This is a genomic window from Helicobacter ibis (assembly GCF_027859255.1).
Lineage (GTDB): Bacteria > Campylobacterota > Campylobacteria > Campylobacterales > Helicobacteraceae > Helicobacter_D > Helicobacter_D ibis.
Map to the genome: position 1 here is coordinate 169,954 of NZ_JAQHXR010000001.1, position 115,343 is coordinate 285,296.

At 31.3% G+C, this 115,343-nt stretch carries 134 protein-coding genes and 4 pseudogenes (2 of these 138 only partly in view); 103 read left to right on the forward strand and 35 right to left on the reverse strand.

What is annotated here, in order from left to right:
* On the forward strand, positions 1–174 hold the 3' portion of the coding sequence (locus PF021_RS00980; RefSeq protein ID WP_271020538.1) for a metal ABC transporter solute-binding protein, Zn/Mn family. It extends 642 nt beyond the left edge of the window; only the last 174 of its 816 coding nucleotides appear in the window; the start codon falls outside the window, past its left edge; it ends in the stop codon at positions 172–174.
* Here the strand turns inward: PF021_RS00980 and PF021_RS00985 are convergent.
* The 8 genes from PF021_RS00985 to folD all read right to left on the reverse strand — a co-directional run bounded on the left by PF021_RS00985 (position 164) and on the right by folD (position 5,478).
* A complete protein-coding gene (locus PF021_RS00985) occupies positions 164–376 on the reverse strand; it encodes a hypothetical protein (protein WP_271020539.1) in 213 nt (70 codons plus the stop codon). The genes PF021_RS00980 and PF021_RS00985 overlap by 11 nt on opposite strands.
* A 134-nt stretch (positions 377–510) precedes the next feature.
* Positions 511–1,677, reverse strand: a complete 1,167-nt coding sequence (locus PF021_RS00990; RefSeq protein ID WP_271020540.1) for a hypothetical protein — start codon at positions 1,675–1,677, stop codon at positions 511–513.
* Positions 1,678–1,795: 118 nt separating this feature from the next.
* Positions 1,796–2,341: an adenine phosphoribosyltransferase gene (gene apt, locus PF021_RS00995; protein WP_271020541.1), complete on the reverse strand. Its 546-nt coding sequence runs from the start codon at positions 2,339–2,341 to the stop codon at positions 1,796–1,798.
* A 9-nt stretch (positions 2,342–2,350) separates the two neighbouring features.
* On the reverse strand, positions 2,351–2,689 hold the full coding sequence (locus PF021_RS01000; RefSeq protein ID WP_271020542.1) for a hypothetical protein: 339 nt from the start codon (positions 2,687–2,689) through the stop codon (positions 2,351–2,353).
* Between the two features lie 13 nt (positions 2,690–2,702).
* The gene (gene rpiB / locus PF021_RS01005) at positions 2,703–3,131 is read right to left on the reverse strand and encodes a ribose 5-phosphate isomerase B (protein ID WP_271020543.1); all 429 of its coding nucleotides are present in this window, start codon (positions 3,129–3,131) and stop codon (positions 2,703–2,705) included.
* Positions 3,132–3,833: a site-2 protease family protein gene (locus tag PF021_RS01010; protein WP_271020544.1), complete on the reverse strand. Its 702-nt coding sequence runs from the start codon at positions 3,831–3,833 to the stop codon at positions 3,132–3,134.
* A complete protein-coding gene (gene lepB, locus PF021_RS01015; protein ID WP_271020545.1) occupies positions 3,833–4,639 on the reverse strand; it encodes a signal peptidase I in 807 nt (268 codons plus the stop codon). Before lepB ends, PF021_RS01010 begins: the two co-directional genes overlap by 1 nt.
* Entirely contained in the window at positions 4,636–5,478 is an 843-nt protein-coding gene (gene folD / locus PF021_RS01020; RefSeq protein WP_271020546.1) for a bifunctional methylenetetrahydrofolate dehydrogenase/methenyltetrahydrofolate cyclohydrolase FolD, read from the reverse strand. The genes lepB and folD overlap by 4 nt, the downstream gene beginning before the upstream one ends.
* A gap of 57 nt (positions 5,479–5,535) precedes the next feature.
* On the opposite strand from folD, the gene PF021_RS01025 reads away from it, so the two are divergent.
* From PF021_RS01025 to PF021_RS01045, 5 genes are all read left to right on the forward strand, one after another.
* On the forward strand, positions 5,536–5,877 hold the full coding sequence (locus tag PF021_RS01025) for a c-type cytochrome (RefSeq protein ID WP_271020547.1): 342 nt from the start codon (positions 5,536–5,538) through the stop codon (positions 5,875–5,877).
* Positions 5,877–6,518 (forward strand): LOG family protein, encoded by a 642-nt coding sequence (locus tag PF021_RS01030; RefSeq protein WP_271020548.1) that lies wholly within the window; start codon positions 5,877–5,879, stop codon positions 6,516–6,518. The genes PF021_RS01025 and PF021_RS01030 overlap by 1 nt, the downstream gene beginning before the upstream one ends.
* Before the next feature lie 73 nt (positions 6,519–6,591).
* Positions 6,592–7,770 (forward strand): replication-associated recombination protein A, encoded by a 1,179-nt coding sequence (locus PF021_RS01035; protein WP_271020549.1) that lies wholly within the window; start codon positions 6,592–6,594, stop codon positions 7,768–7,770.
* A gap of 2 nt (positions 7,771–7,772) precedes the next feature.
* Positions 7,773–7,988: a hypothetical protein gene (locus PF021_RS01040; protein WP_271020550.1), complete on the forward strand. Its 216-nt coding sequence runs from the start codon at positions 7,773–7,775 to the stop codon at positions 7,986–7,988.
* 257 nt (positions 7,989–8,245) lie between these two features.
* Positions 8,246–8,899: an LbetaH domain-containing protein gene (locus tag PF021_RS01045; protein WP_271020551.1), complete on the forward strand. Its 654-nt coding sequence runs from the start codon at positions 8,246–8,248 to the stop codon at positions 8,897–8,899.
* Between the two features lie 14 nt (positions 8,900–8,913).
* Here PF021_RS01045 and PF021_RS01050 read toward each other — a convergent pair whose 3' ends face one another.
* Entirely contained in the window at positions 8,914–9,198 is a 285-nt protein-coding gene (locus PF021_RS01050; RefSeq protein ID WP_271020552.1) for a 4Fe-4S binding protein, read from the reverse strand.
* Between the two features lie 108 nt (positions 9,199–9,306).
* On the opposite strand from PF021_RS01050, the gene PF021_RS01055 reads away from it, so the two are divergent.
* The 4 genes from PF021_RS01055 to PF021_RS01070 are packed head-to-tail and all read left to right on the forward strand — an operon-like array spanning position 9,307 to position 12,540.
* Entirely contained in the window at positions 9,307–10,221 is a 915-nt protein-coding gene (locus PF021_RS01055) for a radical SAM protein (RefSeq protein WP_271020553.1), read from the forward strand.
* Between the two features lie 48 nt (positions 10,222–10,269).
* Positions 10,270–11,040, forward strand: a complete 771-nt coding sequence (locus PF021_RS01060; protein WP_271020554.1) for a transporter substrate-binding domain-containing protein — start codon at positions 10,270–10,272, stop codon at positions 11,038–11,040.
* 8 nt (positions 11,041–11,048) lie between these two features.
* Positions 11,049–11,747 (forward strand): amino acid ABC transporter permease, encoded by a 699-nt coding sequence (locus PF021_RS01065; RefSeq protein ID WP_271020555.1) that lies wholly within the window; start codon positions 11,049–11,051, stop codon positions 11,745–11,747.
* Positions 11,734–12,540 carry an amino acid ABC transporter ATP-binding protein gene (locus PF021_RS01070; protein WP_271020556.1) on the forward strand — a complete coding sequence of 269 codons (807 nt, stop codon included), beginning with the start codon at positions 11,734–11,736 and terminating at the stop codon, positions 12,538–12,540. The genes PF021_RS01065 and PF021_RS01070 overlap by 14 nt, the downstream gene beginning before the upstream one ends.
* Here PF021_RS01070 and murJ read toward each other — a convergent pair.
* Positions 12,530–13,945, reverse strand: coding sequence for a murein biosynthesis integral membrane protein MurJ (murJ, locus tag PF021_RS01075; protein WP_271020557.1), 1,416 nt, complete (start codon positions 13,943–13,945; stop codon positions 12,530–12,532). The genes PF021_RS01070 and murJ overlap by 11 nt on opposite strands.
* Before the next feature lie 61 nt (positions 13,946–14,006).
* Between murJ and PF021_RS01080 the strand changes: the two genes are divergently transcribed.
* The 6 genes from PF021_RS01080 to yedF all read left to right on the forward strand — a co-directional run bounded on the left by PF021_RS01080 (position 14,007) and on the right by yedF (position 21,290).
* On the forward strand, positions 14,007–15,818 hold the full coding sequence (locus PF021_RS01080) for a FapA family protein (RefSeq protein WP_271020558.1): 1,812 nt from the start codon (positions 14,007–14,009) through the stop codon (positions 15,816–15,818).
* A 9-nt stretch (positions 15,819–15,827) separates the two neighbouring features.
* Positions 15,828–16,403: a Holliday junction branch migration protein RuvA gene (gene ruvA, locus PF021_RS01085; protein ID WP_271020559.1), complete on the forward strand. Its 576-nt coding sequence runs from the start codon at positions 15,828–15,830 to the stop codon at positions 16,401–16,403.
* Positions 16,403–17,731, forward strand: a complete 1,329-nt coding sequence (gene rimO / locus PF021_RS01090; protein WP_271020560.1) for a 30S ribosomal protein S12 methylthiotransferase RimO — start codon at positions 16,403–16,405, stop codon at positions 17,729–17,731. Before ruvA ends, rimO begins: the two co-directional genes overlap by 1 nt.
* Positions 17,718–18,728 carry a tRNA lysidine(34) synthetase TilS gene (tilS, locus tag PF021_RS01095; RefSeq protein ID WP_271020561.1) on the forward strand — a complete coding sequence of 337 codons (1,011 nt, stop codon included), beginning with the start codon at positions 17,718–17,720 and terminating at the stop codon, positions 18,726–18,728. Before rimO ends, tilS begins: the two co-directional genes overlap by 14 nt.
* A gap of 134 nt (positions 18,729–18,862) precedes the next feature.
* Positions 18,863–20,971 (forward strand): methyl-accepting chemotaxis protein, encoded by a 2,109-nt coding sequence (locus PF021_RS01100; protein ID WP_271020562.1) that lies wholly within the window; start codon positions 18,863–18,865, stop codon positions 20,969–20,971.
* The gene (gene yedF, locus PF021_RS01105) at positions 20,946–21,290 is read left to right on the forward strand and encodes a sulfurtransferase-like selenium metabolism protein YedF (protein WP_271020563.1); all 345 of its coding nucleotides are present in this window, start codon (positions 20,946–20,948) and stop codon (positions 21,288–21,290) included. The genes PF021_RS01100 and yedF overlap by 26 nt, the downstream gene beginning before the upstream one ends.
* On the opposite strand, the gene PF021_RS01110 is transcribed toward yedF, so the two are convergent.
* Positions 21,287–22,489 carry a 2,3,4,5-tetrahydropyridine-2,6-carboxylate N-succinyltransferase gene (locus PF021_RS01110; protein WP_271020564.1) on the reverse strand — a complete coding sequence of 401 codons (1,203 nt, stop codon included), beginning with the start codon at positions 22,487–22,489 and terminating at the stop codon, positions 21,287–21,289. The genes yedF and PF021_RS01110 overlap by 4 nt on opposite strands.
* Positions 22,490–22,585: 96 nt before the next feature.
* On the opposite strand from PF021_RS01110, the gene PF021_RS01115 reads away from it, so the two are divergent.
* The gene (locus PF021_RS01115) at positions 22,586–22,960 is read left to right on the forward strand and encodes a hypothetical protein (protein WP_271020565.1); all 375 of its coding nucleotides are present in this window, start codon (positions 22,586–22,588) and stop codon (positions 22,958–22,960) included.
* Position 22,961: 1 nt separating this feature from the next.
* Here PF021_RS01115 and hisG read toward each other — a convergent pair whose 3' ends face one another.
* From hisG to PF021_RS01165, 10 genes are all read right to left on the reverse strand, one after another.
* A complete protein-coding gene (gene hisG / locus PF021_RS01120) occupies positions 22,962–23,567 on the reverse strand; it encodes an ATP phosphoribosyltransferase (protein ID WP_271020566.1) in 606 nt (201 codons plus the stop codon).
* Positions 23,564–24,202: a type III pantothenate kinase gene (locus tag PF021_RS01125; RefSeq protein WP_271020567.1), complete on the reverse strand. Its 639-nt coding sequence runs from the start codon at positions 24,200–24,202 to the stop codon at positions 23,564–23,566. Before PF021_RS01125 ends, hisG begins: the two co-directional genes overlap by 4 nt.
* A gap of 8 nt (positions 24,203–24,210) precedes the next feature.
* Entirely contained in the window at positions 24,211–25,215 is a 1,005-nt protein-coding gene (locus PF021_RS01130) for a hypothetical protein (protein ID WP_271020568.1), read from the reverse strand.
* Positions 25,202–25,792 carry a tetratricopeptide repeat protein gene (locus PF021_RS01135; protein WP_271020569.1) on the reverse strand — a complete coding sequence of 197 codons (591 nt, stop codon included), beginning with the start codon at positions 25,790–25,792 and terminating at the stop codon, positions 25,202–25,204. The genes PF021_RS01130 and PF021_RS01135 overlap by 14 nt, the downstream gene beginning before the upstream one ends.
* A gap of 10 nt (positions 25,793–25,802) precedes the next feature.
* The gene (gene dut / locus PF021_RS01140) at positions 25,803–26,234 is read right to left on the reverse strand and encodes a dUTP diphosphatase (protein ID WP_271020570.1); all 432 of its coding nucleotides are present in this window, start codon (positions 26,232–26,234) and stop codon (positions 25,803–25,805) included.
* A gap of 8 nt (positions 26,235–26,242) precedes the next feature.
* Positions 26,243–26,713 (reverse strand): transcription elongation factor GreA, encoded by a 471-nt coding sequence (greA, locus tag PF021_RS01145; RefSeq protein WP_271020987.1) that lies wholly within the window; start codon positions 26,711–26,713, stop codon positions 26,243–26,245.
* Between the two features lie 61 nt (positions 26,714–26,774).
* Positions 26,775–27,875 (reverse strand): lipid-A-disaccharide synthase, encoded by a 1,101-nt coding sequence (gene lpxB, locus PF021_RS01150; protein ID WP_271020571.1) that lies wholly within the window; start codon positions 27,873–27,875, stop codon positions 26,775–26,777.
* Positions 27,868–28,437 carry a hypothetical protein gene (locus tag PF021_RS01155; RefSeq protein ID WP_271020572.1) on the reverse strand — a complete coding sequence of 190 codons (570 nt, stop codon included), beginning with the start codon at positions 28,435–28,437 and terminating at the stop codon, positions 27,868–27,870. The genes lpxB and PF021_RS01155 overlap by 8 nt, the downstream gene beginning before the upstream one ends.
* Complete coding sequence (locus tag PF021_RS01160; RefSeq protein ID WP_271020573.1) at positions 28,434–29,024, reverse strand: NUDIX domain-containing protein; 591 nt, start codon at positions 29,022–29,024, stop codon at positions 28,434–28,436. The genes PF021_RS01155 and PF021_RS01160 overlap by 4 nt, the downstream gene beginning before the upstream one ends.
* A gap of 1 nt (position 29,025) precedes the next feature.
* Positions 29,026–30,243, reverse strand: coding sequence for a peptidoglycan DD-metalloendopeptidase family protein (locus tag PF021_RS01165; RefSeq protein WP_271020574.1), 1,218 nt, complete (start codon positions 30,241–30,243; stop codon positions 29,026–29,028).
* A gap of 135 nt (positions 30,244–30,378) precedes the next feature.
* Here PF021_RS01165 and PF021_RS01170 point away from each other — a divergent pair, with 135 nt between their 5' ends.
* Genes PF021_RS01170 through flgK form a run of 4 tightly spaced genes read left to right on the forward strand, consistent with a single transcriptional unit; the run spans position 30,379 to position 33,190 of the window.
* Positions 30,379–30,573 (forward strand): hypothetical protein, encoded by a 195-nt coding sequence (locus PF021_RS01170; protein WP_271020575.1) that lies wholly within the window; start codon positions 30,379–30,381, stop codon positions 30,571–30,573.
* 59 nt (positions 30,574–30,632) lie between these two features.
* Positions 30,633–30,866 (forward strand): flagellar biosynthesis anti-sigma factor FlgM, encoded by a 234-nt coding sequence (locus PF021_RS01175; RefSeq protein WP_271020576.1) that lies wholly within the window; start codon positions 30,633–30,635, stop codon positions 30,864–30,866.
* Between the two features lie 32 nt (positions 30,867–30,898).
* Positions 30,899–31,354, forward strand: a complete 456-nt coding sequence (locus PF021_RS01180; protein WP_271020577.1) for a hypothetical protein — start codon at positions 30,899–30,901, stop codon at positions 31,352–31,354.
* Between the two features lie 9 nt (positions 31,355–31,363).
* Positions 31,364–33,190 (forward strand): flagellar hook-associated protein FlgK, encoded by a 1,827-nt coding sequence (gene flgK, locus PF021_RS01185; protein ID WP_271020578.1) that lies wholly within the window; start codon positions 31,364–31,366, stop codon positions 33,188–33,190.
* On the opposite strand, the gene PF021_RS01190 is transcribed toward flgK, so the two are convergent.
* From PF021_RS01190 to recR, 4 genes are read right to left on the reverse strand one after another with little or no spacing between them, the layout of a single operon-like run.
* Positions 33,191–33,952: a TIGR02757 family protein gene (locus PF021_RS01190; protein ID WP_271020579.1), complete on the reverse strand. Its 762-nt coding sequence runs from the start codon at positions 33,950–33,952 to the stop codon at positions 33,191–33,193.
* A 28-nt stretch (positions 33,953–33,980) separates the two neighbouring features.
* Complete coding sequence (locus PF021_RS01195; protein WP_271020580.1) at positions 33,981–34,646, reverse strand: hypothetical protein; 666 nt, start codon at positions 34,644–34,646, stop codon at positions 33,981–33,983.
* A gap of 52 nt (positions 34,647–34,698) precedes the next feature.
* Positions 34,699–35,895 (reverse strand): potassium/proton antiporter, encoded by a 1,197-nt coding sequence (locus PF021_RS01200; protein WP_271020581.1) that lies wholly within the window; start codon positions 35,893–35,895, stop codon positions 34,699–34,701.
* Positions 35,892–36,464: a recombination mediator RecR gene (recR, locus tag PF021_RS01205; protein ID WP_271020582.1), complete on the reverse strand. Its 573-nt coding sequence runs from the start codon at positions 36,462–36,464 to the stop codon at positions 35,892–35,894. Before recR ends, PF021_RS01200 begins: the two co-directional genes overlap by 4 nt.
* Positions 36,465–36,553: 89 nt before the next feature.
* On the opposite strand from recR, the gene dnaJ reads away from it, so the two are divergent.
* Entirely contained in the window at positions 36,554–37,672 is a 1,119-nt protein-coding gene (dnaJ, locus tag PF021_RS01210; RefSeq protein WP_271020583.1) for a molecular chaperone DnaJ, read from the forward strand.
* Here dnaJ and PF021_RS01215 read toward each other — a convergent pair.
* Positions 37,662–38,207: a hypothetical protein gene (locus tag PF021_RS01215; RefSeq protein WP_271020584.1), complete on the reverse strand. Its 546-nt coding sequence runs from the start codon at positions 38,205–38,207 to the stop codon at positions 37,662–37,664. The genes dnaJ and PF021_RS01215 overlap by 11 nt on opposite strands.
* Positions 38,208–38,298: 91 nt before the next feature.
* Here PF021_RS01215 and PF021_RS01220 point away from each other — a divergent pair, with 91 nt between their 5' ends.
* The 8 genes and pseudogenes from PF021_RS01220 (at position 38,299) to PF021_RS01255 (ending at position 45,615) form a co-directional block, all read left to right on the forward strand.
* Positions 38,299–39,966: an extracellular solute-binding protein gene (locus tag PF021_RS01220; protein ID WP_271020585.1), complete on the forward strand. Its 1,668-nt coding sequence runs from the start codon at positions 38,299–38,301 to the stop codon at positions 39,964–39,966.
* On the forward strand, positions 39,959–40,492 hold the full coding sequence (locus tag PF021_RS01225) for a thermonuclease family protein (RefSeq protein ID WP_271020586.1): 534 nt from the start codon (positions 39,959–39,961) through the stop codon (positions 40,490–40,492). The genes PF021_RS01220 and PF021_RS01225 overlap by 8 nt, the downstream gene beginning before the upstream one ends.
* A gap of 10 nt (positions 40,493–40,502) precedes the next feature.
* Complete coding sequence (locus PF021_RS01230; RefSeq protein WP_271020587.1) at positions 40,503–41,225, forward strand: hypothetical protein; 723 nt, start codon at positions 40,503–40,505, stop codon at positions 41,223–41,225.
* 23 nt (positions 41,226–41,248) lie between these two features.
* Positions 41,249–41,803, forward strand: a complete 555-nt coding sequence (locus PF021_RS01235; RefSeq protein ID WP_271020588.1) for a hypothetical protein — start codon at positions 41,249–41,251, stop codon at positions 41,801–41,803.
* Positions 41,804–41,896: 93 nt separating this feature from the next.
* Positions 41,897–42,973, forward strand: a pseudogene (locus PF021_RS01240) (UDP-galactopyranose mutase); the annotation flags it as partial.
* Positions 42,973–43,197 carry a hypothetical protein gene (locus PF021_RS01245; RefSeq protein WP_271020589.1) on the forward strand — a complete coding sequence of 75 codons (225 nt, stop codon included), beginning with the start codon at positions 42,973–42,975 and terminating at the stop codon, positions 43,195–43,197. The pseudogene PF021_RS01240 and the gene PF021_RS01245, both read left to right, overlap by 1 nt.
* A complete protein-coding gene (locus tag PF021_RS01250) occupies positions 43,163–44,371 on the forward strand; it encodes a hypothetical protein (RefSeq protein WP_271020590.1) in 1,209 nt (402 codons plus the stop codon). Before PF021_RS01245 ends, PF021_RS01250 begins: the two co-directional genes overlap by 35 nt.
* 2 nt (positions 44,372–44,373) lie before the next feature.
* Complete coding sequence (locus PF021_RS01255; RefSeq protein ID WP_271020591.1) at positions 44,374–45,615, forward strand: glycosyltransferase family 2 protein; 1,242 nt, start codon at positions 44,374–44,376, stop codon at positions 45,613–45,615.
* A 3-nt stretch (positions 45,616–45,618) separates the two neighbouring features.
* On the opposite strand, the gene PF021_RS01260 is transcribed toward PF021_RS01255, so the two are convergent.
* Complete coding sequence (locus PF021_RS01260) at positions 45,619–46,080, reverse strand: GlcG/HbpS family heme-binding protein (RefSeq protein ID WP_271020592.1); 462 nt, start codon at positions 46,078–46,080, stop codon at positions 45,619–45,621.
* 152 nt (positions 46,081–46,232) lie between these two features.
* On the opposite strand from PF021_RS01260, the gene PF021_RS01265 reads away from it, so the two are divergent.
* The 15 genes from PF021_RS01265 (at position 46,233) to PF021_RS01335 (ending at position 58,889) form a co-directional block, all read left to right on the forward strand.
* Entirely contained in the window at positions 46,233–46,814 is a 582-nt protein-coding gene (locus PF021_RS01265) for a hypothetical protein (RefSeq protein ID WP_271020593.1), read from the forward strand.
* Between the two features lie 120 nt (positions 46,815–46,934).
* Entirely contained in the window at positions 46,935–47,405 is a 471-nt protein-coding gene (locus PF021_RS01270) for a class I SAM-dependent methyltransferase (protein WP_271020594.1), read from the forward strand.
* Positions 47,306–47,809: a hypothetical protein gene (locus tag PF021_RS01275; protein WP_271020595.1), complete on the forward strand. Its 504-nt coding sequence runs from the start codon at positions 47,306–47,308 to the stop codon at positions 47,807–47,809. Before PF021_RS01270 ends, PF021_RS01275 begins: the two co-directional genes overlap by 100 nt.
* Positions 47,806–49,209: a hypothetical protein gene (locus PF021_RS01280; protein ID WP_271020596.1), complete on the forward strand. Its 1,404-nt coding sequence runs from the start codon at positions 47,806–47,808 to the stop codon at positions 49,207–49,209. Before PF021_RS01275 ends, PF021_RS01280 begins: the two co-directional genes overlap by 4 nt.
* 18 nt (positions 49,210–49,227) lie before the next feature.
* Complete coding sequence (locus PF021_RS01285; protein WP_271020597.1) at positions 49,228–49,356, forward strand: hypothetical protein; 129 nt, start codon at positions 49,228–49,230, stop codon at positions 49,354–49,356.
* Positions 49,357–49,385: 29 nt separating this feature from the next.
* Positions 49,386–50,642, forward strand: coding sequence for a hypothetical protein (locus tag PF021_RS01290; protein WP_271020598.1), 1,257 nt, complete (start codon positions 49,386–49,388; stop codon positions 50,640–50,642).
* Between the two features lie 20 nt (positions 50,643–50,662).
* Positions 50,663–50,824, forward strand: coding sequence for a hypothetical protein (locus PF021_RS01295; protein ID WP_271020599.1), 162 nt, complete (start codon positions 50,663–50,665; stop codon positions 50,822–50,824).
* A 251-nt stretch (positions 50,825–51,075) separates the two neighbouring features.
* A complete protein-coding gene (locus tag PF021_RS01300; protein WP_271020600.1) occupies positions 51,076–52,185 on the forward strand; it encodes a radical SAM/SPASM domain-containing protein in 1,110 nt (369 codons plus the stop codon).
* 8 nt (positions 52,186–52,193) lie between these two features.
* Positions 52,194–53,603: a hypothetical protein gene (locus PF021_RS01305; protein WP_271020601.1), complete on the forward strand. Its 1,410-nt coding sequence runs from the start codon at positions 52,194–52,196 to the stop codon at positions 53,601–53,603.
* 21 nt (positions 53,604–53,624) lie between these two features.
* Positions 53,625–54,230: a hypothetical protein gene (locus tag PF021_RS01310; protein WP_271020602.1), complete on the forward strand. Its 606-nt coding sequence runs from the start codon at positions 53,625–53,627 to the stop codon at positions 54,228–54,230.
* Positions 54,187–54,912 carry a CDP-glycerol glycerophosphotransferase family protein gene (locus tag PF021_RS01315; protein ID WP_271020603.1) on the forward strand — a complete coding sequence of 242 codons (726 nt, stop codon included), beginning with the start codon at positions 54,187–54,189 and terminating at the stop codon, positions 54,910–54,912. Before PF021_RS01310 ends, PF021_RS01315 begins: the two co-directional genes overlap by 44 nt.
* Before the next feature lie 9 nt (positions 54,913–54,921).
* On the forward strand, positions 54,922–56,073 hold the full coding sequence (locus tag PF021_RS01320) for a hypothetical protein (protein ID WP_271020604.1): 1,152 nt from the start codon (positions 54,922–54,924) through the stop codon (positions 56,071–56,073).
* Positions 56,064–56,204: a hypothetical protein gene (locus PF021_RS01325; RefSeq protein ID WP_271020605.1), complete on the forward strand. Its 141-nt coding sequence runs from the start codon at positions 56,064–56,066 to the stop codon at positions 56,202–56,204. The genes PF021_RS01320 and PF021_RS01325 overlap by 10 nt, the downstream gene beginning before the upstream one ends.
* Entirely contained in the window at positions 56,204–58,057 is a 1,854-nt protein-coding gene (gene asnB, locus PF021_RS01330) for an asparagine synthase (glutamine-hydrolyzing) (RefSeq protein ID WP_271020606.1), read from the forward strand. Before PF021_RS01325 ends, asnB (PF021_RS01330) begins: the two co-directional genes overlap by 1 nt.
* A 10-nt stretch (positions 58,058–58,067) precedes the next feature.
* A complete protein-coding gene (locus PF021_RS01335) occupies positions 58,068–58,889 on the forward strand; it encodes a class I SAM-dependent methyltransferase (RefSeq protein ID WP_271020607.1) in 822 nt (273 codons plus the stop codon).
* Between the two features lie 23 nt (positions 58,890–58,912).
* On the opposite strand, the gene PF021_RS01340 is transcribed toward PF021_RS01335, so the two are convergent.
* Entirely contained in the window at positions 58,913–60,481 is a 1,569-nt protein-coding gene (locus PF021_RS01340) for a multicopper oxidase family protein (RefSeq protein WP_271020608.1), read from the reverse strand.
* Between the two features lie 79 nt (positions 60,482–60,560).
* Between PF021_RS01340 and PF021_RS01345 the strand changes: the two genes are divergently transcribed.
* The 56 genes and pseudogenes from PF021_RS01345 to PF021_RS01615 all read left to right on the forward strand — a co-directional run bounded on the left by PF021_RS01345 (position 60,561) and on the right by PF021_RS01615 (position 109,810).
* Positions 60,561–60,869 (forward strand): hypothetical protein, encoded by a 309-nt coding sequence (locus PF021_RS01345; RefSeq protein WP_271020609.1) that lies wholly within the window; start codon positions 60,561–60,563, stop codon positions 60,867–60,869.
* Between the two features lie 92 nt (positions 60,870–60,961).
* On the forward strand, positions 60,962–62,098 hold the full coding sequence (locus PF021_RS01350; RefSeq protein ID WP_271020610.1) for a hypothetical protein: 1,137 nt from the start codon (positions 60,962–60,964) through the stop codon (positions 62,096–62,098).
* Positions 62,099–62,184: 86 nt separating this feature from the next.
* The gene (locus PF021_RS01355; RefSeq protein ID WP_271020611.1) at positions 62,185–63,477 is read left to right on the forward strand and encodes a hypothetical protein; all 1,293 of its coding nucleotides are present in this window, start codon (positions 62,185–62,187) and stop codon (positions 63,475–63,477) included.
* Between the two features lie 33 nt (positions 63,478–63,510).
* Positions 63,511–64,467: a glycosyltransferase family 9 protein gene (locus PF021_RS01360; protein WP_271020612.1), complete on the forward strand. Its 957-nt coding sequence runs from the start codon at positions 63,511–63,513 to the stop codon at positions 64,465–64,467.
* A complete protein-coding gene (locus PF021_RS01365; RefSeq protein ID WP_271020613.1) occupies positions 64,460–65,701 on the forward strand; it encodes a glycosyltransferase family 2 protein in 1,242 nt (413 codons plus the stop codon). Before PF021_RS01360 ends, PF021_RS01365 begins: the two co-directional genes overlap by 8 nt.
* Positions 65,698–66,867: a glycosyltransferase gene (locus PF021_RS01370; protein ID WP_271020614.1), complete on the forward strand. Its 1,170-nt coding sequence runs from the start codon at positions 65,698–65,700 to the stop codon at positions 66,865–66,867. Before PF021_RS01365 ends, PF021_RS01370 begins: the two co-directional genes overlap by 4 nt.
* Positions 66,868–68,595, forward strand: coding sequence for an asparagine synthase (glutamine-hydrolyzing) (gene asnB / locus PF021_RS01375; RefSeq protein ID WP_271020615.1), 1,728 nt, complete (start codon positions 66,868–66,870; stop codon positions 68,593–68,595).
* Positions 68,592–69,689: a glycosyltransferase gene (locus tag PF021_RS01380; RefSeq protein WP_271020616.1), complete on the forward strand. Its 1,098-nt coding sequence runs from the start codon at positions 68,592–68,594 to the stop codon at positions 69,687–69,689. Before asnB (PF021_RS01375) ends, PF021_RS01380 begins: the two co-directional genes overlap by 4 nt.
* Positions 69,682–70,266, forward strand: coding sequence for a methyltransferase domain-containing protein (locus PF021_RS01385; RefSeq protein WP_271020617.1), 585 nt, complete (start codon positions 69,682–69,684; stop codon positions 70,264–70,266). The genes PF021_RS01380 and PF021_RS01385 overlap by 8 nt, the downstream gene beginning before the upstream one ends.
* Positions 70,267–70,312: 46 nt before the next feature.
* Complete coding sequence (locus tag PF021_RS01390) at positions 70,313–70,660, forward strand: hypothetical protein (RefSeq protein WP_271020618.1); 348 nt, start codon at positions 70,313–70,315, stop codon at positions 70,658–70,660.
* Between the two features lie 8 nt (positions 70,661–70,668).
* On the forward strand, positions 70,669–71,811 hold the full coding sequence (locus tag PF021_RS01395) for a hypothetical protein (protein ID WP_271020619.1): 1,143 nt from the start codon (positions 70,669–70,671) through the stop codon (positions 71,809–71,811).
* A gap of 23 nt (positions 71,812–71,834) precedes the next feature.
* Positions 71,835–72,086 (forward strand): hypothetical protein, encoded by a 252-nt coding sequence (locus PF021_RS01400; RefSeq protein ID WP_271020620.1) that lies wholly within the window; start codon positions 71,835–71,837, stop codon positions 72,084–72,086.
* Positions 72,080–73,654 carry a hypothetical protein gene (locus tag PF021_RS01405; RefSeq protein ID WP_271020621.1) on the forward strand — a complete coding sequence of 525 codons (1,575 nt, stop codon included), beginning with the start codon at positions 72,080–72,082 and terminating at the stop codon, positions 73,652–73,654. The genes PF021_RS01400 and PF021_RS01405 overlap by 7 nt, the downstream gene beginning before the upstream one ends.
* A complete protein-coding gene (gene asnB / locus PF021_RS01410; RefSeq protein ID WP_271020622.1) occupies positions 73,647–75,332 on the forward strand; it encodes an asparagine synthase (glutamine-hydrolyzing) in 1,686 nt (561 codons plus the stop codon). The genes PF021_RS01405 and asnB (PF021_RS01410) overlap by 8 nt, the downstream gene beginning before the upstream one ends.
* Complete coding sequence (locus PF021_RS01415) at positions 75,329–76,207, forward strand: hypothetical protein (protein WP_271020623.1); 879 nt, start codon at positions 75,329–75,331, stop codon at positions 76,205–76,207. Before asnB (PF021_RS01410) ends, PF021_RS01415 begins: the two co-directional genes overlap by 4 nt.
* An 83-nt stretch (positions 76,208–76,290) precedes the next feature.
* Positions 76,291–76,764 carry a hypothetical protein gene (locus PF021_RS01420; protein WP_271020624.1) on the forward strand — a complete coding sequence of 158 codons (474 nt, stop codon included), beginning with the start codon at positions 76,291–76,293 and terminating at the stop codon, positions 76,762–76,764.
* 43 nt (positions 76,765–76,807) lie between these two features.
* Entirely contained in the window at positions 76,808–77,887 is a 1,080-nt protein-coding gene (locus tag PF021_RS01425) for a DUF354 domain-containing protein (protein WP_271020625.1), read from the forward strand.
* A complete protein-coding gene (locus PF021_RS01430) occupies positions 77,881–78,942 on the forward strand; it encodes a Gfo/Idh/MocA family protein (RefSeq protein ID WP_271020626.1) in 1,062 nt (353 codons plus the stop codon). Before PF021_RS01425 ends, PF021_RS01430 begins: the two co-directional genes overlap by 7 nt.
* Positions 78,943–78,950: 8 nt before the next feature.
* The gene (locus PF021_RS01435; protein WP_271020627.1) at positions 78,951–79,595 is read left to right on the forward strand and encodes a formyltransferase family protein; all 645 of its coding nucleotides are present in this window, start codon (positions 78,951–78,953) and stop codon (positions 79,593–79,595) included.
* 155 nt (positions 79,596–79,750) lie between these two features.
* Positions 79,751–80,170 (forward strand): acyltransferase, encoded by a 420-nt coding sequence (locus PF021_RS01440; RefSeq protein WP_271020988.1) that lies wholly within the window; start codon positions 79,751–79,753, stop codon positions 80,168–80,170.
* A gap of 1 nt (position 80,171) precedes the next feature.
* Positions 80,172–80,831, forward strand: coding sequence for an O-methyltransferase (locus tag PF021_RS01445; protein WP_271020628.1), 660 nt, complete (start codon positions 80,172–80,174; stop codon positions 80,829–80,831).
* Entirely contained in the window at positions 80,822–81,919 is a 1,098-nt protein-coding gene (locus PF021_RS01450; RefSeq protein ID WP_271020629.1) for a DegT/DnrJ/EryC1/StrS family aminotransferase, read from the forward strand. The genes PF021_RS01445 and PF021_RS01450 overlap by 10 nt, the downstream gene beginning before the upstream one ends.
* Entirely contained in the window at positions 81,920–82,447 is a 528-nt protein-coding gene (gene cysC / locus PF021_RS01455) for an adenylyl-sulfate kinase (RefSeq protein WP_271020630.1), read from the forward strand.
* Between the two features lie 14 nt (positions 82,448–82,461).
* A complete protein-coding gene (locus PF021_RS01460; RefSeq protein WP_271020631.1) occupies positions 82,462–82,596 on the forward strand; it encodes a hypothetical protein in 135 nt (44 codons plus the stop codon).
* Positions 82,597–82,947: 351 nt separating this feature from the next.
* On the forward strand, positions 82,948–83,307 hold the full coding sequence (locus PF021_RS01465) for a hypothetical protein (RefSeq protein WP_271020632.1): 360 nt from the start codon (positions 82,948–82,950) through the stop codon (positions 83,305–83,307).
* Between the two features lie 179 nt (positions 83,308–83,486).
* On the forward strand, positions 83,487–83,732 hold the full coding sequence (locus PF021_RS01470; protein WP_271020633.1) for a hypothetical protein: 246 nt from the start codon (positions 83,487–83,489) through the stop codon (positions 83,730–83,732).
* 18 nt (positions 83,733–83,750) lie between these two features.
* A complete protein-coding gene (locus PF021_RS01475; RefSeq protein WP_271020634.1) occupies positions 83,751–83,933 on the forward strand; it encodes a hypothetical protein in 183 nt (60 codons plus the stop codon).
* A gap of 15 nt (positions 83,934–83,948) precedes the next feature.
* Positions 83,949–84,190, forward strand: a pseudogene (locus PF021_RS08590) (DUF2972 domain-containing protein); the annotation flags it as partial.
* 63 nt (positions 84,191–84,253) lie between these two features.
* A complete protein-coding gene (locus PF021_RS01480) occupies positions 84,254–85,036 on the forward strand; it encodes a class I SAM-dependent methyltransferase (RefSeq protein ID WP_271020635.1) in 783 nt (260 codons plus the stop codon).
* A 16-nt stretch (positions 85,037–85,052) separates the two neighbouring features.
* The gene (locus PF021_RS01485; RefSeq protein WP_271020636.1) at positions 85,053–86,408 is read left to right on the forward strand and encodes a hypothetical protein; all 1,356 of its coding nucleotides are present in this window, start codon (positions 85,053–85,055) and stop codon (positions 86,406–86,408) included.
* A gap of 296 nt (positions 86,409–86,704) precedes the next feature.
* A pseudogene (locus tag PF021_RS01490) lies at positions 86,705–87,479 on the forward strand (class I SAM-dependent methyltransferase).
* Positions 87,463–88,503 (forward strand): hypothetical protein, encoded by a 1,041-nt coding sequence (locus PF021_RS01495; protein WP_271020637.1) that lies wholly within the window; start codon positions 87,463–87,465, stop codon positions 88,501–88,503. The pseudogene PF021_RS01490 and the gene PF021_RS01495 overlap by 17 nt, the downstream one beginning before the upstream one ends.
* Entirely contained in the window at positions 88,487–89,035 is a 549-nt protein-coding gene (locus tag PF021_RS01500) for a hypothetical protein (protein ID WP_271020638.1), read from the forward strand. The genes PF021_RS01495 and PF021_RS01500 overlap by 17 nt, the downstream gene beginning before the upstream one ends.
* Positions 89,022–91,316, forward strand: a complete 2,295-nt coding sequence (locus PF021_RS01505; RefSeq protein ID WP_271020639.1) for a PEP-utilizing enzyme — start codon at positions 89,022–89,024, stop codon at positions 91,314–91,316. The genes PF021_RS01500 and PF021_RS01505 overlap by 14 nt, the downstream gene beginning before the upstream one ends.
* Positions 91,307–91,915, forward strand: coding sequence for a gamma-glutamyl-CDP-amidate hydrolase (locus PF021_RS01510; protein ID WP_271020640.1), 609 nt, complete (start codon positions 91,307–91,309; stop codon positions 91,913–91,915). The genes PF021_RS01505 and PF021_RS01510 overlap by 10 nt, the downstream gene beginning before the upstream one ends.
* Positions 91,906–92,388 carry a hypothetical protein gene (locus PF021_RS01515; RefSeq protein WP_271020641.1) on the forward strand — a complete coding sequence of 161 codons (483 nt, stop codon included), beginning with the start codon at positions 91,906–91,908 and terminating at the stop codon, positions 92,386–92,388. The genes PF021_RS01510 and PF021_RS01515 overlap by 10 nt, the downstream gene beginning before the upstream one ends.
* On the forward strand, positions 92,385–93,485 hold the full coding sequence (locus tag PF021_RS01520) for a CDP-glycerol glycerophosphotransferase family protein (protein ID WP_271020642.1): 1,101 nt from the start codon (positions 92,385–92,387) through the stop codon (positions 93,483–93,485). Before PF021_RS01515 ends, PF021_RS01520 begins: the two co-directional genes overlap by 4 nt.
* A gap of 52 nt (positions 93,486–93,537) precedes the next feature.
* Positions 93,538–94,302 (forward strand): phosphocholine cytidylyltransferase family protein, encoded by a 765-nt coding sequence (locus PF021_RS01525; protein WP_271020643.1) that lies wholly within the window; start codon positions 93,538–93,540, stop codon positions 94,300–94,302.
* A complete protein-coding gene (locus PF021_RS01530) occupies positions 94,292–95,116 on the forward strand; it encodes a 3'(2'),5'-bisphosphate nucleotidase CysQ family protein (protein ID WP_271020644.1) in 825 nt (274 codons plus the stop codon). Before PF021_RS01525 ends, PF021_RS01530 begins: the two co-directional genes overlap by 11 nt.
* Positions 95,117–95,176: 60 nt before the next feature.
* The gene (topA, locus tag PF021_RS01535) at positions 95,177–97,378 is read left to right on the forward strand and encodes a type I DNA topoisomerase (protein ID WP_271020645.1); all 2,202 of its coding nucleotides are present in this window, start codon (positions 95,177–95,179) and stop codon (positions 97,376–97,378) included.
* Positions 97,371–97,775, forward strand: a complete 405-nt coding sequence (locus tag PF021_RS01540) for a pyridoxamine 5'-phosphate oxidase family protein (protein WP_271020646.1) — start codon at positions 97,371–97,373, stop codon at positions 97,773–97,775. Before topA ends, PF021_RS01540 begins: the two co-directional genes overlap by 8 nt.
* 1 nt (position 97,776) lies before the next feature.
* Positions 97,777–98,616 carry a biotin synthase gene (locus PF021_RS01545; protein WP_271020647.1) on the forward strand — a complete coding sequence of 280 codons (840 nt, stop codon included), beginning with the start codon at positions 97,777–97,779 and terminating at the stop codon, positions 98,614–98,616.
* A gap of 3 nt (positions 98,617–98,619) precedes the next feature.
* Positions 98,620–99,450, forward strand: coding sequence for a YihY family inner membrane protein (locus tag PF021_RS01550; protein ID WP_271020648.1), 831 nt, complete (start codon positions 98,620–98,622; stop codon positions 99,448–99,450).
* A gap of 55 nt (positions 99,451–99,505) precedes the next feature.
* Positions 99,506–100,825: a hemolysin family protein gene (locus tag PF021_RS01555; protein ID WP_271020649.1), complete on the forward strand. Its 1,320-nt coding sequence runs from the start codon at positions 99,506–99,508 to the stop codon at positions 100,823–100,825.
* Positions 100,826–100,839: 14 nt separating this feature from the next.
* Positions 100,840–101,334 (forward strand): 5-(carboxyamino)imidazole ribonucleotide mutase, encoded by a 495-nt coding sequence (gene purE, locus PF021_RS01560; protein ID WP_271020650.1) that lies wholly within the window; start codon positions 100,840–100,842, stop codon positions 101,332–101,334.
* Positions 101,335–101,342: 8 nt separating this feature from the next.
* Positions 101,343–101,831, forward strand: coding sequence for a DUF3972 domain-containing protein (locus PF021_RS01565; RefSeq protein ID WP_271020651.1), 489 nt, complete (start codon positions 101,343–101,345; stop codon positions 101,829–101,831).
* Positions 101,832–101,867: 36 nt separating this feature from the next.
* Positions 101,868–102,785, forward strand: a complete 918-nt coding sequence (locus PF021_RS01570; RefSeq protein WP_271020652.1) for a damage-control phosphatase ARMT1 family protein — start codon at positions 101,868–101,870, stop codon at positions 102,783–102,785.
* A complete protein-coding gene (locus tag PF021_RS01575; protein ID WP_271020653.1) occupies positions 102,775–104,076 on the forward strand; it encodes a Na+/H+ antiporter family protein in 1,302 nt (433 codons plus the stop codon). Before PF021_RS01570 ends, PF021_RS01575 begins: the two co-directional genes overlap by 11 nt.
* Positions 104,077–104,084: 8 nt before the next feature.
* Positions 104,085–105,026, forward strand: coding sequence for a KpsF/GutQ family sugar-phosphate isomerase (locus PF021_RS01580; protein ID WP_271020654.1), 942 nt, complete (start codon positions 104,085–104,087; stop codon positions 105,024–105,026).
* A 109-nt stretch (positions 105,027–105,135) separates the two neighbouring features.
* Positions 105,136–106,602 carry a cytochrome-c oxidase, cbb3-type subunit I gene (gene ccoN, locus PF021_RS01585; RefSeq protein WP_271020655.1) on the forward strand — a complete coding sequence of 489 codons (1,467 nt, stop codon included), beginning with the start codon at positions 105,136–105,138 and terminating at the stop codon, positions 106,600–106,602.
* A gap of 12 nt (positions 106,603–106,614) precedes the next feature.
* On the forward strand, positions 106,615–107,298 hold the full coding sequence (gene ccoO, locus PF021_RS01590; protein ID WP_271020656.1) for a cytochrome-c oxidase, cbb3-type subunit II: 684 nt from the start codon (positions 106,615–106,617) through the stop codon (positions 107,296–107,298).
* On the forward strand, positions 107,299–107,514 hold the full coding sequence (locus tag PF021_RS01595) for a cytochrome c oxidase, cbb3-type, CcoQ subunit (protein ID WP_271020657.1): 216 nt from the start codon (positions 107,299–107,301) through the stop codon (positions 107,512–107,514).
* Positions 107,515–108,396, forward strand: coding sequence for a c-type cytochrome (locus PF021_RS01600; protein ID WP_271020658.1), 882 nt, complete (start codon positions 107,515–107,517; stop codon positions 108,394–108,396).
* Positions 108,397–108,407: 11 nt separating this feature from the next.
* A complete protein-coding gene (locus tag PF021_RS01605; RefSeq protein WP_271020659.1) occupies positions 108,408–108,608 on the forward strand; it encodes a DUF4006 family protein in 201 nt (66 codons plus the stop codon).
* A gap of 111 nt (positions 108,609–108,719) precedes the next feature.
* Positions 108,720–109,313 (forward strand): TPM domain-containing protein, encoded by a 594-nt coding sequence (locus tag PF021_RS01610; protein WP_271020660.1) that lies wholly within the window; start codon positions 108,720–108,722, stop codon positions 109,311–109,313.
* Positions 109,313–109,810 (forward strand): FixH family protein, encoded by a 498-nt coding sequence (locus PF021_RS01615; RefSeq protein WP_271020661.1) that lies wholly within the window; start codon positions 109,313–109,315, stop codon positions 109,808–109,810. Before PF021_RS01610 ends, PF021_RS01615 begins: the two co-directional genes overlap by 1 nt.
* Before the next feature lie 21 nt (positions 109,811–109,831).
* Here the strand turns inward: PF021_RS01615 and PF021_RS01620 are convergent, their stop codons facing one another.
* The 3 genes and pseudogenes from PF021_RS01620 to PF021_RS01630 form a co-directional block, all read right to left on the reverse strand.
* Positions 109,832–110,041 (reverse strand): hypothetical protein, encoded by a 210-nt coding sequence (locus tag PF021_RS01620; protein ID WP_271020662.1) that lies wholly within the window; start codon positions 110,039–110,041, stop codon positions 109,832–109,834.
* Between the two features lie 213 nt (positions 110,042–110,254).
* The gene (locus tag PF021_RS01625) at positions 110,255–110,494 is read right to left on the reverse strand and encodes a hypothetical protein (protein ID WP_271020663.1); all 240 of its coding nucleotides are present in this window, start codon (positions 110,492–110,494) and stop codon (positions 110,255–110,257) included.
* Positions 110,495–110,717: 223 nt separating this feature from the next.
* Positions 110,718–110,965: pseudogene (locus PF021_RS01630) on the reverse strand (glycosyltransferase family 2 protein); the annotation flags it as partial.
* A gap of 104 nt (positions 110,966–111,069) precedes the next feature.
* Here PF021_RS01630 and PF021_RS01635 point away from each other — a divergent pair.
* Entirely contained in the window at positions 111,070–111,759 is a 690-nt protein-coding gene (locus tag PF021_RS01635) for a hypothetical protein (RefSeq protein ID WP_271020664.1), read from the forward strand.
* On the forward strand, positions 111,759–112,454 hold the full coding sequence (locus tag PF021_RS01640; RefSeq protein WP_271020665.1) for a queuosine precursor transporter: 696 nt from the start codon (positions 111,759–111,761) through the stop codon (positions 112,452–112,454). The genes PF021_RS01635 and PF021_RS01640 overlap by 1 nt, the downstream gene beginning before the upstream one ends.
* On the opposite strand, the gene PF021_RS01645 is transcribed toward PF021_RS01640, so the two are convergent.
* The 4 genes in view from PF021_RS01645 to PF021_RS01660 are tightly spaced (at most 9 nt apart) and all read right to left on the reverse strand, a layout consistent with a single transcriptional unit that may run on beyond the window.
* Complete coding sequence (locus PF021_RS01645; protein ID WP_271020666.1) at positions 112,455–113,399, reverse strand: thiamine pyrophosphate-dependent enzyme; 945 nt, start codon at positions 113,397–113,399, stop codon at positions 112,455–112,457.
* 9 nt (positions 113,400–113,408) lie between these two features.
* Positions 113,409–114,626, reverse strand: coding sequence for a 2-oxoacid:ferredoxin oxidoreductase subunit alpha (locus PF021_RS01650; RefSeq protein WP_271020667.1), 1,218 nt, complete (start codon positions 114,624–114,626; stop codon positions 113,409–113,411).
* Position 114,627: 1 nt separating this feature from the next.
* On the reverse strand, positions 114,628–115,026 hold the full coding sequence (locus PF021_RS01655; RefSeq protein WP_271020668.1) for a 4Fe-4S dicluster-binding protein: 399 nt from the start codon (positions 115,024–115,026) through the stop codon (positions 114,628–114,630).
* 8 nt (positions 115,027–115,034) lie between these two features.
* Positions 115,035–115,343, reverse strand: the 3' portion of a protein-coding gene (locus PF021_RS01660) for a pyruvate flavodoxin oxidoreductase subunit gamma (protein WP_271020669.1). The gene runs 252 nt beyond the window's last position; only the last 309 of its 561 coding nucleotides appear in the window; its start codon lies off the right edge, out of view; the stop codon is at positions 115,035–115,037.

Below are 115,343 nucleotides of genomic sequence, written 5' to 3' on the forward strand. Positions count from 1 at the left end.
GTAGATGGAATTAAAAAAAATAATATCAAGTTTGTCTTCGCACAAAGGGAGTTCTCAACAAAAAGTGCAGAACTAATAGCAAGAGAAAGTGGAGCGAAATTAGAATATTTTTCTCCACTTGATGTGCCTTTATGTGAGAGTTTATATAAATTTAGTGAGATTATTAGCAAGTAGAATTTTTTATTATTCCTTGCTTTTTTATTGTCTCAAAAATATATTTTGCACACATGTCATTTCCTATATTTGTGAAATGCATGTGGTCTAAAAATACATATTCTTGTGTATATTTTAATGCTTCGTTTAAATCAAATACAAAGTCAAATTCTTCCAAGCTTTTCTTTAGTTCATCGCTATATTCTTTGAATCTATTTAGCATTAGTGCATATGTAGGGCGTTTTAGCTGTGTGAAATATTGTTTGTAATATTTATCACATTCAATTTCTTCTTGTGTCCAATTTTCTGGTAGTTTATTACATAAGTGAGGTTGTATGAATCCTAGAAAATGGTGTCTTAAGCTATTATTAAGCTTGGAGTTGTTCTCTCTCTCTCTCTCTCTCTCTTGTTGTTTTTAAGGTAAAAATAAGAATTACCACAAACACAATCTCTAAATTGTAAAACTCTAAGTTTCATTGCTTCGCATAAATCTTGCATAGCAATATCTTTATTTTCCGTAAAATCTTTTAATTCAAATAATAATGGCATATTAGATTCGCACATGCTTTTGCAATCTTCTTCCCATACATGAGAAGTATATGGAATCTTATAATCTTGTAGCATTACTTTATCCATTGTTTGTGAGAAGTTTATATCATCACAAAATATAGGTATTACTATCTCTGGGGCTAATTCATAAAATAGTCCATTGTATAAAAGCATCATTTCATAGATTCCATGATCACCACATGGTGCATTTACTACTATATATTTTTCATCTGTGCTATCTAAGTATTTTTGTAAATAATCTTTAATTCTATATCCTTTACCTCCCGTCATACAAGTGCTATTACCGAAAATTACTACAAGCTTTGTATTTAAATCTCTATTTTTCAATGCTTTAAAATCTATTTTTTCTGGGAAGAAAAATTCTTTATCTTCACTGCTATAAGTCGCCCTAATCATGAATCCGGGATATATTATGTGTGAAAAATTGCTTTTATTATGTCTTTTTGTTTCATAAATTTTTGCAAATATGTTTATATTTTTATTTAATCCTTCATCAAATTTGGCCCTTATTTTAGAATCATCATTGGTTGCATTGTCTTCTAACCATGCTAATTCACCTTTTTTCATACTAGATACAAAATTTTCTAAATCTTCATTATCATTTTTTATATCCTCATCTATATCATTAAAGAAATCTTTTGCCTTTGCAAACATAGAATGTCTTATATAAAATTTAGATTCATAGCAGAAGTGCTTAATATTGTAAATACCATGTTTGTTTAGTTTTTCTTTTATTTTTAGAAAAATATCTTTGTTATTTACGCATACTAAAGTAGATGTGAAATTATGATTTGCTAATTCATATTCTCCTATAAAGCAATCATTGTATATCTTTAATGCTTCCAAATGTTGTTGCTTGATATTGTCATCTATTATTTTGTATTTGACATTTAGTGCATCCATGATTGATACACATATATGACCAAACCAGCCAAAACCATAAATTAATATCATTATTACTCCTTTTAAGTATTATAAAAGGATAATTTTAGCATTTTTGAAGTTTTAAACACAAAGCTAGTGTTAAGGTGTTGGTTGTTGAAGCTAGAGAGATAATCCTCTAGCTAGAATATTATAAGTTTAGTATGCAGTGTATTGGTGCTATTTTTTCTAGTTCTTTTGAACCTTGTAGCTCTTTTAAGTTGATGATGAAACAAGATTCAACCAAGTTGGCCTTTGCTTGTTTAATTAAGTTTGCCGCTGCTATTGCTGTGCCACCTGTTGCTATTAAGTCATCTATTAAAAGAACTTTAGGATTATCTAATTCGCTAAATGCATCGATATGAATTTCAATTTCGCTAAAACCATATTCTAGTGAGTATTTTTCAGATATTGTTGTATATGGAAGTTTGCCCTTTTTTCTTATAGGGACGAATCGTATGTCTAATGCGTGTGCTAGTGCAGCTCCAAATATAAAACCTCTGCTTTCAATACCTGCTATGAAGTCTAGGTTATATGATTTATATCTTTCTTTTAGGTATTTCATTAAAAAGTTAAATGCTTCTTTGTTATTAAGAAGTGTAGTAATATCTCTAAAGACAATCCCCGGTTGTGGGAAGTCGTTTATCTCTCTAATTGAGTTTAATAAAAATTCTTTGTCTTTTTGTGTTAATTCCATTTTCTCTCCTTATAGTAGTGCTTCGATTTTTTGCTCTAAATCTTTTATCTTGCTTTTATATTTTTCTGTTTCTACCCTATATTGTGAGTTTCTTTGTTTTAGGGCTTTTACTTCATTTCTTAGAGATGTTATCTCATCAGTTAGGATATCTATATTACCAAGTGCTCTTTGTAGTTGAAGTTGGTGCTTTCTTATTAGAATCTCTGCTTCTTGTAAGGTTAGTTTCATAACAGCACTATTTTTTTCTTCTTTTTGAGCTATGCTTTTATAAAAAAATGTCTTAACAACCATGAACAAAACAAATAAAATAAATGCTGTCAAAAATAACCACTGCGTAAATTGTGCCATATAATAACCTTTTTTATTTTAACTTTTCTATTCTTCTTAAATGTCTTTCGCCATCAAAACTTGTGCAAAGAAATGCAACTATTATCTCTCTTGCCATTTCCAAGCCTATTAGCCTCGCACCAAGACACAAGACATTAGCATCATTATGTTTTCTAGCTAGTTTTGCACTTAGAGATTCGTTGCATAGTGCTGCTCTTATGCCATTATGTCTATTAGCAGCAATACTCATTCCAATTCCGCTACCACAAATTAAAATTCCATAGCTTTTTTGATTGTTTAGCACTTCTTTGCATAGTATATTTGCAAAGTCAGGATAATCAACGCTAGAACTAGAGTTTGTCCCTAAATCAACAATATCCATCTCAAGTATTTCTAGTATTTTCAATATTTCATTTTTAAACTCGAATCCAGCATGATCGTTAGCGATAAATATTTTTGTCATTTATACCCCTAAAAGCCCTTTTAATATTAAATTTACAGGTTGAAAAATTATTTGCGATAAAGGTGTCCCTAAAATTACCATTACAATTAGCATTCCAAACATTGGATTAACTTTGGCAAAAATTTTAGCAAAAAAATTACTCTTAAACATAAGACCAAAATATGAAAGCATACTAGAGCCATCTAATGGAGGTATTGGTAGCATATTAAAAACAGCTAATATCACATTATAAATTAGAATCTGTAACAATATAAAAATTAGCACATTAAATGCAAAATTTGGATTATCAAAATAATTAAATGCTCCTCCAAATATTGAAGATAGCATTCCACCATTTACACTATGAATCAAAAATGCAACAATTAATGCTAAAAATAGGTTATAAAAAATGCCAGCAGAAGATACTAAAAATGCACCAAGATATCCTCCGTTTCTTATTACTATATCCATTCTAACAGGCACAGGTTTAGCCCAGCCAAACAAAAATGGTGCATTTAGCAAAAATAAAGATAGTGGAATAATAATTGAGCCTAGCAAATCTATATGCACTATTGGATTTAAACTTAGTCTCCCTTGAAGTTTAGCGGTGTCATCACCATATTTATAGGCTACATACCCATGCATTATCTCATGTCCTATGATAGCAATTAGCAATGCAAATATCATTGCGACTATTTTATATAGTGTAGGAATCTCAAACATCAATTATCTTTTAGCATTTTTTCTTCAAGGGATTCTATGCTTTTGCCAATCCTATCCCATCTTATATTGAAATTATCATCAAAGCTAAGATATATAAACCATGGTTTGCCTATTACATGCTTATATTCAACTGAATCCCAAAACCTAGAATCATTAGAATTATTTCTATTATCTCCCATCATAAAAAATGTGCCTTCTTTGATTTTTTTATAAAATGCTAATTCTCCATTGTCTAGCGTTGTTTTGGTCATTGCTATTTTTTCACCACTTTGTGAATAGAGGTCTAATTGTAAAAACGCATCTAGTGAATCTTGTGTGTAATGCACTCCTTTGTGCTTTGCCATATAAGGATCATAATAGAAGGTTTTGCCTCTATATTGCATTGTTTTAGTTGAATCTTGTTTGTAAGGAGTGTCATCGCTAAAGGCGATCCATAGCCCATCTTTTGTATATAGCACTTCATCTCCACTGATTGCTACATTTCGTTTTACATAGTATATTTTTGGATCTAGTGGATAGCGAAATATTACTATATCTCCTCTTTTTGGTGTATCTCCTGTAATTAAGTGTCCATTATTGTTAAAATCTGGCAAAACTTTTACTTCAAGCCAAGGAAGAGTAGGGGTTGGGATTCCATATGAGAATTTTTTAACCAATAAATTATCACCTATTAGCATTGTATTTAGCATGCTTCCTGATGGGATTATGAATGCTTGTGCGACAAAAAATATAAACGACAATACAATAATAATTGTCCCTGTCCAGCTATTTGCGAAGCTTCCTAGAAGTGAGAAAAATTTTTTCATATATTTCCTTGTGTAGCTTTGATTGTATTTTCCAGTAATGAAGCAATAGTCATAGGTCCTACTCCACCGGGAACTGGAGTTATGTAGCTTGTTTTTTGTGATACATTTGCAAAATCAACATCTCCAACTATCTTTCCGCTTTCTAATTTATTTATGCCTATATCTACTACTATTGCACCTTCTTTTACCATATCTTGTGTGATTAGATTTACTTTACCAACTCCAACACACAATATATCAGCATTTAGTGTGTGTTCCTTTAGATTCTTGGTATATATGTGACATAGCGTTATTGTTGCATTTTCATTTAAAAAGAGTGCCGCAAGTGGCTTGCCTACGATATTGCTAGCACCTATGATTACTACATTTTTGCCAACTAGATCTATTTTGTATTCTTTAAGGAGAGTGATTATGCCCTTTGGTGTAGCTGGAGTTAGGCTATCAAGCCCATAAAAGATTTTGCCTGCGTTAAATGGGTGGAATCCATCTACATCTTTTTTAGGAGAGATTTTTTCTAGTATTTTATTTGTGTTTATGTGTTTTGGCAGTGGAAGCTGAACTAAGATTCCATGAACCAAATTATCGTTATTTAGGTTTTCTATCTCCAAGAGTAGAGATTCTTCGCTAATGCTAGAAACAAGTCTTTTTGTAATTGACTCTATCCCACATCTTTGACATGCTTTTGCTTTCATAGTTACATAGCTATGTGATGCAGGATCATCGCCTACCAAAATCACAGCTAGACTAGGTTTTATACCTTTTGTTTGTAATTCTTGGACTTGATTTTTTATATTGTGTTCTATTTTTTGAGATAAGGATTTTCCATCTAGAATCTGCATTAATGCCCTTTAAAAGTTATTTTGTTATTATATATAAAAATTACTTTAAGGAAATTTGTGCGTTTTTTATTTTTTCTTATTCCATTTTTTTTATGTGCTGAAGATAGCTTTATTACACAAATAGAATATGGAAGAATGCTATACGAAAATCCACGCGGTATAGGGTGTGTAGAGTGTCATGGGGAATCTGGAGAAGGAAAAATAATAGCAAACTACACTCATAAGAAAAAACAAAAACAACTATATGGACCTAAGATAAATGATATTGAATTTGATTCTTTTTCAAAAGCATTACAAAAATCACAAAAAATAATGCCAAAGTATTATCTAACCAAACAAGAAATAGAAGCTATTTATAAATATTTAGAATCTAAAAAAGATATAATAAAGGATAAGTAGTGGAGTTTGGTGTTGGCTTTAGCGATGAATTTAAAAATGCAAGTAGTAAGCTAGATGGTTATAATAACATAGTTAGCGTATTTGGTGGGACTAGAATCCAAAGTGATAGTTATATCTACAATGATATACAAAATCTATGTTATAGCCTAGCTTTGAGTGGATATTCGATTATGACAGGCGGTGGTTCTGGTGCTATGGAGGCTGCAAATAGAGGCTTATTTTTAGCAAAGCAAGAACATAATCTAGAAGGAATCTCATCAATAGGGCTTAATATAAAATTGCCTTTCGAGCAGGAGTTTAATAGCTATTTGGATATTCCGTTAGAATTTTCTCATTTTGCTATTAGAAAGCAAGTGTTTTTGGATTATTCACAAGCTTTTATAGTAGTAAATGGTGGATTTGGGACATTAGATGAGATAGGTGAGATTCTTGTAAATATTGCTGTTTTAAAAAAAGAAAAAGTCCCATTTATTTTCTATGGAGATTATTATGATGAGCTTTATAAATGGATAGAAACTAAAATGCTAAAAGAATGCTTAATAGGTAAAGATGAGTTTGGTATTATAAAGACTGCCAAAACTCACGATAAAGTTTTGGATATATTAAAACATGGGATTATCAAGCCCATACATCATAAATAAAATCATACACGCAAAGCATAATGCCAAGATAATAGGAGCAAATTTTGTCATATAACCACCTTAAAGATAAGCAATGAAAGACCTATCTTACTATAAAATACCTAAAAGTTTTGATGAGTTTGTAGGGCAGAGACATATTTTTGGTGAAAATGCACCATATATGAATCTTCTAAAGTCAAAAAATATACCACATAGCTTCTTTTTTGGTCCTCCGGGGAGTGGCAAGACTAGTGCTGCAAACATTATTGCAATACATTTAGATATGCCATTTTATAAATTAAATGCAACCAATTTCAAAACAGAAGAATTAAGAGAAATAATAAAACAACACACACATGCACTGCAAAAACCACTAATTTTTATAGATGAGATTCATAGGCTAAGTAAGAATCAGCAAGAATTATTGTTACCAATAATGGAGAGTAGAGAGGCAATTATTATGGGTGCTTCAACTGAAAATCCATTTTTTGCACTAACTGCTGCTATTCGTTCTAGGTCTATGGTTTTTGAGTTTTTTGCACTTAGTAAAGAGGAGCTATATGCGTTAATTAAAGATTACGAGCTAGAAGATAGCGTTAGAGAATTTCTAGTAGTAAGTAGTGGTGGAGATGTTAGAGCTATGCTTAATTTACTCTCTTATGGTATTGAGATTGCAAAAGATTCTAAAAAAATAACTTTAGAGATGTTGCAGAGTTTGAGGAGGCATTCACTAAATACAGGCACAAGTGAAGATAGTGTCCATTATGATTTAATCTCTGCACTTATAAAGAGTATAAGGGGCAGTGATGAGAATGCTGCAATTTACTATCTAGCTAGACTTATAAAAAATGGAGAAAATGCCGAATTTATCGCTAGAAGACTAGTGATATTGGCTAGTGAAGATATAGGTAATGCAAATCCAAATGCTCTAAATTTGGCAAACTCTACAATGCAAAGTGTTGCTAAAATAGGTTACCCAGAAGCTAGAATCATACTAGCACAATGTGTGGTGTATCTATGTGCTTCTCCTAAGTCAAATATGTCTTATAATGCCATAAATAAGGCGTTAGACCATGTGGAGAAAAATCCAAATGAGCCAATAGTAGAAAATATACAGCATTTTAAAAAAGGTTATCTTTATCCGCATGATTTTGGTGGGTGGGTGGAGCAAAAATACATGTATAAAGATATGCAATTTGTAAAATGGGAAAACAAAGGCTTTGAAAAGACACTTTATGAGTGGCTTTGTAAAATTAAAAATATAAAGGAGTAAAAATGGGCGTAAATAACAATATAAAGGATTTTATTAAAAATCTAAAAAATGATGGATGTTTTGAGGGCTTTAAACATGTGCTTGAGCTTGGGAGCCAAGATGATTTGGAGCTCGGAGATGAGCTGTTTTTAGCACTTAGAGATAATGTGACATTTAATAGAAAGTTTATACCTAGCCTAGAATATGCGGGGGGGGGGGATTTAAGCACTTTATCGTAAGTGATAAAGAAAAAAGAGAAGGTATTAGAATCTCTACAAATTACTTTTATGGCACTTTAGGTTTTGAAAGCTATGATTGTATAGACTTAGATGGTGCATATAATGCATTAGCTTTTAATCTAAATACGAATCTTGCGAATTTTTATAATTATACAAATATCTTTTGTCTTGTTACTAACTTTGGAACTAGTGAGCATATTTTAAATCAAGCTGTGTGTTTTGAAAATATCCATAATCTATGTAAAGAAAATGGAATTATGATTCATGCTTTGCCAATTTCTGGTTATTTTAATCATGGGTTGTTTAATTATTCTTTGAAGTTTTTTATGAGACTTGCCGTGTTTAATGATTATGAATTTTTATCTTGTAAATTGCTTCAAGTTGGTGTAGATAATAACTGTAATACCTATATAGAACATGAAAAGATTCTAAGGCATTTAGATGATTTAGAAGGTGCATATGAATATCTAGATTCTTCAAAGAGTATGGATTTGAAGTATCCGCATACAAGCGGAGGTTGTGGATTTAATATTGTAGTTGCATTTAAAAAGACCACCAATAAGCCATTTTCATTCCCACTTGATAGGCCGATGTTTAAATATAAAACAAGAGAAACTTTAAAGTTTTTCTTAAAAGACAAAGCAGATTCTATAAATAGTGTTGCAATCTTTGGCTCAAAAGTTGCAGCTAGTCATATTAGAGAATTTTTAGAGAGTTGTGGTATAGAGATATTATGTTATATTGATGATTATAATACTGGTAGTATAAATGGTATAGATATAGTATCAAGAGATAAATTTATACAAGATTACAAAGATAAATGTGATTTTATTTTTAAAGGACCATTGCAAAGGGGTGAAATTGATGTGGGAGTAGAGGTTATAGAATCTAAGTGGGCGTGGTTTTATTAAGAATAGCCTAAGGGCTATTCTACTACTGGAGTGTGAGCACTTCTCTTGTCATCCCCAATATCATCTCTATGTGGTTGAGAACCTGCTACAGCGTCCCATACGATACAGCCCTCTGTAGGACATGCACTAGCACATGCTGGTTCATCATTGTGTCCAACACACTCTACACACTTGTCATTATATACAAAGTAGCATCCATCATCATTTGGGTTATCATCATCATCTACTATAGCTTCAACTGGGCACTCATCAATACAGGCTCCACAGGCTATACAAATATCAGTAATCTTAACAGACATTGTCTTCTCCTTTATTAAAATGGCATTGAGTATATATAAAAAGTGATAAAATGTAGCTTTAAATTTTTTTAAAAGTTAAATATTATTTAAATACTTTAAAGGCAATCTATGAGTATTATTTTTGGTCCTATAAAATCTAGGAGATTTGGCGAATCTTTGGGGGTTGATTTATCGCCTAGTATTAAGCAGTGTAATTATGATTGTTTATATTGTGAGTTAGAGGGCAAAAAGGCAATAGATACAATGACAGAAGTATTAAGTGTTGAATTCATATTGCACGAAATAGAAGTAGCACTAAAAAGATTCCACAATATAGATTCAATTACAATTACAGCAAATGGTGAGCCAACAATGTATCCTTATTTATATGAGCTAATGTTAAGACTAGAAGACATTAAGGGAGATAAAAAAACATTGCTTTTAAGCAATGGCGCACTTTTACATGATGTGAGTGTAGCTAGGGCTTGTATGCTATTTGATAAAGTTAAGTTTTCACTAGATGCAATAACTCCTAGTGTGTTTAAAAAAATAGATAGACCATCTAAAGATATATCGCTTGATAAGATTCTAGCTGGTTTGTATGAGTTTTGCAGGGATTATAGTGGAGAGTTGTATGCTGAAATTTTATTTGTAAAAGGCGTTAATGATTCAATTGATGAAGTAAAGAAAATGGCGAGATTCTTAGCACCTATGAATCTTATGCGACTTGATATAAGCACCATAGATAGACCGCCTGCATATAAAGTAGAGCCTATTGATTGTGAGAGATTAGAAGAATTTGGGAGAATCTTTAGTGAATATGGAATTAATGTCCTAATCCCTAAGAGAACTAAATCTGATGAAAGGCTAAATTTATCCTTAAGCAAAGATGAGATTATAAAACTATTATCTTTGCGACCTTTGAGTGAAGATGAGGTAAGTATGCGTTTTAGCAAAGATAGTATTGAGGCATTAGAAGAACTAACAAAAGAAGGGGTAATAAAGTTGCGTGAAAATAGCGGAGTTAAGTTTTATGAAGTGTGATGTATATGCTATAATTCTCACTTTTACTTTGAATTTTAAGGAACACGAATGAAAAAGATTTTTTTAGCTTTCTTGCTTGGTTTTATTGCTATTTTTGCTGGGTGCAAAAATGATGACAAACTTGTCATGGCAACAGCAGCGGAGTTTCCTCCATTTGAGTTTAAAGAGGGTAAAGAGTTTAGAGGTATTGATATTGAAATAGCACAAGCATTGGCAAAAGAGCTTGGAGTAGAGTTAGAAATCAAAGATATGGAATTTGATTCTGTAGTTAGTGCTATTAGTAGTGGTAATGCTGATTTAGGGCTTAGTGGCTTGACTATTAATGAAACTAGAGCTAAGGTTGTTCATTTCTCTAATCCTTATTACAATGCAGCACAAGTTGTAATTGCAAAGACAGATTCTAATTTCAAATTTAGTGGCAATGATGCGGTTAAACTAAGAGAATTAATTGCAAATACAAATGGTATTAAAATAGGTGTAGCAACTGGCACAACAGGTGCTTTTTATGCAAAAGGTGATAAGGATTGGGGATTTGAAGGATTTGCTAATGCTGAAGTTAAGAGTTTTGTAAATGGTTCTTTGGCTGTAAATGCTTTAGTAAATGGCGTTGTAGATATTGTTATTTTAGATGAAGCACCAGCGAAGATTCTATCTAATGCTAATCCAAATACACAAGTATTTGATGCTTATTTGACAGAGGAACAATATGGGGTTGCTGTAAATAAGAATAATAAAGAATTATTAGACAAAATAAATGCAGCATTGGCAAAATTAAAAGAATCTGGTACTTTAGATTCAATTATTCAAAGTTATATGTAGGAAATTCATTGGATAAAATAGAAATATTTTATAGAGAACTAATCACAAAAGGTGGATACCACCTTGTGATTGAAGGGTTATTGGTTACTATTTTATTGGCTGTTGTGGGGCTTATTATAGGTATTGTTATAGGTACATTAATTGCAATTTTAATAACAAAAGAAGAGAAAAATACATTTGAGAGGGTTTTATGTGTATTTTTCAAGCTTTATGTTGGATTCTTCAGAGGGACCCCGATAGTTGTGCAGTTGCTGTTTATTTATTTTGTGATTTTGCCGCTTTTTGGTTTAGCTGGGAGCAATGCTCTAATTGTCGCTGTAATTATCTTTGGGCTTAATAGTGGAGCTTATGTTAGTGAGATAATAAGAGGTGGAATCTTAAGTGTAGATAGTGGGCAAAATGAAGCAGCAAGGGCTTTAGGACTAAATGCAAATTCTAGTATGCGTTTTGTGGTCTTTCCGCAGAGTATCAAAAATGCTTTACCAAATTTGGGAAATGAGTTTATTACACTACTTAAAGAAACATCAGTAGCAAACTATGTAACTGTGCATGATTTAACTTATGCGTTTAAAACTATAGGTTCTGCTAGTTATGAATATATGGTGCCTTATTTTTTCTTGGCACTTTGTTATTTGGTGTTGGTGCTTGTGGCTAGTTATTTTGTAGGAATCTATGAAAGGAAATTAAGAAAAAGTGATAAGCGTTAGAAATCTAGTAAAGCAATATAATGACAAGATAGTTATAAATAATTTAAGTGTTGAATTTAAAAAAGGTGAAAAGGTTGTAATAATAGGACCAAGTGGGAGTGGAAAAAGCACTTTTTTGAGATGTCTAAATTTGCTTGAGATTCCAGATTTAGGTGAAGTTTGGCTAGATGGCAAGAGGATTTCTAATATCAGTGTTAATTTATATGATGAGTTAAAATCGCTAAAAGGCTCAAAACTTAAGTCAAAAATAAAAGAATATGACTTAAAAGATAGACAAGATATAAATGAAGCAAGAAGTAAAATGGGAATGGTGTTTCAGCATTTTAATTTGTTTAATAATTTAAATGTATTAGAGAATATAACACTAGCACCAATACAACTAAAAAAAGCTACAAAAAGTGAGGCAGTAGATATAGCTAAGGCACTATTAGACAAAATAGGGCTAAGCAATAAAATATATGAGTATCCATTAAGGTTAAGTGGTGGGCAAAAGCAAAGAATAGCAATAGCAAGGGCATTGGCTATGAAGCCTGAAGTTATTCTTTTTGATGAGCCTACAAGTGCGTTAGACCCGGAGATGGTCGGTGGTGTGTTAGAGCTTATGAAAAGTGTAGCAAATGAAGGCATGAGTATGATTTGTGTTACACATGAAATGGGCTTTGCAAAGGAGGTTGCTACTAGGGTTTTGTTTATGGAAAATGGGCTGATTTTAGAAGATAATAATCCAACTAGATTCTTCAATAATCCGACAAATGAAAGGCTAAAATACTTCCTAAGTCATATTAGGCATTAAGTGTAAATACATAATGCTTAAAAGCAAGTATTAATGCCCACAAAACACAAAGTATAAGCGAAATTAGAATAATCCATTTTGGTTTGTTTAATATGGCTAAAAATTTGCTAAATCCAAAAAAATAAATTGTAGTAAAAAAAAATACAAACCCACTAATGCTTCCAGCCAATGCTAAACCAACAGCACCTAAAGACTGCATTAAAATTATAGATAAAATAGCACCTATTAGAAGTGAAAAAGCAGATATTTTTGCGGCTAGTGTTTGTTTGTGATGTGAATATAGCCATAAAGAAAAGATTCTAGCTAGTCCAAAAGGAAGTAATCCAATCATGTAAGCACTAAATACTGAAGCTGTAATTATTGTGTCTTCTCTTAAAAACTCTCCCCTCTCAAAAAGTAGCCAAATAATTTCATCTCTTAGCATTATCCCACCTAGAACACATGCACTAAGTAATGCACTAAGTAGCCAAAAACTACGAGATAGTTCAAACAATGCTCTATCTTCTTCTTTGTTTTTTATATATTTTGCAACTAAAGGAAATAATGCTGTTGAGGTTGCAATAGCAAAGATTGCAAGTGGTAGTTGAAAGATTCTATTTGCATAGTATAAATAAGAAATAGCCCCACTAGCTAGAAATGAGGCGAGTAGTGTATCGATAAATGACGCAAGTTGTGCTGTTGAGCTACCAATCATTGCTGGGAAAAATTGACTTTTAAAGCTAGAGATACTTTGTTTTATTGAATCTTTTTTATGTTTTAGTTCTTTTGTGCCTATTAGTAGCAATTTTAAAAGCTTTAATCTCCACATTGGATATATGTGTAGCAATATTTGTGCTATCCCACCTGCTAATACTCCATAGCTAAGCAATAATACAGATTCATAAGAATCTTTACTATTTGCAAAAAGCAATGCAATAATCATGCATATATTAAGTAATGCAGGAGAATAAGCCCATGCTGTAAAATTTCTTTTATACTGCAACATAGCACCAAAAAATGTAACTATAAAAACTAATAGCAAATACCAAAAATTTATCGCAACTAGTGGTGCTGCAAGTGCTATTGTTGATTCATTAAAGCCATATGCTAGAATCTTTGTTATAGGCACTTGAAAAACATAAACCAAAATAGATAGCACAAATAAGACAAAGCAGAAAATACCTAATATTTTTAGTGCAAAGCCACCTTTGTATTTTGTTTGTAAAAAGCTTGGTAGAAACGATTGATTAAATGCCCCTTCACCGAAGATTCTTCTAAATAGGTTTGGTAGTTTAAAAGCTACAAAAAATATATCACTATATATGTTTGCTCCAAGCGTGTTTGCTGTCATTAAATCTCTTATAAAGCCAAAGATTCTTGAAGTTAAAATTCCACTACTATTTGTAAAGAAGGCTTTAAAAAACATTACAACCTCTAATAATTTATTTGCTAAAATTGTATCAATTTTTGCTAAGGGTTTTTAGAGTATGTTTGGTAGTGAAACTAAAAAAGGTTTTGAATCATATTTTGTAAATGAATGTGAAGATATTAAAATAGCCATAAAGCAAGTTGCTTCAATATATTCTATAGATTCATCAAGTCTTGATTTTAGGCTAAAAGAAATAACAACATATGTAAAAAATAATTATGATAATGTGGTAGAGCTAATTCCTAAGGGTGAAGTTGAATTTTTTTTACTAAATAGAGATAATATACTTGATACTAGATATACATTTATTCAAAGATATAGCATAGATGTAATAAAAAAACAAACAAGAAAAAAAAATCCATTTTATTTCCAAGCTGACAAGGTGTTCTCACAAGCATATGTGATTTTTGAATCTGGTTTTGTGTTAAATGATTTTGATAGTGTATATGATGAAATACGCAAAATAAAAATGCTAAATAAAATAATAATAGTAAATGAAGAAGAAGAAAAAAAGTATTTGCTAGAGTTTTTGGAATCTCTTAATTATCCACTAACTAAGGAAGTAAAATATATTCTATCATGTGGAGTAAATTTAGTCCCAACAACAAATAGTCAAATACAATATAAAGTGCCAAAAGATATAAAAGGTAAATTCTATACTCTAAAAATAAATGACTTAATATGTGTCTACAAAAAGCCATCTCAAGGAAAACCCGGTAGGAATCTAAAAGGACAATACATAATCCCTGATTTACCAGATACCATACATGACCACACACCAACAATAAGATATGATGAAAATACAATAAAAGTTGTTGATAATCCTTATGAGATTTTATATTTAGCTGCAATTGGCGGAGTTTTAAACTTTAAAGAAGATTATTTTTGGATTGATAATGCAGTTGATACTGGTGTGGTTAGCTTAAAGACAACCGGTGATGTAATAGGTGATATAGATAGTGGCACAACTATAAATATAACTGAAGCAGATTTGCTAAAAGAAGCACTAGGTCAAGGCTCACAAATACAAGCCTCAAGGGTTAATATACAAGGAAATGTAGCAAGTGGTGCAAAAATAAGAGCAAGGGAAGCAAATATAGAAGGATTTACGCACCAAGATTCACAAGTTAGTGCAAGAAATATAAATATAGCAACTCATAAAGGACTTGCCATTGGCGATACAATAAAGGTAGATACGCTAGAGGCAGGTATAATAAGAGGCAATGTAGTTGAGGTTAATAATGTATATGGTGGTAAAATATATGCAAATGAGATAAAGATTAATACATTACACTCTAATGCATTTTTGCATGCCACTAAAAAAATAGAAGTAATAAATATGGTTAAAGGAGAGAATAAGTTTTTTATATCAGCATTTTCCAGTCCAGAAAAAGACGAAAACTATCATAAACTCATAAGCGATAGAAATTATGCAATTTCAGAATCTAAAATATTGATTAAAGAGATCAAAATAAAAACATTGGAGTTAAAAAAGTTAGATGATGTAGCCAAAAAAACGCGAAACTCTCTAATACAATATAAAAATGCTAATAAAAAGCCACCTTCATATTTGTTGAATAAGTTTGAAGAATATCACAATATGGTAGTAAGCTTAAAGGAAAGAAAGCAGAAGTTAGAGATTTTAAATAATTTATATAAAACTTCAACTGCACAATTATCAAATATAGATAAAGAAATATTCTATTCTTATGTTGAGGTGCTTAGTGGTTGGGTTGGATACAATGAAGTTAGGTTTATTTTTAACTTCCCTGAGCATAAGGAGTTAATGGTAATTCCACACAAATCTAACAAGCCAAAAGTTATCTACAATAAAGAGGCTTCAACATTAGAGATGATAGATATTAATTAAAGGATTATTATGATTATTGCGTTAGTTGGAGAGATATTTTATAAAGAACCAACAAAAATAGCACTAAACTGCAGTGGTGTAGTCTATGAGGTGTTTGTATCGTTAAATACAAGCAATAAAATACAAAGCAAGGTTGGAGATACAATAACGCTACTTACCACACATATAATAAGAGAAGATGCACAAACTTTATATGGATTTTTAGAATCTAGTGAAAAAAGATTATTTGATACTTTAATAAAAATAAATGGCGTAGGACCTAAGGTTGCTATGGCTATTTTATCTACTTATACTCCAAGTAGCTTTGCAAATGTAGTATCTAATAATGATATAAAATCAATGCAAAGAGTGCCGGGCATTGGTCCTAAGAGTGCAGGTAGAATCTTAGTTGATTTATCTGGTTGGTCTTTGGAGTTAGCTAGTGATTGTGCTACTAGTGATGATTCAAATCTAACTCAAGTAATAATGGCATTAGAATCTCTAGGATACAAAGGAGATGTGATAAATAAGGCTATAAAGGGCTTGGAAGTCGGTGAAGTAGGGACTATGGTTAAAAATGCACTAAAAAAGATTCAAGGTTTATAATGAGTAAAAAATTACATTTAATATCGCTTGGTTGCACAAAGAACTTGGTAGATAGCGAGGTTATGCTAGGTAAATTAGCAGAGTATGAACATACAGATGATATAACAGAGGCTGATGTTGTTATAGTAAATACCTGTGGTTTTATCGAGGCTGCTAAAAAAGAAAGCATACAAACAATACTAGAAGCAATAGAAAACAAGAAAAAAGATTCAATTATTGTAGCTAGTGGTTGTTTAACGCAAAGATATGCTAAAGAGTTGCAAAAGGAAATACCAGAGCTTGATATAATAACTGGTGTTGGGGATTATGATAAGATAGATTCCATGATTGAGAGGACAAAAAGAGGGGAGAAAATCCTTTCTGTATCTTCAGAGGTATTTTTAGCAAGTGGAAATAATAGACGAGTTATTAGTGGTTCTAGGATTCATGCTTATATCAAGTTATCAGAGGGTTGTAATCAAAAATGTAGCTTCTGTGCCATACCTAGTTTTAAGGGCAAATTGCACTCACGCACATTAGAATCCACGCTAAAAGAAGTGTCAAATTTATCAAAAATGGGCTTTAGGGATTTTACATTTATTTCTCAAGATTCTAGTTCTTATTTGCGTGATTTAGGGATTAAAGATGGTTTAGTTGATCTAATAGATGGAGTAGAGGGACTAGTTCAGAGTGGGTTGGAGATTCGAAGTTGCAGAATCTTATATTTATATCCATCTACTACTTCTAAGAAGTTGATTCAAAAAATAATAGATTCTAAAGTGTTTCATAATTATTTTGATATGCCTTTGCAACATGTAAGTAAAAATGTGCTATCAAAAATGGCTAGAAGTGGAGATTTTATCGAGCTTTTAAGAATGATGAAGAGTGCTAAAAATAGCTTTCTTAGAACTAGCTTTATATTAGGGCATCCTGGAGAGAGTGAAGAAGACTTTAGAGAATTATGTAGTTTTGTTGATAATTTTCATTTTGATAGGATTAATTTTTTTGCGTTTTCTAGCGAAGAGGGAACTAAGAGTGCTATGATGGAGCAAATACCGCAAAAAATAGTAAATGCAAGGCTTAAAGAAATAAACAAAATTTTTTTAAAACAATATAAAGATTCATTAAAAAGTTTGGTAGGAGAGGAGATTGTTGCAATAGTTGAAGGAGAATCTAGTGAGCATGAGTTTTTCTACTCTGCTAGAGATGTAAGGTATGCACCACAAGTTGATGGAGAGATTCTTATAAATGATAGTCTAATAAAGTCAATTGAAGCTGGATTCTATAAAGTGAAGCTAACAGAGATTGCTGGTGAAAATCTTATAGGTTGCATTATTGATAGAGCTTAAATTTTTAGATGAGCTAAGAGACGGGAAGAATCTCTTGGCTTTTTCTGCTGGAGTTGATTCTACTGCTTTGTATTTTTTGTTGAAGCTTTATGATATTAGCTTTGATATTGCTATTGTGGATTATGATATAAGGAAACAAAGTAAATTAGAGGTATCTCGTGCTAAGTCTTTGGCATTTTATGATAATAAAAAGTGCTTTGTTTATGAATCTAGTGCTATTTCTTCTAACTTTGAGCATAGAGCAAGGGAGATTCGGTATTTGTTTTTCCAGTCTATTATTTTAGAGCATGATTATACAAATTTAATCCTAGCTCATCAGTTAAATGATTCTTTAGAATGGTTTTTAATGCAGTTTAGCAAAGGCACTAGCGTTTCTAATATGATCATAATGCCAAAGACACAAAGAAAGATTCAAAATAAAACATATAGTATCTTGCGTCCTTTGCTTAGTGTAGATAGGGAATCTTTGAAAGGCTTTTTGGAAGATAGGGATATTTTTTATTTTTATGACTTTAGTAATAATGATTTTAAATTTAAGAGAAATTACTTTAGGAGTAAGTTTTCAAACATATTTTTAAAAGAGTTTAAAGATGGTATTAAATTTTCTCTTTCTTTGTTGCAAGAAAATAATATGAAAATATATAATGAAATTGATGTTTATGATGATGTTAGAGAATACTATATTTTTTCGTCATGCGATTTGGATTTTTTATACATTGATAAGTTTTCTAAGTGTCTGCACTATGTATTATCTAAAAAGCAAAAAATAGAGTTAAATAAATATATATATTTGGATCACTTTTCACTAGTGTTTGGCGATAAAATAGTTGTAGAAAAGTTTCACAATAGAATATATGTTTTTAGACAAGTATCTAAAAAGGTTGTTTTTACCAAGCAGCAAAAAGAATATTTTAGAAAGAATCGCATACCAATTAAATTTAGAAAATTTTTAGCATATCGTTATCAAATACCAATAGAATTGCAATATATCAATTAAGTGTTACTTTTATATACTTTTTATTACTAGATTTATCAATTTATTAATAATATTAATTATTTTAAGTAAAATGTGGGGGGGGGGGTAGAATTTTAGATTCATATATTATATTATAGATTTTAAAAGGAGTATTTATGGGTTTTTGGTCTAGGCTTAGTATTGGTACCAAGATTATAGTTAATGTCACTTGCGTTTTGCTTGTATGTATGTTTTGTATGTCTTTTTTGATATTGCAACAAGTTTCAAAAACACAAAAAAGAACTGATAATAGTCTGCTTCTTTCTGTTGGTAGGGAAATATCAGAAATAGTAAATGGGATCTATGGAGAAGTATATACTTCGGTGAGAACCGTAAATGGGACATTAGAGGAAATTATAAATGATAGAGAAAGTGGTGCTAGATCTCAAGCTACTCTTGAAAATGAGCTCAAAAATACTCTTGATTCTAGTAATTATGGCATATATGCGTTTGTATATATTAAAGATAGTGATTGGTTTGGAGATAAAATAGTAGATTCTAAGCATAGACTTCCAAATGGTGAGTTTTTAATACTTGTAGAAGATACAGATGTTACCAATGCGGGTGGTTTAAAGGTTGGTTCTGCAACAGATAGTGTAGTTAAGTTACCAACCGTCGAACGTGCATTAAATACTGGTAAAGTCGCAGTTGGTAATCCTTTTTACGTTAATTTAACTGGAAAAAATGAATTTATCAATACAATTACAATACCTATAAAAAAGAATGGTATAGTGATTGGTGCTGTTGGCATGATGGTGAATTTAGATACAGTAGGAAAAATTCTGAACAATAGTGATAGATCAGTATTTGATGGGGATTATAGATTCTTGCTTAGTGCAAATCAAACTATAGCATCTCATCCCAATACGGAATATTTGGGCAAAAAGCTTGTTGACATTCCAGGAGACAAACAACAACTTGAAGGATTAGCAAATAGAGCTAAAGAGCAATATAGAGGTATATTTGAATATACAAATTATGCAAATGTAAGGACTTTGGCTGGTATGTATAGTTTTGAAGTTGGCTATGGTACTGGTTCTTATTGGACTGCTGCTGTTTTGGCACCAGTTAGTTCTGTAAATGCTAATGCCGAATATATGCAAAGGTTGATTGCTATATGTAGCATTGTTACCGTCCTTATTATTGTATTATATGTTTTGTGGTATATAAAAGCAAATGTATCTTCTAGAATTGTAAATATATTATCTCATTTGCGAGGATTTTTTAAGTGCTTGAATTTTGAAACTGATAAATGTCCTATGCCATTAAGGCCAAAGGCACAAGATGAACTAGGTCAGATGGCTATGGAAATTAATCTAAATATAGAAAAAACACAAGAATCATTAGATAGAGATGGGCAAGCCGTTGTAGAATCCGTTAATAGTGTAAAAATAGTTGAAAGTGGAGATTTAACAGCAAGAATAACAGCAGAACCATTTAATCCAAAGCTACGAGAATTAAAAGATGTTTTAAATCAATTGTTAGAAACTTTGGAGAAGAAAGTTGGTAGTGATTTAAATGAGCTTGATAGAGTTTTTAATTCATATGCTAGTCTCAATTTTACTACAGATGTTAAGAATACTAGTGGTAGGGTTGAGCAGGTAACCAATACCTTAGGTAAAGAGATAAGAACAATGTTAAAATCTAGTAATCGTTATGCCATTGATTTGACTAGTAAAACTGATATTCTGAAAGGTTATATGCAAAGACTAACAGAAGGAAGTCAATCTCAAGCAAGTTCTTTACAACAATCAGCAGCTGCCATAGAAGAGATAAGCTCATCTATGCAAAATGTATCAGATAAAACATCTGAAGTAACAAGACAAGCAGAAGATATTAAAAACATAGTAGGTGTAATTAAAGATATAGCAGATCAAACAAATCTACTAGCACTTAATGCTGCAATAGAAGCTGCAAGAGCAGGAGAACATGGTAGAGGATTTGCAGTTGTTGCAGATGAAGTAAGAAAGTTAGCAGAAAGAACAGGTAAATCATTAAATGAAATAGAAGCTAATGTAAATATATTAGTGCAAGGTATTAATGATATGAGTGAATCTATAAGAGAACAAACTCAAGGTGTAACTCAAATAAATGAAGCAGTAGCTCAATTAGAATCTGTAACACAAGATAATGTAATTGTTGCTAATGATACTAGTAGCGTAGCTCAAGAAGTTAATAATATAGCACAGGAGATTTTAAATGACATCAATAAGAAAAAATACTAATATTCTATTAAAAGATGATGTGATAGGAGAGAGAGGGGAATTAGGAGAGAAACTTTTGCTTGGTGTAATATCCAATGTTAAAGAGTGTGATATTGTGCCAAGTAATATTTTTCTCATAAATCGCGCTGTATTTCTAAGTACTACAAATGAAAATGCAATTTATTCTTTAAAAGAATTACATAATATAGGAGTTAAGATATTTTCTTGTGGGACCTGTTTAGATTTTTTTAATCTTAGAGATAAATTGCAAGTAGGTGAGGTTGGTAATGCTAAGGATATACTAGAAGCACTCCTTAGCCAAGATAGTATCACTCTTTAGTGTAAATTTGCATTTAGCTCGATTTTGCGATTCGAGCGGAATGCTATCATTTCGCCTGTTTTTGAATTACATCTAAAGTGTATCCCATTTTTCCCTGATAATTCTCTTCCTTTATAGATTCCTTCTTCTTTTATCTCAAAGTTTGGGTTTATTTCTTTTATTTTTTCTGCTTCTTCTTTTGTGATTTTAAATATTGTCCCAGCTAGTATTGCAATCCCTCCATCTATAATACAACCATCTCCTAGACTAATTCCAGTAGAGCTATTTACGCCTAAAAGACAATTTTTGCCTATGCTTATTGGATCATTATTACCACCGCTTAGCACTCCTAAAATACTAGCACCTCCACCTACATCACTGCCTTCACCTACAATTACACTAGATGAGATTCTTCCTTCATTCATACAAGCACCCATTGCACCAGCGTTGAAATTAACATAACTAGCACCCGGCATTTGTGTATAACCACCAGTTCCAAGATATGCACCAAAGCGAGTTTTTGCTGTATCAAGTAACCTTATATTGTCATATTGAGGGATTACTTGCATTAGGTATCTTGGGAATTTATCTACAAAGTCTATAATTGGAAATTCGCCACGCATTTTTAGAGAGATTTCATTTTCTCTTAGCCATTCTAGTTCAAATGGTGTGTTTCCGCTCCATGCTACATTGCTTAGTAACCCAAAGATTCCATCTAGTTGCAGACTTCTTAGTGGAGCTTTACCTAAAGATAGGGCTAGAAGCTTCATATATGCAGATTCTACGCTTTTGCACACTTCATCTTTATATATTGCACAAAATCTATATCTAAAATCTCCAGTTTGTGTATATAATCTCCCATCGTTTAACGCTCTTTGTAGCTCTAGTATTACAGCTACATTTTTGTGTGAGTTTGGATTTTCTTGTGTTTCTTTTATATATGGTGCAAAAGTCTCTAACGCTTCAAGCACAAACTCTTCAGTGATACCAAATACAAGCTCACTATCACTATTTTCTAATATTTCGCATTTATCTTTTAGATTCCAAAATATTGCATAGCTTCCGAAGTTTTCTCCCCAGTTTAGCACAGGGTATGTAGCTTGTAATACTTTATTGCTTAAAATCCCAACATCAGCATAGCATATACCAAAGGCTAGTGGTGCTTTGTAGTCGTTTTTGTTTTGTATTTCCTTCACTTTTTGTTCAAACATTGTTTTCATAGAATCTCCTTAATTGTATTTTTTGATTATAGCTACAAAAGTATAGTAATTAAATAAAAAAATAACTATAATATTTGTATGCAAAGTGGTGATTATTTGGTAGTTTTTATTATTTTATTTGTTATTTTATTGTTGTTTGTTTGGCTTGTTTTTGCATTTTTGCATACCAAAACTTCTAAGAAACAGACAATTATAAAAGATTATTCAGCACATGAGATTTTGGAGTTAGTAAAGGATTCTAACAATAGCTTATCTGCCTTAGAGGAGTATTCTAAAATTGCAAAAGCACACTATCATAGATATATGGGTGAGATTAGCGATTTTGATTTGGAGTTTGTTGTTGTTTTGAGTGCTCATAAGCATGTAAATGCAAAGCTAATTTTAGAGGTTGAAAGATATTTTAAAGTAGAAAATCCAAATAGAGCTACACTTTTAGATAATGCACTTGGAGCGGGATTAAAAAAGAGATAGATTAATTTGGTTTGAAAAATTCTTGTATTTTTAGTATTTCGTCCTTTTTTGTATAAAAGCTATTTTCATTTGCTACTAAATATGCGCTAACCTCCATTATTACTTCATCTATTTTTAGATTATTTTGCTCTATGGTGCTACCAGTCTCAACAATATCTACGATTCCATCGGCTAAATTTACAAGTGGTGCTAATTCAATAGAGCCATATAGTTTGATAATATCAACACTTAGTGCCTTTTTAGCAAAGTATGATTTTGCTATATTTTCCATTTTTGTGGCTATTTTTAGATTCGGCTTTGAGAAGTCTAGTTTTGAATCTTTTGGAGAACCTATTATTATTTTGCATTTGCCAAACTCCAAATCAAGCAGTCTTATTATATGTCTTTGTTGTTCTTCTAATACATCTAGCCCAACTATGCCTATATCTGCGACTTGTCTTTCTATATATATGGGTATATCTTGGTTTCTTATTAGCATAAATGTGAAATTTTTTGTTTGTAAAATTAGTTTTCTATCTTCAAATTCTAGTTTTTCTTGTGTTAGAGATTCAAAAATTTCTAAAGCTTGTGTTCCTATCCTGCCTTTTGGGAGTGCGACTTTAATCATAGCGTTACACCTTTGTTTATTATTTTTGATTCGATTGTGTTTTGCATTCCTTTGAAAATTAATAAATCATCATAAATACAATCTTTAAAGAATCTAGATAAAAACTTGCCATCTCCACCGGTGAAGTATATTTTTTTGTTTTTGGAAGTATTTTTTATCATTAATATTATTGACTTTAGTGTCCCAAAGCTAACTGCATCTCTAGTGTTTTGTGGAAACATATCCAAATCTATTGCTAAGTTTAAATCGCAATCAAGCACAGAAATGGCACTAAATAGCTTTCTATATTGTGCTAAACCGGGCATTATATAGCCACCAAGATGGATTCCATCTTGCATAATATCAATTGTAATTGCACTTCCTGCATCTACTATTACACCATCTTTTATTGCATTGCATGCTGCAATTCTATCTATACCTAAGCCCTTGTATGTAGTATCAATGCTTAAAAGTGGGGTAAGGTCAAAACATCTAGGGTGTGAGTGCAGGAGAGATTGTGTTGATTGCTCATTGACGCTTATGAAAATTATAATTTCATTAGCGTCTTTTTGTGATAGCTTATCTTTTGATTCTTTCCAGATTCTACCGCGATAATAAAAGTGCAAAAATGAATTGCCAATATCGCATAGAATCATTTTTAAACCTATTTGATTTCAAATACTTGATCGCCAACGAAGATTCTATCTGTGCCAGAAAATACAGGAACATCTATGGCATCAGGTAATTTTAATATTTTATAATCTGATAAATCATCTTCTAGGATAATTAAATATCCTCTAGTCTCCAAAACCATAATATGTTGTCCATGATTTGCAGCAGTGAAGTGAGCAAACGGGAATTTTAACCTTTTTATTTCATTTAAATCCACATCGGTTAGGATTACCTCACCTTCTGAAGTGAATAAAAAGATTCTATCGCTAAAGAATAAAACATCTTTTAAGTTTGCATCAAATGTATTAATAACCGTTGGACTTACAGATATTACTCTCTTTGGAGTAGCGGCTACCATTCTATTGTTTATAGCTTCTAGGAATATTACATTATTGAAGTGTTTTTCACCATTTACAACTATATTTCTTATTATTTGCATTTTGTTTCTATCAACTATTACAAGCTTGCCATCTAAAGTAGGCACAACTATAATGTCTCCTAAGAAATATGGAGAAGCAATTAGAGTGTTGTTTGTAGGTGCTGGGGCACTATCTAGTTTATAAATAACTTTTTCTTGTTCTAAATCATATATTACAAATGTGTTGTTATCAAAAATTGCTACTATTAGATTCTTATCTATTGATGCACTTACGGGATTACCTTCTAAATGTACAAATAAAGCCTTTCTAGTATCTTTGTGAAATAAAAATAGCTTATTATCACCCGTGCTTGCTATATAATATTCTTCTGATTGGTTTAGATACCTTGCACCTTCTGGTAATACTACATTTGGAACTTGTGAGTATTTTGTGATAAATTGTCTATTATCAAGCGTTGCACCATTTCTTGTAACAGAAATAATATCATCAGGCAAACTACCCATATATGCTACTTCACCTGCTATTTCTTCTTCTTTTGGCTCAAAGTAAAACTTCGAACCACAACCGCTTAAAATTGCACCTAGCATGATTATTAATGTGATTTTACTTAGTTGCATTTGTTTCTCCTTTTATGCTTAAATGTTCTAGTTCTTTTGCAATTTCTTTCACAAATGAATCATCTGGTATTTGCTCTAGAATAGTCTTTGCTTCATTTGTATTTTTTTCTTGTATATTTAGTAGCGCTAATTGCAGTTTTGCAAAGTCAATGGTACTATTTTCTAGCTCTGTTTTGTTTTTGTCTAGACTTGCACTTTGATATTCTGCAAATTTTGCCAATATAGCAACTTTGGAATCTTTTAATTTATTTAATATCTCTGTATCACCTTCTTTTACTGCTTTTTGAAAGAGATATAAATCATATAGACTGCTTTTCGATTCTTCTAGTTTTGCTATTGCTTCTTTGTTTTCCTGTAATGCTAAAGTATATAAACTAGATAGTTCTTGCTGTTTGTTTTCTTTATAATATGAGTTTGCAGTATATCCTATCGTAAATACTATTGTTGCCACAATTATTGCTATTAGAGGCATTTTGTATTTTTTTAAAATGCTCTCTAGCCTAAATACACCTTCTAACATCTTTTCATTGCTATCTATTTCTTCTTTTATGTATCCTAAACCTTTTTTAAAGTCCAAATTATTCTCCTTATATTCCTGTGCTACCAAAGCCACCACTACCACGCTTTGTTCTGCTTAGAAATTTTGTTTCTTTTAATTTTGCTCTTTTTACTTTACATAAGACTGCTTGTGCGATTCTATCACCAGCTTTTACTTCAAAGTCTTCATCACCTAAATTAATGGCAATTACTTGAATCTCGCCACGATAATCACTATCTATTGTGCCGGGAGTATTAAGAATAGTAATACCATGTTTTAGTGCAAGTCCGCTTCTAGGTCTTATTTGAACCTCATATTTTTTGCTAAAGCTAAAAGACAGTCCAGTTTTTATTAAAGCCCATTTACCTGCTTTTATTGTAATATCAACGCTAGAACACAAATCAAATCCCGCTGCACCTTCGCTTTGATAGATTGGCATTGTTGCGTTTTTGTCTAATTGCTTTATTTTTATTGTAGCCATGCAATCCCTTAAAAGTTTATTTCTCTAAAGCATACTTCTATAATTTCATAGTCTATTGTGCCTTTTGGGAGAGTAACGCTTATCTCATCGCCGGCTACTTTGCCTATTAGTTGTTTTGCTAGTGGTGAGTGATATGAGATTAGTCCTTTATCTGGGTTGCTTTCAGTAGCACCTACTATCGTGTAGCTAACTTTTGCTTCTGTGTCCATGTCTTCTAGTATAATAGTTGAGCCAAAGCCTACTTTATCATGTGATATTGTTTTTGGATCTATTACCCTAGCTTCTGCTACTAGTTGTGTTAACTCGTTAATTCTAGCGTCTAAGAATAGTTGTCGCTCTCTTGCTGCATGATATTCAGCATTTTCTTTTAAATCTCCATGTTCTCTAGCTTCATCTATTTCTCTAATGTTTTTTGGTCTTTCTATTTCTTTTAGATTTTTTAATTCGGCTAATAACTTATCATAGCCATATTGTGTCATAGGTTGCACGATAATTCTCCATAGCAAGATTCATTAATTATACTAATATACATTTAAAACACTACTTATTTTTATAAAAATTTTGTAATTTATTTGTGCATATTTTTGCACTACCATGTTCTAAATAACTAATTAAAGATTCTTTTTCTTTAAAAAATTTATCATAGTCAAAATTATAATAAGCATCAAGTAAGCATTGTGCATCAAAAAACTGCAAGAATTCAGGGTGTATTGGTGCTTGTATGTTTGTGTTGTTTATGCTTTTATGATATTTATAGCTTAAAAAAATATTTGCCAATCCTACAAATTTGAGCTTTACTAATGATCTGGCAATTAAAAAATCAAGCACTCTAGTCTTATATGCTAATATCGTAGGAATCCCTAAAAGTGTCGTCTCTAGCGTTGCAGTTCCGCTACATACAAAGGCAAACTCACATTCTTTTAATGCAGTATATGGATCAAATGATATTTCTATATTGTCTATTTCTCCATATATTTTGTTTAAATCTCTATTTTGGAAGCTTTTTGGGGCAATTAGTATAAACTTTTTGTTTGGAATCTTTTGGCTTACTTCTTTAAAAATTGAAAACAAGTTTTTGATTTCTCCTTTGCGTGAGCCGGGCATTAGAGCTATTTTGTTTGTATTTTGTTTATTTGTATTTGAGTATGGTATTTCATCTAAGAGAGGATGTCCTACATAGGATATGTTTGAATCTTGTGGATAATAGTCTTTTTCAAAAGGTATTATCCCCCATAGCTCATCACATAGTTTGCTTAAAAGTTTTGCTCTATATCTTTTCCACGCCCATACTTGTGGGAGTATGTAGTATATTATTTTTGTATTTGTTTTATTTTGCATGTTTTTTATAATAGGTATATTAAATGATGAGGAATCTATAAAGATAGCGACATCACACTTTGTTGCTAGGTTTGTTAGTTGGTTTTTTATTTTAAAATATTTTGGTATTAGCTTTATAATCCCACTAAAACCCATAATTCTAAAGTCATTTGGTGAGAATTGGCTTTTTTTGTTTATTATTTTTTCATCAAAGATTCCGAAAATTTCAAAATCTAGGTTTGAATCTTTTAGTGATTGTATTAGTTTTAATGCGTGTATATTGGCTGAATATTCAATAGCAGAGATGAAGATTTTTTTAGACATTTTTGATTTGTGAAATTTCTTCTCTTAGAGATTCTGAAATTTTTTGTAAAGTTTTTAGCATTGTCTGAAATATTTTTAGTTGGTCATATAAATTTTGTGCTAATTCAAGCTTCACATAAGGTTTTGCAGGGTTTGCTAGAAGCTTTTGGTGTTGTTTATATGATATTTCTAGTTTTTGTTCTGCGATTATTTCGCCTGGTAGTTCTATTTTTATACTATTTAGTGTTGTTTGTATGCTGTTTTGGATTTTTTCTAGTGCTTTGATATTTATTGTTTGATCTTTGATTATTGGTTGTGTTGGAGCATTATTTATATCATTTTCTTTTTGTGTAATTAGAGATTCTAGTTCTTTGTTTTTTTCTTCTAATTCTTTATTTTGTGCAAGTAACATTGCATTTTTTGCAGAAATTTCGTTAAATGTTTCAATTATTTGCTCTTTGTCTTCTTTTAGTTTTTCAAATTCTTCGTTGAATTTCTTTTTCTCACTTTCAAAAATTTCATATATTTGCCAAACTTCTTTTATCTCGTCTAATTTTTTTACTAATGTTTTTAATTCAGTCATTTTACATTCTCCAAAAACCATAGCACAGCAAACATCGCTCCAGAAGTCTTAGGATATGATTTATCAAATATAAAATTTCTTACTTCTTGCTTCTTTATAAAAATAATTTCTATATTTTCATCATCGATTCCGCCACCATTATTAACCTTCATGCTATCATCAATAATTGCATAAAATAGCACCTGTTTGCTTCCAGCAAAACCAACCGCAGTGTAAAATTCTGTGATTTCATTTATGTTATCTAGCTTTACATCATATCCGCATTCTTCTAGGATTTCTTCTTTTGCGGTTTGTTTGGCTGACTTTTCTTTATCCATTAGCCCAGCACATAGCTCATATGTATATCCGCATTCTTGGTGCGTAGAATCTTTGTGTTCTTTTAAATACACAGCAGGTCTAAATTGTTTTACAAAAATAAATGAATCTTTATCTTTGTGGTATAGAAGTGTTGCAACACTATTATGGACTTCTATAATATCCCATACTCTTCTCTTGCCATTATCTTTGAAAATCATTCTTATTGGATTTATATACTTAGAATCCTCGCATTTATCAAACTTTATGTCTGTTATATTTTTTGGTTTCATTTTAGTTTATACTATTTGAGCTATTGTTTTGATTTAGATATACCACATATGATGTATCTTTGCTTTTAAAGATTTCGCTTGTTGTGTTATTAGCTATATTGCTATCAAGTTTGTTTTTATATGAATTTGCAATAACTAAAAATTCTTCTTTTTCTTTTTCTTTTAGTTTTGAGGTGGCTATTTTTAAGTATTTTTGAGGATTTACTGCATTACCATTTTTGTATAATCCAAAGTGCAAGTGAGGTCCTGTGCTAAGTCCTGTGCTTCCGACACTTCCTATTTTTCTACCTTGTGCTACATACATTCCTGTCTTTATGCTTTTATCTATTTTGTGCATATGTCCATATAGAGTTCTGTATCCATCATCATGTTGGATTATTACGGTATTTCCATATCCGCCTTTTTTGCCTGCAAATATTACTTTTCCTTTGCCTGCAGCATATATTGGTGTATGTCTTGGGGCTGCATAGTCAGTGCCTAAGTGCGGTCTTTTGTATCCTAGTATTGGGTGCTTTCTCCCAGATGAGAAGTGAGAAGAAATTCGTTTATATGTTAGTGGAACGGTTAGTAGATATTTGCTTAGGCTATTTCCTTTTAGGTCGTAGAAGTTGCCGTCTTGGTGCTTTATTATGTATTTGTTTTCATCTTTAAGGTTAATTGTTGCAGCTTTTATATTTGGACTTCCATAATATTTGCCTAGTCTGTATTTTCTTTCATATATTATTGCTATTTTATTGTCTTTTTGAATCTGTCTTTTAAAATCAACACTACTTCTAAAGCCTGAAATAAAATATGACGCTAGTAAATTATCTCCAGTGTATTTTGTAATATCTTCATAGACTGAAGATTCTATTGGCAATGATACTTCCATAGTCTCGCTAAAATGAGCTACTGGTATGCTCTGCATTCCATATGTATCGCCTTTTTTAAAGATATGCAGTTGCAAATCTTCGTTTATTGGTATTAGTGCTTGGATTAGTGTGTTACCATCATGTAGTGTGTAGAATGTCTGTCCGCTCATTATTTCATCGGCTAATTCTTTATCTTCTACTGGGAGATTGTAATATACCTTTTGTGGAATTTTATTTTTTTCAAAAAATGTAAGTAGTGTTTGTCCATTTTCCCATTTTGATTCACTAAGTGAGGCAGCAAATAGAGTTTGATTTGTAAAAAACAGAGACATTAAAATACCGCATGTAAAAGATAAAAATTTATTCATATCAAAAAGCCTTGAGATAATTTTGGACATAAAAGCCTAAATTGTAGCATAAATTAAGTGGTTTTAGGACTAAATATAAATTTATGATAAGTATTTTTGTGATATATTTGTTTGTAAATTGCTTAAGGATTTGTGGTGAAAGATTGGTTTGTACCTTCAATTGGATTTGGTTTATTTGTATATTTTATGCTTTTTGTAATTCTTTATACAATAAAGATAGGTGGTCCAAATGTATCATTGCACACTCAAAGCAAATACACGCCACAACCAAAGAACGATACAGAAAAATTTTTACAAGATGTTTCAAAGAGTGTAAGAGAATCTTTTTAGTTAAGTTTTTTGTAAAAATGTCGATATAGTGTTTAAGTAATTTATTAAGGAGATAGATTATGATTAGCAATTTGATGAGCAATTCTAGCTTCTCAAGTGCTGTAAATCAGGCTAATAACAAGAATAATGTTCAACAAAATGGAAGGGTTGAACAATCAGATTCTGAAAAAAAGGCTGATAGCACAAAGGGTAGCTCAAGAGTAGATGATATTAAAAAAGCAATAGCTGATGGTAGTTATAAAATTGACTTAAGGGGGAGTGCTGAAAAGATGGCACAAGATTTGCTTAGCTAAGGAATAAAACCTTAAAAATAGGAGTTATTCCAATGTCTTTGCAACTCTTACAAGATGCATTAGAGGATGTAAAAGCTCTAATAGCTATAACCCAACAAGATATAGATGATATTTTAGTAGCAAACAATGATGCTATATTTAGTAGAATCCAACATAAAGAGGAGCTAACAACCTCCTTTATAAGAAAAAAAGACGCCTATGCTAAGAGCATTGAAGATAAGCTAAAGCAATACTATCCAAATGCTACTATCGCGGATTTAACATATGAAGATAAGCAAAAGTTATTAGGCGAAGGTGCTAGTGAATTTACTGCAGAATTACATGATAGATTATCAGAATTAAAACAACTTAATTATCGTTTTGGAAGAATGTCATTAGCGGTTTCTGAGCTATATGATTCTATGCTAAAAAACATAGTGCCAGTAGAGGAGAGGGGCTATAAGAAAAGTCATCTTGGTAGCTCATCTTTACTTGCAGCTGAAGTGTAAGGTTGCAACATGGGCGGAATCTTATCATCTTTAAATACTCCATATACAGGAATCACCGGTCATCAAGTGATGGTTGATACGGTGAGTAATAATATTGCAAATGCTAATAATAGTTTTTATTCAAGGCAAGTAGTAAGAAGTGCAGCAGAAACTCCGCTATGGAGGCAAAACTACGCACTAGGACAGGGACTTGATATTGTAACTGTAGAACGTGTGCATAATGAATATACTTATTCAAGATATAAACAAGCCTCTATGGATAAGACTTATTATGATACTAGTTTTAAGGCATTAAGAGAGGCTTCATCTTTTTATCCAGAAATTGATGGTGTTGGTGTGTATAATGATTTACAAAATTACTTTAATGCTTGGAAATCACTAGCTACAAAATCAGGTGATCCAGCGTTAAAAAATACATTAGCAGAACACACAAATACTCTAACTCAAAACATACAGGACACTAGAAATAGACTTGTTGATTTGCAAAAAAAGCTAAATGAAGAAATGGCTGTTGCGGTAAAAGAGGTAAATAGATTAGGTGAGCAAATAGCAACAATAAATAAGCAAATCGCAGAATATGAACGCAAAGATATGAATAAAAAAGCTAATGACTTGCGTGATTTAAGAGACCAATATGAGTATGAATTAAATAATCTAATAGGTTGTGATGTATTTAAACAAAATATCGAAGGTAGTGCAGCTACTGATAAGGGCATTGCAGATTTTGATGATGATTATACGCTAACAGTTGGTGGTAGAGCATTGGTTGATGGTTCTACATTTCACCCATTAACACTAGATAATACGCAAAGCCCAAATGGAATGTATACCATTAAGTATCTAAGAGGGGATCATAAAGAGTTTAATTTGACAAATGATCTTACAGGTGGCAAGATAGGTGCTATTTTGGATTTGATACGAAGCGATGAAATGATTGGTTGTAATGGGAATCTTGGTAAGTTACAAAATTATATTAATGACCTTGATACATTTGCAAATGGATTTATAGAAGCTACAAATAATATTTATGCACAAAGTGCAAGACCGGGTGCTCAAAGTGATCAGCTAACTATAAACGCAGGTGATGCACTAATTAATAGTGGTTATAATGTAAAAAGAGGCTCTTTTGATGTTGTGATATACAACAAAGATGGCGAGGCAATGGGCACTAGAACGGTAAAGATTGATATAGATACCACTATGAATGATGTTATCGCTCAACTAAATGCAAATGTAGATGATAATGGTGATGGTGATGCGACAAATGACTTTGATGATATGTTTGTAGCGACATTTAACAATCATACAAAACAATTTGAAATATCACCTAAGAATCCTAGCATGGAGTTATATATATCAATACAAGATAAAGGGACAAATTTTGCCGGTGCATTGGGCGTGAATAGATTCTTAGGTGGCAGAGATGCACAGACTATAGAGTTAGCAGAGCCTTATAAGAGTGATCCTACATTAATTAGGTCTTATAAAGAACCAGTTGGTGGTAACTTTGATATTGCAAATATGATGCAACAATTACAATACGACAAAATCACATTTAATGGACATGGCGGAGAGGAATATTCAGAGACTATTAGTGGATTTTTTAATTTTATAGCATCAAGAGTTGCATCAGAGACTGAAGCTACACAAACAACTATGCAAACCAAACAAGCTGTGTATGTAGCTGTGCAAAATGAGTATAAAATGGAATCTGAAGTATCAATCGATGATGAGCTTGTAAATTTGATTAGATTCCAAAGTGGTTATGGTGCAAACGCAAAAATGGTAACTGCTATTGATGAGATGATAACCACTCTTTTGGGTATGAAGCAATAGTTAGGATTCTAAAAGTCCTAGCTGTCCTATTCTATATAGTGCAAAGTCATATTTTACTGGATCATTAGAATCAAACTCTCTTAGTGTGTTTGTTGCTTCTAATGCTGCTTTTATATCATATGTTTTTCTCTTTAAGATTCCTAATTTTTGTGAAATTTTGAATGTATGCACATCAAGTGGTAATATTAAATCACTCTTTTTTACATCGCTCCATCTGCCTAAATCTACATTATCATTTCTAACTAACCATCTTAAAAACATATTCCATCTCTTTAGTGGAGAGCTACTATCCGTATTTCCTATTAAAAATTTTAATCCATCACTTTGTATGCTTATATTTTTGTATATTGCCTCTTGCATAGCTTTAATCCCGCTAAGAGTTGAATCTTTTTTATATGCTTTATAAAAAATATCATGCAAATTATCTATTTTACAAAGAGCTTTTATGAATATTTCTACATCATTTGCAGTTTGGAATCTATATACTTTGTATTGCTGATTTTTATCTATTTTGTTGTTTTGTAGCTCTGTTAGTGGAGATGATTTTAGGAATTTTAAAATAGCTCTAACATTACCATATGCAAACAATGCACAAAATAGGGCAACTTTATCGCTAGAAAATTCCCTTGCTACTCCAAGAGGATCTGGCAGAGATTCGCTTATGCTATGTTTGTTGTTAAATATTTTGTATTGTTCTTCTAGCAGTTTGTGTAGTTGTGTTTTGTTAAGTTGTGTTTTTATGTTTATTTTGTCGTATTCCATTTTGTTTCCTACAATGGACCAAAGTCCATTAAAATAGGAAATTATATCCTAAAAAGAAATTTGTGCTTGAAGTATCGCTTAAATCTAGTGATGATTTTGTAGGAGCGTTATTTACTGCTATTTCTCCACTCTCTACACCTAAATCTAGCTTTCTTGCTTGGATTCCAAATTCTATCTCACCAGCACCTGTGTTATATAAGAATCCTCCCTTTACTCCATATGTAGTGCCCATAAAATCAAGCCCACCCATAGAGCTATCATTAATAGTAAAGCTACCAGAATCAAAACTTGCCATAACAACGCCTACATTTAAACCAAGTAGCAATCTTAGATTTTGTGTGTTTGGCACTAGTGGAGTTATAGCATAGCCAAGTGTTAGGAGCTGATGTGAGAACCCATGCTTCTTTAAGAATTGCTCATAATTTAATAAAAGCCTATGATTTTCGCTAAGCAAATAACCAACTTGCACACCAAAACCTATTGGAGTTTCTTTTAAGGAGTGCTTTTGAGATTCAAAGCCTTCTATGCTTAAAGTAGAATCTGAACTAACTCTACCAACCATAGAATATACACCAACTAGCTTATTCTTCCTATCAGTATATAGTGGGCTATATGAGTTTGCACCTTGATTGTAAGCATATAAAGTGCTAATAAGCATACAAGAGAGTAATAATGCAGATAATATCCTTTTCATAATAACGAATCCTTTCATTTTGTTTGGATTCCTACTAGCAAAAATAATTCCATTATTCCACTAAATTTAATTTTTTTGCCATAAAAGATAGACTCATGCCTTGAACTAACACTGAAATTAGCACCATAAAAAATACTATATTAAACATACTATGAGCACTTTGCAAACCATATGTATATGGGTAGGTTGCCAGAATAATTGGCACTGCTCCTCTAAGCCCAACCCATGAAATATATATTTTTTCTTTTGTGTTGTATTTGCTTTTTATTAGTGTTGCAAATATGCTAAATGGTCTTGCAAATACGATTAGTATAAAGGTTAATATCAAGCTCTCTAGTGCTACACTCTTTAAATCTGAAGGGAACACCAATAATCCAAGCAACAAAAATACTAAAACTTGCATTAGCCATGCAATGGAATCATGAAATGAAGTGATGTTTTGCTTGTTAGGAAATTCATAGCTATTAGTTAAGATACCTGCTATATATATGCTTAAATATCCATTTCCACCAAGTGCAACTGATAATCCAAAGATTATAAAAACCCAACTAATGCTTATTAGAGGATATAAGCCACTTTGCGAGAGATTTATTTTGTTGCATATCTTTGGGAATAAATATCCACATAGGATTCCTAATGCTCCACCTATTGCAAATTGTTTGATAAAGTAAATAATCCAATCTACAATCGTATTTTCATCTGGCATAAAAATTAATTGCAAAATTGCTATTGATAGGAATATCGCCATAGGATCATTGCTACCAGATTCAAGCTCTAGTAGTTCTCCTATATTGTTTTTTAGTTTTATTGTTTTGCTTCTTAGAATCATAAATACTGCTGCAGCATCTGTAGAAGATATAATAGCACCTAAGAGCATGGATTCTAAAAATGTAAAATCTAGCAATAGATAAATAAAACAAGCCATAACAAGCATGGTTAGCACAACACCTATTGTAGCTAGTGCAATTCCATGTGATATAATCGGCTTTATATCTTTAAATGCTGTTGATAATCCGCCAGAATATAATATAAAAATTAGTGCAATAGTGCTTATAATTTGCGTTAGCGTTGGATTGTCAAACTCTATGCCACCTATGCCATCGCTACCAAGAAGCATTCCTATGCCTAAAAACACAAGCAATAAAGGCACTCCTATTTTATCTGATATTTTGCTTGCATATGTGCTAAAGAAAAGCACAAATCCTATTATTACTATGTATATATGCAGATTATTTGCTATTTCTATCATACTTTTATCCTAGCTTGTAAAGAGCGTATAAGAGATAGCTGATCGACATTTTCTAGGCTCACTCCTGTTGGGATTCCTTGTGCTATTTTGCTAAATGTAATCCCTAAGTGAGATAGTTTATCTTCTAAAAACAACATAATCCCATCACTGCCTAAAGATGGGGTTAGAGCAAAAATTATTTCTTTTATATTATTGTTTGTTATTTTTATTTCTAGTTGCTTTATGTTTGTATCTTTGATGTCTGATATTACAAAGTATTTTCCGCTAAATTCTCCACTATCTTCTAATAAAAATATATCTTTTGCATTTGCTACTATACATAATTCTCCATTATTTCTTGAATCATCATTACAAATATCACATATATAAGAATCGCTAACGCCAAAGCATTCTTCGCACACTTGCAAGTCTTGGACGCATTCTTCTATGTTGTGTGCTAAGTTTATCGCACTAAATTTATCTTCAAAGGCTAGAAAATATGCAAGTCTTATTGCTGATTTTCTTCCTATGCTTGGTAATTTTTCTAAAGATTCTATTAGTTTTTTAAAGTTTTCAGGATATGAATTCATTTATAGTTATAGCCTAAATTTTTTGGAAAGTTTAACATAAAATTAGCTAGAATTTGCAGTTTGTTTATAAAGATAATTAGGAGATTTTTTTGGAAGAATTTGATTATTATGAAGTCCTAGAAATTTCTAGAAATGCTAGTGGTGATGAGGTAAAAAAAGCATATAGAAAAATGGCTCTAAAATATCACCCAGATAGGAATCCAGACAATAAAGAGGCTGAAGAAAAATTTAAACAAGTCAATGAAGCATATCAAATATTAAGTGATTCACAAAAAAGAAAAATATATGACACATATGGCAAGAGAGGCTTAGAAAATAGTGGCGTAGGCTTTGAAGGTGGAGATATTTTTGATATTTTTAATTCCGTGTTTGGTGGTTTTGGCGGTTTTGGAGCAGACTTTGGCAGAAGAACAAAGAGAGAAAGCTATAGTTATTCAAGCGATATAGTCTTAGAGATTCATCTACCATTTAGCGAAGCTATTTTTGGGGTTAAAAAAACAATAGATATAAAATATAAAGTAGCATGTGAATCTTGTAAAGCAACAGGTGCAAAAGATGGGAAGCTAGAAACTTGCAAGGCTTGTAATGGAAGCGGTAGAGAGACTTTTACACAAAGCTTTATGACATTTGCACAAACATGTTCTAAATGTGGTGGTAGTGGCACAAAAGTAGCCGATAAATGTCCAAAATGTAGCGGTAAGGGATATAAAGAAGAGAAAGATAGCTTTGAAGTTCAAATCCCAGAAGGTGTAGATACTGGAAATCAAATAAGAGTGGCAAAGCGTGGTAACCAAATGCCAGATGGAACTAGAGGAGATTTATACTTAGAAATAATAGTGCAAGAAGATGAGCATTTTATAAGACATCATAGTGATGTTTATTTGGAAGTTCCAGTTATTTTTAGTCTTGTTATGCTAGGTGGGACAATAAAGATTCCAGCATTAAGAAAAGAATTAGAATTAAAAATACCAAAAGGCGTGAAAGATAAGCAACAATTTGTTTTTCATGGAGAGGGTATTAAGAGTGTAAAGAGTGGTAGATATGGGAATTTTATCGCAGTTGTAAAAATAACATACCCACAAGAATTAAATGAGCATCAACAAAAGCTAGTGCAAGAATTGCATGAATCTTTTGGCTATGAGCATTCAAAGCCAATTAACTGCTTTGAAGGCTTGTTTGATAGAATTAAAAGTTGGTTTAAGCAATAAGGACGCTTAAACCACCAACTATTGTGCTTATTACAATACCTGCTATTATTGTTAGAATTTGCTTTTCTCTATTTTTCTTTATATTTACTAAAGTTATCATTACTCCAGAGAAATACAACAAAAACATGGTTATTCCAAATCCTATTGCTAAAACATCAAAATACCATTTAGCCTTTGCTTTATGAAGCATTATTAAGTTTCCTATAAATGAACGCTCTATGGTAGTTATATTATAAGAATCTTCTGCTTTTTTTTCTAATGTTGCAGAATAGTGAGCACTACCAACAATGAGTTTTCCTTCTTTCTCTTTGATTTCTCCAACTTTTGGTAATGCTATGTTGTTTTCCTTAAAATACTTTAGCATACTTTCTATTTCTTTGCCTTTTGTAGCATTGTGCATGGTGTATGTATTTTTTGTAGCACCATAATTTTGGTCTATGCCACTTATGTATAATATTCCTGTTAGTGCATACATTAACGCAAGTGGTAAGAAAAATAAACTAAGATAAATATGAATATTCCTAAAAGTCTTCATAAAATCCTCCCTAAAAATAATTCGTTAAATTATATTGTTTTATATTAAGAGTTTGTGAAGTTTAGGATAGAATTTTAATTTTGGAGTATATATGAAATTATTATTTATTTTGTTGCCATTATTTATTTATGCAGATACTTTTAGTAGCGATTCTTATGCACCATTTGGAGAAGTAAAATATAAGAGTTTCAAGCATTTTGATTATGTTGATGTAAATGCTAAACAAGGAGGTGTTGTAAGAAGGAGTGCATTAGGAGAGTTTGATAGTTTTTATGATGTTAATTCAAGTGCAAATGTATTTGATACGAAGCTTGTTTTTGATTCATTATTGATTCGATCTTTAGATGAGCCATATAGTGCTTATGGTCTTTTAGCTAAGCAAATACAAGTAGATTCTAACAATAACTTTGTGATTTTTCATTTGGATAAGAGTGCTAAATTTAATGATGGAAAGGAAGTTAGTGCCTTTGATGTTGAATTTAGCTATAAGTATTTTTCACAATTACCAAATTATAAAGAGTTATATAGTGATGTTTTGGAGGTTATAGTAGTAGATAAATATACAATTAGATTCAATTTTAAAAATCCAAAAAATAAAGAAATAATCCTAACTTTAGGAGATATGCCAATACTGCCAAAGCATTATTATGAAAGTATAGATACAACAAAAGATAAGCTAAAGATTCCTCTTGGAAGCGGTGCATATGTAATAGAGAGTTTTATAAAAGGAGAACTAGTTATATATAGAAGAGTTGATAATTATTGGGCTAAAAATCACAAAACTAGGATTGGATATTTTAATTTTGACAAAATAATATATAAGTTTTATAAAAATAATAAGGAATCTCTAGTTGGATTTAAAAATAAAGAATATGATTATCGATTGGAAAAAAGCGTAAAAAATTGGGAAGAGGGATATGGTAGAGATGATATAAAAAAAGAGGAATTTTTGCATTTAACACCAATTGTTATGCAAGGCTTTATCTTTAATACAAGAAAAGAGATTTTTAAGGACATACAATTAAGAAAAGCGATAAATTACGCATTTGACTTTGATAAAAGCAATAAAAGAATTAATAGCTATTTTTTGAGAACTGATTTTCAAAGTGTTGGGTTACCAGTTGGGAGAGAGTTAGAAATTTTAGAAAACTTTAGAAATAAACTTAGTGATGATGTTTTTAATAAAAGCTTTATTGTTCCTAGCAAGAGCAATGTAAATGAGGCTATGAATCTTTTAAAAAATTCTGGTTATGTTATGAAAAATGGTAGGTTATTTGATGATAGAAATAATGCTGTCTCTTTTGAGATATTACTTAATGGAGATAGTTTTTTGCAGTTTAGCAAGAATCTACAAAATAGTCTAAAAAAATTGGGAATCACAACAGAAATAAAAATCGTCTCAAACGAAGAATATAAAAAGAGAAAGTCGAACTTTGATTATGATATGATAGTTGATAGTTTTGATTATAGAAATGGCATTAAACAAAGGCTATTTTGGGATATAAATGGGACATTTAATTATAGTGGTGCTAATAGTGAGGTTATAAATTATTTTTTATCACAAATTGAATCTAGTGATGATTATAATGAATTAGTGGTATTATTTAGGGGGTTAGATAGAGTGTTGTTGTGGTCATACTATGTTATACCTTATTTTTATACAGATACTTTTAAGGTTGCATTTTACAATGGATTATCCCACCCTAAAATCACTCCAACTTATGATGTTGGGTTTGAAACATGGTGGGTAAATGAGTAGAATCTTTTTTGTATTTTTGTTGGTGCTTAATTTATATGCATATACCATACCACCTGTTACTACTTCTGTGATATTAAAGTATATTTATGCACCAACTTTGTTTAGTGTTTATGCTAAAGATTATGGAATGTTGTATTGTCAGTTGTATGGCATTGCTATGGTTAGTCAAAGTTTTAAGTCCGAAAATTGTGAAGTTTCTCCAAGGGCTGTTAAAGAAATGCGACACTTTGCATTAACTTATACTCAAAATACTATTTTTCTAGAACAACAATATAGAATAGGATATAAAAATGGTTGGTGTTTTTTGCAAAATGGTGGGAAGTTTTTTAATGCCCAACTTGTTGAAAATGGATATGCTGTTGTCCAGTATTTTGACATAAGTGAGCCAAAGATTATTGAAGATTTGGAGGTTTTAGAAAATATCGCCAAAACAAATAAAAGAGGTCTATGGAGAGAATGGGAGCAAGAAATGGAATGTTTAAAGAGTGCATTAAGAGGTATAGCACGAGAGATGATAGAAGAGTAGGGAGAGTGTGATGAAAAAATATGTATATCCAAAAGGTATAGCTGGAGAATTATTAGGTCAAATGGTATCATATGTGTATGATTGTGAGGTTTGTTTTATAGATGATAGTTGTATTGATACTTCTCTAGAAAGTTTTAAACATGAGCTTACAGCAAATGGTGAGACTATATTTCTAGCATGGGATAAACGCTCTACTTTAAATGATAGCACAGCAAGGATTTTGATTAATAAATTAAATATATATGGTATTAAATATCATTATGATTCTTTTTTTATGATATCTAAAATGACTGCTAACAAACTTTATAATCAAATTAAGAGCAAAAAATGGGATAAAGTAGTGGCAATAGAGGTCTCTGGAATGGCAAATGATAAGCATATAGGTTTTTTAGATGATTGTTTAATGAGCAATGATATAAAAATACTATATTTGTGTGGTACAAATTTGGCATATAATAGAGTGATTAATAAAATCAAAACCAATAACTTAGCAGAAGTTGCATTTGCTGTTTGTATGCCATGCTATTATTTGGAGTTAATAGATTTTGTAAGATGTATCACAAAAGTGTCATGGACATACAAAAATAATTATATTCCTACCATTTGTATAGGTCATTCTTTAAGTGATTTTTCAAATATTAACTTAGATTTGTATTCTAAAAATTTTGATTATTTATGTATTTCTGGTAAGTGTTATATGCCTAATAATTCTGTGGGGGGGGGGGGGATTTAGTAACTCCTATTTGTAGTGGTTATTTGGGTTTTGATAATTTGGTGTTTAGAATGTATGGTGGTGATATAAATTATAACTTAGAGATAAAAAATAGTGTGCTATTTGCACCATACAATAAAAGTGAATTTGATTTATTTGTACCACTTATAAACGAGGTTCTACCTTTTTATAGAGTTATTTTGCGCTCTAGAATGGTTTGTGAGAAGGGTTTTTGGGATTCTATTTATGATATTTTTGAAAAACCAATCAAGGAAGGTTTGCTAGTTATTGATGATTCTGGTGAAATTTCAGAATATACATATTTTCAAAGTTTTGTTCTTGTCTGTGGGGCTACGACTTCTAAATTTACATTTCCATTATTGAGTGGCTCACCTTGTATGGTTATTGGTGATTTTAAGATAGATTCTAGCTTAGGTTTTGTTTTAGAAGATTCTAAATTTTTAGAAAATATACACAAAATTTATGAAAATAAATATGAATGGTGTAAAAAAATAACAGAACACAGAGAATATGAGATTTATAATTTTGGTAATGCTAGTGAGTATCTTTCAAATTTTATACTAGACAATATAATCTAGCTATATTTAAGTAAAATTTAATAGAATTATAAATTTATTTTACAATCAAAGGACAGGTTATGAAAAAAGCTTTAGTAGTGGGGGGGGGGGTTTGCTGGTTGTGTTATAGCTCACTTTCTCAAAAATAAGAACTTCAAAGTAGAGATTCTAGAGGGTAGTAATGTTCTGGGTGGTGGTTGTAGAACATTTTTTTACCATGGACATCCATATACTTATGGTCCTCACCATTTGCTTGTAGATGTGGGAAATACATCTGTAATAGATTTTTTTAATCAATTTTTAAATATGCGTGAAATTAAGCACTATATGCTAACTTTTGTGGCAAGTGATAGGGAGTTTTATTCATATCCTCCACATATTGATGATATAGCTTTAATGCCAGATAGAGATAAGATTCAAAAAGAGCTTGAAAGAAGAGATCCAAATTTTAAGGCAAGTAATTTTGAAGATTTTTGGATTAATGCTATTGGTAAAACCTTGTATGATAAATTTATAAACTTCTACTCTCAAAAAATGTGGAAAATAAAGAATAATAAAGAAATTGATGTATTTGGATTTTTTGGGATTGATTCTGCAATTCAGACAGGTTCTAAACAAAGATTTGTTGGAAAAAAAGATGTACTATATCCAAAAGAGCTAGATGGATATAATAGCTTATTTGAGAAGTGTGTTGAAGGTTGTGATGTCAGATTTAATACTTATGTGGATAAATTCGAGCTTGATAAAAAGAGGGTTTATGTAAATGGTGAATACTTAAGTGCGGATGTCATTATTAATACTAGCTCTTTAGATATGGTTTTTGATTATTGTTATGGGGAGTTAAGGTATATTGGTAGGGATTTTCAAAAGATAATCTTGCCTGTTAAGTATGCTTTACCAGAGTTATATCACTTTGCACATTATGCAGATAGTGAAGAATCTTATACAAGAATTGTAGAATATAAAAAGCTAACTGGTTATGAATCTAAATACACAATGATAGGAATTGAGACACCTTCATTTAATAATAAACTTTATCCTTATCAAACAAGTGCTGATGTTGCAAAATATAAAAAATACTTAGAATTAATGCCCAATGATTGTTATACATTAGGAAGAATGGGTAGATATAGATATAGTGATATGAGTGAAATTTTGAATGATTGCTTAGAGTTAATAAAGGAAATTTGATGCTTGATATAAATATGTATAGAAATCTGGAAGAAAAGGCAAAAAGTTGTGCATATGAGTATAATTCAATTAGAAAGTATAATTTAGATATTTTTGAAAAGCATGGTTTTCCGGTTAGAATAAATACATTTCAAGGGTTATTTTCACTTTTGGATTCCATGCAAGAAAATAGGAAAAGCTTTTATATTAATGATATATTACTTGCGGGGGGGGGGGGGATTTAGCAGTATGTATAACTCCCTAGTTGATGCTTGTAAAAAGTCATTGGAATTACAAGAAGTGTATTTTCAAAACAAAAGACATTTTTTGCCATTAGAAATTCTTAGTTCATCATGTGTTGTGTATCATAGATTAAAATCTATTAAGCCAAATTTTGAAAATATCTTTGAAATAGGTCCTGGAAGTAGTGGTATGAGTTATTTCTTATCTCAACATGAATCTTTGAAAGATTATAGCTATACTGATGCTTGTGAGAGTTTTTATATGCTACAGAATTTGGTTAATACACATTGCTTTAGTGGTGAATTTAAAAATTTTGCGTTGGATTTTGTAGAAGATAGTTTTTATGATCCAGAAACTAAAAGTAAAGCTATATCAACAAGACAAAAAAGAGAATTTATAGAATCTAAGCAGAATATCAAAGTCAATGCATATCCATGGTGGAAGATTAATGAGATACAAAACAAAAAGAAACATTTTGATATAATGTTATCTAATGCTAATTTGCAAGAGTTTTCTAGTGATTGTCTGCATGATTACTTGCTTTTAACTAAAGATATTTTAAAAGATGATGGAATTTTGTATGCAAATTGTCTAGGTCTTGTCTCAAATAATACACCAGAGAGTTTATTCTCTATGATATACGAGCTTGGTTTTGCTATTTATTTTTACTATAGCTTTAATAATATTTTCTATGCAAACTTAGAAAAATTAGACTTCTTAAAGAATGAAGCAATAGTACTAGCGCCTGCATGTGAGAGTGCCAAGTTTTTACTTGAAGATTTAAGTTTTGTTGATAAATTTAGTGAAATTTATCTTCTTGATGATTTTAAGGTTGGCGAAATTTGTGGCAAAAAAATAATAAATACAAAAGAGCTAGAGTTTTTAGGTATCAAAAATATTGTATTTATTGATGATAAGCTAGATTTAAAAGAGAGGTTTAAATCAAAATTTAAGAATTTTAATTTTATTGCTTTAGATTGTCGTAGGGCGATTGTTCCAAGCTTATGTCTCATAAAAGATACCCATAAAGATTATAAAAAATATAAAGATAGACAAGTTAATTTTTACAAAATGCCTTGTGGTGTAGATAGTATAGATTATCTTTATACTGGAGTATTTGATTGTGATAGATTTGATGTTTTAGAAAAATTAAAAAATGATATAAAGAAGGAATAGGAATGTTTTTGCTAGTTGTACCAACATATAATAGAGCAGAATTGTTAAAGAGATGTTTGGGCAAGATTCAAAGTCAAACTTTCAAAAATTACAGAGTTTTGGTGTTAGATGATTGCTCTAAAGATAATACAAAAGAGGTTGTAGAATCATTTTTGTCTGATGATAGGTTTAGTTATTATAAATTTGAAGTAAATAATGGACATTCGGATAAGGTAATGATGAGTGCAATATCACTTGGAATGTTAGATTCTGATTGGATTATAACTATTGCTGATGATGAATATTTTTATACAAATGATCATTTGGAAAAAGTAGCAAATATTATTTCTAAATACGATGATATAAATCTAGTAGCAGTCGAACAAGGTTATGATTATGGAGATATTCCATTGCTTGATAATGATAGGCCAAGATTGCCAGAATATTTTACTTATGATATGTTATCTTGTATCGAAAAATCAGAGCTAAGAAAGACGATAAAAAATATTTTTAAAAGAGATTTGATTATTAGTTCTGGATTTTTTGATACAGCAAAGCAAGGTGCTAATGATGTTGTATTTGAAGGGGAGGGAGGATATTTAAATTTATATCCACAAGCTAAAATGGCTTTTGTGCCAAATGTTACCCATATTTTTGGCGTAGTCCCTAGTGCTAGACGAAAATATTTGGACTTTTATATGTGGATTGTATCTGTTGGTATGACAGCATATCAAGCAAAAAACAAAGAATTGTTTTATGAGCTTTTAAAGATTCATTATTCTTCCTCGTATCCTATATTTTTAAATACATTCTTTTCGTGGGGTGGAGATGGATTGGCTTTGATGCTAAAAGATTTTTATACCCATAAAGATTTTCATAAAATAATAAGAGAAATTGCAAAGATTTACAATGATAGCTTTAAGGATAGATTTTTAGAACTCTATGAAGAGTTCAATAATAAATTACCAACTATTAATGAGAGAAATAAACTATTAGAAACTTCAACAAATATAGTGTTGTATCCAGAGAATTCATGGAGGGCACAGATACAAGACTATTTGCAACACAATGGTAAAAATATTTTGTTTGTAGCCGATGATTATAAAGAAGGATACAAAAGATATGGTGACATTTTAGAAAACAGCTCTAAAATTGATTGTGTTTTTATCACAAGTGGGCATCCAAAAATAGTTTATAATTTATTAAATAAATTGGATAAGTTTGGCATCAAGGTGGCTACACTAATATTGAAAGATGATATATAGCAATCACTTTAGAGTTTTAAGCCCAGCTTTTGCTATTTCTACATCTTCGTCTCCATGTGCTCCACCCACACCTATGCCACCAACTACAACATTATCCATTATTATTGGGAGTCCACCATCCATAATCGAGAAATTATCGTCTAGATACCTTAAATCCTCTGGAATTGATCCTTCTTTTATGCCTTTATGTATCATATGTGTTGGTCTTTTTTGAGAGGCTGCCGTGTATGCTTTTTTAAAGCTTGCTTTTACCGTGTGAACACCAGCATTATCATTTCTTACCATAGCTAATAATGCACCTGAGCTATCAACTATAGAAATGCTGACATGTTTATTTTGTTTTAGCGATTCTTTGTAAGCATTGTTTAGTATTTCTAGTGCCAATTTAGTATCTAAAAATGGTTTATACTTTGTTTGAGCAAACACGCATAAGCTAAATAACATTATTAATAATATATTTTTCACTATTATCCCCCTTGTCTTGTTGTTAGATTATACTTTAAATGATATAATTTTTCAATTTTGTTTTGGAGTTTTTATGATTGTATTTTTTAAATATTTATTTAAAAGTGTGGTTTGTCGATAAAGTTTAATGCATTGACGTAAAAATATGAAAGTTGGCAATATTTAGGTGGATTAAATGGCTAGGATATATATATATCCTAGAAGGTAAAGTTGGGCTAGATTTGGCTCATCTTTTGGAATTTTGTAGAGTTGATAATGTGGATTTTATAGATGATTTTAATAAGGAATGCATAAGTCTTAAAGAATATGCAGATATTAAAAAAGATGATGATATTTTATTAATATCTAGCAGAAAAAATTTTCTACCACTTGCTAGAACTGCTAAAGATTTGAAACTATCCTTTAAGATGAGGACTGATTTTGTTGCAAAAATGGTAGATGATTATATAGCAAATAAATTAGAATACAACAGAGATAATACGGTTGGGATTATTATATCTGGTCCTAGTGACTCTAAACATAGAGGGCAAATAGAGGAATTTTTAAGGGATTCTGGAGTTAATTTGGTGTTTATTTGTTCAAATGAGAAAGAAAGAAAAGACGCTAAAGATAGGATACAGGATAGCCCATATTTTTATACATACAAATCTGATTTGTATTCTAGATTTACATTTGCTTCTGTTGTGATTAGTGAGGGTGGGGAGAAATTCCATCCTAGTGTAACTCCTGTATAAGAGAGATAATTTGTCTAAAGAAGTGTTAAAATATATATCTAGTGAAGTTTATAATTTTGGTAATTCATCTAGGAAAATAGCTGATTTTATATTAGAAATTTTATATTGTAAAGAGGGACTATGATTACTTTTAGTTTTGGTAGAAATTGGAAAAGATTTGTGAAATATGTTGCAAATGATGAGATATTGCAAAATGCTAAAGATTCTCTAAGCAGGTTCTTTGGAGGCAATTTTGATTTTAGCAATAAAGTATTTTTGGATATTGGTTGTGGAAGTGGGATTTTTTCTATTGCAGCATTGAATTTGGGCTGCAAGAGAGTAATAAGTATAGATGTAGATAACAATTCAATAGAAGCAACACAAATGGCAAAAGATAAATTTAAACCAAAAAATACAGAAAATTGGGAGATTTTTTTAGGAAGCATTCTGGATTCTAACTTGGTTGATAGACTAAAAAAAGAGCTTACAAACGAAAGTGTTATTTTGTATAGTTGGGGAGTATTGCATCATACTGGCAATTTAGAATTAGCAATGCAAAATGCTATGGATATTCTAGATTCAGCGGGGGGGGGGGGAATTACGCTTATATAGCTCTCTACAACAAAACAGAAGCTTCACTTTGGTGGCTTAAAAAGAAAGAGTATTATAATAGAACAAATATTTTTATGAAGTTCCTACTTGTTAGTGCTTATACTTTGTTTTTGACATTTGAAGATTTGCGTAAAGGTCGTGGATTAAATATGTATGATAGAAATCGTGGAATGTATAAGGTAACAGATATTATAGATTGGCTAGGTGGATTGCCTTATGAGCCTATGTTTAACGATGATGTAATAAAGTTTTGGGAAAAGAATGGTTTTAAATGCATAAATAATAATAAAACAATGTATTATAAGCCGATATATCCAAAAGGATTTTGGTATAGAATGTTTGTTTATCTCAAAGTGGTCGGTCTTGGTTGTAATGAGTTTTTGTTTAAAAAGGAGAAGCAGTGAAATATTATATATACCCAGCAGGTGGAAATGCACAATATATAAAGCACAACTTAGAGATTCTGTGTAGTATGGATTCTCTGCGGGGGGGGGGGGGGATTTATCTCCTAGATGATAAGGATAATTCCTTAGTTGATAATGTATGTAACATAAAAAATCAAAATGAATGCACAATACTTCTTTCGTCCCCTAATCATAAAAATAAACTTTTAAAAACTTTGAAAAATCTAGGAATTAGCAGGTGTTACGATGGAATCTCATTTGTTGCTAATTTGCTAAATAAACATTATAAGGAAAAATACAAAAATAAAAGAATAATTGCTATTGCATTAAATGGATATGAGCTATCACAAAAACACCTAGGAGACATACCAAGGATACTAAAAGATTCTAACTTTAATATAGTGTATATATTATCATTTGCAAGCAAATGGCATAAAGAGTTGATTTGTGATTTAGAGCAAAGGGGAGAAGATTATATTTTGGCAGATTACGAGTTTGTTGAGGCTTTGGATTTTTTTCCTTTTGTAATTTGTCAAGCAGAGTTTAGTAGGTATAATGCTAAGGTAGCTAGTTTAAAGTTATTTACTAGTGCTGATATGGTGCAGAATTATGCTTATTTAAATAGAGAAGTAGAGAGTAGTATTCAGCTTGGTTTTTTTCTTAGTACATATGTAAATATTCATTCAAAAAGTCATTTAAAATATATAAGCAAAAAGCAACAATTTGCAAACTTAGTGCCAGATCCTAGTTATAAATTCTTGCTTGGTGGTTATCCTAGTATTGACAAGGAAGCAAAAGCTTGTCTTTGTAGTGATATACCTAAAGATAGTGTAATTTTTGTCTCTACGCATTTGAATTTCGAATATCCAAGACGATTAGCCACTATAATAAAGCATGTGTTAGATTGTGGGTTTAGGGTTGTATTTAAATCAAACCCTGCTCATTGTGAATTAGAAAATATAGAAAAAGACTTTGTAAAAGAGTTTTTAACTTATGATAATTTCGTATTTTACGATAATAGCACACCCAGATTAAATAAAGAGGAATTACAAAGAAGTATAAGTTTGGTTGAATCTTGTAGTTCTATGTTGTATTCTTATCCTATTGCAACAAAAAAACCAAGCATAATAATGTATCCAAAACGAGATTCTATTAGTTTTGATACATTAGAAAATGATTGTTTTTATAACGATAAGATACATATAAGAATCTTTGAGGAAGATGATTATAGTATTGTTGAAATTTTAAAAAAACTACAAGAGGAACAAGAAAGCCAAAAATGGAAAGATAAAATAGAAGACTATTGTAAAAATGATCTTTATAATTTTGGTAATGCAAGCAAAGAGATAGCTAAGTGGATTATTGAGTGGTATGAAAATATGGAAATAATGTATAATTAAATTTTAAAAGGAGAAAAAATGAAATATTACATATATCCAAAAAGTGGCAATGGGCAATATATAAAAAATGCATTAGCTATTCTTGATTCCTCTGCGGGGGGGGGGGGGATTTATCGTTTGTTGACAATGAAACCTTACTGGATATAAAAGATGAAGTAAATTCTAAAGAAGCTATAATGGTCTTAGCTTCCAAGAGATATAAATATAAATTGCTACAAAACTTACAAAAACATGGCATTAACTCTGCTGTGTGTGGCTTAAATACAATCGCAAAACAATACAACGAATTTTTAAGGGAAAAATATAAAAACAAAAAGATAATAGCGATATACAGCGATACAGAGGGGAGACCACATTATAAATATCTAGGTAGTATTAGAGAGATTTTGCAAAAACATGGTTTTACTATTGTATATATTTTATCGTTTGAAAATCTTGATTTTGAAGCAATATACAAATATCACAAAGATAATAGTGATGAAGTTATTTTTGCAAATTTTGAATTTTTAAGCCAACTTGATTTTTTTCCATTTGTGATTAGCTTTAATAATATTTTGAATTTTCATCCAAGTGTAACTAGTTTAAGAATTCACTCTAGCTTAGATGAAGTACAAAATTATGTTTGGTTAAACGAAGTTTATAACAATAGAGAAACTGAAAAGGCGAATACTATAAGCATGTTTTTAAATACTTATTTAAATATCCATTCAAAAAGTCATCTGAAGTATTTAAGTATAAATCAATCATTGCAAAATGCAGATTCAAATCCTAGAAGTAGATTTATACTTGGTGGTTATCCGAGTATTGATAAGGAAGCTAAAGACATTTTGGGGTATAAGGATACCAAGAGAGATACTATTATTTTTGTATCCGCATTAATTAGTATTTTTAGGAAAGAATTGAGTGTTGAGATTATTAAATTCTTACTTTCTTTAGGATATCGGGTAATTTTTAAATCAAATCCAAGCCATATAAGTCATTCTACTCACGAAGATATGGTTGCCTCTTATTTTTTGGATAATGAAAAGTTTGTGTATCAAAAAGCAGATAAACCAAAATTAAGCATTGAGGATAAAGAAAGAAGTATAACAGCAATAGAGTGTGCATCCTCTTTGATGTATTCTTATCCAGTAACTGCTAAGAGACCTAGTATTTTATTTTATCCTCCAAAAAATAAAATACCTAGTGATTTATTGGAAAATGATGCTTTTTATAATCCGAATATTCATATTAGAGTGTTTGAGTGTGAGTATAAGGAAGTCTTAGGGGGTATTTTAGAATCTTTAGCCAATGACGAGAAAATACGCAAAGAATGGTATGAAAAAATAGATAATTATTGCAAAAATGATCTTTATAATTTTGGTAATGCAAGTGAAGAAATAGCTAAGTGGATCATTGATTGGTATAATGCTAATTCTATACTTGATGTATAATAATATTTCAAGGAGTAAATATGATTATATTAAATTTTCAAAAAACACAAGTAAGTAGCATTAAAGAAACATTGGGGCTTGATGCAGATATCAAAGAAGTTAAAGTTAATGATTTCTTTAGCGATTCTGTATATCTAGCATTAAAAGAGCTTGATATCTCTGCGGGGGGGGGGGGGATTTAGCTGATTGTATTATTGGCATAAATTACCCGCTTAATGATCATAAATCTATAGTATATGTAAAAAGCTTTGTTGAAGAAGCTTTAAAACATAAAGAAAATCTTTATTATTTTCCAAAACCAAATTATTACACTGAAGTTGATGACTTTGCGTATTTTGCATTATTCAAAAATATAACAAGTGAGAATTTAAAAGTAGAGACTTTATATAGAAAAGGTGAGATTAGTCGGCAGTTAAGAAATAAGCTTCATGTCTTGCTTAGAGACGATCTTAAAATTGATAAAAGCATTTGCAATAAAAAATTTTTTTATGAATCTAGAAAATTATTTAATTTATCGTATATCTGGCATGAGTATAGTGCTAGTAGAGAGCAATTAGAGTTTGATTTAACAGATAATGTGAAGTATTTTTATCCTTATCCAAAGGGCATTAATGTATCTATTAATAATGTATGTAATCTAACTTGTATAATGTGTCCATTTTTTTCTAAAGAATTTGAAAAAACTCATAAAACTGATTATTTTAAAACCAAAAGAGTGTTGGAAGATTCCTATATTTATGATGCAATAGATTATTTGAGTAAAGCAGTTGAACAATATCCTGATGTAACGATAGGTTTTACAGCAGCTGGGGAAGCTACGCTTGATGATAGATTGCCGAAATTTATAGAGCATGCTAGGCAAAAAGGTATCCCTTATAGATATATTGTAACTAATGGCACAATGCTTGAAAAGGTTGGAGTGGATTTGCTGGAATCCGGATTAAATAGAATGGCAATTAGTATAGATGGTGCTACAAGTGAAACTTATAAGAAGATTCGTGGTGCATCGTTAGATAAAGTAGAAAGAGGTGTGAGAAAATGTGTAGAACATGCAAGAAAATTAAATGCATTTGGGACAAATATTGAATTTGATTTGAATTGCGTTTTGACTGATATTTTTAAAGAATCTGACGAAAAAGATATGTATTTGCAAAAGTGGTCTGATTGTAGAGATATTATTACAAAGATATTTTTTACAAATATGGTTGTGTATGATGAGTTTGGATTAGATAAAAATACACAAAAAAGATATGAAAAGTTTAGTTGTTCTCTTCCATGGCAAAATTTTTCTGTTGATTGCTATGGTAATGTTACTTGCTGTTGCACAATGGATTCTAGTGTGATGTATAATCCTATTTCTTTAGGCAATGTAAAAGAACTAGGATATAAAGGTGTATGGAATGGTATTGGATATAAGACATTGAGAAAAGAAACTTTAGAGCAAAAATTTAATAAGTTTTCATTGTGTAATGGTTGTGCCGAGAGATTCAAGATGTGTTTTGATGTAGAAAAAGACACTACTAGTAGGCATGAGTTAAATTAGGAGTAAAAGTGAAAATATATATTTATCCAAATGGGGGACAAGCACGATATATACAATGGGCACTAGAGTTTTTGGGGTATAACCATGATGTGATTTTGGTTGATGACAATAGTCAAAATAGCTTTGAATCTTTACAAGAACAAATGAAAAAAGATTTAAAAAACGATTCAAAGTTATTTTTATCATCTCCAAAGTTATATGATAAATTGTTACCAAAAATTAAAAAAGCAGATATACCAGAGTGCTATTGTGGAGTAAGTGTGTTAGCTAAGCAATTAAATGAATACTTTTTAGAAAAATTAAAAGGTAGGAAAGTTATTGCTGTTTTTTTAAGCGGCTTTTTTGCTAAGCAAAAACATTTAGGTGATATTGTAAAGATACTAAAAGATAATGGATTTTGTGTGGTATGGATTACTTCTTTGTTTCATCATAGCTTTGATGAGATTATCGATGATTTTCATAAACAAGAAGAGTTTTATTTATGTGCTGATTGTGAGTTTTTAGAAAAGTTAAATTTCTTTCCTTTTATCATTGAGCAGGGCAATATCGTAAAGCTACATAGTGATGTTAAGAGTTTAAAAATAGTTACAAGTATGGAACAATTATCAAATATAGTAGTTTCAAAGAGTGAAATGCTTGATATACAAAATATGAGTTATTTTTTGGCAGATTATGTAAATATTCATAGTGAGAGTTTCTATAAACATGTATGCAATATTCAAAGTTTTGGTGGGACTTATAATCCAAAAAATAAGTTGATACAAGGTGGTTATCCAAGCATAGATAATGAAATCAAAGAGTTTGGTAAAGTATCTTTTGGTGTTAGAGATACTATTATTTTTATCTCATCTCAACTAAACTTTGATAATGAAGATTTAGTAAAATCCTTGATTATAAAATGTTTGGATTCTGGGTTTAGGGTTATTTTTAAGAGTTGTCCACCGCTAAAAGATACTTGTGAGGAAAGAGAAATAGAATTTGCAAATAATTTTAAAAAGTATGAAAAATTCGTGTTTTATGATAATTCCACACCGCGTATTAAGGTTGAAGATTTGCGCAGAAGCATTACTTTGATTGAAGTTTATAGTTCGCTTTGCTATTCGTATCCAAGTATTACAAAAAGACCTTGTATTTTGATTTATCCACAAAGAAATAGCATTGAAGATTCTGTATTAAGCAATGACATTTTTTATAACGAGAATCTACATATAAGAATCTTTTTAGATGAGATAGACTTATTTATGTCTTTTATTTTTGAATTATCAAGTAATATAGAAATCCAAAAGCAATGGAAAGAAAAAATAGATAATTATTGCAAAAATGATCTTTATAACTTTGGTAATGCAAGTGAATATCTTGCAAACTGGATCATGCAATGGTATAACAATAGAGAAATATTAAAAAACACTTTGTTATAATTCCCTCTTTAAGGGGAATTTATGAAAGCTATCTATCCATTTGGTAATTGTGGCAAGGCTATCGCATCGATTTTAGAATTTTTTGGTGAAGAATATAAAATAGATGATATTTATACTAGTGATTGTGTGCTTATCGCTTCAAAACGCTACAAATATAAACTGCAACAAGAGTTGCAAGAGAAAAATATAACTAACTACATAGATGGTTTAGAATATACAGGCAAAAAGTTAAACTACTATTTAAAGGCAAAATTTCCAAAAAATAGTGTCGCCTTAATTTATGATGATTATAAAGGACAGAAGCATTTTGGCTTAGTGGAATCTCTTTTGAGATCAAAAAATATCCCCATTTGTAGATTTATTTATCCTGATGTTTTGGAGTATGAAACTTGCGAATATGATTTTGTGATTTGTCAAGATTTAATCCCATTTTTAAATGCTTTTAAATTATTTATTTGCACTGGAATTTTAACTCATATACCATACGATTCATATTCTTTAAGAATCCCTAGCCATTATTATATTTTTGACTATCATGCTTTTTATCATAATCCAAAAACTCGTGGTTTTTGGAGTCTTAAAGGTGCTATTTCCTCTGCGGGGGGGGGGGGGATTTTTGAGTATTAGTGATAATATTAGATACAAAAGGACAAAAGAGTTTTATGAGCAACATGGAGGCGTTGTTGACAATTTATTAAAACTAGGTTATCCAGGACTTGATAAACCAATAGCTAGATATAATGAGTTTTGTAAAGACAAAGAAGAATCTAATAATAATTTAATAATATTTCTCTCGCTACCACATTCGCCATTTATCGAAGTGTTAATAGAGCTTATTACAGAATCTTTACAAAATGGATATAAGGTGCTTTATAAAACTCATGGTGGTCATTTAGAATTACTAGATAAAGAGAGAGAAATAGTAAAAAGATGGCAGGACAATGAGAAGTTTGTAGTTTGTTATGAAACTTTAAGTGATGAGATATTGTTTGAAAGTCTGTGTGTGGTTGAGTTTAGAAGCTCCATTCTCTATACTTATCCATTAATTACTAAAAAACCAGCATTGTATTTGCAACCGCAATTTGAAAGTTATAATGAAGAAGATAATTTTTATTGCTCTAATTTACATATTAAAATTCATAACAAAGAAGAATTTTTAGACACTTTAATAAAATTACAAGATGAGAATTTTAGAGTTAAGAGAAAGGATTTAATAGAAGAATATATTAATAGTTGTGCTTATAATTTAGGTGGTGCAAGTTATGCAGTAGCTGATTTTGTAGATATTTTTTTAAAAAAATATATTTAAGGAGTAGTCATGAATATATATGTATATCCATATGGAACAAGTGGAAAGCAGTTAGAATGGCTTATAAAATACACTGATAATATTTCTATAAAACCAATAGATGATAGTATAGATGAAATGTCTTTAGAAGCTTTAAAGAATGAAATTTTGGCAAATAATGGGGTTGTGTATCTTGCGCTTAGCTCATTGCCAAGCAATTATGAAGAGATAAAAGAAAAGTTGATTAAAAAATTAAAAGATAACAATATTCCATACAAAGATGGTGAAATTCTAAATTATGCAAAAAAAGCAATACAAAAACTAAAGCAGGAGTGTAAAAATAAAGGCTGGGATAGAATTTTTACGCTTGTTTTGCCTGATTTTGCTAAAGATAAGCATTTTGGAAATTTGGCATTAGAATTAGAAAAAAGAGGAGAGAAGATTTTATATTTTTGTGCTCAAGAAGGTAGTTTTTTAAGAGCATTAGAAAATAGAGATGAATCTAAAAATTGTATTTTGTATTTGTCGTATGAGTATTTATATTTGCTTGATTTTACGACTGCTATTTGTGTGACTGGGAAATATAATGTACATAAAGATTCTAAGGTTATTTTTATAGGGCATGGAATGGTTAATTATGGTGGATATGATGATAAGTATGCACTACAAAATTTTATCTCTAGTTATCTTTGTGTGGTTGGTGATGAGTTTATGCCAAATGATTCAGTAAAAAATGAGTTTAAAATTATAAAAAGTGGTTATTTGGCATATGATAGAGATGTGCAAAAATTGCAAGAAGTTGAATTTAGCAAGGATTGTATTTTGTTTGCACCTTATAATTTAGATGAGCTAGAGAGTGTAAAGCCACTAATAAAAGAAGTATCTACAAAGTATAAGGTCATACTGCGTCATAGATATGAATGGGAAGAATCTCATCTAAAGGTGTTAGGAGATCTTGTAGATTGTGTAGATATAGATATGTCAGTGCCTATGGACTATGCTGTGTATGGCAAGAGTTTTGTTCTTGTATGCTCTAAAACTACTACTAAAAATTCATTTCCACTTATGGCTCTTTCACCAAGCGTTGTCATAAGACCAAGTTGGGATTATAAAGATATAAATGAAAGTCTAGGAATTGTCATAGAGAATACCTCTGCGGGGGGGGGGCATTTATGGCTCTAATTGATGAAATTTATAAAAATAAAGATATGTGGAGAGAAAAGATTCTTGAATATAGGGAATCTAAGATTTATAATTTTGGCTCTGCAAGTGCATATCTAGCTGATTTTTTAAGCAAGGAATTTAAAAACTAATGTGCAGAATCGTTGGTGGATTTGAGCTTAAGAGTAATGGACTTTTAGAAAATATAGAATTTATGCGAGATTCTATGATAGCTGGTGGTCCTGATGATTATGGGCTTTTTATCCAAAATGAAGTGGTATTAGCACATAGAAGGCTATCTATAATAGATCTAAGTAACCATGCACATCAGCCATTTGTAAATGATAGATATGCTCTCGTGTTTAATGGTGAGATTTATAATTACAAAGAAGTAGCACAAATTTTGCAAAAAGAAGGTGTGAATTGTGATTCTAGGAGTGATACCGAAGTTCTTTTGGAATCATTTGCTTATTTTGGGCTATCTTGTGTGGATTATTTTGATGGAATGTTTGCTTTTACTATTTTTGACAGATTGGAAGAGAAGTTATATTTATGTAGAGATAGATTCGGTGTTAAGCCACTTTATTATTATTATGATTCTAATTGTTTTTTGTTTAGTTCGGAGCTAAAGGGGCTCTTTGCTTATCCAAAGCTACAAAAAAGCGTAAATAAAATTGTATTAAGCTACTTTTTAGAATTAGGATATGTTCCTGCTCCTTATTGTATGGTGGAGAATGCTTATAAGTTAGAAAATGGGCATTATTTGATAGTAAATATTAAAAAGGCTAGGAATTTTGGAATAAAAGATTCGATTAATAAAATCCAATATTATTCTATAAAAGAGAAGTATGGTAATAATTCCTTTTGTGAAGATAGCTTTGAGCAAGCTTTACATAAGAGTATATCTCTAAGAATGGTGAGTGATGTAAGTGTAGGGGTGTGTTTAAGTGGCGGTGTGGATTCAAGCCTTGTGTGTGCGGTTTTGAAAGAGCAAGGAAATTCTTTTGAGACTTTTTCTATGTCTTTTTTGGAATCTAGCTTTGATGAGAGTGTGTATGCTAAGAGTGTGGCTGATATTTTGGGGGTTAAGAATCATAAATTCATCTGCACGCTAAAAGAAGCGCAAGATTTGATACCAAGCTTAGTTCAGATTTATGATGAGCCTTTTGGCGATACTTCAGCACTACCTACTTTGCTCCTAGCACAAAAAATTAGACAAACACACAAAGTAGCCTTAAGTGCAGATGGTGGAGATGAGCTAGGCTTTGGGTATGAGCGGTATTTTTGGGCTAATAATAGGTATATTGAGTATAGGAAGTTTAGAGCTTTTGGGTTTTTATTGAATGTTTTAGATACTGAATCTTCTGTAAAGCTTTTGCAAAAATTTGGTGTAAGTATTGGTATTGATAAGTTTTTACGGATTAAAAACCAACTTCAAGCAAAGAGTTTTTTGGAGCATTATTTAGTTGAGATTACTCATTTTAGAAAAGAGGGTTTAAAGAAAAATGGGCTTACTCCTTTTGTGGTTGATGGAGTGCTGTGTGATAATTTTAAAGAAATGAGTTATTTTGATATACAAAACTATCTAAGTGAAGATATTTTAACCAAGACTGATAGAGCTAGCATGAGCGTTGGGTTAGAGTTTAGAGAACCTTTGCTAGGAAGAGAGCTTGTAGAGTATATGTTATCACTAAGTAGTGAGGAGAATTTAATTTTTAAAGATTCTGTGGCTGTTTCTGGGAAGAAGATTTTTAAAAAGTATTTAGAAAAGTTCTTGCCAAAAGAGCTAATTTATAGGCAAAAAATGGGTTTTGGAGTTCCTTTGGAATCTTGGGTTAGAGGGGAGCTTAGTTATTTATTGGATGAGATTGATTGCGGATATTTTAATGAGGGTTATGTTAAATCTTTAATAGATGATTTTAAAAATAGCATAAGGGTTGATTTTGCTAAAATATGGTATTTATACATTTTTAGTGTTTGGAAAAAAGAGTGGAACATACAATAAAAGGATAGAAATGACAAAAAGCACACAAGAGCATTGGGATAGAACATATAGCAATACTAGAGATATAAATCCAAATTGGAAGCCAATTTATTATGATTTTAGGAGTATTGCAAGTGTCATAGAAGATGCTATTTTAGATTTTAAACCAAATAGTATTTTTGAAGTTGGTTGCGGGGATTCTCTTTATCTACCATATTTTTTACAAAACTTTAAATCTTCTGCGGGGGGGGGGGATTTATTAGGTGGAGGTATTGATTATTCGCCAAATGGAGTAAGAGATATACTGGAGAGATTAGAGGTTTGTGGTGTAAATGCTGATATTTTTTGTGAAGATTTTTTAAAACTTACAGATGGACTTTATAAAGATTCTAAAAAATATACCTATGATTTGATATATAGCCTTGGAGTTATAGAACATTTTGATAATCCAAAATCTATTTTAGAAATATTTTCTACATTTTTAAGCGATAATGGTATTTTAATAAGTATTATTCCTAATTTTTCATTTTTTTCTTTTCATAAGTTATTATGTTATTTATATCAGCCAAAAATTTTAGCTATACATAATTTAATGAATCTAAAACAATTAGAAGAAGAACATAGATTAGAAGGTTTTAGAATTATTAAGAGTGGATATTTAGGTAAGTTTTCTCTTGGTATTCCAGCATATGGGCTTGATAGCAGGTCTATATTTGGCAAGAACTATGATATGCACAAAAAAGTGGGTAATAAAATGGCGAAATTTGTATGGAATAGATTGGCTAATACTTATGATTATCGTGGAAATAGTGTTTTTGCGCCTTATATTTATTGTGTGATAAAAAAGAGCTAACAAAGCAAACTTATTTGCTTTGTTTAGATTACTTCTAAGTTCCCCATCATTCCTAAGTCTTCATGTTCCAATATATGACAATGATACATTCTTAAGCCTTTATATTTTTGCACCATTTGTAGCTCTAAAGTCTCTCCTTGGCGTAAGTTTATCGTATCATATAGTGCTCTAAATTCTGGTTTTGTTTTTTTCTTTTTATAAGTGCTACTAATCACTTCAAAATGTGTGCCATGTATGTGGAATGGGTGATCCATATGTGATTTGTTTGTTACCTTCCAAGTTTCTACTTCGCCTACTTTTGATTGCAAGTCTATTCTATCTAGCTTATAAGTTTTTCCATTTTGTAAGAACATGGAAGCAAGTGCAACTTTTATTTCTTCTTGTGTTTTTTTGGAGATCCCATGCATTTGCATGTGATCTTCGCTGAAGACTACTTCTTTTGTGCTTGTTGCTTTTTTAAACTTTGGCAGTTTCCTTAGTATTTCTGGGATTGTGTTTATAAACTCTTTTATACTTAGTGTTGCTAAGTCTATTCTTTGTGGCTCTTGTGATTTTTCCACCATCATTTTATCTCTGTCATAGTATGTGGTGTATAGTTTGGATTCCCCTTGTTTTGTTGGCTTTAAGATTATTTCTACTCTTGAGGCTGGAGATAAAAACAGGGTATCTTTGGTAATTGGTTTTTCTATAAATCCGCAATCTGTGCCAACAAGGATAAATTCTGCATTTTCTACTTTTAAGTTTAGATATCTTGCAGCACACATGTTGTAGATTCTTATTCTTTGTTCTTTGTCTATTGTGATTTGTGGGTTTAGTTGTCCATTTATTAGCACAAGTTCGCCTTCTCTACCATTTAGCCAATCTGTTAGTGTGTTTTGTGGGATTTGTGCATTTTTATCAAGCCTTATGTCGCTAATAATCCAATCTTGCTCTTGCAGATGCGATAGAGAATCTTTTTTGGATTTTACTACAAATGCACCTGCTAGTCCCATATATACTTGCTTCCCTGTTATGTAGTGTGGGTGTGGGTGATACCAATATGTCCCTGCTGAATTTTGTGGAATTGTAAATTTGTAGATTCTGCTTTGATGTGGCTTTATTGGGTTGTGTGGATTTCCATCTTGCTCTGGTGGGATTTCTAATCCATGCCAGTGTATTGTCGTTTCTTCATTTAGGTGATTTATCACTTCTATTTCTACTTCATCTCCTTCATAGACTTCGATTTTTGGTCCGGGGATTAACCCATTGTATGTGTAGAATCTAGTCTTTTTGCCTTTTGCTATTTCTAGTTCTTTTTCTATGATTTCTATTTTTGCTTTGAAGCTATTTTTGCTTTTGCTTTGATTTTTTAATAATTGCAGTTTCTTTAGAGATTGATTTTGCGGGATTTGTGAAGCATCTAATAGAGGCATATTTTCACTCTCTAAAGATATAAAGTCAGTGTAGATGTCTTTTGTGTTTTTGGGATTATGATTCATATGTCCCATGTTCATGTTGTGCATATTATGCCCATTGTGAGATTGTGTAGCATATACCATGCCGATACTTGCTATGCTAAGAGCATTAAATTGTAAAAATTGTCTTCTGTTCATAAAATCTCCTTTTATAGTAAGCATTTAAAGGATAGAATTATAGATTTCATATTTAAATAATGAGTAAATAGGGAGAATTATGGATTTTAGAGATATTTATGTTTATCCAAATGGAGGTTGTGCATCTGTAGCATTAAGAATTTTGAAAGATTTGACAAATATAGAAAATATAAGATTCATAGACGATGGTAGCAGTGAAACTAGTTTAAAAATTCTAAAAGAAGAGATTATGAAATCAAATTTACCAGTATTATTACTTGGTGGAGATTGTTATGCTACATTGGAAGATATGTGTAAAAAGGAAGGGATAGAATATATAAATGGAATTTCTTTGTGTGCTAGGCTTTTAGCTAATGCCTTATCTGCGGGGGGGGGGGATTTATATTAAGAGATAATATACTTCATATTTCAAACACCCAACTTTTAGAACACGCTTATATGTTTCATAATTTTTTTCTTTCATATGCTTCAAAATGTGATATGGATCTTGTCTTAGAAGCATTAAGACAATATTGTAAAAATATCATACAAGATTCTTCTGTTAAAAAATTTTTACAAAATACTTTGTTGGTTAGTTTTTCATCTGATTTTTTAAGCATTACAAAAAACTTTCAACAAGATATTCCATTGCTTTGGTACTTTGGGACATATGAATGGTATGAGATAAATAAACATAGCATTAAAAAAGATACAAAGGTTATTGTTTGTAATTGGGTTTTGCTTGATTATTTTATATATGATACAGCGTTGCTTGGTGGAGGAGCATTACCAAAATTAAGAAATGATAAACGTAATATCTATGGTATTGGACATTCTATGGCGGAAGCTTTTTATTATGCACCATTGAGAGAAAAAAAAGAGTATTTAGATGTTAGAGTTTATAATGCTTTTTGTGCTTTTTCTCATTATATCGCTATAAATAAAGATTCTAAGAGAGCTTTTAAGTCTATGTTTGATGCAGTAGGTTTGGAAGTTTGTGTAGTTGAAGGTGGCTATCCTAGATTTGACAATAGATTTCAAAAACGACAAGCTTTTAAATGCAATAAAGAGCAGTTTTTATTTATTCCGCGACTTAGTAAGCCACACGAGTTATTAGAAATTATTTCATATCTTTTGGATAATGGTAAAAAAGTTTTGCTAAGAAGGCATGGAGCATATGAGAATTACATAAAATGGCAAGGTTTAGATGATCCATATAAAGTGTTGGAAGCATTTAAACAAGATCCAAATTTTAGTTTTGATGAGACTCCTAGTATTACAAACGAAATTTTAGATAAAAGTATAGTTGTAACAGATAATTCATCTGTTGCGTATTCTGCACCGCTTGTTAGTCTTACGCCATGCATTTTGTATTCTATACCAAAAAATGAGTTTGATTTAAGAATTAGAAATTATGGAATTAGTTTTGCAAATCCTTTACTTCACAGAGTTGCATTAGATGATGAAGAGTTTTTTAGAGTGTCACTAGATTTAGAAACAGAATTAAGTGTTAATAGTGAAAAAATAACAAAGGAGATCCAAGACTATGTGTTGGATAATTTCTATAATTTGGGTTGTAGTGCAGAGATGATAGCAAAAACTTTGCTAGAATCTTTTAAAAAACAACAATTGGTTTAAAGGGTTTTATATGAGTAATATATATATATATATATATATATCCTGCTGGTAAGGTGGGCAAGGATATAGCTTATCTTTTGGAGTTTATGGGATATAAAAAAGACAGCATAAGATTTATCGACGATAACAATGAAGATACTTCTCTAAAAAATATAGCACCAAAAATTACATCTAATGATGTGTTATTACTCGCTACAAGAGCGAATTTTATAAATTTGGGACGGAAGTTAGCAGGGCTTAAGTTGAACTTTGTAGATGGAGCAAGTTTTGTGGCAAAAAAGTTAGATGAATACTTTTATAATTTAGGATACAGACAGCATAATACAATAGCGGTACTAACATATGGACCTAGTGGAAGTAAGCATAGGGGTAATGTTGAGCATATTTTGAAAAATAATGGTATTAATATTGTCTTTCTATGTCAAGATGAAAATGAACTAAAAAAGGCAGAAGATAGGATTGGAGATAGCGTAGCTTTTATTTTAAATGAAGGTGAGATATTGCGTAGAATCTCATTTTTTGGGTTTATTTTTAGTGAATGCCATGAATATTTATCACCAGATGTGTTTGTAGGATATATACCTCATACATTTGCAAGTCCAAATCAAGGCATAGCATATGATAAGATAAGAGATAGTGCGGAATCTAGAATGTATTTAGAAAATAATGATTTTATATTTTCATCATGCTTAAAAACTCACTATACTTGGCAAGAAGTGTGTAATTATGCATATCTAAAGGATCTTGGGGCTGATTTAGTTGGATTTTCGAAATTTTATAAAGTGCTTCCTTTTGGTGCTCCAACTATTGATAGATATAAAGATATAGAGTTTGTTCTACAAGACAATACTATTCTTGTATGCTTTAATTTGATTTATACTAGTTTTGAATTTGCAAATAATGTGGTATCAAAACTTTTGGATAGTGGCTATAAAGTAATATATCGTCCTCATATAAACCAACAGAATAATAAAGTACATTTAAAGATAAATGAAAATTTTAAACAAAATATAAATTTTACCTATGATGTTAGCGTTAAGCTATCTTTAGATGTTATTTCAAGTCGACCATTATTAATCACTGATATTAGTTCCTTGTGTTATACATATCCTATTGCTACTTTAAGGCCATGTATTATGTGCCTTAGCAAGGAGAGTGAGGACAAGTTTGAAGTATTTATCGAAAGAAAGATTCAAAAAATAGCCCACACATATGATGAAATACTAAAATTATGTGAGAGTATTTTGCAAAATGATATTGATGATGAAGTTTTAAAATATACACAAAACGAGATTTTTAATTTTGGCAATTCTTCACAAAAGATTGCAGATTTCATACTTGAATTGTTAAATGTATTAAGTTTTAGAAAACGAATTTGATATAATCGCACGAAATTTTCTTTGGGATTTTTTGTGAAAATATTAATTTTAAAACTTGGTTATTCTGAAACGCTTGATCCTGAAATGGGTAAAATAGTAAGTCTTGGAGATGTTGTTCGTTGCACGGTTATTTTAGAGGCATTAAAAAATAAATATAAAGACGCAAATATAACTTGGCTAATTTCACAAGAAGCATTTCCATTAATAGTCGATAATCCACATATAAATAGAATCTTAATTTGGGATGAATTTGTCCCTTTTGCTTTGATGAGAGAGCAGTTTGATATGGTTGTGAATTTAGAGAAGATTCATGGTGTGTGTGCTTTAGCTGATATGATACAGGCTTGGGAGAAAGTTGGATTTAGATTTGATGTATTAAGTGGGGATTATAGTGCTTATGAGAAATCTAAGAGTGCAACTTCATATATAGCACAAAAGGCAAGTGGAGAAATACAACATAAAATTTGGCAACAAGTATTAGTTGAGATGGTCGGTTGTGAATGGCGTGGACAAGAATATTCGTTAGGATATAGTCCAACAACTAAAGAAAGAGTGCAAGTTGGACTTAATTATCAAGTGGGTTCTAAATGGCCCACTAAAGCTATGAAAAATGAAAAATGGGATGCTCTAGCTAAAATGCTAGAAAATAATAATATAAGCTACTCATACCAGCAAGGAATGCAGAATTTATATGATTATATGGATTGGATTAGTGGTTGCGATGTGCTTGTTAGTCATGATTCTTTGGGTGCTCATTTGGCATTAGCCATGAAAAAAAGTGTAATCATATTGTTTGGTGCTACAACTGGAGAAGAGATATATTATTATAATCGTGGAATTTCAATTTATCCAAAGGTGAAAAAAGTAGCTTATGAATGTTTGCCATGTTATAATCCAACTTGTATAAAGAATATTCATTGTATGGATTTTATTGATTTAGACGATATTTTGGATAATGTAAAGGGATTTTTGAAGGATAGAAATGATTAGTATATCAATTACAACCTATAATAGATCGAGGCTTTTAAAGAGGTGTTTGGAATCTGTAAGAAGACAAAGTTTTAGCGACTATGAAGTTTTGATATTAGATGATTGCTCTAGTGATGATACAAGTGAAGTTGTAAAGGAATTTACAAAAGATACAAGGTTTAGATACATAAAGTATGAAAAGAATCTTGGCTGGGGAGATAAGGTAGTAAATGAAGCACAAAATAAAGGATATTATAATGGTGATTTTGTGTGGTTGTTTTCTGATGATGAGTATATGTATGGAGAAGATTCTTTAAGGCTTGTAGCAGAGGCATTAAATAAACATAAAGATACCGATTTTGTAGCAATTGACTATGGTTTTGCTTATGAAGATATTGAAGCATTTGATTATGGGTATAACGATCCTTTGCCAGAGACTTTTTTATATGATGAATTATCACAAAAACAAAAAGAAATTCTGAGCACAAAACACAAAGTTATTTATTCTAAGGAATTTTTAGATAGAGAGAGACCATTTTTTAATGGAAATTTTAATAGCAAAAATGATGTTTGCTGTGAAGTTGATTATGAAAGATTATTTAAAGTTGCAAAAATGGCATATGTGAGTGGTGCGGTGCAAATTTTTGGCATTACAGAAAATGCAAGAACAAAATATTTAGACTTTTATAACTGGATAGTAGCCACAGGACAGACTTCAGCGCTAGCAGATACAAAGAAAGAATGTCATAGACTGCTAAAACTGCATTATAGTAGCTCTTATCCATTGTGTTTGAACGCATTTTTTTCATGGGGTGGAGATGGATTGGCTGATACTTTGGCAGAATTTTATGGTAGAGATGATTTTTCTAGTGTTGTTAGGAAGTTTGCACAAATTTATAAAGATGCTTTTCAAGATACTTTGTATGAGTATTATTCTAAATTTAATAATATGCTACCAACTCTAAAAGAAAGACAAGAAGCAATACAAAATGCTAAAAATATTGTCTTATATCCTCATACACACTATACAAAAGATATAAAAAAATACTTAGAAGCTAAAGGTAAAAATATTCTCTTTGTAGCAGATGATTATAAAGAAGGATATAAAAGGTTTGATGATGTCATAGGGAGTGAAGCTGACTTGGTGTTTATAAGCAGTGGGCACCCTAGAATTGTTTGGAATATGTTAAATAAATTTAAAGATTCTAAAATCAAAGTTGTGACTTTATTATTGAAAGATGAAAGTTATAAATGATATATTTTATCATTGATGTAATGCGTAAAGGCGGTGGAGCACAAAAGGTGCTATCAATCATGCTACCACATTTGAAAGATAGAGTAGAGTTAATAGTCTTAAAAAGAACAGAAAATCTACTTGAGATTCCTAGCATAAAGACACACTATATCCTAGAGAGCGAGAGTGAAGCACTGCTTCCAAATAGCTTTCTTATCTTAGATAAAATCACACAAATTGCAAAAGATTCCACACTTTTGGTGTCGTTTATGGATTTTATTACTGGGTATTGCACTTCTCTTTCTTCACAGATTTTAAAGGTGCCTTATTATTGCTTTGTGCGTTGTGAGCCTAGCTTTGTAGAAGATTCATTTCCACAGGCATATATTAATCACAAGCTATATGAATTAACACTGCAAAATGCACTAAAAGTTGTGTGTAACTCTAGTAGCTCTTGTAATGATGTTATAACAAATTTTGGTGTGGCAAAAGATAGAGTAGAGCTTTTGTATAACCCCATAGATACGCAAAGTATAGACAGATTAAAAAATGAAGAATTTACTTTTAATAAAAAAGAAGGAGAGATTTTTTGCGTTGCAGTTGGTAGGCTTCATGCACAGAAAAATTATAAAACTTTACTAGAATCTTTTAAGCTACTGCAAGATGAAGATTCTAGCTTTCATCTTTATATCTTAGGCGATGGAGAGCAAAGAGGAGAGCTAGAAGAGTATATTTTGCAAAATAATTTAAAAAACATCACTCTTTGTGGCTTTCAAAAAAACATTTATGTTTTTTTGAAACATGCTGATATTTTTATCCATGCCTCATTATCCGAGGGCTTCCCCAATGTGCTTTTGGAAGCTGCGTATTTAAAAAAGCCATTGGTTTTATCTGATATTCCTGTGCATAGAGAGATATTTTGTGAAGATTCTTCTGTGTTTTTTGAATCTAGTAGTGCATTGTTGTTAAAGGAAGGCATAAAAAAAGCCCATATAAACAAAGATGCTCTAGTTACAAACACAGAAGGAGCGATACAAAAATATCTGCAAAATGGCTTTTTTGAAAAATTAGATGATATTTTTAAAGTGCATTGGGGAAGCCCTCGTATAATGAGGCATGGATCGCCAAAAGTCGCATTGGGGAAGCCCTCGGATAATGAGGCAATGGATAAAAATATGGGGCAATAAATGTGTGCGATTGTCGGAATTTATGGAGAAAATAGTAATCTTAGCACATTAGATTCAATGCTTGAAGCACTTAAGAATCGTGGGCTTGATTGTAGATATAAAAAAGATTTTGGAATCTTTAAAGCAGGTATGAATCGCCTAAGTATCAATGATATAGAAGGTGGGATTCAGCCATTTTCTAATAAGAATTCTGATATTTTTGTGTTTTTTAATGGGGAGATTTATAACCATAAGGCTTTAAGAGAAGATCTACAAAAAGATGGCATAGGCTTTAGTACAACTTGTGATGGAGAGGTGCTACCATACTTGTATGAGAAGTATGGAAGTGATTGTTTCTCACGGCTTGATGGTATGTTTGCAATCTGTGTGTATGAGGCAAAAAGTAAAAAAATAATCCTAGCAAGAGATAGCATGGGAGAGAAGCCACTTTATTATTATAAAGATTCTGCTGGTTTTGCTTTTAGCTCACTTATTGCACCTTTAAAAAAGATAGCAAATGTGAGCTTGAATAAAAAGGCTATTTGGGATTATTTTACCTTTGGATTTATACCTGAGAGCAAGTGCATTTATAATGAAATTTGTGTTGTGCCACGAGGTGGGGTGTTAGAATTTTGTAATGGTGAGATAGAAATTAAGCATTTTAGCCCTAAAGTTTCTAAGATAGATTTTAGTAAAGATTTAGTTACGCTTACAAGGGAGATTGTTAGCAAAAGTGTAGAGGATAGATTGCTTAGCGATTGCAAGGTAGGAGCATTTTTAAGCGGTGGGCTAGATAGTTCTATTGTGTGTGTATTAGCTAGAGATAAATTGGAGCAATCTTTTAATATTTCTTTTTTGGATGATTTTGATCCTTATTGCTCCTTTGCTAATGAGGGTGAGTATGCTAAGGAAGTTGCGAAGTTTTTAGGGCTTAATCATACTGAAGTTAAGGTTGGTTCTAGTGAATTTTTAAATGTTTTAGATGATTTTATAGATTCTATTGATCAGCCTTTTGGGGTTGTATCTGGTATTGGGGTTAAAATTATCGCTAGAATTGCTAAAGAACAAGGTATCAAAGTATTGCTTAGTGGAGATGGTGCTGATGAGCTATTTGGGGGATATGCTTGGTATCCAAAGCTTTGCTTTAATAATCCAAAATTTATAACAAAAGAAAAGCCAAAAGGTTGGCATTATTATGCATTTGAGAGTGAGAAAAGGGCTTTTTGTGGAGAGTTTTTTGATAAACCATATAGTTCTTTAGGACATTTTCCTTATTTAGATTTTAAAGAAATTGCCCCGCTTGATTGTATTAACTTTGATAGAGAGTTTTATTTGAAAAACGAAATGATGATGAAGCTTGATAGAATGACTATGAGTGAGGGAGTGGAGGGGAGAGCTTGTTTTGTCTCTCCTAGCATTGTGAAGTTTTGTAAAGATCTTAGCTATGAGATTTTACTTAAAAATGGCACAAAATGGTTGCTAAAAGAGGCTTTTAGAGATTCTTTACCGCTTAATATTATAGAGAGGGAGAAACATGGATTTAATCCACCTATTGATTATTGGATGCAAACTTCTTGGAAGGGGCTATTAGACGAGGTTTTAAGCCCACAAAATAGCCTTGTCCTAAATGGAATTATAAAAAGCAGAGAGGATTTTTATAGTGTGATAGAAAGAAGGCAAGTTGGTTTTGGGAATATCGGATTTTTCGTGCTTACTCTTGGAATGTGGCTTGATAGGGAGAGAATATGAGAAATATCTTAATACTAGCAGACCTCACAAGTCCTCTTATGAAACCAAGAATTTTAATGCTAAAGGATTTGCCTTATAGAAAATATATTTTGCATAATGCAAATAATGTAGCTTTGAGCGAAGAGATTCTAAGTTCTTATGAGGGCTTTATAGTATTAGAACACCCAGAAATAGAATCTCTAAAGCTAAGGTATTTGTATAGCTTTTTTTATACTTTGTATCTACTAGTAAAATTAAACCCAAAATTAATAGTCGTGCATTGGGCATCACGCTTGTATCAAAATCTCCTTCTAGCACTCTTTGGAAAGAGGGTTATCGTCCATACTATGGGTGGAGAGATAAACAAAGAAGAAGATTGCTATGGAAAGAAGCAGTTCTTTACCGGTATTTTGCTAAAGAATGCTAAAGTTGTTACAGGTAAGACACAGGTAATGAAGGATATTACTTTAAGTAATTTCCCCCTCTTAGATGAAAAAAAAATAAAGATTCTTAGTTTTGGTGTAGAGGATAGATTTTGTAACATCCCAAGCGATGATGAAAAAATAGAGCTAAAAATTAAACTTTTAGGTAAAAATTATAAAAATATCTTTTTTTCTATACGGACATTTAAAAAAATACATTTTCATAAAGAGATAATAAGTGCTTTTTTGGAAAACTATAAAAATAATGATGAAGCTTGTCTTATTGTTAGTGCTTTATCTTGTGAGAGTGATTATTTGCAAGAATGTGAGATGGAATTTGATTTGAAACATCAAAAAAATATCAAACTTATAAATATTAAACATGAACAAATGCATGAGTTTTTACATATAAGTAATGCGATTTTATCATTAAAGAAATTTGATGGAATCTCTCAATCGATAATGGAAAGCTTGTGTGCTAGTGTATTTGTAATAGCAAGTGATATTAAAAACCATGCCATGCTCCTAAAACACAAGCAAAATTCGTATTTGATAAATGATTTTAAAGAGTTAAATGATGCTTTTTGTTTTGTTTTAAATAATAAATTCCAAAATATTGATAATGGAATGCTAAATAGAGAGTTGCAAAAAAAAGAATATTCAAGAATTCTAAAGGAGGAATTTAATGTATAAAGAACATGTAAAGATTCTTGCATGTCCAAAATGCAAGGGTAATTTGGAGTTGTTTGGTGAGGGCGAGTTTGTAGAAAATGGCTCTTTAGAGTGTAAAAAATGTAATGTGTCATATGAGATATTAAATGGGATTCCTAGATTTGTAGAATCTAGCAATTATGCTGATAGCTTTGGCTTTGAGTGGAATATGCATAAAAAAACTCAATATGATAGTGCAAGTGGGGTAAGTGCTAGTAGGACTAGGTTTTATAAAGAAACTAGATGGGAGAAGTGCGAGGGTGAGATTATCTTAGAGGCTGGTTGTGGTAGTGGGAGATTTACCCCTTATGCATTGGAACTGGTTGGGGATAGTGGGCTTGTGATTAGCTTTGATTATTCAAATGCAGTAGATGCAGCAAGTAATAAACCAAGCAAGAATCTTCTAAGGATTCAAGCAGATATTTTTAATCTACCTTTAAGAGATGAAAGTTGTGATAAATGCTTTTGTTTTGGGGTATTGCAACATACTCCAAGTGCAAAGAATGCTATAAAATCGCTAGTAAATTCTCTGCGGGGGGGGGGGGCAATTTGTATGTGATCATTATCCATTTAACAAAAATACTCCATTTAATACAAAATACTATGTGCGTCCTATTGCAAAATGGATTCCGCATAGGGCGTTGTATAACTTTGGCAAGAGGTATGTAGATTTTATGTGGCCTATATTTAAGTTTAACAGAAGATTCTTTTCACCATTCCGTGCAAATAGGCTTAATTGGAGACTTCTAATCCCTGATTATACTAGTGAAGGCTTAGATGAAGAAAAGCTAAAAGAGTGGGCTTATTTGGACTTTTTTGATATGTTATCTCCAAAATATGATAGACCAATAAGAATGAAAACATTGTATAGATTTTTAGAAGAAGCAGGACTGGAGAATGTAGAGACAAATCCGGGCTATAATGGCTGGGAAGGAAGAGGTATAAAGAAATAGGAAGTAAAATGAGAAAGAAAATATTAATTTATGGTTATGGGTGGGTTGGAGAAAGTGCATATGATTTTTTTAGGTATTTTGGATTTGATTGTAAAATAATAGATGATTTACTAGATTTTAGTGAGATTTCATTTTTTAATAGCGATTTTAGAATGGATGTTGATATTTTGGAGTTCGATTTTTACATAGTTGCTATTTGTAACAAAAAAACTGCTATTTCTCTGAAAGAAAAATTAATTAGCATTGGGGTTGATGCAAATCAAATAAAAAATTTTTCAAATGATAAATATAATAAAAATATGGAATATTTACTTGATGAGTATTTTATAGATTCAATTGACACGTTTTTAAATGATGAGTTCAGTTTAGATAGATTACATAATTCTTTAAAAAATGTTGTTTGTAAGCATTATGAAAATAAAAAAAGTAATAATTTGAAACATAGAAGACTTGAATTTGATAAAAAAAGTGATAAAGGAGTGTTTTCTAGTATTTTGCATACAGGATATAAGTCATCCAGTGGTAAGCCAATAATATACCCTGGATTTTATTCTTATTGTTCACATTATAAAGAAAGTGATAAAGATTTTTATTTTATAGATAAACTTGATTTTGATTCTATAAGAAATAGGGATCCTAATGTAAAGTTTATAGCATGTTTTGGTAATAGTGCGTTACGAGTAGAATATTTACCAACAAGTGATAGTATTACTGCTAATATGCAAAGTATTTTGGATAAAGAATTTACAACAAAATATATAGTTGCAAATTTTGGTATTGGCTCCCAAGGAGTGTATGACCAATTGCTTACATTTAATGCTTTATGCTTTACATTGAAGCCAGATATAGTTCTTAGTTTTTTTGGTGGTACAGATTATAGGAATGGTGTCTATTGTTGTGATAGGTTAGTAAAACAGCATAAAATAGTTTATACACCAGAATCTTGGGAAGTGTCATATAAATCTGCTACAAATAGTTCCCTGCCACTATTTAGAGAAATGTCAAAAATTAAAGATGGAAGTAATCCAAAAATTACTATGTATGATGTATTAGATAGTGTAAAAGTTAGATTGGCTCAGTTTAATTCATATGTAGCTGCGGGGGGGGGGCTTTTTATGCTTTTATACAGCCACTTAGTATATGTAAATTAGAGCTTGGTGGTCAAGAAAAAGTATTGAGACAGCACGAGATGGATACTTATAGGGTTAACTATCCGTATTATAACTCCATAATAGATAGTATGAAATTATTTTTGGATGGAATTAATGGTATTGGATTTGATTTTGTCTATGATTTAAATGAAGTTACAAAATATAGCAAAGATGATATTTTTACAAATTTTTGGATTCATTGTAATGAGTTAGGTAATAAAATGGTGGCAAGAGAAGTTATTGAGTTTTTAAAAAATAAAGGAGAGTTATGTTGATTAAAAAAGCTTTTATATATCCAAATGATTCTTGTTCTAATGCGTTGGTTGCCATGTATAAAGATTTGCTTGGTGATTTTGAGGCGATATTTATAGATGACAGAGTGTGTGGCTCTAGTCTAAGTGAGAAGAGAGATGAAATTTTAAACTCATATATTCCATTACTTGTATGTGCTGGTGAAGTTGGTGATATATTATTTGCTAAATGCAAGGAGAATGGTGTAAATGCTCTATGTGGTAGAGAATATGCCGCAAAACTACTTGCACAAGAATTTAATAAATTATCTGCGGGGGGGGGGGATTTATCTAACTGCTTCTTTTTAGATACTAACTTTTTACATATTAAAGATATACGATTATTGCAACATTATTGCTACTTTTACTTTAGTTTTTCTCGCTTTATAGATAATGATATTTTATTGAAATTGAATTATCAAGTTCGAAATTTTTGTGAATGTTTAAGGGGGTTAATTGAAAAGAGCGGTTTTGATCTAAGTGTAACTAGTGGTGTGTGCCTAGATGTAAATAAATTAGTTAGTGTTCAAAGTTTGGCTTTGGATCAATTTTTGAAATCAAAAGCAATAGATACGACTTTGTTTTTTTGGGATTATGATTCATATGTTAAATTAGAAGATAAGTTGCAAAATACAAGGATAATTATTGCTCCTTGGATACTATCTGACTATTTTACACCCAAAAAGCTTGTGTGGATGTATGGCAAGAATCGCCCAAGATTAAGAGATGAAAAAAGAATAGTTATCGGGGCTGGTCATAGTGTGTGTGAAGCATTTGATTATTGCCCTTTGACGATTAGTAGGGTTGATAAAATAGCAAGGGCAAATTTTCTAACTTTTGATTATTATTTGGCTATTGACAAGCTTTCTTTTCAAGCCTTAAGCAATCTATTTAGAGAGTGCAACATACCTACTATACCGCTTGAAGCTGGCTCTCCATCACTAGATAACAAAATAAAAGAAAATATAGCAAACTATGGAGCAGAATATTTTTATTATATACCAAAAAGCACAGAAATAAGCATGATAGTGGAAGTTATTAGAGTATTTCTAAAGGCTGGTAGAAAGATAAGATTTCGTCCCCATATGAATATAGAATACCTTGATAATTATTCTTCAAGCAATATTTATAGACCGCTGGAGGAATTTATGCAAAATGATAATTTTAGTATCGATAGAGCTCCTAAAATCACACAAGAATCTCTAGCTAGAGGCATAGTTATAACAGATACTTCATCTGTATCATATAGTACTCCTTGGAGTTCTCTAAAACCTACTTTATTATTTGCACCAAATAAAAAAGAACATGATTTAAGGCAGGTAAGATATGGTTTTAGTTTTGCTAATCCAACTTTACATAGAGTTGGTGATAGCGTGGAAACTCTCTTAAATGAAGGGTTGAAATTAGAAAAAGAGGTGCTAGAGCATGGTATGGAATTAAAAGAGAACTTAAGAGAATATCGAAGTGAAAATATATATAATTTAGGAGTTTCACAACAAAAAATTGAAAAAATACTGCTTTTACTTTTAGAAAAAGCAGAGAGTTATGTGTAGTGTTTTTGGTGGTGAAATAGGTGATAGGGTAGAGGAATTTAAAGAAGCAAATGCAACTTTAATACATAGAGGACCTGATTTTAGTGGAGAGTTTGTAGAGGGTGGAGTTGGACTTTTTCATAATCGTTTAAGTATTATTGATTTGGATAGTGGAGCAAATCAACCCTTTATATCTTCTCTTTATCCACATTTGGTGCTTATTTTTAATGGGGAGATTTATAATTATTTAGAACTTAAAGAAGAACTAGCAAAAGAAGGTGTTGAATTTCGCACTACAAGCGATACAGAAGTTTTACTAGCAATGTATGTAAAATATGACAAGGATTCTTTAAGGTATCTAAATGGTGATTTTGCTTTTGTTATTTTTGATACAAGAGATAAGAGTTTCTTTCTAGCAAGAGATAGACTTGGAAATAAGCCTCTTTTTTATTCGCTTAAAAACAATAAGTTGATTTTTTCTTCAGAAATTAAAGCATTATTAAAAGTGCTTGGTGTTGAGTTTGATAGAGATGAGGTATCAAAGTGGTTACTCTTTAGCAATGGAAGTAGCGGCAAGACAATATATAAGGATATTTTAGAGTTCCCAAAGGCACATTTTGGGGTGTATAAAAATAGCAAGTTGCATTTAGAGAGGTATTGGGATTTAAGGATTGATAATGTAATTTGCGATGAAGCTTTGGCATTAGAAGAATTAGAAACTTTATTGAGTGATTCTTTGCTTTTAAGAATGCGAAGTGATGTTCCATTATCGATGTCAGTCTCTGGTGGGATTGATAGTACACTTCTTGCTTATGTGGCGAAAAATTTGGGTAAAAGTTGTGAATTTTTTGGGCTTTCATTTGATGAGTTTTATCAATTTGGCGAGGGAGAATATATAAGAAAGCTAGAAGATTCGCTAAAAATAAATGTAAATATCATTAATGCAAACTTGGAATCTATAAGAGATGATTTTAGGAATTTAGTTTTTGCACAAGATGAGATTTTTAGGAGTTTTTCTATTTATGCTCAATTTTTACTCTTTAAAGAAGTTTCAAAAACGCATAAGGTAATAATAGGTGGTCAGGGTGCTGATGAGTGCTTTGGTGGGTATTATCATCATGTCGGTCGATATATATATAAAAATAAAGAAGAATTTGAGAATAGAGTAAATTTATATGGAAAAGATGCGCTAGATGAATATGTCTTTGGACTTAAATGTTCTTTGGGTGACAAATTGAAGCTAAGGCTTTTTATGCGGGATAATGAATATGGTATAAATAAATTGCAGGAATTTGGGTTTAATCCCCCTAGCTTTGAGCATTTGCTGGATAGATTTAAGGAATCTTTTGATGAAGGATTACTGCTTGATGTTTTGTATTTTAATCTTCCAAATTTATTAAGATATGAAGATAGAAATTCTATGTTTTTTTCTTTAGAAAATCGCACCCCTTTTACTGATTTTAGGCTTGTTGAGTTTGCATTTAGGCTAGATTCGTCTTTAAAATTTAAAAATGGTTATAGTAAATATATTTTACGAAAATTGCTTAGTAAATATTTTTTAGATGAATTTGCTTGGAGGCTTGATAAAAAGGGATTTATTGCACCGGAGAGTTTATGTTATTCTAAGTTGTTTGGTGTGAGTGGAAATTTATTTGATATTAGACTTGCGATTTTTAGGGAACTGGAGAAGAGAAAATGAAAATATTCACTCAAATGTCAAATGATCACTTAAATAATGCTATAAAAATAGCACAAGCACTAAAACTTGGTGGAGAATATATACTTCAAGCACAAGTAGAATCTAAAATATCTAAAGACGATTTGTTAAGTGTCTTTGTAGATGAAATTTGCTCAAGACTAAGGCGTGAAGTACCCAGTTGCACAATAAATGGTAAAAAAATAATAATAGATACTTTAGGGATTATTAGGATTTTAAATGAATTTTGTGGTTATTTTTTATGTTATTTAAATAAAGATTCAATTTCAAGGCTTGAAATTGCCATAGATATTCATCTGCAAAACACAAAACAACAAGTAAACTTTTATAAAAAAATAGACATAGGTATTATCCCAGCCTCAATTCATAAGATATGTAAGCATACAAGCACGATTGTGGATAGTTTAAAGCAATATGGATTTACTTTTATTTATTGTGTAGAAAATAGAAACATTTCTTTTGATTCTTATGTGTTGTATGCTGATTGCTTATATTTGTATATGTTTGATTTAAATGGGATTGTATCTGCTTTTAACTTAAGGTTATATAGATTAAAGGAATCTCCAAAAATATTCTATGTAAATCATGTGTTTAACTCTATATTAAAGCAATTATGTTGGAAGAAAGAGGAGAAATATTTCTATAACTCAATTCTGCAAACTAGGCTTTTGAGATCTCATTATCATTTATGTCATAGCAAAAGTGAGGTAAGATTGCTTGAATTAAGCTGTGAAAAATATAAAATAGATAAAAGTTGCATAATAAAATCTGGCTATCCTAGCTTTGATGTATCTTTGCAAAGTTATAATGCTATATCTCCTATTCTCTGCGGGGGGGGGGCGAATATCTTCTTATAGCTCCTAGTTATATCTCAAAGTTTTTAGAAGATTCCATTTTTAGTGTTATTTTAGAGTTATTAGAAAGTGGGATTCCTATTATTATGAGAGGACACCCAATATTAGTAGAATCAGAAAAACAAAAAAATACTAAAAAGCTTTTAAAATTACAAGAATATGAAAATTTTATCTTTGATAATGGCAATTTATGTGAAACTTTAAAAGCAAAACAAAAGGTAGATTCTTTAAGTCTTGCTATGTATAAAAGCTTTGCATTGCTTTGTGATTCTAGCTCGCTATCTTATACATATCCACTAGTTTCTCTAAAACCTGCAATAGTTTTACTAAGTGAAGCTGAAGTTGGGATAGGTATAGAAAACATATATGCTTATAATAAAACAATGCATCTAATAGCTCATAATGATTCAGATATAAGAGATTCTTTAAAAATATTAAGCAATATCGATACTTTACAAAAATACAAACAAGAAATACAAAAATATAGAGATGATGAGATATATAATATAGGAAATTCTAGTGAGTTTATAGCATTAAAAATAAAGGAAATCTTAGGATAATTTCTTTATAATCTAAAGTTATTTTGCACTTTTAGAGGGATAAATGATTTGGATTGATGTTGCTACTCCTAAATATGCTATGTTTTTTTCTATTATGATTGATGAGTTACAAAAGCGTGGTCATGAAGTCTTAGTAACTACTCGCTATGCACCAAACTACACTGAAGCTAAAGAGATTTTAGAATTACAAAAGATTCCACATATTGTTCTTGGTGAGTATGGTGGGGCTAGTTTGTTAGAGAAGTTTGAAGCTAGAATCTTTCGTCAAAAAGAAATATTAGATTTATTTAAAGCTAGAGGAGTGCCTAAAGTTCTAATCTGTGGAGCTGTCGTAGATAGTGTGCAGGTGGCTTATGGGATTGGGATTCCTGTGGTGAATATCTATGATACCCCAGCTTTTACAACTCCAAAAGATGAAGCATGTCCAAAAGAGCTAACAGCAGTTGCAAGGCTTACTTTGCCTTTTTCAAAGCTGTTTTTTTATCCTTTTATTTTTCCTAAAGAACTTATTTTGCGTTTTGCACTTGATGAGGAGCAAATAATCCCATATCCATTCATTGATGTAGCTTTATGGATAAATAATATTAAAAAAGATTCTAAAAATGACTTTAGGATTAGATATGGGCTTGATATTTCTAAGCCTACTATTTTAGTTAGAGAAGAGGAATATAAGGCACATTATGTAAAAGAGCAGATCCCTACTATTTATGAAGTTATCCCACTATTAAAGAAGGAAATTGATGCAAACATTGTAATCATGCCAAGATATGAGAAGGAAAGATTGAAAAATGATTTTGGTAACATTGCTACAATTTTAGAAGAAAAGTTAAAACCAGAGGAATTTTATCCATTTATTGATCTCTTTATTGGCGGCGGAGGGACTATGAATCTAGAATCTGTGTGCTATGGGATTCCTACTATTTCTACACGCTCTATTTGGCTTGTGCATGATCAATATTTAGTGCAAAATAATTTGATGTTTTGGAGCCAAGATTGTAATGAAATTTTAAAAATTGCAAAAGAAAATTTAGGCAAAATGATAGATTCTAAGAGCTATTTTGTTCGTGGTGAGTGTAATTTTGATGCAATTATCAATAGAATAGAGAAGGATATATTATGCTAGGTGTAGCATTACTTGGGTGTGGCAGGATAGCTGTGCGTCATGCAGAGCTTTTAAGTAAGGGTGAGATAAGTGGTGCTAGATTGGTTTGTGTATGTGATATTGATGAAAATAGGGCAAAAAGTTTTGGAGAAAAGTATAAAGTTCCTTATTTTACAAGCTTAGAATCTATGATGGATTCTCACTATAACTATATAGATATAATATCAATCTTAACTCCAAGTGGGCTTCATGCAAAAAATACACTTGAAGTTGCACCTTATAAAAAGCATATAATTGTAGAAAAGCCAATGGCATTAACACTAGATGATGCTGATAAAATGATAGAAGCATGCGATAAGTATGGGATTAGGCTTTTTGTAGTGAAGCAAAATAGATATAATTTGCCTGTGCAAAAATTAAGAGAAGCATTAGAGAGTGGGCGGTTTGGTAGGCTTGTAATGGGAAGTATTAGGGTTAGATGGTGCAGGGATAATAGCTATTATAGGCAAGATTCTTGGCGTGGTACTTGGGCTATGGATGGTGGTGTATTTACAAATCAAGCAAGTCATCATATAGATTTATTGGAGTGGATGCTTGGTGATGTAGAGAGTGTGTTTGCTAAGGCAAGAACCGCACTAAGCGATATAGAGACAGAGGATACTGGAGTTGCTGTGTTGAAGTTTAAAAATGGTGCTTTAGGTGTGATTGAAGCTACAACTGCCACTAGACCTAAGGATTTAGAGGGGAGTATTTCTATTTTAGGAGAGAATGGTAGTGTAGAAATTGGAGGATTTGCTGTAAATGAAATAAGACATTGGCATTTTAAAGATGGACTTCCTAGTGATGATGAAGTTATAGAAAAATACTCTGTAAATCCACCAAATGTGTATGGGTTTGGGCATAGAGAGTATTATTTGCATGTGTTAGATTCTATTATTAATAATAAAAAAGCATTAGTTGATGGGCTAGAGGGGAGGAAGAGTTTGGAGTTAATTATTGCTATGTATGAATCTATTGAAACTGGTAAGGAAGTATTTTTGCAATTCCACCCTAAAAAATGTCGTCTTGGAATGTAGAGGTATTTATGAAGAAGATTGTATTTTTAGGCACAAAAAATATAGGAAGAATTTGCTTGGAAGATTTGTATTTTAGACAAGAATCTTTAGGGGTTAGCCTTGTGGCAGTATTGGCTGGACAGAGGGGAGAGACAATAGTAGAATTTTGCAAAGAGAAAAATATAAAGCTTTTAGATTGTTTAGATGATTTGCATACTTTAGGGGCTGATATTTTATTTTCTGTGCAATATGATGAAATATTAAAAGAATCTCATATAAAAAGCATAAAAGAAATGGCATTTAATTTACACTTAGCACCATTGCCTGAATATAGGGGCTGCAACCAGTTTTCTTTTGCAATTATGAATGAGGATAAAGAGTTTGGAGTAACCTTGCATAAGCTTGATTGTGGGATTGATAGTGGAGATATTGTCTTTGAAAAAAGATTTCCTATTCCACAAGATTGTTTTGTAGATGAGCTTTTAGAGTTAGCAAATTCTCATGGAGTAGAATTGTTTTGTAAAAATTTAGAAAATATGATTTATGGTAGATATATGTTAAAGTCTCAAAGCACTATTGAAGCTAAAAAAGAATTTCATCTAAGAAGTGAAATTGAAAGCTTAAAGCACATTAAGCTAGAGATTCTCTGCGGGGGGGGGGGGCAAATTAATTGAAAAAATTATTCGCGCCACTTCAATGCCAAACTTCGAGCCTCCATATATCATCATCAAGGGCAGAAAGTTTCTCATCAAGCCCACAGATAATAAAAGTGGAACTGGAGAACAAAGAGAGCTTCACTCTAATACAAAGCGGGATAATTAATGTAAAAATGGGTAGTGGTGTAAAAATTATGGAGCCTTGTAATTTGTATGGTTGTTCTTTGGGTGATAATGTGTTTGTGGGACCTTTTGTGGAGATTCAGAGTGGTGTGAATATTGGTGCAAATACAAGAGTGCAAAGTCATAGTTTTATATGTGAGTTGGTAAATATTGGAGAATCTTGCTTTATAGCACATGGTGTTATGTTTATAAATGATATTTTTGATAGTGGTGGTCCTGCATATGGCGATAAGAGTTTATGGAAAAATACGAGCATAGGCAATAATGTGAGCATTGGTTCAAATGCAACAATTTTGCCTGTTAGTATTTGTGATGGAGTTGTTATAGGTGCTGGAAGTGTGGTTACAAAGGATATTACAAAAAAGGGAATCTATGCTGGTAATCCTGCAAGAATGATAAGGGAGCTTTAAAATGGAATTTTTAGACATTGTAGAAAAGATAGAAAAAAGGAGAGATGAGTTAAAAGAAAGCGATATTGTATTAGATATAGTTGATTATGGTGCTGGAAAGGCTGATGAAAAAAGAACAAAAGAACAAATGAAAAAGGGTGTAGAGTTAAAGGTGGCTTTAAGTGATTTTGCAACAATAGGGGTAAAAAAAGAAAAAGCACTACAAATCTATGAAATCTTCCAAACATTAAACCCAAAGACAATATTAGAGCTTGGCACTTGCTGTGGGTTTTCTAGCTCATATATGGCGCATTTTCTACCTGAATGTAAAATTTATACTATTGAAGGAAGTGAAAGCCTAGCCAAAGTAGCAAGAGAAAATCATAAATTTTTTAACTTAGAAAATATCGAAGTTATAGAAGGTAGGTTTGATGCTATCTTAGATGGTGTGCTAGATAGAATCTCTCCTATTGATTTTGCTTTTATCGATGGACATCATAATAAAGAGGCTACTTTGGAGTATTTTAAAACTATACTTCCTTTTATGAGTGGGGGAGGGGTAATGCTTTTTGATGATATTTCATGGAATGATTCTATGAAAGAGGCTTGGAGAGAGATTTTGGATTCTTCTGTGTATGAGAGCTATACTGATTATTCTTGGATGGGGGCTATATGGCTATAAAATTTTTAGATTTACACAAACAATATTTAAGTATCAAAGATGAGATAGATGGGGCGATTTGTGAAGTGATTGAAAGTAGCTCTTTTGTTGGTGGAGAGAGTGTAAGGGAGTTTGAAAGAGAGTTTGCTGAGTATATTGGTGGAGGTATGCATTGTTTAGGTGTTGCAAATGGAACTGATGCATTAGAAATTGCCATTGAAGCACTAAATTTACCAAACGATTCTGAGGTATTAGTCCCTGCTAATACATTTGCAGCGAGTGCTGAAGCTGTGGTTAGGAATAATTTAAAAGTTGTCTTTGTTGATTGTGCTAGTGATTATACTATTGATATAGATGACTTAAGGAGTAAGATTAATAAAAATACTTCTGCTATTGTTGCGGTGCATCTTTATGGTCAGTCAGCTAGAATTAATGAGATATTAGAGTTAGCAAAGAGTAATAATTTAAAAGTTATTGAAGATTGTGCTCAAGCACATGGAGCTACATTTAATGGTAAGAGGGTTGGTAGTTTTGGTGATATTGCTACATTTAGTTTCTATCCGGGCAAGAATCTTGGTGCTTATGGAGATGGAGGAGCTATTGTTAGTAAAGATTTTGCACTATTGGAGAAATGTAAGGCCATTAGCACACATGGTGGATTAAAAAAGTATGAACATATAATTGCAGGGCGTAATTCTAGACTTGATAGTATGCAAGCAGCGATATTGAGGGTGAAATTAAGGCATTTAGATAAATGGATACAAAGGAGAAATGAAGTTTCTAAAATGTATTTAGAAGGTTTGAGTGGTTGTGTGATTTTACCGGAGGTTAAAGAATCTTGCATGAGTGTTTGGCATTTATTTGTAATTAGGATTAAAAATAGGGAAGCTCTAATCAAACATTTAGAATCTAAAGGTATAGAAATAGGGCTTCACTATCCTAATGCACTGCCTAATACACCTGCATTCAGTAATAAAGAATATGTGATTGATAGCAAAACAACCAATGCAAATATGTGGCAAGATGAGATTCTATCAATCCCTATGGGTGAGCATTTAATTGATGAAGAAGTGCAATTTGTAATAGAGGCAATTAAGGAATTTGTATAGATGTGTGTTGTGGATAAAGATGGGCGTGGGCTTGTAATATGGCTATGTGGCTTAGCTGGAAGTGGTAAAAGCACGATAGGTAGGGCTTTGAGCCAAAAATTAAGAGAAAAGATTCCAAATGTAGTGTATTTAGATGGTGATGAGTTAAGAGACTTGCTTGGAGCTTATGGATATGATAGAGAAGGAAGGATTGAAGTAGCACTCAAACGCTCGAAATTTGCACATTTTCTAAGCTCTCAAGGGCAGGTTGTTGTGGTTACTACTATTTCTTTGTTTGATGAGATTTATCAATATAATAGAGAGACTTTGAAAAATTACCTTGAAGTGTATGTAAAATGTGATTTAGAAGAGTTAAAAAGACGCGATCAAAAGGGGCTATATAGTAAGGCATTAAATGGAGAGATAAGAGATGTAGTAGGAATTGATATAGCATATGATAATCCAAATGCAGATGTAGTTATAGAAAATAGTGAGCAAAATAATTTGGATAAAAAATTAGATGAAATTTTAAAGAGAGTAACAATTTAGTTTAAGAACATTGTATGATAAAGATAGATTCTGCAATACATAGGGAACAAAATTGTATTGCCTATAAAATGGGTAGTGAGATAATACAAAATACCTGCGGGGGGGGGGGAGTGGCAATTATGCTTAATAGTTGCACTTTTAAAAATTAAAAGGAATCATACTAAGAATTTAAAAATATATAGAGATACAACAAAGTTATTCCCACAACTAGAATATTTAAGCTTAGAAGAATGTAGTGATTATAATGAAAGTTTAGCTTATAGAACTCATGTTGTTAGATTGCTTGGAGATATGATTATAAGAGATAATGCAAAGTGGCGTTTTAGTGGGTTTTTAAGTTTAGAAAAATTGTTGCTAGGACTAAAAGAGAGTGTGGTGGTGTAAATATACCTGCTTTATCAGATTCTATAAACGATTTAGTATATTTTGCACATAGTAAGGGGATTGTTGAGTTTATAGATGTAAAGAGTGTTATTGAAGCTTCTGTTGGTTATCAATATTTGCTTGATACAATTCTGAATAATTTTGCTTATTTTTTAGATAACTTTTTGATTATTAAACAATGGCTAGAATCTAGCGAGTTTTATAAATATAAAAAAGAAAACTATCCATATCCACCACTAATTAATCCAAAGAGTGCAGACTATAAGAATATCTCCTCAAAGCAAGCTTTTAATCTTAATTTACCATTGCCTAGAGAGTGTAAGTTTATATGGTTGTATCCACATGGCGCTGACATAAATGGTATTATTGAATATTTTGCAAATAAAGTTGAGAATTTAAAGATTATTATTACTTATGATTGCAAGAGTGCTAAGGAGTGCTACTCTTATATATATTATAGTATAGAAAAGATTTAAAATATAATTATTGCTTTGATCTTAGTAATACTAAGATTGTTGGTGGAAATGTAGATGATAAAAATAAATTCTTTAGTCTTATATGCAGAGATGAAATTGTGAGATTCTGCTAAGTAAGAGACCCTATAGAGTTGCTTAGACATGTCTTAGCAAGGTGGGGTAGGTGGCATAGAAGTGATATGATTAAAAGAAGCCAATTTTATTTAAATGATCCGTTTTTATCTGTGTTTATAGATTATAAAAAGCAACCTATTTTAAAACAGATATACATTAAAGAGTGGAGCAGTGTTTTTGTGTTTAAAGAATATTGTAAGTTGCTAGATGAAAATGCAAGATTCATAGATACAAAAGAGCTAAATAAGCCAAGTATTGATTTAAAAATGAGAAATATTATGCAAGACTTTGGGCTTAGAGTGGATAGTTAAAATTGTAATGATGTATTAATGGCAAATTATTTTAAGGGTAGTGCATATTTATGGCTACCATTGGAGATGAAAGTAATCTTAGAAAATAGGAAAATAAAGATTGTATTTTTAAATATTGTTGAATCTAAAAAGCAAGGTTTGTGCAGTCTATCTAGTGAAATTGGGTTTATTGCAACTATATATGATGTGTGCATTTTTTAAGATGACCTAGAAGCATTAAGAGCAGATGTAGAAAGATATAATGAGGTTATAGAATATTTGAGGTATTTTGTAAGAAAGATAGAAGAAATGCTTAAATACCAAGAGAATTTATATATTAATTCAGATGATATTTTAGAACATTTAAGGAGCAATAAAAAAGATTCTTTAATGTTAAAAAATATTGCAAGGATATTATGGAAGATTGGAAGTATTATAAAGAGTTTATAGAAATATGCAAAATGCATAGATTGGAATAAATATAAATGTATTTTTATACTAGGTTTGTTATAATCAAAGATTAAATCAAAAAAAGGAACAATATGCAACAAGGTGATTTTACAAAAGTAGCAAAGCACTACCATAATCGTCCAGCGTATAGTGAAATGCTACTTAAAAAGCTAATAGCTTGTATTAACGATGAACAAAAGCCATTAAATGAATTACAAGTAGTAGAGGTAGGAGCTGGAACTGGGAAACTTACTAAAATGCTTGATGAAATGGGCTTAAATGTCCTAGCAGTAGAGCCAAATGATAATATGAGAGAAGAGGGAATTAAATACACACAAAATACAAATATAAAATGGCAAAAGGGAAGCGGTGAAGAAACAGGAGTTACTTCAAATTATGCAGATTGGGTGATTATGGCTAGTTCATTTCACTGGACTGATCCTAAAAAATCGCTACCCGAGTTTAAGAGGATTCTAAAATCTTCTGCGGGGGGGGGGGCATATTTTACCGCTATTTGGAATCCCAGAAACATTATAGAAGGTTCTTTATTTTCTGATATTGAAGAAGAAATAAAGCGTATTGTTCCGGAATTAAATAGAGTAAGCAGTGGTAGCCAAAATGTCAAAAAATGGGAAGATATTTTAGTAAGCACTGGTGATTTTAAGGATTGTTTCTTTTTAGAGAGTGATTATATAGAAACTATGGATAAGGCTAGATATCTTGGTGCTTGGCATTCTGTAAATGATATACAAGCTCAAGCAGGAGAATCTAGATGGCAAGAAATCTTATCTATGATTGAAGATAAGATTAAAGATATGGATATTATACAAATCCCTTATAAGATTCGTGCATGGAGTGTGAAGGTAACCAAATAAGGGAGAAAGGAAAAATGTGAATAACTCTTTAGTTGCAAGTAAAAAGTTCTTTGTGTATCCGCATGGTATTTCTGGATCATTACTTGGAGCTATGGTAGAGTATATAGAGAATGATAACCTCTGCGGGGGGGGGGGCAAAATGGAGTGTATTATAGACTTCATTGATGATTCATCTCCTCTTACAAGCTTGGAGACTAAAAAAGATTCTATTATCTCTAGTAATTCTGTTGTACTTCTAGCAAATAATAAAGTAATAGGTGCAAATGAAAAAACAATAACAATTCTAAAAGAGAAGCTAGAATCTCTAAATATCAAATATAATGAAAATGCCTTTGTAGAATATGCACTAAAAGTAGCTAAAAAGCTAAAAGAACAAGTTTGGATTCTAAAGCGGCAAAACATAATAGGAATAGAGCTATGTGGCATAGCAAATGATAAGCATATAGGGTATTTAGATGACTATTTACTTGATAATTCAAGTGTAAATATTTTATACATATGTGCAACTAAGGCTTCATATATAAAAATAACACAAAAGATACAAAATAGTCCATATCAAGATAGAATGTTAGCCGTATGTTATCCGCTAGAGCATACAGAAGAATTAGATTTTTTAACCGCACTATGTAAAACTTCAACTACAAGTATAAAGAATAGAAATGTTCCTACTTTATACATAGGACATGCTTTAACTGATTGGTCTAATATCGATGTGGAGAAGTACTATGGAGATAGGATTGATTATTTAAGTATCGGTCTTGATAATTTTAAGGCTAAAAATTTAGAGAATCTTAAGATGATAGAATGTGGTTATTTAGGGTTTGATCTAATAGCTAAGGAAATTAAGATAACAAAAAAAGATTCAATACTTTTTGCTCCATATAATAAAGATGAGTTTTTCAAATTTTTACCACTTATAAAAGTAGCTCTTAGCAAATATAGAGTGATATACAGAGATAGAAGATTCTTTGAAGGTCCTTATAAGTGGGGCGAAGCAAATGAGATAATAGAATCGTTGCAGATAAATGACAATTTTATAATTAGTGATTCTTGGGAGATTAGTGAAGATGTTTATAGTAGTAGTTTTGCTTTTGTAGGTGGGATTACCACTACTATTAATACATTTCCAATTATTTCATTATCACCTAGCATTAGCGATAGTCCAAGACTAGATAGTAATCTAGGAATCAAATGCGAGTTGGTTGAAAATGGGTTTTTAGAGATTGTTGATGAGATTTATTATTCTTTAGAATCTTGGGAGCAAAAAATATTGGAATTTAGAAATAAGAATGTGTATAATTTCGGCTTTGCAAGTGAAGCTCTTGGTAGATTTTTGATTAGTAATTTTATAAATAAGGAAATTTGCGGTTAAGAAATTGGTATTTTTATTATTTGTTTGGATGTAATTTCAATGTTTATTGTGTTTCTAAAGAAGCTATATAGTTTGATTTAGTTATTATGATTTTTATTGTGAGCTTTATTGTGTCTAATGTTACTAATTTGGCTAAATGGCTATTTCATAGCTTCCTTATAGTATGGGGCATAGTCTTTATTATAGTGTTTTTTTATTACTTAAGGTATCAAGACTTAACAAATCTTTAATCAAAAATGATTAATCTTATGAAAGGAGTATAAAAGTTTAATTTTAAATTATTTTAAGGAGTAAATATGGAAAAAATTGTTGAACAAGTGTGGGACTATACTAAACATGCTAAATATTATAGTTATAGACCAAATTATGCACCAAAAACTATTGATATGTTAGTTAGGCTAATCTCTGCGGGGGGGGGGGGCAAAAACTCCTTTAGTAGCTGATATTGGTGCTGGAACAGGTAATTTAAGTATTATGCTTTTAGAGAGAGAATGCAAAGTTGTGTCAGTGGAACCAAATGATGCTATGAGAGAAATAGGTATTGAAAGAACTAATGGTCAAAATATAGAGTGGGTTAGAGCGACAGGGATTGATTCTACTCTTAAAAGTGGAGAGTTTGATTGGGTTACATTTGGGAGTAGCTTTAATGTTATGGATAGAATTGAGGCATTAAAAGAAGCATATAGACTACTAAAGAAAGATTGCTATTTTTCATGTATGTGGAATCATAGAGATTTAGAAGATACTATACAAGAGAAAGCAGAAAGCATTATCTTAGAATTTGTTCCAAATTATACACGAGGTGTAAGACGAGAGGAGCAAAGAAGCATTATTGAACAGCATAAAAATATGTTTGATAATATTATTTATATCGAGGAAGATTTTTATTTTCATCAAAGTATAGAAAATTATATCAATGCTTGGAGAAGCGTTAAGAATCCTTATTGGGATTTAGAAACAATAGAAGGTCAGGAATTGTTTTCTAAGATTGCAGATAAAATGCAAGAGCAACTTCCAAAAGAATTTGACATAAAATACACAACAAGGTGCTGGAGTGCTAAAAAAGTGTGAAACTATATATCTTTACCCTAAGGGTGAAGATACTCAAAGCCTATTTGTAATAATGCAAGAACTTCAAAGGCAAAATATTGTCTCAATGAATATAAAATTCGTTGATGATAGTTTTTGTGAGACAAGTTTGCAATCATTAAAAGAAGAGATATTAAAAAATGGAAAATTGTGGATAGTGCATCAAGATTCTAAATTATATGAAAGATTGTCAAATAATGCTGATATTTTAAATATTCCGTATCACAATGGAATAGAAGAGCTAGAATCTTTAATGTTAATTTTGTTAAATAATATTGAAATAAATAAAATATATGAAAATAAAAGAGATGACGAGTTTTTAGCTTTAACATATCTAGCTTATTTTGTTTTGCATTTTTTTATATCTTTGAAAAAAGATTCTGTATTTTATTGTTCATTTTTAAATATTGTTGAGAAAATCAACAATCATTATGCTAAGAAGTTTCCGCATTTTAAAAATAGCATAGGAATTACTAGGACTACATTTGGTAATAATAAGCATTTAGGAAATATTGCAGAAATTTTGGAAAGTAAGGGGGTTGATACTATTTATATTTATGGTGAGGAAGAGTTTTATTTAAAAGAAAAAGAACTCTTTGGAGATAAATGTATATTTATTCCAATTTTTAATAGCTATTTCGGATGCTTTTTGAGTGTTTTTAGATTCGTTGTAACATGTCTTATGCCACATAATACACCAAATATCGGTAGCAAATACATATATGTTCCTCATGCTATTATTGATCCTATTGCTTCATTATTTCAGAGGAATCGACCATTAGATGCATTTTTCTTTAAGCGCAGGGTTGGGATTAATGGTTATAGAATAATTAGCACAAAGTCAAATTATAAAATTTTTGAAAAAGAAGTTAGGAATCTTGGGTATGAGCATGAGCTTATATGCGGTGGATATCCTAGTTTGGATATAAATCTAAAAGAATATAAAAACTATCTATCTACACATAATCTCTGCGGGGGGGGGCAATATTTTGGTCTCCGTAAATAGCATTGAAAATCTAAGGGTAGTAGAAGAGCTTTTAGATAAGTTTGAGAGAGAATTTATAAATACAAAAGTATATTTTCGTCCATATCCTGGGAGAATTTTGGTGCAAGAAAGTCAAAAAATTGCAGAAAAATATCAAAATAAGGATTGGTTTATTTATGATTCTTCTAAAAAATTAAGTGTAAAAATTATGTATGATTGTGCCTTGTTACTTGGGGATTATTCTAGCTTAGTTTATACATTTCCTCTAACTACTCTAAAACCTGCAATTTTACTTGTAAGTGGTATGGTATCTCCTAATAACTGCTATAATGGCGTATCGTTTTTTAATAGCAAAATACATGTTAAAGCAAATAATTGTGATGAGGCTATAAAAATCATAAAAAATATAAAAGCACAAAGCAGAACAATCAGTAACAAGAAGGCTAAGGAGATTGCTATCTTTAGAGAAGAAGAAGTTTTTAATTTAGGTTGTGCTAGTGAGTTTATAGCTGATTTTATAATTAGTAAGATAGGGGAAGATGATGAGTGTTAAATTTGCCTCAAAAGCACAGAATCTAAAAAATCTACAAAGCATTTTAAAGAGTGGAGAAATTTTGCCACTTTTGATTACTAATCTAAAAGAAGTAGAAAGTGATTTTGAATTATTAAAAGATAAAATCTTAAAGCTTGGAGATAAATTTATAGTTCGTAGTTCATCAAAAAGTGAGGATAGCAAGATAGAGTCAAATGCTGGTGCATTTTTAAGTATAGCAAATGTAAGAGAGGAGAATCTAAAAGAAGCATTAAAAAAAGTTGCAGATTCTATGCCAAATTTTGATGATGAGATTCTTGTTCAAACAATGCTTGATGATATAGAAATATGTGGAGTCGCATTTAGTGTAGATAAAGATAATTTTGCACCATATTTTTGCATACAATATGATACTAGTGGGTCAAATAGTGCAATAACAGATGGTAGTAGCAACGATATTGTTAGCTATTTTCATTATCGAAATTCTAAGCCTCCAAAGAATGAAAATTTAAAAAAAATAATAGAAATGATATTAGAGCTTGAATCTCTATATGAATATAAGGCATTAGATATAGAGTTTGCCATATCTAAAGGAAAGCTTTATTGTTTTCAAGTGCGTCCATTGGTAATGGAGAATAAGGAAAATTTATTTAATGCATTACCACTAGAAGCACTAGAGAGGCTCGAGAAGCGATTTGTAAGCCTACAAAAAGCCACACCTGATGTCTTTGGAGATAGGGCTATTTTTGGCGTTATGCCTGATTGGAATCCAGCAGAAATAATAGGGCTAAAGCCAAAAAGATTAGCATTAAGTCTCTATAAAGAAATTGTCACTGATAATATTTGGGCATATCAAAGGGATAATTATGGATATTTAAATTTACGATCTCACCCACTTATGCATTCATTCTTAGGGATTCCATATATTGATGTTAGACTTTCTTTTAATTCTTTTATCCCAAAAAGTTTAGATAAAAATATTGCCAATAAACTTGTGAATTATTATTTGGATAAACTTTCCAAATCCCCACATTTACATGATAAGATAGAGTTTGATATTGTATTTTCATGCTATGACTTTAATACCCCTAAGAAATTAGAGCAATTATTACAACACGGATTTAATGAAAATGAAATTAAAAGACTAGAGTTTTCACTGCTAAATCTTACAAATTTAATAATTAAGCACAAAAAGGGTTTATATTTAAAAGATATAAAAAAGATAAAAAAATTAGTTTTTTATTATGATGAAATTTTAAATTCTAATCTTTCAAATATTGATAAGATTTATTGGCTTTTAGAATCAACAAAGAGATATGGAACTTTACCATTTGCTGGGATTGCTAGGGCAGGGTTTATTGCTATTTCTTTACTTAATTCTTTGGTCGAGATTGGATTTTTTAGTATTGATGAAAAGAATACTTTTTTGAATTCTCTAAATACAATTAGTAAAAAGTTGAGTAATTATGATTTAAAAGATAAAGAAGGGTTTTTAAGAGACTTTGGTCATTTAAGAGCGGGGACTTATAATATTTTATCTCCTAGATATGATGAGGCTTTTAGTGAGTATTTTAGTGATGTTAAAGTGATTAAGAATAGTCATGTTGAGTTTAGTATCGCTGATGACAGAAAAGCAAAACTAGAAGAAATATTAAGTGAAAATGGTCTTAGCATGAATGTAGATGAGTTTTTTAAATTTTTAAAAGTAGCCATTGAAGGTAGGGAATATGCAAAGTTTGAATTTACAAAGTTACTGTCAATGGCATTAAAGCTAATAGGTGAGCTTGGTGAATATTATGGAATAGATAAGGAGGATATGGCACATCTTGATATTAAAAATATCTTAACTTTATATTCTTCGCTATATTCTAAAAGCCCAAAGAATAGATTCTTAGATGAGATTAAAAGACATAAAGAAGAATATGAGCTAACTTTAGCATTAAAATTGCCACAACTCTTAAGGGATAGTAGCGAGATTTTTGGATTCTTTAGCCAAATGGTGTTGCCAAATTTTATATCACAAAAATGTATAAGTGCAAATGTTGCAAAAGAAAATGATACTAATTTAGATGGTAAAATAGTGCTTATTTATGCTGCAGACCCCGGATATGATTATTTATTTACAAAAAATATAGCAGGATTTATAACTTGCTATGGAGGGGCAAACTCTCATATGGCAATTCGCGCATCAGAACTTGGTATGCCAGCTGTAATAGGTGTAGGAGAGGAATCTTTTAAGAAATATTTACAAGCAACCAATATTACTATTGATTGTCAAAGTGAGCAAATTATATGTTTATAGCAATTTCACAAAGATTAATGGAAAATTCATCTTATGTGGAACTAAGAGAGGGCTTGGCATTAGATTGGGGAATATTTTTTAGAAAATATTTAAGAGATTATTTGCCGTTACCACTAAGCTATGAGATAGAGTTTAATAGATATATTCCTTATGTAAGTGGAGTTATTTTAAGTGGTGGTAATGATTTATCAACCATTGATGATAGTAGAATAAATAATAAACGAGACTCTTATGAATCTAAAATCATTGAAGAATGTATAGAACACAAAATACCACTTCTTGGTATATGTCATGGAGCACAGATTATTTCTTATTATTTTTCTTCTAGTTTTGAGAGGCAAAGTGGGCATGTTGGTAATCATAAAATAATGGTGGATAATAAAGAATATGAGGTAAATTCATATCACAATTATTGTATAACCAAGCTTGGAGATGAACTAGAAGCTTTGGCTAAGATTGATTGTAGCATTGAGGCTTTCAGACACAAGCAACATGATATATATGCTATAATGTGGCACATAGAGAGGGAGTGTGGTATGCAATATAGAGATGTTTTTGATATATGGTTTAAAAAAGTAAAGGAGAGAGTATGCAAATAATATATGCTCCAAGCCTACGAGAAATAAAAGATATTATGATAACAAACTCTACACTAGGATATGACATAGCGTTATGTGAGTGTTTAGATTCTGCGGGGGGGGGGGCAAATATAGAGATATTATTCCTTCCTTTTTGTGATACTAAAGAAGACTATAATAAGAAATTTTTAGATTCTATAAAACATTGTAATATCAAAAGAATTTCTTCTTTAAAAGAAGGTATTGATAGTTCATTTCTAGTTAGCGATATTTCAAATATTGTATATGCATATAGTCTTTTTTGCAAAAGACCTAGTATTTTATTTCTAAATGGGTTTGATGAAGCAAAATTTGGAAATGATAGGCTTGATTTATTGCTTAATACTTGTGTATATTGTGCGTATAGTCACAAAGAATTAAGAAATATTATACAAGCTAATATGGATAGAAAAATAGGTTTTATAGAACATTTCTTAGCAAGTGATATAGCATGACTGCACAAGATAGAGTAGATTTTTATAGTAAAGAATTAAAGCAAAAAATACAGAGTGTCTTAAAAAAAGATAAGAAAAATATTGTTGTTATGTGTTTTTATGATACATATAGAAGTCAATATGGTACTTTACTAAAAAAGTTAAGAAAAAAATATAATGTAATAGCAATAGTGCCTCAAATGTTGCATGATGATCTAGAAAAAAGCGTAAATGAAGTTATTGTAGCTTATTGGAGGTTTTTTGATAATAATATAACCTATTATTTTTATTTAGATATTGATGGAATTGATTTGATACTTACTGCTGATGGTGTTGGATATGAAAACGGGAAAATTGATAGAGAGTTTTTGAATAAGAATGTTAAAAAAATGTATATACCACATTCTTTATTGTTGCCAACTGCCTCTAGTGATAGTTTTATGGATTATATAATTATCCCAACAACTATATCTAAGGATGGATATGAAAAAGCTGGTAATAAAGCAAAACTACTAGAATGTGGATATCCAAAGCTAGATTTTGCAATTTCAAATTATAAACATGAATCTAAAAATATCATTTCTTATATATCTACTTTGAAGTTTGTTAGTTCAAATGATTTAAAAACCACAAACTTGGTAGCTGGATTTGAAAGCTCTATTTTAGAATGGTTACTTGAAAATACTAGTTATAACATAAGTTATAGAGCACATCCTATGAATTCAAAGAACAATCACATAATATATTCACTAATAAAGAAGAAGTATGAAAATAACAAAAGAATCTCTATTGATATGACAGATGGAAATGTGTTTTGTAATTTTAGTGATTTTATCATTACAGATTATAGCACTAGTGCCTTTACTTATAGTTTTAGCACCCTTAGACCTTCATTTTGCATTGCACCATACAATAATATACCAGTGTATAATGAAAGTTTTCAAAAAATTGGTGGGCTTGCTAGTAATTTTAAGCAATTAGGAGAAATGATAGAAAATATAGACTTTGAATCTTACAAGCAAAAAATCCAAGAATTTAGAGATGAAATATTGTTTAATCCACTAAAGTCTAGTGATTACATATGTGAGCAAATAGATAAGATATTAGCAGGTGAATAATTAACTATCTTGCTATAATTTTATAACTTAAAGATTCTAATTAGGAAAAGTTATGAAAGCATTGATATTAGCTGCTGGATTTGGCTCTAGACTTCTGCCTTTGACAGAAAATAATCCAAAATGTATGGTTGAGTATAATGGTAGGAAAATAATAGATTATGAAATAGAGGCTTTAAAGAAGGCTGGTATTTGTGAGGTTGCCGTTGTTGGTGGATATTTATTTGATACTTTAAAGAGTTATTTGCATAAATTTGACATTGCTGCATTTTATGAAAACAAAAAATACGATAAGACAAATATGGTTAGCACAATGTTTTGTGCTAGAGAGTTTTTGGAATCTTGCATTAGCACTAAGAGTGATTTAATTATCTCATATGCAGATATTGTGTATTTTAGCGATACTATATCTAAGTTAAAAGATTCTATTGGAGAGCTAAATATCGTTGTTGATAAAGCTTGGAGAAGCTTGTGGGAGAGACGATTTGCTAATCCATTAGATGATGCTGAGAGTTTAAAGATTAAAAATGGAAAAATAGTAGAATTAGGCAAGAAAGCAAGTAGCTATGATGATATAGAAGGGCAATATACAGGGCTTTTTAAAATGTCTTATAAATTTTTAAGTGATGTTGTTAAGTTTTATGATTCTCTAAATCGCTATGATATGTATGATGGAAAAGATTTTGATAATATGTATATGACTAGCTTTTTGCAAAGAATTATAGATAAATACAATAATGCAAACCCGGTGTTTATAGAGGGTAATTGGTGTGAAATTGATTTTAAGAGTGATTTGGAGATTGTTATAAATGGAAAATAATATAGAAATGTTATATAAAGTTGCACAAATTGCAATTAGAGCTGGATTTATAACTATGAAATATTATGGGAATTGCACATATGATTTAAAGAGTGATGATTCCCCTCTTACTAAAGCTGATTTGGAATCTAATGAATATATTACAGATTCTTTGCAAGAGTTTGGATATAAGATATGTTCTGAAGAGGCTATTTTGGAGTATGAACAAAGAAAAAATCTAGATTATTATTGGCTTATAGATCCACTAGATGGCACTAAGGATTTTCTGGCTAAAAATGGTGGCTTTACTATAAATATAGCATTGATACATAAGAATAGACCCATTTTAGGGGTTGTGTATGCACCTGCATTTTATGAGTTGTATTTTGCATTAAGTGGTCATGGTGCGTATATGATGAATGTAGAAAATAGCAATAGTATTGAATTTATAAAGAGTAATAAAATAAAGCTAAATGGCGATAGAATAGTAAAAGATGATAGTCTTTTGGCTTGTGATTCTGTTTTTCATAGCACAGAGGAGACTTTAGAGTTTTTTAAAAAATATAATTTAAAAACACTCAAGTGTGGTTCTTCTTTAAAGGTGTGTTCTCTTGCAGCTGGTAAGGCTGATTTATATCCTAGATTCAATGGCACAAGCGAGTGGGATATGGCAGCATGTGATGTGATATTAGAAGAATCTGGTGGTGTTATGCTAGATTGTGTTAGCAAAGAGAAGCTAAAATATAACAAAGAAAGCATAAGAAATAACTATTTTATCGCATTTGCACGCACACAAATTGGCAAAGAAATATACAATGATTTTCTAAAATCTTAAAAATTGATTTATTATAGATTTTGTATTATTGTCAAAAATATTGTGTTTTAGGGAAGTGTTGTGAAAAATTTAATAATAGTTGAATCTCCAACAAAAGCAAAAACAATTAAGCAGTTTTTGGGCAAAGATTATGAGGTTATTGCTTCAAAAGGGCATATTAGGGATTTGCCAAAAAGAACGATGGGAATTAAATATGAAGCAGGAGAGTTTATACCTGAATATACCATTGATAGCGACCATAAAAGCATAGTTGATGAGCTAATAAAGCTAACTAAAAAATCTAAAGCAGTCTATATCGCAACTGATGAGGATAGAGAAGGTGAAGCAATAGGCTATCATATAGCAGTTGCAATAGGTAAGAAGCCAGATTTATTGCCTAGAATCGTATTTCACGAGATTACAAAAAGTGCTATTTTAGATTCATTAAAGTCTCCTAGACATATAGATATGGATAAAGTTAATGCACAACAAGCAAGAAGGCTCTTAGATAGGCTTGTGGGATATAATTTAAGCCCACTTATCTCAAGCAAGATTCAAAGAGGATTAAGTGCTGGTAGGGTGCAAAGTAGTGCATTAAAAATAATAGTAGATAGAGAAAAAGAAATACTAAATTTTAAGCCAATAACATACTATACAATTGATACTATAATGTTGCCAAGCACACCCTTTGAGCTAGTAGAATATAATGGAGAAAAGATTCAAAAGCTATCTTTGCAAGATAAAAAAGAGGCTAATTGCATTGTAGAATCCATAAAAAATTCAAAGTTTAGCATTATAAATATAGAAAACAAAAAGAAAAAATCCGCAACTCCACCGCCTTTTATGACTTCTACTTTGCAACAAAGTGCAAGTTCTATTTTGGGATTCTCACCATCTCGCACAATGCAGAATGCACAGAGATTGTATGAGGGGGTTATGACGCACAAGGGGACCATGGGCGTTATTACTTATATGAGAACAGATAGTCTAAATATAGCTAAAGTAGCACAAGATGAGGCTAGAAGCTTGATTAAAAAGCAATATGGAGATAAATATGTCCCTCAAAAGCCAAAAATATATACCACAAAAAGCAAAGGAGCACAAGAAGCACACGAGGCGATTCGTCCGACATTACTTGAATTTACACCAGAAATAGCAACACAATATTTAAAGAATGATGAATTAAGATTGTATAGTTTGATTTATAAGAGATTCTTGGCTTCTCAAATGACTGATGCAGAATTTGATTCTCAAAATATTTTTATTGCAAGTGATAATGCAAAGCTTAAAGCAAGTGGTAGGAAGTTGGTTTTTGATGGCTTTTATAAGGTGCTTGGCAATGAAGATAAGGATAATATCTTGCCAAATTTCAAAGTTGGTGAGATATTAGAGTTAAAAGAGTGCAAAGCAGTTAAGCATGAAACAGAACCTCCTGCTAGATTTTCAGAAGCAAGTATGATAAAAACCCTAGAATCTTTAGGTATAGGTCGCCCAAGCACATATGCACCTACTATTACTCTACTAAGCAATAGAGATTATATAAGCATAGAAAAAAAGCAAATAAAACCACAAGAGATAGCATTTAAGGTAGTCGAGCTACTAGAAGAGCATTTTTTCGAGATTGTAGATTCTAAATTTACTGCTAATTTAGAAGAAAAGTTAGATGATATAGCAGATGGTAAACAAGATTGGCAAGAATTATTATGTAGATTCTATGAGCCATTTATAGATAAGATAAAATCAGGCAAAACAAGTATAAAAAGTCAAAAATTAGCACTGCCAACTGGTGAGGAATGCCCAATGTGTGGTAAGGAGCTAGTTAAAAGAAGTAGTAGATATGGAGAGTTTGTAGGTTGTAGCGGATATCCAAAGTGCAAGTTTATCAAAAAGGAAGAAAAACAAGAAACTGCAAAAGAAGTAGAAAGCTTTGGCGAGTGCGAAAAATGCGGACTTCCTATGATTAAGAAAGTTGGTAGAAATGGTGAGTTTATCGCATGTAGTGGATATCCTAAATGCAAAAATACAAAAACACTAACAAAGCAAGAATCTTTGGATATCAAATGCCCTAAATGTGGTGGTGAAATATTACAAAGAAGAAGCAAGAGAGGAATGTTTTATGGTTGTGCAAATTACCCTAAATGCGACTTTATTTCAAACTTTAAGCCAACTAATAAAAAATGTCCAAAGTGCGACTTTTTAATGGCTAGTAGGACATATAGGGGCAAGGAAGTGTATGAATGTATATCATGTAAGGAAAGAATAATAAAGGAAGAAAATGACTAATGAAATTTTAGAATTTTTGGATAAATATCCTACATTTTTAGCAACTCTTGGAACATGCGGGAATCCTAGGGTAAGACCTTTTCACTCTCCATTATATATGGATAATAAATTATATTTCTGTACTGCAAAGGATAAGAATCTATATAAGCATATAAGCAATCATAGTGGCATTGAGCTATCATCTTGCAATAATGATGGGAGTGCATGGCTTAGAATAAGAGGTAATGCAAAATTTAGTGATGATTTAAAAGTAAAAGAGGCCATGTTTAATAAATATGAGTTGGTAAAGAATATATACAAAGATATTCATAATCCTAATTTTGCTGTATTTTATTTAGAAAATATTAGTGTGAATCTTAGGGATTTTAATGGTAAAAATGAGCTAATAAAGGAATAGTATGAAAGATATTTTTTTATGCACAATATCAAATGTTTCTAGTGGGTCTTGTGCTGAAGATTGCGCGTATTGCACACAGAGTGCTAAATTTAACGCTGATATAGATAGATATAAATTAAAACCATTGGAGCAAATATTGCATGAAGCAAAGGTTGCTAGTGAAAATGGTGCTTTGGGATTCTGCCTTGTAACTAGTGGTAGAAATTTAGATGATAAAAGGGTGGAATATATAAGCAAGGTTGCAAGGGCAATTTTGGATTCTGGGCTACATTTACACCTAATTGGCTGTAATGGAATTGCTACTAAAGAAGCATTAAAAGAGCTAAAAGATTCTGGCATTGCAAGCTATAATCATAACCTTGAGGCTTCTAAGGGATTTTTCCCAAATATATGCACAACTCATAGCTGGGAAGAAAGATATGAAACTTGTGAGAATGCATTAGAAGTTGGGCTTGGGTTATGCAGTGGTGGAATTTTTGGAATGGGAGAAACTTGGCAGGATAGAACGGATTTATTGTATGCTTTGCAAACCTTAAATCCACATAGCTCTCCTGTGAATTTCTTTATGCCAAATGGTGCATTGCCATTAAGCAAGGAGATTTTGAGTAGACAAGAGGCATTGGAGTGTGTTAGATTAGCTAGGGAATACTTACCAAATGCTAGACTTATGATAGCTGGTGGGAGGGAGCTTGTCTTTGGAGATAATCAAAAAGAATTATTTGAATGTGGCATAAATGCTGTTGTGCTTGGTGATTATCTAACAACTAAGGGAAATACTCCAAAAGATGAGGTAGAGAGAATCAAAAGTTATGGATATAGTATTGCAACTAGTTGCGAGTGATTTATGGAAGTTGTAATTGATATAAAAAGTAAAATTTATCTGTTATTGCGATATTTGTATGCGTTTTTAAGGGGAGATTTGCTGTATTTTGCAGCAAGTCTTAGTTTTTATACTATTTTTGCCCTATTGCCAATGCTTTTAATAGTTTTTTCAATAGTTGCTTCATTGCCTGAATTTAGCAAGTATTTAGAGCATTTTAAAAATTTAGTTGTTACAAATTTTATACCTACTCATTCTGATGTATTTTTAGGATATATTGATAGTTTTTTAAAAAACTCGTTGAAGCTTGGTGGAATGGGGCTTTTGTATGCATTTATAACTTCAATTTTATTTTTTAGAAACTATCAATTTATAGCTTCTAAGATTTTTCATTCTAATGCTAGAGGCTTTTGGGATTCATTGTCTGTGTATTGGACTTGTATGACGCTTTTTCCTATTGGTATTTTATTTTCTATGTATTTTAGTGCTAAGGCTTATATTTATTTAGATTCTCTTGGATATACGAAATTATTTAGTTTTTTATACACATTGCTTCCATATTTTATTACTTGGATTTTATTTTTTATTTTGTTTAAGATTTCTGCAAACACCAAAATTAGCACGAAAAATACAATTACAAGCTCTCTTGTTACTGCAGTTTTATGGTCATTGTGTAAGCATGGCTTTGTGTATTATGTGTTTTATAACAAAGCATATTTAACTCTTTATGGTTCTTTTAGTATAGTGCTTTTTTTGTTTATTTGGGTTTATCTTTCATGGACTATTTTGTTGTTTGGAATGGGGCTTAGCAGAGGAATTAACGAAGTATTTATAAAAGAAATGGAAGATACATAAAAAAGTGTGTTAAAATAGTGCATATTACATTTTACTTTTTTAAAAGGAGTCATTTTTGGAACCCCAGTCGGTTATTTTGTCTATACTTGCTTTATTTCTTGTTCTTCTTAATGGTTTTTTTGTTCTTTCTGAATTTGCTATTGTTAAAATTAGACGCTCTAGATTAGAGGAGCTTGTTAAGCGTGATGTATCTGGTGCTAAGTTGGCTTTGAAAATTACAGGAAAATTAGATTCTTATCTTTCTGCTACACAACTTGGAATTACTCTTTCATCTTTGGGGCTTGGTTGGATTGGTGAGCCTGCCATTGCTAGGTTACTTGAAACACCTTTTAAATATTTTATTAGTGATAATCTTGTGTTATTGCATTCTGTTAGTTTTGTAATTGCATTTAGCTTTATAACGCTATTGCATGTTGTAGTGGGTGAAATTGTTCCAAAATCCATAGCTATAGCAAAGGCTGAAAAATGCACACTTATAATAGCTAGACCATTGCATTTGTTTTGGTTGTTGTTTTTTCCTCTAATTAAAATATTTGATTTTTTAGCCATTTTTATATTGCATAGAATGAATATAAAACCAGCTAGTGAAGGTGAAGAGAGTGTTCATTCTGAAGAAGAGTTAAAGATTATTGTAGGCGAATCCCTTAAAGGTGGTTATTTAGACACAATAGAAAATGAAATAATACAAAATGCAGTTAGTTTCTCTGATACTATAGCTAGAGAGATAATGACGCCTAGAAAAGATATGATATGTCTGTATGATGATAATAGCTATGAAGAAAATATGCATATAGTAACATCAACAAAGCATACAAGATACCCATATTGCAAAGATGGTAAGGATAATATAATTGGCATGATTCATTTGCGTGATTTATTGGAAACTATGCTTTCTTCAAATCCTTCAGAAGAACTAGAAAAATTAGTACGAGAGATAATAATTGTGCCAGAGAGTGCTTCTATATCGAATATTCTTACACAGATGAAGCGAAGACAGATTCATACTGCACTTGTAGTTGATGAGTATGGTGGGACTGCTGGACTTTTAACTATGGAGGATATACTAGAGGAAGTTATTGGTGATATATCAGATGAGCATGATGAAAAAAATGATGACTATCATAAGATAGATGAAGATTGTTATTCTTTTGATGGTATGCTTGATTTAGAGAGGGTTGCTGATGTAATTGGTATCTCTTTTGAAGATACAGAGCAAGTAACAATTGGTGGTTATGTATTTAATTTGCTAGAGAGAATGCCAGTTGTTGGTGATATTATCGATGATGAATATTGCACTTATGAAGTATTAGCAACTGAAGGTGCAAGAATAGTAAGGATTAAAGCACAGAAAAAACCTTATGCAGAATCTTTATAAAATAGGAGAATATTATGGAGTTTGTGGCAATTTTAATGGGAAGCAAGAGTGATTATAATGTTATGAGCGAGTGTGTGTCTGTGTTAAAGAAATTTGATGTTCCTTATGAGGTGATTATTAGCTCTGCACACAGAAGTCCACAAAGGACAAAGGATTATATCAAAAGTGCTGAAGAAAAGGGTGCTAAGGTATTTATCGCAGCTGCTGGAATGGCAGCACATCTAGCAGGAGCAGTAGCTTCAATGACTACAAAGCCTGTAATAGGTGTCCCTCTAAAGGGAGGTGCATTGGATGGATTAGATTCTTTGCTTTCAACTGTTCAAATGCCTTCTGGTATGCCAGTTGGGACTGTTGCATTAGGTAAAACTGGTGCTGTCAATAGTGCTTATCTAGCTATGCAAATTTTAGCATTGAGTAATTCTGAGCTAGAAGGTAAATTAAGAGAAGATAGAGTTATGAAAGCTAAAAATGTAGAATTAGATTCTAGTGATATTGAAGTAATTTTATAGGGATCATTATGGAATCTTGGGTAGTAATTGATGAGTTTGTTCAAATTTCTAAATTAGAAAAAGAAAAAGTGCTAAAGATGGTCTCAAATGGTGAGCTAAAGGGTATGCAAAAAGATGGCAAATTCTACATAGATGCAAGCAGTAGTGCAAAGGCTGTTGTGGTTAGTAGTGGTAATGCAGTAATGGTTGATAGCTCATCTCAAGGATCTTCTGTTGATAGTGAATTTGTAGAAAAAACAATAGGGACAATTTTAAGTTTGCATGAAAAAGTGATGACCTCAAAAGAAGAGACAATAAGTAGCATAAAAAGTGAGAATCAATTTCTAAAAGACGCATTATTTAATACTCAAGAGGTATATGAAGACGATAAAAAGACAATAGCACTCTTAAGAGAGCAGTTAAGAGTAGCACAAGAGGAAATTGAATTTCTAAAAAGAAAGTATAAAATGATGTGGGGTAAGGTTGTAAATCCACAAGAAAATAAAGAACAAGAATAATTGTAAGGATATATTATAAAGTTACAAAAAGAATGTTTGGAATGTCTAAAGCAACAGGTAAGTTCATCTGCTAAATTAGCACAAAGCAATAATTGTGATATTGCAATAAAAGAGGCTAATGATTTTTTAGAGGGCGATTTAAGGACTAAATTAGAACATTTTTTTAAGGATTCTAATTTAAAAAAAGACTTTGAGATTCCTCCTACTTTGGTGGCTATGCCTATATATTCTGCTTTGGCAAAGAATTTAAATAATGATGATATATATCACACTATAAAAAAAGATAGCATACAAAAAGCACGAAAAATAAAGGAATTTCTAAAGAAAGAAATAGATATACAAGATGAAGAATCTTTACTTAAGTTTGGTATTTATTGTGCTGCGCTTGGTAATGTGATTGATTATGGAGCACAATTGAAGTTTGATTTAGAAAAAGAAAAAGATTCTTTATTTAATATGCAGTTTAAATATTTTGATATTGAATCTTTTCAAGAGAAATTAATGTATGCTAAAAATTTGCTGTATATAGGTGATAATGCTGGTGAAAATGAGCTTGATGAGATTTTGATTGAAGTTTTACAGTGCTTAAATCCAAAGCTAGCAATCACATATTTTACAAGAGGACAAAGTATAATAAATGATATTACAATACAAGATTTAAAGAAAAGTAATTCAAATTTATTTAATATGTGTGATGTGGTGGATAGTGGTATTGGCACACCAGGATTCATACCTGATTTATCAAGTGCTAAAGCTTATGAAATATACAATACAGCAGATTTGATTCTATCAAAAGGTATGGGGAATTTTGAATCTTTGGAATCTTTCAAAAATCCAAAGATATTTTTTTTATTCAAAGTTAAATGTAGCGTGGTTAGCGATTATTTAAACGCAGATATTGGTAGTTTTGTATTTTTAGATTCTAGTAAATATAGGGGAAGCTATGTTGATTAATGCGACTATTTTTTCTATTTTGATTATGAGTATTTTATGTTTGTGTAGGTTAAATGTTTTATTGGCTATTTTGGTCTCTGCATTGGTTGCTGGATTTGTGTCTGGGCTTGGGTTTGATAGAAGTATAGAGCTTTTGATATCTGGTATGGCAGGCAATTTGGAGACAGCATTAAGTTATATTTTGCTTGGCGCCATTGCATCTGCTATTGCTAGAAGTAATTTAACGCCTATTTTGGTATTTAATATTGCAAAGTTTATACAAAACAAAAGAGCAATGTTTTGTTTGTCATTAGCTTTTTTTGCTTGTTTTTCGCAGAATCTAATTCCTGTGCATATAGCATTTATACCTATTTTAATACCTCCACTTTTACCATTGATGAATAAGCTAAAAATAGACAGAAGAGCTGTTGCTTGTGCATTGACATTTGGGCTTAAGGCACCTTATGTAAGTTTGGGGATAGGATTTGGACTTATATATCATACAATTCTTAGAGATCAGCTAGTGCAAAATGGTATCAATGTAACATTAAGCGATATACAAAGCGTTATGTGGATTGGTGGAGCTAGTATGCTTTGTGGTTTATTATTGGCAATTTTTGTTTTTTATAGGAAGCCTAGAGAGTATAGGGAGGATTTTGCTACTAGTCATAATTTGGATTCTATAAAAGATATTACAATGACAAGAGGGGATTATGGAGTGCTAATAGGGACTATAGTTGCATTTTGTGTACAGCTTTATATGTCCTCATTGCCTCTTGGTGGAATTGCTGGATTGATTGTTATGATAGCACTTGGTGGAATTAAATGGAATGATATTGATTTAGTTATGGAGAATGGCTTTAAAATGATGGCTTTTATTGCCTTTGTAATGCTTGTAGCGGCTGGGTTTGCAAATGTTTTAAAAGAGACTGGTTCGATAGAGAGTTTGGTTGATTTTGTATCTGGTGTTGCAGGTGGTAAGCTAGGTGGAATCTTAATTATGCTTCTTGTTGGACTTTTAATTACTATGGGAATTGGAACATCATTTGGTACTATACCTATAATAGCGGCTATTTATTGTCCTTTAGCTTTGAATCTTGGCTTTGATGCAAAGGCTATTATCTTGCTTGTAGGTATTGCAGGTGCATTAGGAGATGCAGGTAGTCCTGCATCTGATAGCACATTAGGACCTACTTCTGGGTTGAATGCGGATGGAGAGCATGATCATATTTGGGATACTTGTGTGCCTACATTTTTAATGTATAACATTCCACTAATTATTGGTGCTAGTATTGGTGCCATGGTATTATAGGAGCTTTTATGGATTATAGAGATATCGCTTGTGAGGTATTTAGTATCGAATCTGATTCAATATTGAATCTAAAAAATAATTTAACAGATGATTTTAATGAAATTATAAAGCTTATTTTATACATTAAAGGTAGGCTTATAGTTAGTGGAATGGGAAAATCAGGACATATAGGTGCAAAAATAGCTGCAACCCTTGCTAGCACAGGCACTCCTAGTTTCTTTTTGCATCCTGCAGAAGCGTTGCATGGGGATTTAGGAATGATTACTAAAGATGATGTTGTTTTGGCAATTTCAAATTCTGGCGAGAGTGAGGAAGTCTTAAGAATTATTCCAAGTATAAAACACAGAAAGATTCCAATAATTGCAATGAGTGGAAATAAGAACTCAACACTAGTTAGAGAAAGTCAATACTTCTTGGATATAAGTATCAAAAAGGAAGCTTGTCCATTGCAACTTGCACCAACTTCATCTACTACTGCTACTTTGGCTATGGGAGATGCTATCTCTGTAGCACTTATGAATGCTAGAGGTTTTAAGAGTGAGGATTTTGCTATGTTTCACCCGGGCGGTAGTTTAGGTAGGAAGTTATTAACAAAGGTTAAGGATATTATGTGTGTTAATAATCTGCCTATAGTATCTAGTGAGACTAATTTTAAAGACTTAATAGAATGTATGACAAGTGGTAAGCTTGGAATGTGTCTAGTATGTGATAATGGTAGCTTATCTGGAATTATTACAGATGGAGATTTAAGAAGAGCACTTAAGAGTGGTAACTTTGAATGTATGGCTAAAGATATAATGACTAATACTCCAAAGACAATCAATGAAAATTCAAAAGCCTCTGAAGCTGAAGAGATTATGCTTAAATATAAAATTAAAGAACTTGTAGTTTTGGACCATAATAAAAATATAACAGGAATTATTCAATTATATGATGTAGGCAATATCTGAAGTTAGCATTTTACGCTATCTTTTAAGTTTTTGGTTATTTTATTTGTTGTAAAATGTAAGGATCCTTTTACATTTTTAGAGAGGGTAACTTTTAAGAGAAGGAGAGCGTATGCAGTCAGATTCTGCCTTAGAGTATGATTACTCCATTGCAAAATTATTTTTATTTGCCACAATAGCGTTTGGTATCGTAGGATTATTATTGGGTGTTATAGTGGCGTTTCAGTTGGCATTTCCTAGTCTAAATTATTTAGCGGGAGAATTCGGAACATTTGGTCGTTTAAGACCATTGCACACAAATGGTATTATTTATGGTTTTACCTTAAGTGGTATCTGGGCTTCTTGGTATTATATTGGTCAAAGGGTATTGAAAATTTCTTATAATGAATATCCATTTTTAAAGTTCATAGGACATCTTCATTTTTGGCTATATATCGTGCTAATGCTTTTAGCTGTTATTAGTCTATTTGCCGGACTTAATCAATCAAAAGAATATTCAGAGCTAATTTGGCCTTTGGACTTGTTGGTTGTTATTGTGTGGGTATTATGGGGTGTTAGTTTGTTTGGATCTATGGGTGTTAGAAGAGAACAGACTATTTATATTAGCCTTTGGTATTTTATTGCGACATTTGTAGCAATTTCTGCACTTTATATTTTTAATAACTTATCAATTCCAACTTATTTGGTCTCTGGTGTTGGGTCAGTGCTTCATTCCATATCTTTATATGCTGGAACAAATGATGCTATGGTTCAATGGTGGTTTGGTCATAATGCAGTTGCTTTTGTATTTACATCTGGAATTATTGCATTAATTTATTATTTCTTGCCAAAGGAATCTGGTCAGCCTATTTTTTCTTATAAGCTTACTTTGTTTTCATTCTGGGGCTTGATGTTTGTATATATTTGGGCTGGAAGTCACCATCTTATCTATTCAACTGTGCCTGATTGGATGCAAACAATGGGTTCAATTTTCTCTGTTGTGCTTATTTTGCCTTCATGGGGAACTGCTGTAAATATGCTACTTACAATGAAGGGACAATGGCATCAACTAAAAGAATCTCCACTTATTAAATTCTTGATTCTTGCGTCTACTTGGTATATGCTAGCAACTTTAGAAGGTCCAATTCAGTCGATAAAATCAGTTAATGCTTTAGCACACTTTACAGATTGGATTATTGGGCATGTTCATGATGCTGCTTTAGGTTGGGTTGGATTTACAATTATTGCTGCTTGTTATCACATGACACCTAGATTGTTTAAGCGTGAGATTTATTCTAAGAAGATTATGGATATGCAGTTTTGGATTCAAACTACGGCTATTATTTTATATTTCTCAAGCATGTGGATTGCAGGTATTACGCAAGGTATGATGTGGAGAGCTACTGATGAGTTTGGAAGTTTAGCTTATTCGTTTATTGATACTGTTACTGTGTTGATACCATATTATGTTATTAGGGCTATTGGTGGAGCTATGTATCTTATAGGATTTATAATGTTTGCTTACAATATTATAATGACTATTGTTGCTAGTAAAGAGCTTCAAAAAGAACCTAATTACGCAACGCCTATGGCTGCATAAGGGGAGGGTATAATGTTTCATTGGTTAGAAAAAAATCCATTTTTCTTTACGGTTGTGTTTTTGTTAGTTTTTTCTATTGCTGGACTTGTTGAGATATTGCCAGATTTTGCTAAGGCTTCTCGTCCTGTTGAAAATCTAAAACCATATACATTGCTTGAAACTGCTGGTCGTCAAATTTATATAGCAGAGGGTTGTAATGCATGTCATTCTCAGTTGATTCGTCCATTTAAATCAGAGACTGATAGATATGGTGCTTATAGTTTAAGTGGTGAATATGCATATGATAGACCATTTTTGTGGGGTTCTAAGAGAACTGGTCCTGACTTACACAGGGTTGGAGATGTAAGAACGACTCAATGGCATGAAGAGCATATGTATGAGCCTATGGCTGTTGTTCCCGGTTCTATAATGCCAGCTTATAAGCATTTATATTTTAAAAATGTAGATATAGATACTGCATATGCAGAAGCTTATACACAAAAGGTTGTTTTTGGTGTGCCATATGATACAGAAAACAATCCAAAAATAGGTGATTTAAACTTTGCTAGAACTGATATTTTGGCAGAAGCTAAAGTAATAGTTGATGATATGAAAGATCCTGAAGTTAAAGCAGCTTTAGAAAATGGCGAGATTAAGCAAATTGTTGCACTTATTGCGTATTTGAATAGTTTAGGTCAAAAAAGAAGGGCAAACTAAGTGGAATATGAAACTATAAGAATCATACAAGGTTATGCATATTGGTTTATAACAATAATTCTTACTTTGTTGTTGTATGGGTATATTTACCATTTGTATAAAAGTCAAAGAAGTGGAAAGATAGATTACGAAAAGTACGCTAGATTAGCACTAGATGATAACCTTGATGATGAATTAGTTGAAAAAAGAAAAAAAGATACGAAGAAGGAGAACTAAATGGAATGGTTTAACTTAGGCGATAGTATAAATCAGATCGCCTTAATTGGTGCCGTCGCTATTTTGGCTTTGACTATATTCGTCGTTGGTGGATATATCAAAAAAATGAAAGATAGCAAGGCAGATGGTGATTTAACAAATGAGGATTGGGACGGAATTAGAGAATTCAAAAATGATATTCCAATTGGTTGGGGAATCTCTTATTTGGTATTGCTAATTTGGGGATTATGGTATTGGTTTGTTGGTTATCCATTAAATGCTTATTCGCAAATTGGAGAATATAATGAAGAGGTTAAAGCTTATAATGTTAAGTTTGAATCTAAATGGAATAACGCAGATACTGAAACATTAACTAAAATGGGTCAAAATCTGTATCTAGTTCAATGTTCGCAATGTCATGGAATTACAACAGAAGGTATAAATGGAGTAGCGGCAAACTTGCTAGAATGGGGTAGAGAAGAGGGAATTGTATATACGCTACAACATGGAAGTAAAGGTTTGGGTTATGCACTAGGCGATATGCTACCAATTGCTGAAGTAGCACCCGGAATTGCTGATGATGATGAATCTAAAAAGGCTATTGCCGCTTATGTAATGGCTGAATTATCAGAGGTAAAGAAAACAAAATACCCAGAATTAGTTGATAAGGGTAGGGAATTATATGTATCAGCTACATGTATAGCGTGTCATGGAGATGATGGTAAGGGTATGGGTGGTTTGGCACCTGATTTGACCAAATATGGCACACCAGCATTTGTAGCTGAAGTATTAGAAAAAGGAAAAAATGGTCATATAGGAAATATGCCATCTTTCAAATCACAAATGCTTACAGATATACAAAAAGAAGCTCTTGGGCATTTTATATATTCTGATAAGAATTAAGGAGGATTGCTATGAATGGTATGTTTAGCTTAAATGGTCTTGGTGGGTTTTTGATTGCTGTTGTTTTGTTGTTAGCTGTGGTTTTTGCTCTTGGGTATAAGGCTGTATCTACACAAAAGGCTCAATCGCTAAATCCATATGTAATAGAAAATGCAAACAGTCTTCAGATGAAAGACAAAAACAATGCTACAAATTACAAAGAAGTTAAATAAGGAGAGTTGCCATGATTAAGTATAGTGGATTAGAGAAGACTTTATTTGTTGTTCAGCTAGTTGTGGTTGTTGTTTCTATTGCCGTTGCGTTTATACCTGATATGCTTTTATATGTTGGGTAGTTTAAAGTTTATTAAAGTAGGGCTTTTTGCCCTATTTATCGCTATCTATGATGTCTTTGCTAATTCTTATATATTAGAAAACAAAAATCAAATACTTGATAAAACTGCAGGATTTATGAATATATTATCAAGTGAAGTTTTTGAAAAAACTGGAGTTAGTATATATGTAGTAGCATTAGATTCTCTAAATAATAAGCCTATAAAAGAAGTTGAAAGTTATTATTTACAGAATCTAAAATCGCCGTATGTTGTTTTGTTTTTTGTTAAAAACGATAAAAAAATAGACATCATAACAGATGATAAAAGCAATGAAATGTTTGATAAAAATTCTGTTTATTGGGATTATATAGTGCCACTAATTCCCAAAAAAGACGAAGAGATAAACATTCAAAGTGTATCAGCGTTTTTGTTAAATGGATTTGTTGATATTGCAGATAATATAGCTTCTTTTTATGATGTGTCTTTGGAGCATGGATATTTAAAGCGTGATTTTGTGGTGCAATCTGGTGTGAGATTGGTTTTATATATCATGCTTTTTGTGTTATTAGTTTTATTTGTATATGTGTATTTAAGGAAAAAGTAATGTCTAAAAATTATTGGCCTATGGGGATTTTCTTGTTTTCTTTAGTTGTGGTTGGGATGATTATTCTAACTATAAAAACGGCTATTAATAATCCTGTTGAGATTCAGAGAATGTGTGGATTTACTTCACAATATGTTGATGAAAATATAAATGAAATTACAATTAAAAGAAATGAGTTTTTAGAAAAATATAATATCTCATTTGAGGGTTCTAGAGATGTTGATTTTAAGTCATTTACTACTACTTTTGTAAGAATCAAAGATAAAGTTACAAATAAAATTATTACAGATGCTGAAATTAAGTTTTATCTCACAAGACCAAACACTACTAGAAACGATATGGAGCTTGGAGTAGGTGAGCTTGTAGATGGATTGTATCAAAGCCCCAGATTCAAAGTTGATATAGCTGGTAGATGGCAAATGGACGCATTGGTGAGAATAAATGATGATTATATTTGCATATCTGAAAACTATAATGTATCTAAGGTTGAATTTTAACACAGCCAAAATTGTATAGCTTTAGTTGTTTGATTTAAGATAATCATAAATCTGTTTTGAAGTTTTTTGGTTGCATAGATTTTCTTTTATACAATTTTGCAGACTACCTTCTAAGTGTTGCTTGTAGTATTGTCTTAATTGGTTGCTATGTGGTATGTTTGCTTGTGTTAAGAATCTATAAATATTAAAATTTATTAGCAAAAAACTATAATGTATATGTGCGTTTTTCATATCATAATAAGTGCTATATTTATCCTTATAAGTTTCTAAGTATGATGGAAGCGTATCTGGGAGTTTTTGTGTTTTTATCTATTTTATGAGTAATAGAATTACTTCTTGTTCTGTATAGATATTTGATTTGTTTTATGATTGTTATATGTTGGCATAGTAGCAATAAAATGTGCCCAAAATCACAATCTTCATGCACTATCTCATCAATAAATCTTAGGTTGTATTTGTTAAAATATCTGCCTTAAAGCACCCGCGCCACGCAAAGGTAAAGTATCCTACCATATTTATGCATTGACATACTAAATTAAGCCCATTTGTAAATCTTTGGATTCTTGCGAACTGATCGTTAGGAGGATTGTAGTTTATTTCTTTAGTTTTATCATTGAATTCAGCAAATAGATATGCATATAAATCGCTTTGTTTATGTGTTCTTTCTATATTATATTCATTCATATTAAATCATCAGAATCTATAAAATACAAAATGATTATTTGGTAGTTCTTGTATGATTAACTTATTAATATTGGCTAAAGTAGTTTGTATGTGATTATGGCTAATAACTTAAAATGTTTTTGAAGTTGCTTTTGTGTGATTGTTTTAGATTCTTTGCTAAATGTATTTATCTCTTTAAATGATATTGTCCCTCCCTCTGCATATTTGTTATTATTTCTCTTAGATGGTTACCATGTATAAATTCTACTCCCATATTTCTAGCACTACTTAGACCACCATTTGCTTATCTATGACTAATATTCTAGAATCTATTTTTACATATTCTAGGGCTATATTTAGGCTATTATCAGTGCTTCCGTCATTTACTAAGATTATTTCAAATTCTCTATTTGTTTGATTGATAACAGAATCTAGGCATTCTTTTATATATTTTTCTACATTGCATATTGGAATAATAACAGAGTAATTCATAGTAATCCTCCTATCTAAAATTCGGTGATTGTATATATAAAGAAGCATTAAAAGCCTATAAAATGCGAAAAATAGCTTATAATACATAATTTAAAGGATAGGCTTTGAGTGATCTTGTGCGTTATAGTGTGATAGAGACAAAAAATAAGCGTGAAATTGTATTGCTTCAAGGGCTTGGTTGTCGTTATAAGAATTGTAGTTTTTGTGATTATTATTTAGATGTTTCAGATGATATGGAGAATATTAATTTGTCTGCACTTTCTTGTGTGAGTGGAAAATATGGCATTTTAGAGATTATAAATTCTGGTAGCTTTTGTGAGCTTACTCCAAGCACTTTTGAAGTTATTAAAAAAGTTGTGTATGATAAAAAGATTCATACGCTTATTTTTGAATGTCATTATTTATATCGCGATGAAATTGTAAATCTTAAAGAGCTGTTTAGAGATTTTAAAATCAAAATAAAATTAGGGCTTGAGAGCTTTGATTATAATTTAAGAGAAAATGTAATGAAAAAAGGCATAAAAGAAGATTCGCCACAAATCATTGCAAAAGACTTTGATGAGGCAAATTTTTTAATAGGTATAAAAGGGCAAACAAAGCAAATGATTCTTAATGATATTTTATTGGGGCTTAGGTATTTTGATAGAATCTGCGTTAATGTAATGTGCGATAACTCCAAGCTTAAGGCAGATTTGGATGTGATTAGGATGTTTTGTAGCGAGATTTATCCTAACTATAAAGATAATGAACGAATTGACTTTTTGCTTGATAATACAGACTTTGGAGTTGGTTAATGAATGAGATTTTGCTAATTATTAGCTTGGTATTAACATATAGCAGTGTTGTGTTGGCTTATGCTTTATTTGGTATTTATGGATTGATCGTTTTTGGGGTTTTTGCTACTATTGTTGCCAATATTGAAGTTAGTATTCTAATAGATGCTTTTGGCATTACGCAAACTTTAGGAAATGTTTTGTTTGCTTCTACTTTTTTATTGACAGATGCATTAAGCGAGATTCATGGGAAAAAGGTAGCAAGAAAGGCAGTTGGAATTTCTATATTTTTTAGCATAATGTTTTTAGTCTTTTCGCAGACATGGCTTTTATATACACCAGTTGATTTAGAATTTTTTGTAAGTTTAGAGCAAGTATTTTCTCAAATACCACGCATTATTATCGTGTCATTACTTGTTTTTGCTTTTGCTTCTTATTTGGATGTGTGGTTATATCATTGGTGGTGGAATCTAACTACTAAAATTTTTAATTCAAAAGACAAAGGGCTTTGGATACGAAATAATGGTTCTACTTTGATTTCACAATTTATTAACACTTGTCTTTTTACCTTTGGTGCATTTTATGGAGTGTATGACTTGGAAGTGATTTATAGTATTATAGTTTCAAGTTATTTGATTTTTGCTTGTATGGCATTATTGGATACGATAGCACTTTATGCTATTGTGCATTTGGCAAGAAGAAAAGGTGAAAGGTAATTAAACCTTTGCTTCTTCTCTTCTTTGTAGGTATTCCCAATATTCATCTACATTTTTCTGCCATTGTTCTATTATATGCTCGTTTTCTTTTTTGAACAAATGCTTGAATCTTGCTTGAGCACCTAGATAGTCTCTTACAGGTATTACATTTTTTGGTCTATAGGTTATTCTTAACTCTCTGCCATTTATTATTTCATACAATGGGAACACCAAAGAATCTACTGCTAAATCGCTCATTTCTATTGTTTGATTTGCTGGGAATCTCCATTCAGTTGTGCATGCACTCATAGCGTTTATAAATGTAGGTCCTTCTGTCTCAATTGCAGTTTTGATTTTTTTACTCATGTCTTTCCATTTATTTGGAGCTACTTGGGCTACATATGGAGAGCCATGAGCTGCCATTATGAAAAGTAAGTCTTTTTTCTTGTCTTTTTTACCATAGCTTATTCTTCCGGCAGGAGTAGTTGTTGTAGAAGCACCTATTGGGGTAGATCCACTTCTTTGTCCTCCTGTATTGGCATATACCTCATTGTCTAAGCATACATAAGTGAAGTCATGACCTCTTTCAAAGCAACCACTGATAAATTGGAATCCTATATCATAAGTTGAGCCATCACCACCAAATGCTACAAATTTTGGTTCTTTGTCATTGTATAATCTACCTTTTCTTTTTAGGGCTTTATACATTGCTTCAGCTCCAGCTATTGCAGTTGAGCTATTTTCAAATCCAATATGAATCCAAGGTACATCCCATGAGGTATAAGGATATACAGCAGTGCTTACTTCCAAGCAACCAGTTGATGCAGCAACTAATAAGGGATAGTTTGTTGCATTTAGCACTTCTCTTACTATGATTCCATGAGCACAGCCAGGACATAATAAATTTGCACCTTCGAATCTTTCACTAGCCTTAGAATATTGTTTTAGATTTTTAATATCACTCATGTTATTCCTTTAGTTATATCCAAGTTTAGGACCTCTAAGTCCTATAAATTGTTGTGTAGCATGTGTTATTTTGCCATTTTTTGCATCGTTATTTAGCTCACTTATAATCTCTTGTAGATTATTTTGTGTAAGATCTCTACCACCAAGTCCATATATATAGTTGCTAACAACAGGTCTAGAATCTGTCTTGTAAATTGCAGATACACCTTCATTAAATAGCATTCCCATAGCACCAGCAGGTAAACTTCTATCTAGGAATGCTACGGCTTTTGCTTTGCTTAGTGCTCTTCCTAGTGCTTCATAAGGGAATGGTCTTAGAACTCTTATGCTAACTACACCAACTTTGATTCCATTTTCTCTTGCTTTTTTGGCTGCAATTTGAGATGATTCAACGGTTGTGCCAAGCGATACAAGAATAATATCAGCATCATCTGTCATATATTCTTCAACTACACTATATTTCCTTCCAGTTAGTTGCTCAAACTCCTTGAATGTTCTTTCAATAACTGGCATAGAATTCATAATGGCATTGTGAAGTTGTGCTTTATGTTCAAAGTGCCAATCTTCTTCAGTTTGTGCTCCATATGTTGCAGGTTTGTCAAAGTCTAGCATTGCATTTTTGGGCTTATAGTCTCCTATAAACTTATATGCTACTTCATCTTTTAGCGGTCTTACACTTTGTGCAGTGTGTGAGCATATAAATCCATCTTGATGAACCATTGTAGGAATTCTAACATCATAGTCTTCTGCAATTTTAAAAGCCATAAGATTGAAGTCATATGCTTCTTGCGGATTGTATGTGCATAGGTTTATCCAGCCTGCATCACGCCCAAGATACATATCAGAATGATCACCATTTACATTTAATGGACTAGCTAATGCACGATTTACTACATTTAACACTATTGGCAATCTCATACCAGATGCTTGATATAAAACTTCTACCATTAGTGCGAATCCTTGTGAGCTTGTAGCAGTAGCAACTCTACCACCAGCAGCTGCAGCACCAACACAGCCACTCATAGCAGCGTGTTCTGATTCAACCATTATAAATTCACCATCTATATATCCATCTGCTAAAAAACTAGCATAGTTTTGCACTATCGGCGTAGAAGGTGTTATAGGATATGCAGATACTACATCTATTTGTGCTTGTCTTAAAGCATGGCTTGCAGCCATGTTTCCATCCCAAACTTCTATTTCTTGTAATTCATATTTTTCAGCCATGTTAATCCTTTTTCTTTTCTTCTTTTGCTGGCCATTTTGCTAGTGCGTTTTCATTTGTTTCATAATCGCTAAACATAAGAAGTGATTTTGGATTTGTAGGACATACATCTACACACACACCACAGCCTTTGCAATGCACATAATCAACCCCAGTCATTTTTTCATCTCTTACAAGTATTGATGAATCAGGACAATAAACCCAACAAAAATAGCAATTAATACAATGATCGTGGTTATAAACAGGCTTTTCTACTCTCCAGTGTGCTACACTTGCTTTATATGAGCTATCTTCTCTGTATTCTCTATCGCTTGCATGTTTATCAACCATGTTTGAGCCATTTTTTTCAAATGGAAACAATACTGAACCAATTTCAAATTCATTCCAACCTTTGTGTTCCATGATACCTCCTATTTTACTTCGTTGTATGCTTTTCTTATTACATCCATATTTGCATCAATTATCTTTTGCGGAAGTTTTTTACCAAGCACTTTTTTAAAAGATTCTAAGAAAAATTCTAATTCTAGGCTTTTTGAAATCTTTAAGAATGCACCTAGCATTGGTGCATTTGGTATTGATTTGCCAAAAGCCTCTCTTGATAATCCTATACAATCTAATATATACACTTCTTTTCCCTTTAGCTCTGGTTTGCTTTCTAAAAATTCATCTTTGCTTAAATGAGTGGTTATTATGTATTTTGTTGTTGGTTTTTCATTAGC

What these genes read in the sequence shown, in the direction of transcription:
- PF021_RS01290 (WP_271020598.1), top strand. Translation starts at nt 49,386, where the DNA reads ATGGTCTTAGCTTCCAAGAGATATAAATATAAATTGCTACAAAACTTA.
- PF021_RS01615 (WP_271020661.1), top strand. Translation starts at nt 109,313, where the DNA reads ATGTCTAAAAATTATTGGCCTATGGGGATTTTCTTGTTTTCTTTAGTT.
- asnB (WP_271020606.1), top strand. Translation starts at nt 56,204, where the DNA reads ATGTGCAGAATCGTTGGTGGATTTGAGCTTAAGAGTAATGGACTTTTA.
- PF021_RS01255 (WP_271020591.1), top strand. Translation starts at nt 44,374, where the DNA reads ATGTTTTTGCTAGTTGTACCAACATATAATAGAGCAGAATTGTTAAAG.
- PF021_RS01530 (WP_271020644.1), top strand. Translation starts at nt 94,292, where the DNA reads ATGGAAAATAATATAGAAATGTTATATAAAGTTGCACAAATTGCAATT.
- PF021_RS01565 (WP_271020651.1), top strand. Translation starts at nt 101,343, where the DNA reads ATGGAATCTTGGGTAGTAATTGATGAGTTTGTTCAAATTTCTAAATTA.
- PF021_RS01520 (WP_271020642.1), top strand. Translation starts at nt 92,385, where the DNA reads ATGACTGCACAAGATAGAGTAGATTTTTATAGTAAAGAATTAAAGCAA.
- greA (WP_271020987.1), bottom strand. Translation starts at nt 26,713, where the DNA reads ATGACACAATATGGCTATGATAAGTTATTAGCCGAATTAAAAAATCTA.
- PF021_RS01270 (WP_271020594.1), top strand. Translation starts at nt 46,935, where the DNA reads ATGATTACTTTTAGTTTTGGTAGAAATTGGAAAAGATTTGTGAAATAT.
- PF021_RS01650 (WP_271020667.1), bottom strand. Translation starts at nt 114,626, where the DNA reads ATGGCTGAAAAATATGAATTACAAGAAATAGAAGTTTGGGATGGAAAC.
- PF021_RS01645 (WP_271020666.1), bottom strand. Translation starts at nt 113,399, where the DNA reads ATGAGTGATATTAAAAATCTAAAACAATATTCTAAGGCTAGTGAAAGA.
- PF021_RS01055 (WP_271020553.1), top strand. Translation starts at nt 9,307, where the DNA reads ATGAGTATTATTTTTGGTCCTATAAAATCTAGGAGATTTGGCGAATCT.
- PF021_RS01325 (WP_271020605.1), top strand. Translation starts at nt 56,064, where the DNA reads ATGGCTCTAATTGATGAAATTTATAAAAATAAAGATATGTGGAGAGAA.
- PF021_RS01415 (WP_271020623.1), top strand. Translation starts at nt 75,329, where the DNA reads ATGAAAATATTCACTCAAATGTCAAATGATCACTTAAATAATGCTATA.
- PF021_RS00985 (WP_271020539.1), bottom strand. Translation starts at nt 376, where the DNA reads ATGCTAAATAGATTCAAAGAATATAGCGATGAACTAAAGAAAAGCTTG.
- PF021_RS01285 (WP_271020597.1), top strand. Translation starts at nt 49,228, where the DNA reads ATGAAATATTACATATATCCAAAAAGTGGCAATGGGCAATATATAAAA.
- PF021_RS01625 (WP_271020663.1), bottom strand. Translation starts at nt 110,494, where the DNA reads ATGAATGAATATAATATAGAAAGAACACATAAACAAAGCGATTTATAT.
- PF021_RS00990 (WP_271020540.1), bottom strand. Translation starts at nt 1,677, where the DNA reads ATGATATTAATTTATGGTTTTGGCTGGTTTGGTCATATATGTGTATCA.
- PF021_RS01245 (WP_271020589.1), top strand. Translation starts at nt 42,973, where the DNA reads ATGCTTGATATAAATATGTATAGAAATCTGGAAGAAAAGGCAAAAAGT.
- PF021_RS01540 (WP_271020646.1), top strand. Translation starts at nt 97,371, where the DNA reads ATGACTAATGAAATTTTAGAATTTTTGGATAAATATCCTACATTTTTA.
- hisG (WP_271020566.1), bottom strand. Translation starts at nt 23,567, where the DNA reads ATGATTAAAGTCGCACTCCCAAAAGGCAGGATAGGAACACAAGCTTTA.
- PF021_RS01130 (WP_271020568.1), bottom strand. Translation starts at nt 25,215, where the DNA reads ATGCAACTAAGTAAAATCACATTAATAATCATGCTAGGTGCAATTTTA.
- PF021_RS01505 (WP_271020639.1), top strand. Translation starts at nt 89,022, where the DNA reads ATGATGAGTGTTAAATTTGCCTCAAAAGCACAGAATCTAAAAAATCTA.
- flgK (WP_271020578.1), top strand. Translation starts at nt 31,364, where the DNA reads ATGGGCGGAATCTTATCATCTTTAAATACTCCATATACAGGAATCACC.
- PF021_RS01010 (WP_271020544.1), bottom strand. Translation starts at nt 3,833, where the DNA reads ATGTTTGAGATTCCTACACTATATAAAATAGTCGCAATGATATTTGCA.
- cysC (WP_271020630.1), top strand. Translation starts at nt 81,920, where the DNA reads ATGTGTGTTGTGGATAAAGATGGGCGTGGGCTTGTAATATGGCTATGT.
- PF021_RS01440 (WP_271020988.1), top strand. Translation starts at nt 79,751, where the DNA reads ATGGGTAGTGGTGTAAAAATTATGGAGCCTTGTAATTTGTATGGTTGT.
- PF021_RS01345 (WP_271020609.1), top strand. Translation starts at nt 60,561, where the DNA reads ATGGATTTTAGAGATATTTATGTTTATCCAAATGGAGGTTGTGCATCT.
- PF021_RS01190 (WP_271020579.1), bottom strand. Translation starts at nt 33,952, where the DNA reads ATGGAATACGACAAAATAAACATAAAAACACAACTTAACAAAACACAA.
- asnB (WP_271020615.1), top strand. Translation starts at nt 66,868, where the DNA reads ATGTGTGCGATTGTCGGAATTTATGGAGAAAATAGTAATCTTAGCACA.
- PF021_RS01460 (WP_271020631.1), top strand. Translation starts at nt 82,462, where the DNA reads ATGATAAAGATAGATTCTGCAATACATAGGGAACAAAATTGTATTGCC.
- PF021_RS01295 (WP_271020599.1), top strand. Translation starts at nt 50,663, where the DNA reads ATGATTATATTAAATTTTCAAAAAACACAAGTAAGTAGCATTAAAGAA.
- PF021_RS01620 (WP_271020662.1), bottom strand. Translation starts at nt 110,041, where the DNA reads ATGAAAAACGCACATATACATTATAGTTTTTTGCTAATAAATTTTAAT.
- PF021_RS01475 (WP_271020634.1), top strand. Translation starts at nt 83,751, where the DNA reads ATGGCAAATTATTTTAAGGGTAGTGCATATTTATGGCTACCATTGGAG.
- PF021_RS01060 (WP_271020554.1), top strand. Translation starts at nt 10,270, where the DNA reads ATGAAAAAGATTTTTTTAGCTTTCTTGCTTGGTTTTATTGCTATTTTT.
- PF021_RS01355 (WP_271020611.1), top strand. Translation starts at nt 62,185, where the DNA reads ATGGGATATAAAAAAGACAGCATAAGATTTATCGACGATAACAATGAA.
- PF021_RS01380 (WP_271020616.1), top strand. Translation starts at nt 68,592, where the DNA reads ATGAGAAATATCTTAATACTAGCAGACCTCACAAGTCCTCTTATGAAA.
- PF021_RS01310 (WP_271020602.1), top strand. Translation starts at nt 53,625, where the DNA reads ATGAAAGCTATCTATCCATTTGGTAATTGTGGCAAGGCTATCGCATCG.
- PF021_RS01385 (WP_271020617.1), top strand. Translation starts at nt 69,682, where the DNA reads ATGTATAAAGAACATGTAAAGATTCTTGCATGTCCAAAATGCAAGGGT.
- PF021_RS01365 (WP_271020613.1), top strand. Translation starts at nt 64,460, where the DNA reads ATGATTAGTATATCAATTACAACCTATAATAGATCGAGGCTTTTAAAG.
- PF021_RS01225 (WP_271020586.1), top strand. Translation starts at nt 39,959, where the DNA reads ATGAGTAGAATCTTTTTTGTATTTTTGTTGGTGCTTAATTTATATGCA.
- PF021_RS01480 (WP_271020635.1), top strand. Translation starts at nt 84,254, where the DNA reads ATGCAACAAGGTGATTTTACAAAAGTAGCAAAGCACTACCATAATCGT.
- lpxB (WP_271020571.1), bottom strand. Translation starts at nt 27,875, where the DNA reads ATGTCTAAAAAAATCTTCATCTCTGCTATTGAATATTCAGCCAATATA.
- rimO (WP_271020560.1), top strand. Translation starts at nt 16,403, where the DNA reads ATGAGTAAAAAATTACATTTAATATCGCTTGGTTGCACAAAGAACTTG.
- PF021_RS01125 (WP_271020567.1), bottom strand. Translation starts at nt 24,202, where the DNA reads ATGATTCTATGCGATATTGGCAATTCATTTTTGCACTTTTATTATCGC.
- PF021_RS01445 (WP_271020628.1), top strand. Translation starts at nt 80,172, where the DNA reads ATGGAATTTTTAGACATTGTAGAAAAGATAGAAAAAAGGAGAGATGAG.
- PF021_RS01050 (WP_271020552.1), bottom strand. Translation starts at nt 9,198, where the DNA reads ATGTCTGTTAAGATTACTGATATTTGTATAGCCTGTGGAGCCTGTATT.
- PF021_RS01450 (WP_271020629.1), top strand. Translation starts at nt 80,822, where the DNA reads ATGGCTATAAAATTTTTAGATTTACACAAACAATATTTAAGTATCAAA.
- PF021_RS01220 (WP_271020585.1), top strand. Translation starts at nt 38,299, where the DNA reads ATGAAATTATTATTTATTTTGTTGCCATTATTTATTTATGCAGATACT.
- PF021_RS01100 (WP_271020562.1), top strand. Translation starts at nt 18,863, where the DNA reads ATGGGTTTTTGGTCTAGGCTTAGTATTGGTACCAAGATTATAGTTAAT.
- lepB (WP_271020545.1), bottom strand. Translation starts at nt 4,639, where the DNA reads ATGAAAAAATTTTTCTCACTTCTAGGAAGCTTCGCAAATAGCTGGACA.
- folD (WP_271020546.1), bottom strand. Translation starts at nt 5,478, where the DNA reads ATGCAGATTCTAGATGGAAAATCCTTATCTCAAAAAATAGAACACAAT.
- purE (WP_271020650.1), top strand. Translation starts at nt 100,840, where the DNA reads ATGGAGTTTGTGGCAATTTTAATGGGAAGCAAGAGTGATTATAATGTT.
- PF021_RS01600 (WP_271020658.1), top strand. Translation starts at nt 107,515, where the DNA reads ATGGAATGGTTTAACTTAGGCGATAGTATAAATCAGATCGCCTTAATT.
- PF021_RS01035 (WP_271020549.1), top strand. Translation starts at nt 6,592, where the DNA reads ATGAAAGACCTATCTTACTATAAAATACCTAAAAGTTTTGATGAGTTT.
- PF021_RS01605 (WP_271020659.1), top strand. Translation starts at nt 108,408, where the DNA reads ATGAATGGTATGTTTAGCTTAAATGGTCTTGGTGGGTTTTTGATTGCT.
- PF021_RS01435 (WP_271020627.1), top strand. Translation starts at nt 78,951, where the DNA reads ATGAAGAAGATTGTATTTTTAGGCACAAAAAATATAGGAAGAATTTGC.
- PF021_RS01550 (WP_271020648.1), top strand. Translation starts at nt 98,620, where the DNA reads ATGGAAGTTGTAATTGATATAAAAAGTAAAATTTATCTGTTATTGCGA.
- PF021_RS01335 (WP_271020607.1), top strand. Translation starts at nt 58,068, where the DNA reads ATGACAAAAAGCACACAAGAGCATTGGGATAGAACATATAGCAATACT.
- PF021_RS01230 (WP_271020587.1), top strand. Translation starts at nt 40,503, where the DNA reads ATGAAAAAATATGTATATCCAAAAGGTATAGCTGGAGAATTATTAGGT.
- ccoN (WP_271020655.1), top strand. Translation starts at nt 105,136, where the DNA reads ATGCAGTCAGATTCTGCCTTAGAGTATGATTACTCCATTGCAAAATTA.
- murJ (WP_271020557.1), bottom strand. Translation starts at nt 13,945, where the DNA reads ATGTTTTTTAAAGCCTTCTTTACAAATAGTAGTGGAATTTTAACTTCA.
- PF021_RS01610 (WP_271020660.1), top strand. Translation starts at nt 108,720, where the DNA reads ATGTTGGGTAGTTTAAAGTTTATTAAAGTAGGGCTTTTTGCCCTATTT.
- PF021_RS01420 (WP_271020624.1), top strand. Translation starts at nt 76,291, where the DNA reads ATGAGAGGACACCCAATATTAGTAGAATCAGAAAAACAAAAAAATACT.
- PF021_RS01320 (WP_271020604.1), top strand. Translation starts at nt 54,922, where the DNA reads ATGAATATATATGTATATCCATATGGAACAAGTGGAAAGCAGTTAGAA.
- PF021_RS01195 (WP_271020580.1), bottom strand. Translation starts at nt 34,646, where the DNA reads ATGAAAAGGATATTATCTGCATTATTACTCTCTTGTATGCTTATTAGC.
- PF021_RS01215 (WP_271020584.1), bottom strand. Translation starts at nt 38,207, where the DNA reads ATGAAGACTTTTAGGAATATTCATATTTATCTTAGTTTATTTTTCTTA.
- recR (WP_271020582.1), bottom strand. Translation starts at nt 36,464, where the DNA reads ATGAATTCATATCCTGAAAACTTTAAAAAACTAATAGAATCTTTAGAA.
- apt (WP_271020541.1), bottom strand. Translation starts at nt 2,341, where the DNA reads ATGGAATTAACACAAAAAGACAAAGAATTTTTATTAAACTCAATTAGA.
- PF021_RS01470 (WP_271020633.1), top strand. Translation starts at nt 83,487, where the DNA reads ATGATTAAAAGAAGCCAATTTTATTTAAATGATCCGTTTTTATCTGTG.
- PF021_RS01340 (WP_271020608.1), bottom strand. Translation starts at nt 60,481, where the DNA reads ATGAACAGAAGACAATTTTTACAATTTAATGCTCTTAGCATAGCAAGT.
- PF021_RS01250 (WP_271020590.1), top strand. Translation starts at nt 43,163, where the DNA reads ATGATATATTACTTGCGGGGGGGGGGGGGATTTAGCAGTATGTATAAC.
- PF021_RS01425 (WP_271020625.1), top strand. Translation starts at nt 76,808, where the DNA reads ATGATTTGGATTGATGTTGCTACTCCTAAATATGCTATGTTTTTTTCT.
- PF021_RS01655 (WP_271020668.1), bottom strand. Translation starts at nt 115,026, where the DNA reads ATGGAACACAAAGGTTGGAATGAATTTGAAATTGGTTCAGTATTGTTT.
- PF021_RS01180 (WP_271020577.1), top strand. Translation starts at nt 30,899, where the DNA reads ATGTCTTTGCAACTCTTACAAGATGCATTAGAGGATGTAAAAGCTCTA.
- PF021_RS01525 (WP_271020643.1), top strand. Translation starts at nt 93,538, where the DNA reads ATGAAAGCATTGATATTAGCTGCTGGATTTGGCTCTAGACTTCTGCCT.
- ccoO (WP_271020656.1), top strand. Translation starts at nt 106,615, where the DNA reads ATGTTTCATTGGTTAGAAAAAAATCCATTTTTCTTTACGGTTGTGTTT.
- PF021_RS01350 (WP_271020610.1), top strand. Translation starts at nt 60,962, where the DNA reads ATGGATCTTGTCTTAGAAGCATTAAGACAATATTGTAAAAATATCATA.
- PF021_RS01575 (WP_271020653.1), top strand. Translation starts at nt 102,775, where the DNA reads ATGTTGATTAATGCGACTATTTTTTCTATTTTGATTATGAGTATTTTA.
- PF021_RS01395 (WP_271020619.1), top strand. Translation starts at nt 70,669, where the DNA reads ATGAGAAAGAAAATATTAATTTATGGTTATGGGTGGGTTGGAGAAAGT.
- PF021_RS01510 (WP_271020640.1), top strand. Translation starts at nt 91,307, where the DNA reads ATGTTTATAGCAATTTCACAAAGATTAATGGAAAATTCATCTTATGTG.
- PF021_RS01580 (WP_271020654.1), top strand. Translation starts at nt 104,085, where the DNA reads ATGGATTATAGAGATATCGCTTGTGAGGTATTTAGTATCGAATCTGAT.
- PF021_RS01175 (WP_271020576.1), top strand. Translation starts at nt 30,633, where the DNA reads ATGATTAGCAATTTGATGAGCAATTCTAGCTTCTCAAGTGCTGTAAAT.
- PF021_RS01640 (WP_271020665.1), top strand. Translation starts at nt 111,759, where the DNA reads ATGAATGAGATTTTGCTAATTATTAGCTTGGTATTAACATATAGCAGT.
- PF021_RS01080 (WP_271020558.1), top strand. Translation starts at nt 14,007, where the DNA reads ATGTTTGGTAGTGAAACTAAAAAAGGTTTTGAATCATATTTTGTAAAT.
- PF021_RS01515 (WP_271020641.1), top strand. Translation starts at nt 91,906, where the DNA reads ATGCAAATAATATATGCTCCAAGCCTACGAGAAATAAAAGATATTATG.
- yedF (WP_271020563.1), top strand. Translation starts at nt 20,946, where the DNA reads ATGACATCAATAAGAAAAAATACTAATATTCTATTAAAAGATGATGTG.
- ruvA (WP_271020559.1), top strand. Translation starts at nt 15,828, where the DNA reads ATGATTATTGCGTTAGTTGGAGAGATATTTTATAAAGAACCAACAAAA.
- PF021_RS01155 (WP_271020572.1), bottom strand. Translation starts at nt 28,437, where the DNA reads ATGACTGAATTAAAAACATTAGTAAAAAAATTAGACGAGATAAAAGAA.
- PF021_RS01165 (WP_271020574.1), bottom strand. Translation starts at nt 30,243, where the DNA reads ATGAATAAATTTTTATCTTTTACATGCGGTATTTTAATGTCTCTGTTT.
- PF021_RS01430 (WP_271020626.1), top strand. Translation starts at nt 77,881, where the DNA reads ATGCTAGGTGTAGCATTACTTGGGTGTGGCAGGATAGCTGTGCGTCAT.
- asnB (WP_271020622.1), top strand. Translation starts at nt 73,647, where the DNA reads ATGTGTAGTGTTTTTGGTGGTGAAATAGGTGATAGGGTAGAGGAATTT.
- dut (WP_271020570.1), bottom strand. Translation starts at nt 26,234, where the DNA reads ATGGCTACAATAAAAATAAAGCAATTAGACAAAAACGCAACAATGCCA.
- PF021_RS01160 (WP_271020573.1), bottom strand. Translation starts at nt 29,024, where the DNA reads ATGAAACCAAAAAATATAACAGACATAAAGTTTGATAAATGCGAGGAT.
- PF021_RS01200 (WP_271020581.1), bottom strand. Translation starts at nt 35,895, where the DNA reads ATGATAGAAATAGCAAATAATCTGCATATATACATAGTAATAATAGGA.
- rpiB (WP_271020543.1), bottom strand. Translation starts at nt 3,131, where the DNA reads ATGACAAAAATATTTATCGCTAACGATCATGCTGGATTCGAGTTTAAA.
- PF021_RS01405 (WP_271020621.1), top strand. Translation starts at nt 72,080, where the DNA reads ATGTTGATTAAAAAAGCTTTTATATATCCAAATGATTCTTGTTCTAAT.
- PF021_RS01545 (WP_271020647.1), top strand. Translation starts at nt 97,777, where the DNA reads ATGAAAGATATTTTTTTATGCACAATATCAAATGTTTCTAGTGGGTCT.
- PF021_RS01000 (WP_271020542.1), bottom strand. Translation starts at nt 2,689, where the DNA reads ATGGCACAATTTACGCAGTGGTTATTTTTGACAGCATTTATTTTATTT.
- PF021_RS01370 (WP_271020614.1), top strand. Translation starts at nt 65,698, where the DNA reads ATGATATATTTTATCATTGATGTAATGCGTAAAGGCGGTGGAGCACAA.
- PF021_RS01045 (WP_271020551.1), top strand. Translation starts at nt 8,246, where the DNA reads ATGATTCATGCTTTGCCAATTTCTGGTTATTTTAATCATGGGTTGTTT.
- PF021_RS01040 (WP_271020550.1), top strand. Translation starts at nt 7,773, where the DNA reads ATGGGCGTAAATAACAATATAAAGGATTTTATTAAAAATCTAAAAAAT.
- PF021_RS01110 (WP_271020564.1), bottom strand. Translation starts at nt 22,489, where the DNA reads ATGAAAACAATGTTTGAACAAAAAGTGAAGGAAATACAAAACAAAAAC.